Genomic DNA, 115343 nt, shown 5'->3' on the forward strand with positions numbered 1-115343 from the left:
AGCGTTCACATTACGCTTCAGGCCGATGGAGTAAAAATTCTGGATCCATTTCAGCTCACTGTCATCCGTAGGGTAGTTCACCTGGCTGTAATCAATCAGGCTGATCATGGGATGTTCAGGACCGGGAAGATTACAGAAGGCATGAAATTCAGAAATTGTATTAAAGCGGAATGGAGATTTCATAATGCTAATTTAGTAAATTGTATAATGTCTAATGCTTCGACTACGCTCAGCATGACATTGTTATAACATCTATGTCCGGAACGCAGTCGAAGAATTGTAATTTTAATGGGCAAAAAGTGAATTTATATCACAGTAGACACTGTCAGAGCTTCCCATTGTTTTGCATCACCGGTAATGGTTTTGATTTTTGTATCCAGAAATTCGGAAGTACCGCTTCCCAAAAGAAAATGAACCGGTGGATTCTCTACTTCACTAAGGGCAATCAGGGCTTCTGCACCTTTTTCAGGATCATTAGGCTGATTTCCGTTGATCTCGTTAAGATGGGCCTGTTCGGAATTTCTGGCTGTTTCATACACCTGGATTGGATTTGCCGGTGTTTTCACAGAATTTTTACTTAGGAAATCCGTTCGGAAATAGCCGGGATAGACTACTGTTGCATGAACCCCGAATTCTTTAATTTCTTCAGCCAGAGATTCGGTAAGTCCTGCTACTGCAAACTTTGTGGCACAATAAATTCCCCAACCCGGAAAATTCCCGGAATAGCCTCCAATAGAAGAAATATTAAACAGGTGACCTGACTTTTGCTCCCGCAGATAAGGAACGGTATTCCTGATCACATTCAGGGTGCCGAATACATTAACGTCAAAATTGGCTCTTGCTTCTTCATCTGTCAGTTCTTCCAGGGTACCGATCTGTCCGTATCCGGCATTGTTCACCACCACATCGATCTGTCCGAAATGCTCAACTGTTTTTAAAATTGCTGTCCGTACATCTTCGTTATCTGTTAAATTCAGTTCGAGAGGCAGAAATGCTTCGGATTTTTCTCCTATTTCTGAGATTAAAGACTGTGTGTTTCTTGTGGCTGCGGCTACACGGTAGTTTTTTGCCAATAATTTTTTCACCAGGGCCAGTCCAAGACCTTTTGAGGCTCCTGTTACGAACCATACTTTTTTTGTTTCCATTTTTACTCGGTTTAAATAATGATACAAAGATCATAGAAGCAGAAAAAGTAAACGTAGCCCAATCGACGAATCATGTAATCAGATCGTGGATCGTCATAAAAAAAGAAGCCTGGAAGCTTCTTTAGTCTGATATTTAAGTGATTTTTAATCTTTTAATACCGGAATAATATGTTCCCAGTTCAGCTGTTCGGCATAATCCAGGGCTGTTTTCCCGTTATTTGATTTTATATTTTTATCTGCTCCGGCTTTTAAAATAACCTTAACAGAGGTTAGGTTTCCTGCTATTGTTTCTTTGTGAAGAAGTGTAAGACCGTTTTCATCACTGTAGCCGATCTCATCGGGATATTCCTGGAGAAATTTCACTAATTCTTCTTCCATATTTTTGCTCATAGGATGCTCTACAAGATTTTCAGGTTTTTCTTTCTGTTCGTTCACTACAAGTATTTCATTAAAATCTCCGAAGTCAAGCTGCCACGCATCATCATGCTCTTTTCTTTCATCTTCGGACATATCAGCCCTCATTTTGTGAATGGTAAACCCACCATAAGTTTTGGGTAAATTTTCCTCTTCTGTAATTAGAAGTTTAGCAAGATCTGTAGGGGTTTTTGCAGCCGGAGTAATGGCAAAAAGCCAATCGCTGATTTCATTCAGAGGGATTTCAAAATAATCTCCTGCCTGGATATTGGTAAGGTTGTTTGGTTCATTAATCAGAAAACCACTTACGGTATCTCCATCGAATTCAATTTCATTGATCCACATATGTTCCACTGTATCTTCTCCTGTTTCCGGATCCTCCTCCCGGAATACAGCTTTTACACAGGCAAGATCTAGAGCCGGGATAATTCTTCTGTTTTCCCAGGATTGCTCCCTCCAGAAATATTTAAAGGTTTTCCTTGCTTTTTCATACGCTGCGATCATTTTGGGGTCTTTCCCGTCAGTAAATATAAACGAATTCTCTTCCATTGTGACTGGTCTTTAAAATTTAATAATTATAATAGTATCGGGTTTCAGAAATGTCCTGCAACATTCTGAAACCCGGTATTCTTTATTTTGATTAAAAATATGAAAAATATAAACAATTGTTTGAATTTTTCAATAAAATTTCAATGGTTTAACATTCCTGGTTCACAGTCTCCGGAAGAAGAACTGCTGTTTTGTAATAACTTATATCGGTTGTCATCCGGTTTTGAAGTTCGTTAAAGGTTGAATATTCGTAATGCTGCCAGTCCAGGTCATTTTCCGGGTTTGGGGTCTTGTCTATAGCAAGTTCCAGTTTTCCGTCTTCCTGGTAGCTGAATTCTATGGCGGCATATTTTTCACCGTTTTCATCCAAAGTATACCAGCATTTCGTGGTTCTTTCCAGTATTGGCTTCAGGGTTTCGTTGTCCAGGATCTGAGAGCAGATAAAGTTTTCCGGGTCATCATAATGAAAAACGGTTTTGGAGATGAGAGGTTTTTCGTCCACAGCCAGTGAGTACATTTTGTTGGTGGCAATGATGAAATCCCCTGCAGCTTCTCTTTTTTCAATATCGAAAAGATCAGATTTTTCTTTCAGATAGTTTACAACCTGTTCCTCATCTTCATCATGGCTCATAAAATAACTGATGCTGTATATTTCATCTTCGGTAAGAAATTCTATTTCTTTCAGCACTTCGGAATCTTTTTCGTAATAATATAAATGATAGTCGTCCAGTTTCTCAGCCTTAGCCTTCGAAATCACTTCTCCAAAAATGTTTTTATATACCTTTTTCATGTTTAGTAGTTTAATCTGTTGTTATTAGTGTATCGGCCGTCAGTGTATTTTATGTATACAGCATATTTAAGACCATGTTTTTATATTTTATAGATCTTGGCCTATAATTGTGGCAAAAATTCATTATTTACATACCATGCCCGCATTTTTGGCAGAATTTTCATCCGCTGCATAAGCTGTTCTGCCTGTATGCCAATAATTCCTCTTTCCAGATCCTGGGAATCGGTATCTATGCCTTGGGGAAAATATTCAATATCTGTAAATCTTCCTGAATGAAAACGAGAGTCAAAATATTCTCCGTTCAGGTAGCTGTCGGTATTGTAATAACTTTTTAACAGCTGGTAATGGAATGTATCGGTTTCAGGAAGGGCAGGGTCAGTACATTCCCAGGCAATAGGAAAATTTCGGTCATCATATAGTTCGCGGATGATAAGATTTGAGAAAGTATTGCTGTCGAAATCATAATATTTCACTGTTTCTACCCAAAGATCACCATACGCATTCCTTGTTCTGAAGCTCAGTATTTCCAAGGCTGGTATGTCTCTGTATTTTTCCAGAAGTTCCGTTTCGTTGTCTTCAGGATCTAAGTAATAATGTAAGGCAAAGAGAGCATCAGAATGATATTGTTCTCTTATTTTTAGTTTTCCGTGAGCTAAAAAATGCTTGTACCATCTGGATTTTTTCTTATAGGTTTCCGGGTCATTTATGTATTTAAAATCCTCATCCCTGTATTCAATTTTCATGGTTTAGTTTTCTGACCCCAAATATATTTAAAATCAAAGAATTAAGGAATTATATCTGCATTTTTATAACAATGATTTTTTGCTAAGAAGCCAGGATATATGATTTCAGAAGCGTAAATAATATTTTGCCACCATTAATGAAACATGCGGAAAGTATCAATGTAAAAATAATTGGAAAGTGTTTTTATTTTCAGCAATTAGAATTAAACATCCTTGATGAAATCCTCATATTCATAATAAAACCTTTCAAAGCCATCCATTTTATCCCGGAAAAATTCGAAAACTTCCTGCCAAGTATTTTTGTTGAATATGGAAACTCCGTATTTTTCAACCCAGATTTTGCTGATCACTTTGCCGTTGTCCAGGGTAAAATATTCCTCTTTCTGAAAGTCTCCGATGAAGTCTTTCAAAATATCTTCCAGTGACCAGATCTTCTCATAATAAGCATTCCGGAAGAGTTCATCTTTCATTTCGATATCTAAGGATACCTCCGCCTTTTTATTATCAGCATTAAATTTAAATGACATATCCTTGATCTTCGTATCATAAAGGAGCCATTTTCTGGGAAAAGACTTTCCGAAAGCCGTCCAAAATTCCTTTTTTAATTGTTGTGCTTCTTGTTTACTGAACATATACAAACATAAGGATTTAATAGCGAAAAGGCAAAAGGGTGAAGATTAATAGTGATAATGAAGATGAGAAACAAAAAATAAGGAATGTATAGGAACCAATTAACAAATTTGATATTTAGCCTTTTGCATTTTCACCTCATTAATATGCATTTATATAATTCAAACTATTTTCTTATTTTTGCTGTAATGCTTTCAAAAAAATCTCAATATGCTTTTAAAGCGCTTTCATACCTGGTAGAGAAAAGGAATGATGGCCCGGTCCTTATTTCCGAAATTGCGGAACATAAAAAGATCCCTTTGAAGTTTTTAGAAAATATTCTGCTGGAATTGAAAAAAGCGGATATCCTCGACAGTAAAAAAGGGAAAGGGGGAGGATACTTTTTAAAAGGAAATCCTGAAACCGTGAAACTGGCAAAAATTATCCGTCTGGTAAATGGTCCTATTGCGATGCTTCCCTGCGTCAGTTTAAATTTCTATGAAAAATGTGAAGACTGCAATGAAGATCACTGCGGACTGCACGATGTACTTATAGAAGTCCGTGATGCTTCCCTGAACATTCTTGAGAGTAAAACTTTAATGGATCTGGTCGACTGACCCGGTCCTTTTTTTTGAATAACTAGTCTACTTATTTGGTAGGATAATATTTTTAATTGATATTTGCAGTAGCTCAAATGCTTCAGCCACACTGAAAGCAGCCTTTTCGGTTTTTATAGGCGTAAAAACTCAGGACGTGAGCTGTAATGATATTGCATATGATAATTTCAAGAAAAATCCAGATAAGACTCAATGTATTTCTGATTACAGCTGTAGTACTGCTGATTACTGTTTTAACCATGTACGAACTGGGGTATACAGATGAGCTTCTGGCCGTTTTAGCTAAAGATAACTATATTTTTTACTGGATGCTTCTGGTAGGCGTATTTGCAGAGATTGTAGCCGGATCAATGGGAATGGGCTATGGTGTGATCTGTACGACAACTCTCTTGTTCCTGAATATCCCGCCTCATGTTGTAAGTGCCAGTATACACTCTGCAGAAAGCTTTACCACGGCAGCCGGAAGCTTTAGCCATATCAGGCTTAAAAATGTAAGTAAAAGCTTGGTGAAAAAACTGGCTGTTCCCGCTGTTATAGGGGCCATTATAGGAGCTGTAAGCCTTACTTATCTGGGAGAATATTATGCCAAGATCACGAAAACGCTTATTGCTTTCTACACTCTCTATCTGGGAATTCAGATCCTGTCCAATGCTTTTAAAGATAAGCAGAATAAGGCGATGAAAAGAAAAACCAATCTTACAAGACTTGGGGTAATAGGAGGTTTTATAGATTCTTTTGCAGGTGGTGGTTGGGGCCCGCTGGTAACCGGAACGCTTATTAAAAATGCGTTCACTCCTAGGTTTGCCGTGGGAAGCTCTACTGTTGCCAAATTTATATTAACGATTACTGCTGCCGTTACGTTTTTCCTGACGCTTGGGGTTCAGCACTGGAATATTATCCTTGGCCTTTTGATCGGAGGAATTATTACTGCCCCGTTTTCTGCTATGCTTACGGCTAAACTTCCTGTTAAGAAAATGTTTTTGGTGATTGGGATTCTTGTTATTGTGATGAGTTCCATAACTATTTATAAATCAGTTTTCAAGTAAAATTTATTAGTGCTGAAGAAAAATAAATGCCTGAAAAAGAGTTTCGGCTTTGAAAATATTCTACTTTTACACCACTAAATAATAGAACATGAATTTGCATATCGTAGCGCTTTTTAAGTTTAACGAAAACTATTTAATGGACGCTGTAGAACTGTTTCAGAATCTTGTAAAAGAGACCAGGAAAGAAGAAGGCTGTCTTCAGTACGACCTTATTGAAGATAAAGATAATAAAGGAACTTTTTTCCTGATCGAGCTTTGGGAAAGTGTAGACCACCACAACAGGCATAACGGACAGGATCATCTTCTGAATTTCCGTAAAGATGCCTCTAAAATTATGGAAAGCTCTGCGGAAGTATATAAAGGATTTAAAATTTATTGATTCAATTGATTAATTAAATATTGAATAAAATAAAATATAAAAGGCGGTTTCAGATCTGAAACCGCCTTTTGATTAGAAAAAAATAGAAAGTATTAAAATTGAGGTTATTTTACGATGAGTTTTTTCGTTTCCGTACTGCCTCCGAAGCTGATTTTTACCAGATAATTTCCGGCACTAAGATGTGCTAAATTCAAGTCCTGTTTGTAGAATCCGGTTTTATTAGTCAGTTCAGCAGTGTATACTTTTTTTCCGGTAAGATCATAAACTTCGATGTTTCCTTTGTTGTCTGTTTTTTCCTTCACATCGAAAAGGACAGTTACTTTTTTATCAGCTGTTGTAGGGTTAGGGTAGATCCCGAAAGAGGCTTTTTTACTTACTTCGGTAATTCCTAAGGTGGCTGTAATTTTTTTGTATTTGAAATACATATCTCCTGTAGTAGCTCCGCCATTGGTGGTGAAATACATTCTGTAGTAATCACTTCCTTTTTTGACATAATACACCACATCATTATTAACCGTTCCGATCCCTTTCCATGAATGTCCTATAGTGGTGATGTTGGAAGAAAAATTACTGTCAGCAGGGGTAGTGAATGCAGCTGTTTCCTGAGTTTCAGGCTGCACTTTGGCTACCTTTACACTCGGTCCCTGGATGGCTCCGGTAAGTGGATACATCATCATGTTGTTGTAGAAAGTGTAATATTTGGTAAACATAAAGTCCCATGCACTTCTGGAGGGCTCCATATTGGGTACTTTTGCTCCTGTAGTGAACGAGAAATAATTGAAATAGGCATCATCTGATCCATTTGCCAGAGTTCTCGTTTCAGTAGCTCCCCATGAAGTTCCGTTCCATTTGGAATATTTAAACGTATATCCTCCAAATGCGTCTACGATGGCAAATTTAATGTAGGAATTAGAGCCTGTATATTTAAGAACAAAAATTGCTTTTCCTTCAATGTGATGCGTCAGGGAATTATATGTTCCCCAGCCTGTTGACGGAATATTGGGGTTGGATGAGGTAATAGGACCCTGCTCAAAAGCTCCCTGACTGATATCAGTAGTCTGGTCCGGATTGTAAAGAGGTTCGCCCCAGCTTGCTATATTATCGAGATTAATATTATCCCATTCTGCAAGGTTGGTAGAAGCTGCATACACCTCAATATTCAAAGCATCATTAATTCTTGTTCCGAATGCAAAATTGGAGTTTCTGTAAAAAGCAACATCCCAGGTATTGGCCGGCTGAGAAACCATATTACCATTGGCAAGATTGAAAAACACCCTGTTCTGGTAAGAAGGTCCCATCGTCATATTTGCCTGTGTGTATCCCAGTGCATCAGTTTGTGCCAATACAGTCTGCTGAACAGAAAGTGCCAATACCGAAGCCAATAATAGTTTTGTTTTCATAATTGATTGTTTAAATTCTTATTTAGAATGATTCTACAAAAATAGATAATTATTTTTAACGATTCTAAATAAAAATATGATTTTTATCTTGTTTTGCCGATAAATAGTGGAATGTACTGCAAAAAAGAACCGGCCGGAAAGAATTTCCGGCCGGTTTCAAAGGCATAATACTAGTCTAATAATAATAAAACCTTATTTTTTGATGAATTTGGATTTCACTACAGAACCCTCTGCAGTTTCTACCAGGATATAGTAAACACCGGCCTGAAGTCCGCTGATATCAAATCTCTGTCCTTTTAATTGTCCTTCGGCTGTTTTTTGACCTGCAGCAGAATAAATCTCAATCTTTTTCAGTTCTGTTTTGGTAACAAACTCCAATGCAGTTTGGTCAGCATTAACGGCAAACCTGAAGTTTTCTTTAGATTGGGCAGTATCGCTAACCCCCAGAGTAGTAGAAGAGTTGTAGACCACATCATCTATTTGTATGGCAACATGGGTAGCACTCGGAGTGAATTTAAATACAATATAAGAACCTGTAGTTGAAGGAATATTGATACTTATATTTTGAACCACTCCAACTGTAGTTACGTTGATCGGATTTCCTACCCCTACAAAAGTCGACATATCGCTGGCGCTTGTCGCTAATCCTATCTGGATTGTTCCAGGTCCTGGCGATGGGGATACTAACGTTGTTTTAAATTTTAAAACTCGATCTCCTGTAAGATTTTCAACCATAGGGGTAATAAGATATGAAGGAGCGGTTGCATTGTTACCTGCATAAGACTGGATAAACCTTTGCGTATTGTCGTTTTCAAGAGCTGCTACAATCATTCTTGGTGGTGCAGGAGGAAATGCGCCAGTTATAGGAGCAACCACAGCAGACCAGCCATTTTGAGGGAAAGTAGTCGTCCCAATCGTAAAGTTGTTGAAATTTTCATTAAGCGTTGCTACTTGTGCATGCGCTGTAATAGCCGTAAACATTAATGTTCCTAGAAGTAGTTTTAATTTCATAACGTTATTTTTATTTAGAATTGTTCTACAAAAATAAGTATTTATTTTTAACTATTCTAAATAAAGCATTATATTTGCGAAAATTTTTGCTCTATGAAGAAGAAAGTGCTTTCCGTTCTGTCATTATCCATTGCCTTCTGGATGAACGCACAAGAAAAAGATTCTCTTAATAAAAATAAAATAGAGGAAGTTGTCATTACAGGACAGTACACGCAGCAGTCCATCAATAAATCAATATATAAAGTTGAGGTGATCGATGCCCAGCAAATCAAAAATATGGCTGCAACCAATGTTGCCGATGTTCTCAACCAAAGCCTTAATATCCAGATCACGCCGGATACCCGCTCCGGAAATTCTACAGCCAATATGATGGGCCTTGACGGCAATTACGTGAAAGTACTCATAGACAATATCCCTGTAGTGGGCGATACAGGATTGGGAAGCAATATAGACCTTACCAAACTGTCCCTGAATAATGTAGAAAGAATAGAAGTTGTAAAGGGAAGCATGGGGGTAGAATACGGTAATGGCGCAGTAGCAGGAGTTATTAATATTATCACCAAGAAAAGCAATACAAGAAAGGTAAGTGTAAGAGCCTCTCTGCAGGAAGAAACCGTAAGAGACAATTACGACCTGAAGAAAAAAGGAAACGGAAGACATATTCAGAATCTTAATGTAGACTATAATATTGATACGAACTGGTTTGCCAATGTAAGTTTAAATCATAACCAGTTCATGGGGTATGAAGGTGAAAGTAAAGGCTATAAATATTTTGAAAGGGATAATAAAAGAGGCTTCGAATGGAATCCCAAAGATCAGTATGATGCCTCGGCATTGATCCGCTATTCAAAAAACAAAACATCTTTCTATTATAAGCTGTCTTATTTATATGAAAAATTCAATTTTTATAATCCCGAAGTCAACAGGATCCCGTTGAATGACGGAATGGGAGGGGCTCTGTATGAGAGTATAGATAGGGAATATAATACCAAACGATGGGGACATCAGTTCAATATCCAGACCCATATTGGAAATATCCGCTATATGGGAGATTTTTCTTACCAAAACCAAGACAGGAAATACCATGATTATAATTACGATATTCCGAACAGAGCTGTGAGAATAAGCAGGGAAGACAGATCCTACTACAAAACGGATGTCATCTATTCAAGAGGGATGTTCAGTAATTTCCTCAATAACAAAACTTTCGACTTCCAGCTTGGCTATGAACTGGATTATACTGACGGATATGCGGCACTTATTGCCGGAGACTTCTTTGGTGAAGCAGTGAAAAGAAAAATCTTTACCTATTCCAATTTCCTGTCCGGGGAATGGAATATTTCAGACAGGCTTTCTGTAAGACCGGGTGCCAGACTTTCCGTAAGCGAGAATTTTGACAATCAGTTCAATTATTCCCTTTCGGCAAGGTATAAAGCTTCTGAAAATTCCAACATACGCGCGGTAGCAGGAACTGCCAACCGTTTTCCTACTTATGATGAACTCTATACCTATTTCGTTAATATCAATCATGATGTACAGGGAAACCCAGACCTGAACCCTGAAAAAGGATTTTCAGCAGGTGCTTTCTGGGATCAGAACTTTACAGCAAACGATTGGAAAATTGCCTACAGTATTAATGCCTTATACCTCGACGTTCGCGACAGGATAGAAATGGTGCTTGTAAAAGACCCCTCTACTTACAAATATATGAATATGGATAAGTACAGGAATATGCTGTTCTCCGCTAATGTAGACTTTAGAAAAGACCAAATCTCTTTATCCCTGAGAAGCTCTGTAAGCGGAACTTCCGTATCGATGAACGGACTTTATCATGCATCCCCCACAGATTACCAGTATCTTGTTCAGGCAGGAGCATCGGCAAATTATAAACTGAAAAGTGCTAAAACAGCTTTCGCTCTTTACTACAAATATACAGGTCCCGGAAGAAATTATGTACTGGAAAGTGAAGCCACAGGTTTCAGACTTGGAAAAACAGATGATTTTCATATGATGGATTTTATCGTAAGCCAGCCATTCTGGAAAGATCATATGGAACTTTCTGTGGGAGTGAAAAACATATTCGATGTCACCAGTATCAATACCACTGCTACTGCCGGAACGGCCCATACAGGCGCAACAGACCGCCTCAATCTGTATTACGGAAGAAGCTATTTCGCGAGATTAATTTATCAATTCTAAACCAAAAGCTACCCTTATGAACTATTTAAAAATATTTGCTCTTTTTTCAGCTATTGCTTTACAGTCCTGTCTTTCAGCTGATGAAGATCCTGTTCCTGCACCTCCGATTACCGGATCTGTAGTAGAAGTAAAATCAGGAGGAGCTACAGAACCGAATCAGGTCTGGATAGATTTAAGTGATGATGAAAAACCCTCTGTTAATAAAAGAACAGACTGGGATCTTGGTTTCTACAGCGGAGATGGGTTCCATGTATTGATTAATGGCTCTATTGCCATGACAGTGGCAAAAATTCCTAATAAAACGGACATAAAAACAGTAACAGAAGCAGATGTTTCAGCCCTTAAAGGAAGCGCAGCGGTAGGGACATTTGATCCGGCCAATATGCAGTTTATCGATCATCCTGACGGCAATTTCCTTACCCAGACTTCAGGAATTGAACCGGTTAAAGAAAATGATGATGAAAACCCTGTTTACCTTTTGAATCTGGGAAGAGATATTCCTTCACCTGATAATATCGGACCAGGTTCCGTGAGTTTGTCAGGTGCTGCCAGGGGCTGGAAAAAGATCCAGATTTTAAGAGCATTGAACGGATATAAAATACGTTATGCAGAGATAGGAAATACAACAAGCTACACTGAATATTTTATCCCGAAAGATACAGATTACAATTTTACTTACTTCAGCTTTAATACAGGGACCACGGTAAAAATTCAGCCTAAGAAAAAAGATTGGGACTTAGGCTTTACCACATTTACCAATGAGGTGTTTACAGCACCCGGAGTCAGTGCCGGAAGTTATTTTTTTGCTGATTTTATCGTTACAAATACCCTTAATGGAGTAGGCGTATATCAGGTCACTCCGGCAGGGAATCTTGATCAGGCTTACAACTCCTTTAAATTAGGAGATATAGACCAGTCGAAATTTGTATTTAATGACCAGAGAGCTCTTGGTGACAAGTGGAGAACCACCACGGGAACCACAGACAATCCGCAACCGCATGTATATGCTGACCGTTTTTTTGTTCTGAAAGATGCTGAAGGATTTTACTTTAAGCTGAGATTCAATACTATGAAAAGCGAAGACGGACACCGCGGTACCACCAATTTTGAATTTGCCCCTTTATAATAATCAAATAATAGTATATCATGAAAAAATTAATCCTTGCAGCTTCCATTCTGATGGCAGTTTACTCTTGCAAAAAAGCAGAAGGAGCTAAAACAGAAAATAAAACAGAAACATCTTCTGAAGCCCCTAAATCCAATAACAAAATCGTTACCCTGAGCGGTGGCATTACAGAAATTGTAAGTGCCCTGGGCCACGAAAAAGAAATTGTAGGAACAGATGTTACCAGTACCTATCCTGCAACATTAAAAGCGACGGCTAAAGATCTCGGACACGTAAGATCAATGACGATTGAGCCGATCATGGCGGTTAGCCCAACTTTGATTCTGGCTTCAGATAAGGATATTAATCCGGATTTATTGGGTAAGATCAAGTCTTCAGGCATTCAGGCTGAGATTTTCAAACAGGAATATACAGTAGAAGGAACTAAAAAACTGATTGCCGACGTAGCCAAAGCTATTGGAAATACAGATTATCAGAAGCTAAATGATAAAATTGATGCTGATCTGAAACAAATTCAGCCGATCGCTAAAAAACCAAAAGTATTGTTCATCTACGCAAGAGGAAATATGCTGATGGTTTCTGGTAAAAATACCCCTATGGCTGCATTAATTGGCCTTGCAGGCGGTGAAAATGCCGTAAACGATTTCGAAGATTTCAAACCATTGACACCTGAAGCCGTTGTGAAAGCCAATCCGGACATCCTGTTTTTCTTTGAAACGGGCCTTCAGGGTGCCGGCGGAAACGAAGGAGCACTTAAAATGCCGGGCGTGGCCCAAACCAATGCCGGGAAAAATAAAAAGATCATCGCGATGGACGGAGGATTGGTCTCAGGTTTCGGACCGAGACTGGGAGAGGCTGCAGTTGAACTAAACAAACTTTTAATTGAGAACACAAAGTAAACTTTACTTGTATCTTATCATAAGTGCCCTGCTGCTGGTCATTCTGGCAGTGGTGGCACTATATACCGGTGTTTACGATTTTAACGGGGCATCGCCGTTCAGTGTTTTAGGAAAGTTCATCAAAGGAGATTCCGGTTTGGCCTTAAACGATAAGTATGTAATCTGGGACGTAAGAGCTTCGAGAATTATCATGGCCATACTGATAGGGAGCATGCTGGCCGTTTCCGGGACAAGCCTGCAGGGATTATTTAAAAATCCTCTGGCAACGGGTGAAGCGATCGGCTTAACTTCAGGAGCAACCTTGCTGGCAGCCATTGCCATTGTTTTGGGAGGCCATTTTAAGCAGTATCTTCCCGAAGTAGTCCAGTTTTCGTTAGTGGGAATATCAGCATTTTTAGGAGCTTTGCTGGCTATGATGCTGGTTTACAGGATTTCTACCAGTGCAGGGAAAACCAATGTTGTCATGATGCTGTTAAGTGGTGTTGCCATTACATCAATAGGCTTTTCCATCACCGGATTCCTTATCTATATTTCAAAAGATGAGCAGTTAAGAGATCTTACCTTCTGGAATATGGGAAGCCTTGCCGCTGCTACCTGGACCAAGAATATTGTTTTAACGGTTGTTTTAATCATTTCATATGCTGTTCTACTTCCAAAAGGAAAAGCCCTGAATGCAATGATGCTGGGGGAAAAAGATGCAGAACATTTAGGAATCAATGTTGAAAAACTGAAAAAGCAGATTGTGATCATTACCTCGCTGATGGTAGGGACCTGCGTTGCGTTTTCAGGGACAATTGGCTTTGTAGGACTTATTGTTCCTTATATTTTAAGGCTTTTATTCAAGTCCAATTATGTTTTCATTCTGCCGTTGTCAGCAGTTTTGGGAAGTATTTTACTTTTAACTGCCGATACCATCAGCAGAAGCATTGTAGCCCCTTCGGAACTGCCGATCGGAATTTTGACCTCCCTGATCGGAGGGCCTGTTTTTATTGCTATTTTAATTAAATTTAAAAAATCACTCTAATGATAAAAGCACATCAGATCAACTATCTCCACAGGAATTTCCATATTCTTGACGGTGTTGATGTCTCTTTGGATTACGGAGAGTTTTTAGCGATTGTAGGACCGAACGGAGCCGGCAAATCCAGTCTTCTGAGTGTTTTGGCCAATGAAGTTAAAGGAAAACAGAAAATTGTATTTAAGGACAAACCCATTACCGATTGGGAAGTAAGGGAATTATCCAGGCATAAATCCAAATTTTCCCAGCATAATTCCAATGAAATCCCTTTGCAGGTAAAAGATGTTGTTATGATGGGCAGATATCCTTATTTCGATACCCAGCCCGCAAAAGAAGACCTTGAAGCCATGAACAATATGATGTACGAAACAGATATTTTTCATTTGAAAGACAGGGATTACAATACTTTATCCGGCGGAGAGAAACAGCGTGTACACCTTTCAAGAGTAATGGCGCAGCTGCAAAATGAAATTGTCCACAAACTAGTTTTTCTGGATGAACCCCTGAATAATTTAGACATAAAACACCAGTATAAAGCGCTGGAAATTATTAAAAATTTTACCGGAAAAGCCAACAGCGCTATTGTCGTGATGCATGACCTTAACCTTGCAGCCCAATTCGCGGACAAAATTTTGTTAATGAAATCAGGAAAGGTTTCTGCATACGGAACACCGGAAGAAGTATTTACGGCTCACAATATCAGCCAGGCGTACAATTTCCCGTGCACCATCTGCGGACACCCGATTACCAATAACCCAATGATCATTTTTGGATAACCATGGAAAAAGATGAATTAAAAATCCTCGCTCAGAACCTTGCCAATCCGCAGGGAGAAAAAGGAATAGAGATCGGCGAAATGATGCATGCCACCAACATCAGCATGACATTGGAAAGTATCAAAACGCTTTTAATAGAAGATAATGAACATATTCTTGAAATAGGGCACGGAAATGCTGGGCACCTGAAAAATATTTTAAGCAGGGCTCAAAATCTGAAATATACAGGAGTTGATATTTCTGAAACCATGCACAATGAAGCCGGAAAACTTAATAATAACTTTCAAAATCAGGCAGAATTCATCTTGTATGAAGGTAAAAAGCTCCCTTTTGAGGATAAAACCTTTGATAAGATATTTACCGTTAATACCGTATATTTCTGGGAAGAACCTGTTGAATTTCTCAATGAAATCCACAGGGTTTTAAAGAAAGACGGGACTTTTGTTCTCACTTTCGGACAGAGAAAATTCATGGAAACACTTCCTTTCACGGAATACGATTTTACACTATACAGCAACAGCGAAATGGAACAGCTTGTTTCCCAAAGCCATTTCAAGAGAATGAAAATTTCCGAAAAAGAAGAAGACATACCAAGCAAATCGGGAAACGAGACTATACACAGAATTTATACAATTTTAACCATAAAAAAATAAAATAATGAGCACATTAGTTAATGATTTAAAGGAAAAATGGGAAGCTCTGAAAACAGAAAATCCACACATCAGAATAAGAAATGCCGCAGCACAGCTTGGAGTGAGTGAAGCTGAACTATTGGCAACAAGTATAGGCGAAGGAGTAACAGTACTTAAGCCGGAATTTCCTGCCCTCCTTTCCGAAGCAGAAAAATTAGGCAAAGTAATGGCTCTTACCCGTAACGACGAATGCGTTCATGAAAGAAAAGGCACTTACCAGAACGGCGATTTCAGCAGTCCGCATGCCCAGCTTTTCGTAGGTGAAGATATTGACCTCAGGATATTTCTTAACCACTGGATATCTGCTTTTGCAGTTGTGGAAGGCGATAAAAAGAGTCTTCAGTTCTTCGGAAAAGATGGTTTGGCCCTTCATAAAATATATCTGACAAAAGACAGTGATGAAGCTGCATTCAATGCTATTGTGGAAAAATTTAAAGCTGAAGATCAAAACCAGCCTTTAACAATTGAAACTGTAACTCCTAAAGCTCCTGAAAAGGCGGATTCTGAAATTGATGCGGAAGGATTCAAAAAAGCATGGACAGAATTAAAAGATACCCACGATTTCTTTATGATGACGAGAAAATTCGGGGTAAGCAGAACCCAGGCATTGAGACTGGCTCCTGAAGGATTTGCTAAAAAAATTGACAATTCCAAAGTAGTAAATGTTCTGGAAGATGCCTCAGAAAAGAATATCCCGATCATGGTGTTCGTAGGAAACAGGGGAATTATCCAGATTCACACCGGGAATGTGAAGAAAACCCTTTGGCACCAGCAATGGTTCAATGTAATGGACCCGGATTTCAACTTACACCTGGATGTTACGAAAATTGCCGAAGCATGGATCGTTAAAAAACCTACGGAAGACGGAGAAGTGACGGCTATTGAGGTATTCAATAAAGAAGGAGACTTCATCGTTCAGTTCTTCGGAAAAAGAAAACCAGGAATTCCTGAGCTGCAGGAGTGGAAAGACCTTGTGGCAGAATTAGAGAAATAAATAGTTAGATGATTTTAAGCGGACCGTTTTGTTTTTTTATTCAAGGCGGTATTTTGTTTTTTGAAGTGAAAAGGCGAAATTACTGAAAGGCTAAAAAGCTGAGAAAGCAAAGAAGGGTTGGTTTTAATTGTGATAATACTCAAAATAAAAACTTTCTGAGACAGGAAAATGCAGTTTTGCAATTCTGCCCATTTGCCTTTTTGCTAAATTTGAAATAAATTAATATAATGAAGAATATTTTCATCGCCATTTTACTGGCAGGCTTCTGCTCATTAAGCGGGCAGGATCTTAAAGCTTACCAGTTTTATGATAAAAAAGGAAAAGAAATAAAAACCGATAAACTGGTTAAAGAGCTGGCTGAGTATGATGTGGTTTTCTTTGGCGAAAATCATAACAGCTCTATCAATCACTGGCTTCAGCTGAAGGTGACCGAAGGTTTGTTTGAAAAAAAGAACGGGCAGATCATTCTGGGAGCGGAAATGTTCGAAAGGGATAATCAGGAGCAGCTGAATCAGTATTTAAATGGAAAGTTTGATGCCAAAACGTTGAAAGACTCAGCCCGTTTATGGAACAATTATGGGACAGACTACAAACCTCTGGTTGATTTTGCCAAAACCAAAAAGCTGAACTTCATTGCAACCAATATTCCAAGAAGATATGCCTCCCAAACTGCAAAAGAGGGTCTTGAATCTCTGAATACACTAAGTGCCCGAGAGAAAACCTATATTGCCCAGCTTCCTATTAAAGTAACCCTGGATACCCCAGGTTATCAGGAGATGAAAGCTATGATGGGCGACCATGCAGAAGGAACCAAAGTGATGAACTTCATTTCAGCACAGGCCACAAAAGATGCTACCATGGCCGAATCGATTCTGAAAAATATTCAGGCCGGAAAAACTTTCATTCACTACAATGGAAACTATCACAGCAAAGAATTCGGAGGAATTTACTGGTACATCAAACAGAAAAACCCGAACCTTAAAATGGCAGTGATTTCTGTCTTTGAATCGGAAGATCCGGAGCTTAAAGTTCCTGCAAAAGACTATATCCCGACGGATTTCAACCTGATAATTCCGGCGGATATGACGAAGACATTTTAAATTCTGAAAGTCTTTTTTCAGCAAAGAATTTTGTAATTATAAAAAAGGCTTCGACTCCGCTCAGCCTGACAATGATAATACTATCCGTAATATTTTCCACTGTCAGGCTGAGCGGAGTCGAAGCCTTCTCTCCATTCTTTTCTTTAGAAAGTTGTTATTTCTGCCTGACCAACAGAGATACCATTATACCCGCTAGCACAGAATGCAGGTTGATGTGTTAAATCTCCTGCCCAATTAGAGCATTTTACACATAGTTTTCCACCCTCGGATCCGTAAAATTCTTGTCCTTGATCTACTGCTCCTCTAAATATGACAGTCATTTGATCATAAGACAGACCAGTATTAGCTGATTCTCTTACTTCAACGTTAGAATAGCTTTGATTTGCTTTTAGTACAGGATAGCTCATATGTTATAGTTTTTAGTTACTTTAAATATAAAAATTATTATAAATATAATCATCAGTTTTTCCGAGTATATTTTGATAATATGAATTTTAATGTATTTATATTTATGAAAAATATTAAAAAATTAAACAGAACATAACAAAGTCGATTGTAGGTGTTTGTTTAGGTCTCACTCCCAATTATGCGGACCTGTTGGTGGCTACGCAGAAATGTATATGCTTTTGTAATTTTGAATTGAAAAAAACTATTTTTAATTCATAAAAAACGATTATACTCTTTTTTATAAAATCCAGATTCCTTATTTTCCTTTCTCACTACAGAAGATTTTTCAACAAAAAAAGTTATTCTAAGCTTAGGCATTCAAACTTAGAATGCGTGGCTCATGAAAAATTGCAGCACAATATTTATCTTTACACTACAAATAATAAAAATGAAAAAAATATCTTTTCTGCTCATCTTATTTATCGGCCTTATCAATGCTCAGAAACTTACATCAAACGAAATTTCACTGATCAATCAGGGAGAAATCAGCACGGCATTGCCCATTTACCAGACCACAGATGCACATCAGCACAAAACTTTACTCAACCTTTCTACAGAAATAGATCCGGTTGACCCCAATACGGCAACTTTAGTGAAAAGAATGAAAGAATCTCTTCTTTCAACGGATGGCGGAGTAGGAATTGCAGCGCCACAGGTCGGGATCAACAGGAAAGTGATCTGGGTTCAGCGTTTTGATAAAGAAGGAAGTCCTTTGGAATATTTCATCAATCCCGTGATTGTCTGGAAATCGGAACTACAGAATCTTGGTCCGGAAGGTGATTTATCCATTCCTGAATTCAGGGATCAGTTCTACAGAAGTAAAGTGATTCAGCTGGAATATGTTGATCTGAAAGGGCAGAAGTATTCCGAAATTGTAGAGGGCTTTACTGCAGTTATCTTTCAGCATGAAATCGATCATCTCTTCGGTATTCTGATTTCAGATAAAAAGGAAAAAGAAAAGAATGATTCTTATAAAAGGGTAGATGCCTTTAAAAGAAGCGATTCAACGACGAGATAACCGGGGCATTTATCAAATACAGATATCAAATAGAAAAAGCAAGGATTTTGACTGAAAATCCTTGCTTTTTTATCTTTAGAATCTAGAATGAAGTATTTATTATTTATGATCAGGAGTCAAATTCTACCATCCATTCAATTCCATATTTGTCTCTGAACATACCGAAATAAGAACCCCATGGACTGTCGGAAATAGGCATTTCAATCTGCCCGCCTGCGGAAAGTCCGTTGAATATTTTATCTGCTTCCTCTTTGCTTTCTGCATTAATGACAATTTTGCTTCTGTTCTCATTTTCGTTAGTGCGTCCCAGTATTTCAGGTACATCATTCGCCATTAAAACCGTGTGGCCGATTGGTAAAGCAATGTGCATTATTTTATCTGCTTCCTTTTCTGATACCGGAAATTCAGCATTAGCCAGATCTTTAAACCGAACGATTTTTGTAAACTCTCCACCAAATACTGATCTGTAAAAGTTGAATGCTTCTTCTGCATTACCATTGAAATTAACGTGTGGATTAATATTCGCCATAATTTTTGTTTTAATTGTTATTTAAAATTTTTAAATCATCTAATTTTTTACGCTCGTAATCAAAGTCTTCATATTGCCAGGCGACGTTACCAGTTGCTGTTCTCACCGTTCATTTATTATGTCAAACGGTATTCTAAACGAACCTTTATTTTTTATAAATTCTTTTTCTTCTTCTGTTAGTTCGTTTGTCCCGAGTCCAATGTCTTCCCATACTCTTCCGTCTTGTCGTTTAAGGGCAAATTCAATTGCTTCAATTTTTGGCTTTTTGTTTATGCCTAATATTGTTAAGTCCATAAATTGTCCTTGTTTAATTTCCCCTTTTGTAATTTGTCCTAATAGAAAAAATGGTCGGCCTGTTATTTGAACCGAGTTTTCAAGTTTAAACTGTGCAACGGTTAAGCTGTGCCAATTATTTCCACAATATCTGCACTGCCTTGCGAATGGTGTCCTTGCGAGTTTGTTACATTTTGGACAATTATTCAGAAAAACTTTTTCAGGAACTTCATTCATTATCCGCTTGGCAACATTTAATTCAAATTCTTCATATCCGTCTTTGAGAAATTCTTTTATATTGGGTTGTTCGCTAATCCAACCTTTGTCAACCATCATTTTTCTCATTTTCGGGTTGCTCTCAGTTTTATACGTGTACATATGATATTTCAATGCCAGTTTTTCATCGTCTGTCATTAAGTTGCTGAAATAATTTCTAATGTAATTCGCTGTTTCTTTGTTCACGTATATCCTATTACGGTTGTTACTTGCAGTCAGCTTAATGCATTATGCCATCCAAATTATAAGATAAAAATAAATAATTTTTAAATTGAAAATAGTTTTTTAATTCCGCGCTATTTTCAGTTAAAAAAATGGATATTTTTAAAATGAGCGATTCAACGACGAGATAATCTGTCGTTTTTATGATATCTTATCCTATATAATAAGCCACAAATTCTCTCAGTAACGAATAGAGGTCTCTCAATTCAAAATATTGGGGACTTACACTGCTCACATTTTCAAAATGTTGCTTTCTGAATAACATTTTAGTTCTTGTCAAATGAAAATATTGGGAAACAACAATTAAACTTTGAAAATGTAAACTGTCTTTTAATTTAAGCGTATTATTCACGGTTGCAAGTGTGTTATTGCCAAAATTGTCGACAATGATAACGCTGTCAGGTACTTTGTTTTTAATTAAATACTCTTTCATTTTGTCCCCTTCGTAAAATCCTTCTTTTCCAAGTCCGCCACTCACTACTATTTTTTTCACCCGTCCGGAACGATAAAGGTTAAGTCCACATTCCATACGTTTTTCGAGTCTCTTTGAAAGGGTTCCATCTTCATTTACAGTATTGCCTAAAACTACAGCGATGTCTGCGTGCTTATTTTTGTCTGTCAAACCGTCAATAGTTATATAAATCAAGTGTCCACACAGCCATAAAAGCAGGATGGTAATAAATATTTTGAAAGCTTGTTTACGATTTTTCATAAGATGATGACAATAAAAATAAACATTTTTTGCAGGGAAAATAGTTTTTACTCCCGTGTACTAATAAAAGTTATTGCTTTTTATTCCTTGTGTATTTGCAACCCGGATAATTACTGCAGCCCAGAAAGCTTCCATATTTACCGCTTCTCTCGATAAGGTTTCCGCCACAATTCGGGCATACAATATTTTTATTGATGTTATAATTAGTCTGGAGTTTTTTATCTTTATTCCGGCCGTTTGTTTTTGCCGTCAGAATTAGGGCAACAATTTCACTTTTGGTCCGTTCGTTAATGTAAAACGAATCATATTTTTTTATTGTTTTAACTAATCTGTTGATGTAAACAACATCAGTATATGTTTTGGTTTTAAGGGTTGCTCTTTTTGTAAATGCAACTATCGAGTAGTACCTCAGATACTTATAGTTTCTCAGTACATGTTTTAATGCATAGATATGACCTTGATTTTGCAAAACAGGATTGTAAAACTTGCGTCTGTATTTATAAATAGCCTGGGTCCAGAATTTATCATTTTCATAGCCTAAAATCCAGCCTTTGTAATTCTTGGTTTCGATAACAAAGATTCCATAATCTGAAACAATAATATGATCTATCTGTGAAGTGGAGCCCTTAATGTTCAACTCAATATTATTCAGGACAATGTATTTTTCTTTATTGAGCCTTTTTAAAGCTTTTGAAACTTTATTTTCGCCAATTAATCCCTTTATTTTTGGAGTATAGTATTTAATTAATAAAATAAACAAAGCCAACAGAAAAACAATAAAAAAATTACTATTCATACTATGGGTGTACTATTTCTGTTAATCTGCTTCTATACTTTGACGATAAAATGGCAATGATTGGACTGAGTGTCATTTGTAAATAAAAAATCTGCCTCCAAAGAAACAGATTTTTTTATAAAAAAGGAACAGATTTTAGTTATTTGTCACCGAAAGCTTCACCTCGATATTACCTCTCGTCGCATTGGAATATGGACAGATCTGGTGGGCTTTTTCCGTTAATTCCTGTGCTTCTTCAATAGAAACTCCTGGGATATTTACATCAAGCTCTGCAGCCAGGCCAAACCCTCCGTTTTCCAGCTGGCCTATACTAACCTTTGCTGTAACGGTTGTTTCACCGGTTTTTACTTTGGATAAACTGATCACTCGGTTAAGGGCACTGTCAAAACACGCTGAGTATCCGGCTGCAAAAAGCATTTCAGGATTAGCAAAATCGTCATTGGCGCCGCCTAAAGCTTTAGGCATTCTTACATCAAGGTCAAGAACTCCGTTTTCACTTTTTACATGACCGTTTCTTCCTCCCTGTGCAGTTACTTGTGTTGTATATAATGTTTTCATTTATTTTCTATTTTGTTTAATATTTTTAAGACCGTTTCTTTGAGATGGAGCAGGTCTTCTGTTTCTATTCCAATGGTTGTCTGTATTTTTCCAGGAATTTCACAGGCTTTCTTTTGCAGCTGTTTTCCGGCTTCGGTTAGAAATACTTCAACCACTCTTTCATCTTCTTTTTTTCTCTTTCTGGAAATAATTCCTTTAGATTCAAGCCTTTTCAGGAGTGGTGTTAAAGTTCCGCTGTCCAGAAACAGTTTTTCACCGATATGGTTCACCGGAAGACCATCATTTTCCCATAATACCATCATCACAAGATACTGCGGATAGGTAATGCCAATCTCATCAAGAAACGGGCGGTAAAGACCTGTGATCTCTTTTGCGATCACATAAAGCGGAAAGCAAATCTGGTTTTCCAGCTGTAATGATTTTGAATTTTCCATAAAGATGAAACATGAAAGTTGGAGTTATCTATTATTTTTTGATGATGAATTCTTCCATAGGAATCCTTACTTTTTTCATCGTTGAAAGCCAGTCATTTTTTTCATCTCTATACCCAAGATACAGAAGGCTTACACTTTTTAATCCCAGTTCTTTTAATCCCAGAATTTCATCCACAACTTCATTACTGAATCCTTCCGCAGGGGTGCTGTCGATCTTTAATTCTGCAGCCTGGGCCATAGCTAAGCCTAATGCAATATAAGTCTGGCGTGCTGTATGGGCAAAATGCTCTTCAGGAGTCTGAGCTCCGTATATTTCTTTGAGTTTATCCGTATAACTGTTGAAACGTCCTCTTGGTAAATCCCTTACATCGGTATGATAATCGTATACTTTATCGATTTTTTCATTGGAATAACTGTCCCAGGCAGCGAATACCAGGACATGGGAAGAATCTCTCATCACTTCAGGATTCAAAGCTCCGGCCATCATTTTTTCCTTTAATTCCTGATTTTCCACAACAATGATGCGGAATGGCTGAAGTCCTGAAGAAGTAGGAGCCAGCCTTGCTGCTTCTAAAATGGTATTAAGATTTTCCTCTGTTACTTTTTTTGAAGGATCATATGCTTTTACGGCATGTCTCCATTGTAAGTTTTCTATTAATGACATTTTTCTAATTTTAAATTAAATTTTTTTTTAATTAATCATGAAACTCTATTCATTGATTAAAATAACGATGCAAATATAGAGCCAATTAAATTGTATGCAATTTAATTTTGATAGATTTAATTGATTTTCTTTTTAGAAAAAGTTGATCAAGTAATGAACTCCGCAAGAATCGGATTTTTTATACAACACTTTATCTGAAACTTTGCAGCAAACTTTAAAACAAAAAATAATGCAGAGATTTAAAGACAAAACAGCCCTGATCACAGGGGGAACTAATGGAATGGGATTCGCAACGGCACAGCAGTTCATCCTGGAAGGAGGCAAAGCAATCATTACGGGCAGAAGTGAAGAAACGGTGCATCATGCATTGGGAAAATTAGGCAAAAATGCTTCCGGAATTGTATCTGATGCAGGAAACGTGAAAGATCTTATGAACCTTCAGGAGCAGGTGAGAAAACATACAGAATATGTTGATATGGTATTTGCCAATGCCGGGTTCGGAAAGTTTTCACCGATTGAAAATGTAGATGAAAATCATTTTGACCAACTCTTCAATACCCTGGTAAAAGGCCCGTTTTTTACTGTTCAGCAGGTATTGCCATTAATGAAGAAAGGGAGCTCGGTTATTTTTAATACTTCTGTAGCGACCGAGATTGCAATGCCAAGTTTTTCCGTTTATTCTGCTGCAAAATCAGCCGTACAGTCTTTTATTAAAACTTTCGCTGTAGAGCTTACGGAAAGAGGAATAAGGGTAAACGGAATCAGTCCCGGGCATATTAAAACCAATATATTTAACAATACAGGATTGAATCCCGAGCAGATTGAAACTGCGGTTAGCGGTATTATTCCTACCATTCCTCTTAAAAGGCAAGGTGAGCCGTCTGAAATTGCCAGTACCGTATTGTTCCTGGCTTCCGAAGAGGCTTCTTATATTCATGGGGCAGAGATCAGGGTGGATGCAGGAATTTCAGTTATAAGATAATAAAATCCCCATCATCAGATGGGGATTTTAAGGAAGTTATTTAAACTCCTTATTCAGTCTGCTTCTAAGTGTAAAATGCTGATAAAAACGAAAGCCAGATCAGGGAATTTCGTTGATCTGCTTTATAATATTGGTGTTGTTTTCAATACCGATATTATAGGCTTTCCCTTTTTTATGGCTTTGTCCTGCTTTTTCAAGGAGTGATTTATAGTCCGGTCCTTTTTTAAACAGGTAAAAAATCTGCGGACTTATTCCGATGGACACCCGGGTGAATTCTTCCGGTTTTTCAGGATCTTCAGACACATTGGTGATAACCGATTTATTATACCAGGTCAGGTTTTGTGAGCCTGAACTTCCGGAACAGGATGTGATCATAAATAGTATTAAAAGTATATAAGTCCAGATTTTCATAAAAAAATATTTGGTAAAACAGCTTCTGCAATTAAGTTATGAAAAAGCGGCAGAAGCTGTTTAAATTAATTAAAATCCACAGCTTGCCACACTTGGAGCCGGTGAAGGAGAGCATCCTGAAAGGGAAGAGAAAATATTCAGTACACAGTTGGTGTTCACCAGATTATCATCATAAAGATAAGACGCTCCAGGGCTTCTGTAGTAAACATTCCCGGCGGTATTGGCATAAGATGACACAGAGGCAGATCCGCAGCTTGTATTGATGCAGGCATTTCTCCAGGCTGTATCCGTAACGGGTCCGCTTGGGAACAGGGAAGGGTCAATAATTCTTTTTTCAGTGACACCTGAAGCGTTTTTATAGCTTACGAGGATGGCAACGTGATAGCTCCATGCTACACAGCAGGTACCGGTAGATGCTTTTAAATTTCCGTATACAAACTGTTTCTCACAGTCGTAGCCATTATTGATCAGGATTTGTCTCATTTTATGAGCTCTTGCGTAGCATCCGTCTACAGGATATCTGAAGGTAATGCAGGGTGAAGATGCCGTAGAAGTACCACAAGCCTGGTTTTTGATCAGGGCAAACATGCTGTTTAATGTGGCGACATTGGGAAGAACACTAGTTAGTTTGCTGGTCTCATTTTTAACCTCTTTGGTGTAAGCCGATTTGAAAAAGCGGATGTCTTCTTCGTTCCCTTTTTCCACTTTGGCAATTTCATGAGTATTAGGTTTAATGAAAACCTGGATAGGAGATTCGTTCTTTACCGCTTCTCTGATGAGATTGATGTACGCTTCATTTTCTTTTGTAGGCGTTATGGTATAGAACTGAGCGGTAACAATGAAAGATACTTTCAGAGTACCGTTTTCATTTTCTATCCCTACCGGAACTGTTTTCCCCAGATCCGTTAAAGTTTTGCTGTTGGTTTCGTTCTGACTCATCTGCTGTTCTGCATTGGAGTCTGTACAGGAATTAAATGACATGGCTGCCACAAATACCATCATTGATAACAAAAATTTTCTCATAATTCTCATAATTTGGTGGTTAGTAATGAATATATTGCTTTAAGTTTTTGGTGTGTATCGTTTTTAGCAGAGCTGGCGGTGAAAATAGTTCACTTTATTGTGATATTAAAAGTAAATAAAAATAAAATACCGGCAAATTATTTTTTATAAAAATTCAATTATTTTAATAATTATTCATTGAAAACCTTTGTTTTAAATGGTTTTAAAGAGCTTTTGTTTTATATCAATAAAATTTATGGAATTGTAAAATATAGAAAAATCCCGCTCATTAGGATGGCGGGATATGTTATTATCTGAAAATAATTATGGTTTGTTCTTTATCAGGCTGCTTTGTAAGACAATATCTCGGATGAGCGCTTCCTGATAATAATATAAATTACTGTCTTCACTCATTTGGTTTTCCAGAACAATAATGCTTACATCGGAACCAGGTACATAAACATTCAGAGATGCAAAACCATCACCCAAACCGGTGTGACCCAAATAAGGAATACCATTATATTTCACGATACGCATATTATAGCCGTAACCTGATTTCTCCTTTCCAAATACATCATGCTGTGACAATGTGGATGCTGTGGTCATGAGCTTATAACTTTTAGAGGTCAGAATTTTCCCTTTATGAAGGAGTGAATTCCAAAGTACCATATCTTCTGCTGTAGTAATCACACCGTCAGCAGGCAAATTTTCATCGGAAATAAATGAGTTTTCAACAAGGGTAAAATTGTTGTCTTTGTTCATATGTCCATATACCAGGTTTCTGCGGCTATCTTTAGAATAGCAGAAGGTGTTTTTCAGATGAAGTTTTTTGAACAGATCAGTAGCCTGCTGGATATATGGTTTACCGGAAGTTTTTTCAACAATCTTTCCTAAAAGGATATTCGAGAGATTTCCATACTTGAATTCTGTACCCGGTTTAAACAGTAAAGGTTTCTCCGCGTCAACGATTCCATGAGTATGATTTAAGAGCTGATGAACAGTAACCGAATCTGCCCAGGGCTGAGTCAGGGAAGGAAGGTATTTTTTAATTGGAGCCTGCAGATCTAATCTTCCTTTTTCAAATTGTTTTAATATTAGTACAGAAGTAATCTGTTTGGTGTTGGACATAATCTCGAACTGATTGTCCATTTTCAAAGGAGCTTTCGTTCGGCTGTCCTGAAAACCATATGCTTTCGAATACTTTATTTTTCCGTTTTGAGTGATCAGGACAACTCCGTTAAAAGGTCTGGGGGATGTTGGAGATTGTATTAAGCTGTCGATCCTGGTTGTATAATCATTTTTATTTTGTGCGAACGATTGAGATGCTGTGAAAAGCAATCCCGCAGTGCAGAGGATTCTGATAAATGGTTTCATGTATTTTTTCAACTTAAAAATTAAAAGTGATTTGAAGTTTACAGAGAGATCAAAAATAAGTTTTAAAATAACACGGTAGCAAGAAAGTTTTGAAATTTAAGCTTTAAAGAATGTGTTCTGCACATATTTATCTGAAACAATCAGGATATGGAAAATGCCGGATGCTTTTGTTGAAAGAAAAACTTTTTACATCTTATCTATGAATAGACTTTTAAAATTTTTCCGTTTACACCGCCTTCTGTACTTAAAATATAAGCATTAACAACTTTATTCATTGGGGCAAGATTATATCCGGGAAACAAACCTTTATACCTTTCAAAACTGTCCTCAACAAGCCCCGGGCTTACTGCATTAATTCTTAAATCATTTTTGAGTTCCTGTGCTGATGCAAGAACGAAACTGTTAATAGCACCGTTTATCATGGCTACTGCAGTTCCGTTTTTAGCCGGATGTTCTGCAGCAATGCCCGAGGTAAGGGTAAATGAGCCTTCTCTGGACAGAAAATCTTTACCGATGAGTACAAGATTCATCTGGCCTATTAATTTCCCTTTTATTCCGGGAAGCATATCTTCCTCGGTCATTGAATAATAATCACCATAAAAACCGGTTCCCGCCGTACAGATGCAGGCATCAACGGTTTTCAGCTGTTCAAACATTTTCCGGATAGAGTTTTTATCAGAAATATCCACATGGATATCTCCGCTGTTTCTCCCGGCAGTAATTATTTCGTGATGGTCCTGTAAAGATTCTTTTACTTTTTTTCCAATGGTCCCGTTGCCTCCTACAATTAATATTTTCATATCTTTTTTTATTCAAAATTAATGATAGGAGCAGTCAGCGGGTTAGTACAAAAAGTTCATTATGTATAACAATTCGTCCGGAAATCGGAAGGCGTAAGCCCATATGTTTTTTTAAATAATCTGGTGAAATAGGAAGAATTATCAAATCCGCACTGGTCTGATATCTGGGAAATGGTATCTTTTGAATTATTCAGGAGAAGCTTTGCATGTTCCAGGCGTTTCTGGTTGATCCATTTCTTGGGAGGAGAGCCATATATGGTATTGAATTCTCTTTTAAAGGTGGAAACGCTTCTGTTGGTAAGCCTGGCAAGATCTTCCACCGATAAATTCCGGAAGAGGTATTTTTCTACAGTATACATCATACTTTCCGTTGAGGTGGAAACTACAGAGCTCCAGAAAGCCATGGTCTGCGGGAGCGGCATTGTTTTAAGAATATAAAAGAGAATTTCTTTCTGCTTAAGAAGCAAAATGCCCTTGTCTTTTAAACTGTTGTTGGCAAAATACTCCTGAAGCTGTTCTTTATATATTTCAATGACTTTATTAGTGGACAGTTTCAAAAACTGAACATCAGGGACTGCATGATTGATATTGAGCCCATACTCAGAGATCACTTCCTGTACGGTTTGAGGATTCAGAAACAATAAGATCGCTTCAAAATTGAGTCCTTCCTCAAAATATTCCGCCATCGCATAAATTCCTTTCCTGAGGAAAATGATCTCATTGGAGTTCACTGTTATAGTTTCATTGTCTATATGCAGATGCTTATTTCCTTTTAATATAAATACCAATGTATCCTGTGTGAGAAATACGGTTTTGGTGGTTGTTGTATTTTCCCGTTTGAATTTTGCAAAAAAAGTATTTTCAACAACCAGGAAAGTAGGGTCATTGATATCCGCTTTTTTAGGAGGAAAATGAAAAAACATCGTTGATGGAAATTTTGCAGCTGTTATTATCACACTACTTTAGTGACAAGCTCGGCTTCAAAAACATCTTCAAAGTGTTTTCTGATCTTTGCTTTCAGGTCTTCCATTTCTTCAGGGGGAAGTTCTCTTTCAAGCTCTCTTTTTAAAGAAGTTACCTGCTTGTCTTTGATCCCGCACGGAATGATGTATTCGAAATAACGCATATCGGTATTCACATTCAAAGCAAAACCGTGAAGGGTTACCCATCGGGAAGCTTTTACTCCCATTGCACAGATCTTTCTGGCATAAGGTTTTCCCACATCCAGCCAGACTCCTGTTTCTCCTTCGGAACGTTCTCCTTTAAGACCATATTCACCAATCGTCCTGATGATCACTTCTTCCAGGTTCCGCATATACTTATGAATATCTGTAAAGAAATTTTCAAGATCAAGGACGGGATACCCGACAACCTGACCATAACCGTGGTAAGTAATATCACCGCCACGGTTTACTTTTACGAAAGTGGCATCTATTTCCTTCAGTTTGTCGATGCCGGCCAGCATATTTTCTTCATGGCCGCTTTTTCCCAGGGTATACACATGAGGATGTTCCACCAACAAAAAATGATTGGGAGTGATCACATGCTGTTCTGCAGGTAAATCGCGGTTTTTGATCTTGGTATCGATAATACTTTTCATCAGGCTTTCCTGATAATCCCAGGCTGGCTGGTATTCTTTTATACCCAGATCTTCAAATTCTACTGATTTATTTTGATGTGTATTCATATGCTGATGTCTGTTTCTTTTAATGGCCGTAACGGATCGTAATTCCGTGCCATTTTTCTGACATACAAATTTAGTGAATTTTAACCTTTTACAGCATGGATAAAATCTATGGCAGCATTCTTCCAGTCTTTATGGTTCAGAAGGGTATTGACAAAGGCGGTTCCTATAATTCCGCCGGCTGCTTTTTCCGTTACATTCTCAAAATCTTCTTTGGATTTGATGCCGAACCCTATCATCACGGGGTTTTTTAAAGTGAGTGATGCAAGGCGGGAAAGATAGTTTTCATTTTTAAGAACGGCATTATCGTTTCCTGTGGTAGATGAGGAACTTACGGCATACAGGAATCCTGAGCTTAAGGAATCTAAATACAGAATTCTTTCATCGGAAGTTTCAGGAGTAACGAGGAATGTAAAATTAAGATTGTACTTTTTTAAAATCTGCTGATAATTGTTTTCAAATTCAATAGGCGGAAGATCGGGAATAATAAGCCCTGAAACTCCGCTTTCCGAACACTCACGACAGAATTTCTCAAAACCGAAGCTTAAAACAGGGTTGATATATCCCATCAGGATAACCGGAATATGAATATCATTTTTCACGGTTTTCAATTGGGAGAACAGTTTTTCAATGGTCATTCCGTTTTTTAGTGCCAGTTCGTGGGCCTGCTGAATGACCGGCCCGTCTGCTACCGGATCAGAATAAGGCATTCCAATTTCCATCATATTGGCACCGGAATTCTGGATGAGTTTTATAATATCAGCGGTATCTTCCAGTTGGGGAATTCCTGCTGTGAAGTATATATTTAGTTTTTTCATTTTTTTTCTACTATGTTAGATATTTGTATTGATGTAAAATGTATTTATGTAGAATGTATTCATGATTTTTTATCGGCTTTGGTTATTTTCATGTATTGGAAATCATTTTACATGAATACATTTTACATTTATACATATAATTACAGATTTTTCAAATACGTTTCCATATCCTTATCGCCGCGGCCGCTCAGGCAGATCACAACGATGTCTTCTTCACGGAATTTCTTTTTATCCAGAACCGCCAGCGCATGTGAGCTTTCAAGTGCGGGAATGATTCCTTCCAGTTTAGTCAGTTCAAAAGCAGATTGTAAAGCTTCCTCATCATTGATGCTGAAGAATTCCGCTCTTTTTTCTTTGAAAAGATGAGCATGGAAGGGCCCGATTCCCGGATAATCCAGACCTGCAGAAATAGAGTGGGGCTCAATCACCTGGCCGTCTTCAGTCTGCATGACAAGACTTTTGCTTCCGTGAAGAACACCAAGTGTTCCCAGGAAAGTAGTGGCGGCAGATTTTCCTGAATCTACGCCAAGACCGCCGGCTTCTGCGGCAATGATCTTCACCTCTTTTTCTTCTACAAAATGGTAAAAAGTTCCTGCGGCATTGCTTCCTCCGCCTACACACGCAATTACATAATCCGGATTTTCTCTTCCGGTTTTTTCTTTCAGCTGTTCCCTGATTTCTTTTGAAATAATACTCTGGAATCTGGCCACCAGGTCGGGAAAAGGATGAGGCCCCACCACGCTTCCGATTACATAATGAGTGGTCACAGGATTGTTGATCCAGTCTCTTAGCGCTTCATTTACAGCATCTTTCAGGGTTTTTGAGCCTGATGTTGCCGGAATAACTTCCGCCCCAAGCATTTTCATCCTTGCTACGTTCGGGGCCTGGCGCTGGATGTCGATTTCACCCATATAAACGATGCATTCCAGTCCAAGCAGGGCGCAGGCCGTAGCTGTGGCCACACCATGCTGTCCGGCTCCTGTTTCTGCAATGATTCTTGTTTTTCCAAGGCGTTTTGCAAGAAGAACCTGTCCCAAAGCATTGTTGATTTTATGGGCTCCGGTATGGTTGAGGTCTTCTCTTTTTAAATAAATCCGGGTATTGTATTTCTGGCTTAAATTTTTAGCAAAATAGAGCGGAGTAGCCCGTCCTACATAATTTTTAAGCAGGTCCTGGTACTCATTCTGAAATTCTTCAGATTCTATGATCTCAAGATAGTTTTTCTGAAGTTCCTCTACATTCGGATACAGCATTTCGGGGATAAAAGCGCCTCCGAATTCACCATAATATCCATTTTCATCAGGGTTTCTATAATTCATTGTATTGTTTTTTAGTCAATTAAAATAAGCGTTTTTTCCCGGTCCGAGCTCTCTGAGAAGCTCTTTGGTTTCACCGGAAGCGTTAAAAATCAAAATATCATCATCTTCAGAACTGATCCAGCCGTCTTTAGTGTTTTCAAGAATGGCTTTAGCACTGTTTTCCAGGATTTCAATATTACATTTTTGATAAAAGGGCCGAAGACCGGTAGCACAGAACCCTATGGCTTCTGTATTCCTTTCAATCAGGTTTTCTTGAAAAAGCTGAACGAGCTGAGAGCCGTAGCCTTTTTTCTCCCGGGCAGAAACAAGTCCGACTGCCTCAGCAAAAGTGTACTGTTTTCCGGATATTTCCAGAGTAAAATTAAGGTTGAGCCGTATTACTGCCAGTATTTCATTTCCGAAACCTGATAGCATGTGAAATTCCGAATCTTTAAAAAAATTACGAAAGTAAGCAGGCGTCATTTCTTTCCATTCAGGGACTTCCCAAAGGTTCAGAATATGTTCTGTTTCGTAATCTGTGAGCTCATCCGGCACTTTAATTTGATAATTCATCGGTTAAACTGTTGATAAATTGAATGTTATGATTTCTTTGCTGTCTGGTGATCAGTTTTTTATGATGAAGCAGTTCAATTTTGCTGATCAGATCGATTAAGGTGGCAATATCTATTTTCGAATCGTACATGGTTACGGCAATTTCCAGGTTGTCGATCAAAAAATAAGGATCAGAATCTTCATAAAGCAGAAAAATTTTAGCATAAATATTTCCAAGATCATACCTGATATTTGCCTTAACGTGGCTGTCTAAAAATTTATCAGAAATAATTACAAGATAATAACTGTTCCAAAGTCCGATTCTTTCAAAAAAATACTGAATGTCGGCCCCGTCAAAGTTTTTGATAATCTCGATAAATTCCTGCAACTGCCCGTCTATAGTCCAGTATTCCGCATCGCTGTCGTTCTGGGAAACAAAATTGTACAGATCCTGTATTTTTTTATTTCCAAACCTGGGCGGAAACAGGGTTTTATAAAATGTTTTTTTTAGCAGGTGTATGTTCATCATCTTGTGTATTTTTTTTAGCCGTTTTTTTAAAACGTTTTCGAAATGAATTTTCTTATTTTTTCAAGGTCTTTAATTCCCGGTTCCAGTTCAAATTTTGAATTGATATCTATTGTAAAAGGTTTTTGGTTCAAAAGGCTGATGTTTTCAATATTTTGTTCCGAAATACCACCACTCAGAAAATAAGGAAGCGGGATTTCAAATTCGTTCAGTATCATCCAGTCAAACTGTTTTCCTGTTCCTCCGAAGGCTTTATTATCCGTATCGAAGAGGAAATAATCTGCCGTTGAAACATAGGAGTTTATCATTTTTTTTATTTTTTCTATCGTTTCCGGATCATTATTCCCGATTCTGATGGCCTTTATCATTTTAATCTCCGGACTCAGGCTTTGCTTTAATCGGTTCACAAAATCTTTAGTTTCGTCACCGTGAAGCTGGATCAGATTCAATCCTGCTTTTTCTGCGGTCTCTATTATGGTATCTATCTCTTCATTCACAAAAACCCCTGTTTTCGCCGGATGATTAATTTTCAGAATATCTTCCGGACTTAAATGATTTAGAACATATCTCGGTGACTTTTCATAGAAAATAAAGCCAAGAAAATCTGTTTTCATGGAAATCAGTTCATGAATCTGATCCAACTGGGTCATTCCGCATACTTTCAGTTTAGATAGCTGATCTTTATTCATTGTTAAATTGATTAACTGTTATTTGTTACATCAGAAATAAATTCAGCAAATTGGTTGGCAGGATTTTCATTCTTCATGAAATATTCCCCCATCAGGAAACCGTCGAATCCTTTTTCCTTTAAATATTTAAAATCTTCCTTACTATAAATGCCGCTTTCTGCGACAGACAGTACATTCTTCGGAAGCTGGTCTTTTAAAAGAACGGAATGCTGAAGATCAACTTTAAAGTCTTTTAAATTCCTGTTATTGATTCCAACGAGATCAATTTCAGGATTGAAATGTTTCAGCTCACCTTCTGTATGGATCTCAAGCAGAACTTCCAGACCGAGCTGATGTGCCAGTTCAGTGAATTCCAGCACCTGAGCAGGGGACAGGCAGGCTGCAATGAGTAAAACAGCATCGGCACCGATACTTTTTGCCTCGTAAAACTGGTATTCATCTACCATAAAATCTTTTCTGAGAATGGAAATACCGATATGTTTTCTTACTTTTAAAATGTCATCAAAGCTTCCTCCGAAAAAGTCGTTGTCAGTAAGGATAGAAATTCCGGATGCTCCGAAATTCTCATAGGCTGAAACTACTTCCAAAGGCTGAATCTTGTCATTGATAATCCCTTTTGAAGGAGATTTTCTCTTAAATTCAGCAATAATCCCGCTTTTATTTTTAATGGATTCTTTGAGTGAAAAGTTTTGTCTTCCAAAAAATTCAGAACTCTTCAGGCCTTCCATTGAAATTTTCGTTTTTGAAACTGCAATTTCTTCTTTTTTTCTCTCAATAATTTTATCCAGTATTGTCATGTTCTTTTTTTAGTTGCCGGCAACTTTATTAGCCATTAATTAATAATTCCAGACTGTTTAATGCTTTACCGCTTTCCAGACTTTCTTTTGCAAGGGCAACACAATCTTCGTATGTCCCGAATTTCTGAGTGTGGAAAAGGGCGGTTGCTGCATTGGCAAGCACTACGGAATTCTGCTGTATTGTACCTTTTCCTTCCAGAATGTTCCTGAAAATCTTTGCAGACTCCTGAGGGGTTTCACCTCCTTTGATGCTTTCCGGGCTTACAGAACCAAATCCGAGATCTTCAGCAGAATAAATCTCTTCACCACTTTTTGTAATGATCTTGCTGTCCTGGGTAAGGCTTATTTCATCATATCCATCCAGGCCATGAACGAGGATAAATTCCCGCTCTTCTTTCTGTAAAAGGTATTGATAAATCCTTGCAATTTCAAGATTGTAAACCCCGATTACTGAATATTTTGGCTTTGCGGGATTGACTAACGGACCAAGAAGATTAAAAAATGTTCTCAATCCTAACGACTTTCTTAAAGCTCCGACAGACTGAAGGGCCGGATGAAAATAAGGGGCATGAAGAAAACATATATTGGCTTTTTCAAGATCTTTATTCAACTGATCTGAGCTGCTTTTGAATTGGTATCCAAGCTCTTCCATCACATTGGATGAGCCTGTCGTGGCAGAAGCTCCATAATTTCCATGCTTTGCTACTTTCTGGCCTGCGCCGGCCACTACAAAGCTGGCAAGGGTTGATATATTGATTGTATTTTTTCCGTCACCTCCGGTTCCTACAATATCCAGGGTATCCGCAGTATCAAGAAGTACAGGAACTGCCATTTGCAGCAACGCTTCCCTGAAGCCTTCCAGTTCTTTCAGGGTAATATTCCGCATCAGAAAAACACTGATGAATGCAGTGACTTCTGCAGAGTTGAATTTATTCTGTGCGATCTCGATCATCGTGGCCTTTGCTTCCGATTTGGACAAAGTCTGGTGATTGAAGAGGTATTGTAATATTTCTTTCATCTGAGGTGCTTTTATGGTTGTTGAGGTAGGTGTCATTATATTCTTTTGTGAATTCTCAATAGTTCTTCAGCGGAACCGTAATTTAAATTTTTCGCAAGTTTTTCTATAATTTCTCGTTCAGCAAGTTCTAAATTGATATAAAGACGGTCATAAAAAATATTATGCAGATCACAGTCAGGTTTCAGGGTTTCAAATAATTCTAGATAAAATTCTAATCTTTCGTTTACTTTAAAATCACGAAGGTGATTTGAAATTAATGTCTGGGCAAATAATTCTGCCTGGGAACTTGTCCAGTTGGGAATATCTTGTTTTATTTTTTCTAAAATATCCTTTTTCCCATTTTTGATCATGTACATAATATCCGTAGTTCCATGATCTTCGTTCCACCAGTCACTATCTTTATTTTCATATTCCAAAATATAGGCATAGATCTGAAGAACGTCTTCGCCAGCACTTTTTGTTCTGCTGTTTTGACTATAGATTTCTTTTATGTTTAGAAATTGCTCAAAATCTTCTTTAGTCATTTCAGTTCAGTAAAAAATTTCTGATAATAACTTCCCCGTCAGGAGTTAAAATGCTTTCAGGATGAAATTGTACGCCATGCACATCATAGGTTTTATGCTGCAGTGCCATGATCATTCCGTCCTTGTCTACGGCAGTAATTTCCAGTTCTTCCGGGAAACCTTCAGGGTTCACGGCCCAACTGTGATATCTTCCGACTTCTATTCCGGAAGCCAGATTTCTGAAAATTTTGGTATTTTCTTTCACCAGTTCAGCAGAGGTTGCTACTCCATGGAAAATTTCAGAAAGATTGATCAGGTTTCCTCCAAAAGCTTCTGCAATGGCCTGCTGTCCGAGACAAACGCCTAAAATACTTTTAGTAGGTGCATATTCCCTGATCAGATCCAGTAAAATTCCTGCCTCTTCCGGAATCCCTGGACCAGGTGAAAGGATAATTTTGTCATATTTTCCGATCTCTTCCAAACTGATCTGGTCATTTCTTACGACATCTACTTTCTCCCCCAGAATCCTTTCAATGATCTGGACCAGATTATAGGTGAAACTATCGTAGTTATCAAAAACCAGAACTTTAGGTTGCCCGTTAGTTATATTATTGTTCATTTTTTGTTTTTTTAATTTTTTTTGTTGGTGGTTACTAGTTTCGGGGTCCGTGTTCCGCGCTTCGGGTTTGGGTGAAAATTTTTTAGTTGCCAGTTGCCCGTCAACTCCGAATCAAACCTCAAAACCAGTATCCCGTATCTTTAATTCATCACGATTTTCCCTGCTTTATCCACTGCTTTTTTCAAGGCATTCAATTTATTATTCACTTCCTGCAGTTCGTTCTCGGGGATAGATTTTGCTACCAATCCGGCTCCGGCCTGGTAATAAAGGGTATTATTCCTGCTCAAAAAGGTACGGATCATAATGGCCTGGTTACAGGTTCCGTTTAACCCGATCATACCGATGCATCCGCCGTAGTAGCCACGGGAGTCTTTTTCATACTGATTGATTAGCTGAAGGGCCTTATGTTTTGGGGCACCGCTTAAAGTTCCCTGCGGAAAAGTGGCAGAAACCATATCAAGGGGATTGATGTTTTCAGGAAGATCAGCAGTAACTTCGCTTACCATATGGATCACGTGTGAAAAAAGCTGGATTTCTTTCAGTTTTGTTACCGTCACATTTTTACCGAGCTTTCCAAGATCATTTCTGGCCAGGTCGACCAGCATTGTGTGTTCTGCATTTTCTTTCGGATCATTTTTTAAAGCTTCAATAGACTGGAGATCGGTTTCAAGATGTCCGGTTCTTTTGAAAGTTCCTGCGATGGGGTGAATAACGGCTTTATGATCTTTGATGATCAGCTGGCTTTCGGGACTTGAACCGAATAATTTATAATTTCCATAGTCGAAAAAGAAAAGGTATGGTGAAGGATTGATATTCCTAAGGGCACGGTATACATTGAATTCATCTCCTTTGAATTTCTGTTCAAATCTTCTGCTCAGCACCAGCTGGAAAACATCACCTCTCATGCAGTGTTTCTGGGCTATTTTTACCAGTTCGATATATTCTTCATCGGTAAGGTTGGAAGTTTCGTTATCGATTTTTTCGAAAGGGTAGACGGGGGTATTCTGGTTTCTGATCAGATTTTCCAGCAGATAAAGTTCTGATTTTAAGCCGGGGATCTGGTTTTCGATAATGTGCATCTCATCATTATAATGGTTGATGGCAATAACGTATTGATATAATCTGTAGCGGAGAATAGGAATTTCTACTTCCTGACTTTGGGGTTTTAAGCTGATATCTTCAAAAAACTGTACTGCCTCAAAGCTGGTATAACCGAAAAGGCTCTGTGCTGTCTGTTCAATAGGATCATTTGTAGTTTCACATTCAAAAACGCTTTGGAATTCTTCAAAAATGTCTGTGATATTCCGTTCGCCTATCAATTGCTTTACAGGATCTGAACCCGGCAGCTTGATTTCGAATTCGGTAAGGTTTTTCACTTCAATTCCTGCCACAGCATTCACCGCGATGAATGAGAAGTTATTATCAATATTCTTAGAATCTGAACTTTCCAGAAGGATGGTATCCCGGAACCTGTCTCTGATCTGGAGGTAGATATTCATTGGAGTATAAAGGTCTCCCAATGTTTTTTTAGAACCGGTCTTTATTTTTATTCTTTGAGTGGTCATCTGACTTGTATTTTTTTTGTTTTAATGAAATAAAAAAGGCTTCAACGGAATCCGTCAAAGCCTATATATTGTTTGTTTTAATTACCTGCTATCCTTTAGCAACATGACAATACCTTCAGACCCGACGAAGAGTTTGAAAGCCACCACCAATTATTGTTGCTCATATTAATCATGGTACAAATGTAGAAATTTTTTTAATATAAAAATAAAAAACGTCCAAAAAATAAAAAAACTTAATATTGAAATTCTTTATTTAAGCTGCCTCAGTTCCTTTTTTAACTCTTCAATTTTTGCTTTATATTCGTCATTGTTATAGGAGCTTACATAATCCTCTAAAGCTGAAATGTATTCTTCAATAAACTCTTTATTCATTCTGTCTGCTTCATATTTGATCTTTGCGGAATTGACCGGAGCCATCTTCTCATACTTCAGCAAAGCGTTGCCCTCTTCAGACTGATAATACAGAATTACTATATTTTTTTCATATCCCGGAATGTATTTTACCGGGAAATGCTGTTCCGTTCTCGGGATCCTGATGGCATTTTCAATCGGATAAATAGCAGCACTTGTTGTTGAAAAGTAAGTGGACACATATTTTCCGTCCTGTTTTTTTACAATAGCTTCATAATCATGAATGTACATTTCGTTCAGTGTAGAGTTGGTTTCTACATCGGAAGTGATAATGGCTGTACTTTCTACCCCGTATTTGTTTAAAAACCATGCGTTCAGATACTGTCCGGCCACACCATTCAGAATAGCCAGAGGGATGATAGGGATCAGAAACCATGCTTTTTTGGTCACATATGAAAGCAGACCGAAGAATACGAGAATGATAATCACAGTATAAAAACCATGATGACTGGTGAAAAACAGGATTTTGGATATAAAAATCATAGTTTAAATTTAAAATTATTAGCGCACATAATCATTATCCAATCATGAATTTTATTGAAAAAATAAGTAATGTGGACATAAGTCATGAGTTTAAAAGCTTATTTTTTATACTTTTGTCTAAATTTTAGAAAAATAATGAGAAAAGTATTTGCAATTGCATTCATCGGAAGTTTATTCGTGGTAAACTGTTCTAAGCAACCAGAACACCCATTACAAGACAGCAACACGATGTTGCCTGAACCAGAAGTTACAACAGTGGTAGATTCTACAGCTAAATCAACTCCGGTTGCTCCTGCTGCAACAGCTACTCCTACAACACCGGATCCTGCTGCTAAAACTGATTCTACCGCTGCAAAAAAATAATGAAAAAATTGCTTTTGACAGGAATGGTGGGGTTACTTATCCTTTCCTGTTCTAAAAAAGAAAACACGGAGGTACCAGAGGTGTCTTCTGAAACAGCCGCTGTTTCGGAACCGGCAAAAGCTAATCTTTCAGGTGACCAGATCATTGAAACTTTAGACTGCTCAGGATGCCATTCCGTGAATGAGAGAATGATAGGACCTTCTTATAAGGAAATCGCAGAGAAATATTCTGAAAAAGATATTGAACTGCTGGCTTCCAAAATCATAGAGGGAGGAAGCGGAGTTTGGGGAGGCGTTCCGATGGCTGCCCATCCACAGGTATCTAAAGAAGATGCCAAAAAAATGGTAGAATATATTCTGAGTCAGAAAAAATAAGTATGACTACCCAAAAATCCAGTCTGCACATAAGAAATCTGCATCGCAATCCTTATGATTTTGATCAGCTTATTTCTTGTGTGCCGGAACTGAAACACTATGTTTTCGTTAATGCTTACGGAACAAACACCATTAATTTTAGTCTTCCCAAAGCGGTTAAACTTCTTAACCGGGCATTACTTTTACATTTTTACCGTATTAAAAAATGGGATATTCCTGAAACCAACCTGTGTCCTCCTATTCCTGGCCGTGCGGATTATATCCATTATATTGCCGACCTGTTAGCTGAAGAAAATTCTGAAATACCGACGGGAATTTCTGTATCTGGGTTGGATATCGGAACAGGGGCAAATCTTGTGTATCCTTTATTGGCCCATAGATCTTACGGATGGGAAATGCTGGGAACTGATATTAACCTGGATTCTTTGGAAAATGCACAGCATATTTTAGATCAAAATCCGGATTTATTATCTGCCATTCATTTAAAACAACAGCCTGATTCCCATCATATTTTCAAAAATATCATTCAGGCAGGAGACCGTTTTACGTTTTCTATGTGTAATCCTCCGTTTCACGATTCTGAAGAATCTGCATTGAAAGGAAATCTTAGAAAAACAAAAAATGTTATTCAATCAAAATCTAAAAAGCCTTTACTGAATTTTGGCGGACAGCAGTCGGAATTATGGTGTGAAGGCGGCGAAATATCTTTTATTTCAAAAATGATTGAAGAAAGCAGTCAATATTCTTCGCAAGTTCTTTGGTTTACATGTCTCGTATCTAAAAAAGATAATCTTCATAAATTAACCACACTTTTAAAGAAAGTCAAAGCCTTAGATATCAAAACTATTGATATGGCGCAGGGCCAGAAAATCAGCAGGATACTGGCTTGGACATTTATTCCTCAAAAGGAGAGAACAAGTTGGTTTTAAATGTCAACGGTTAATTATCAGTTGTCAATCTAAATCTGCACAGGAAAATTCGCTGTGAAGCAGTTTCACCATTGACCATTCACAATTAAAAAAATCATCATTGACAACTCACCAAAAATGCCTAAATTTGTACGCTTTTAGAAAAATAAGAAATGCAATTATCAGAACAAGAAATCATTAGAAGAGAAAAGCTGAACAAGCTTACTGAAATGGGAATTAATGCATTCCCTGCGGAGGAGTATACGATTACAGATACTACAGAATCTATAAAACAGGATTTTTCTGAGAATAAACAGGTGAAGATCGCTGGTAGATTAATGTCCCGCAGAATTCAGGGGAAGGCTTCTTTTGCTGAATTGCAGGACTCTAAAGGTAAGATCCAGGTTTATTTCAACAGGGATGAGATCTGTCCGGGTGAAGATAAGGAATTGTATAACGAAGTATACAAGCATCTTTTGGATATCGGTGATATTATCGGTATTGAAGGAACTTTATTCACCACTCAGGTAGGTGAAATGACTATTTTGGTTAAGAACTTTACCCTTCTTACCAAAGCTTTACGTCCGCTTCCTCAGGCTAAAACTGATGAAAATGGAGTAGTGCACGACGGATTTACAGATCCTGAGCTCAGATACAGACAGCGTTATGTAGATTTAACGGTTAATCCGCAGGTGAAAGAGATTTTTGTAAAGAGAACAAAAATGTTCAGTGCAATGAGAACTTTCTTTAACGATGCCGGATATTTTGAGGTAGAAACTCCTATTTTACAGTCAATTCCTGGTGGAGCAGCAGCAAAACCTTTCATTACCCATCATAATGCTTTAGATATTCCATTATATTTAAGAATTGCCAACGAATTATACCTGAAAAGGCTGATCGTAGGTGGTTTTGACGGTGTTTATGAGTTCTCTAAAAACTTCAGAAATGAAGGGATGGACAGAACCCATAACCCGGAATTTACAGCCATGGAGATCTATGTAGCTTACAAAGATTACAACTGGATGATGGATTTCACGGAAAAACTTCTGGAATTCTGTGCTACACAGGTTAACGGAAGCCCGGAATCTACTTTCGGAGAGCATACCATCAACTGGAAAGCGCCTTATCCAAGAGTTTCCATGACGGAAGCAATCCAAAAATATACAGGTTTCGATATCACCGGGAAAACTGAACAGGAATTGTTTGATTTTGCCAAATCTATCGGAATTGAGGTGAATGAAACTATGGGTAAAGGAAAACTGATTGATGAAATCTTTGGTGAAAAATGTGAAGGAAACTTCATTCAGCCGACTTTCATTACAGATTACCCGATTGAAATGTCTCCACTGACTAAGAAACACAGAAGCAAAGAAGGCTTAACGGAGCGTTTTGAACTAATGGTTTGCGGAAAAGAAATCGCAAACGCTTATTCAGAGCTTAATGACCCAATCGATCAGAGAGAACGTTTTGAATCCCAAATGGCCTTATCAGAAAGAGGAGACGATGAAGCAATGTTTATCGATCAGGACTTCTTAAGAGCACTGGAATACGGTATGCCGCCAACTTCCGGATTAGGAATCGGTATGGACAGACTGATTATGTTCTTAACTAATAATGCGTCTATCCAGGAAGTATTATTCTTCCCTCAGATGAGACCTGAGAAAGCAGCCCCACAGATTGAATTGGGTGAAGACGAAAAAGTAATTCTTGAAATCCTTAATTCCCAGGAAGAGGCGATGTCTTTGGCTGAAGTAAAAGAGAGAAGTCAGCTATCCGGTAAAAAGTGGGATAAAGCATCTAAAACCTTGACTAAAAATAATCTGGTGAAAGTGGAGAAGATTGATGAGAATCTTTTGATGAAGTTAGCATAACTTTACTGTTATATCAAATAAAAAAAAGACTACTTTTGGGTAGTCTTTTTTATTTGAATTTACTTTCTCTGCCTGCTAAATGAAGCCATCAGATAAAATAAGAACGGAAGAATAAACACAGATCCTAATACCAATGCCCATCCCAAAGCCGATATCGTTTTCGGAGGAGCCATATGTTCCAGTAATGAAAGGTGCTGTCCGTTTCCAAGAAGTATAATATCCGGATTATGCTGATAAGTTGCTGCCACAAGAATCATCACCATCTGGAAACCTGCCAGTGCGCGGACGGGAAGCAGTTTTCTTTGATTCATAGCCCGAAGGATAAGAAGAAGAGCAATTGTAGCAAAAGATATGGCCATAATTCCTAACGGCTTTGAAAATACCCACATCAAAAGAGGAATATCCGAAATGTAAGCTGTTAAAAATACCAATATCCCGGTAATTACAACAAAAACCATTGTTTGTTTAGATTTTTTGATCATTAACGTAAGATCGGCTTTATCACGGGTTTCTCTTAAAGAAAATATGGATGCCAGATAAGCACAAAGTGCTACGGTAAAAAGCCCTACCGAAACCCCAAACCAGTTCAGCCAGCTGAAAATATATAAGTCTAAGAATCCAACTGCATCAGGATTGATAGAGTGCGAAACAGTTGCAGCTGCAATCAGACCCAGGAAAAATGGAGTCAAAAGGCTTGCGTAATAAAAAATCTGGGTGTATAAACCCTGCCAGTTATCTTTCACAGCATCGTAATGTCTGAATGTAAAGGCCGTCCCCCTTGCAATAATCCCCAAAAGCATAAGAACCAAAGGAATATGAAGGTAAGTTGACATCGTTGTATAAATATCAGGAAAGCCCACAAAAAGAATCACAATGGCGATGATAAGCCACATATGATTGGCTTCCCAAACCGGGGCGATGGATTCATACATAATCTCTTTTGTCTTGTGACGGGCCTTTTTATGAGTAAAAAGCTCCACAATTCCGGCTCCGAAATCAGCACCGCCCAAAATAATATAAAGACAGATGGAAAGCCATAAAAAACCTATAACAACGTAGATCATGATTTTTTGTTTTTATCGTTAAACTGAGCGTCTGTAGGATCATAAAGTTTCGGTACCATCTGGATCTGTCTTCTCAGAAGAAAGATAATAATCAATGATAATGATACGAAAATAGCTGTGAAGAAATAGAAAGAATACTGTATGCCCGGCATCGGTGTTACCGCATCTGCCGTTCTCATGATTCCATAGATGATCCAGGGTTGTCTTCCCACCTCGGTAACCGTCCATCCCGCTTCCAGAGCGATATATCCGAAAGGAGTGGCGATTAAAAATGTTTTTAAAAGCCAGTTTTTGGTCAGCCATTCCTTTTTGAAGAAAAAAGAGTAAAGGTATACAGCTCCAATACAGATCATCACAACTCCGAAGAAAATCATGATCTGGAAAGCGTAATGAACAACAGCTACAGGGGGCCATTCATCACGCGGAAAGTCTTTCAAACCTTTAACCTCGGAATTAAAGTCATTACTTACCAGAAAGCTTAATACTTTAGGGATTTTAACAGCATATTTTACTTCACCTTTTTCCTCATCAGGAATTCCTCCGAGTACGAAGGAAGCACCCTTTTCAGTTTCAAAATGCGCTTCCATTGCGGCCAGTTTAATGGGTTGTCTCTCTGCAACGGACTTTGCTGCTATATCACCGCTTAAAGGTGCCCCAAACGCTCCGATTAAAGCAAATCCGGCAGCAATCCTGAACGCTTTTGTATGAAATTCTACATTCTTTCCTTTCATAATTAAAAAAGCATGAACTCCGGCTACTGCAAATCCTGTTGCACAGAATGCCGCTACCGTCATATGGAGGGCCTGTGGAAACCATGCATCATTAAACATGGCCTTAATAGGATCTATATTTATATACTGTCCATTGATATAATCAAAGCCTGCAGGCGAATTCATCCAGGCGTTGGCAGCAACCACAAGGATTCCTGATGCCAGTCCGCTTAGACCTACTAAAAATCCACAGAACCAGTGGAACCATTTATTAAATTTTTCCCAGCCATATAAAAAGAATCCAATGGCAATAGCTTCAATAAAAAATGCTGTTCCTTCAAGAGAAAACGGCATTCCGAAGATCGGTCCGGCGTGTTTCATAAACCCCGGCCATAAAAGACCAAGCTCAAAGGAAAGCATGGTTCCGGACACGGCCCCGGTGGCAAAAAGAATGGCAACTCCTTTGCTCCAGGCTTTTGTAAGCCCTTTGTATACTTCATTACCGGTCTTCAGGTATTTCCAGTGGGCGAAAGCCATAAGAAAAGGCATTACCATTCCCACGCATGCAAAAATGATATGAAAACCCAGCGAGAGAGCCATCTGCGCGCGGGCTGCAATAAAATCATCCATATGATCAACTTTTGAGTATTAAATTTAAGAATAAATTAGGTATGTATAATATGATTTAATACAGCTGATGTTTGGGAAATAGATGATAACTTTAAACTTTTTTAAGCAAAATCATGCCCTAGGTTTTCATAAAAACTCCACTATTTTTTGACATATTTTAACTTTCATAAGTCGAAAAAAATCACGATATTTGTGGGTCTTTGCATTTGGCAGGATTTTAATAATTTATATGAGTCAGAAACAATATACAGCTAGTAGTATTCAGGCATTGGAAGGAATGGAGCACGTACGTATGCGTCCTTCAATGTACATTGGTGATGTGGGAGTAAGAGGTCTCCATCATTTGGTTTATGAAGTAGTAGATAACTCTATTGATGAAGCGTTGGCAGGATACTGCGACACCATCTTCGTCAGCATTAAAGAAGGAAACGGAATCGAAGTTAGTGATAACGGTAGAGGTATTCCGGTGGACTTCCATGAAAAAGAGCAAAAATCCGCCCTTGAGGTTGTAATGACGAAAATCGGGGCTGGAGGTAAATTTGATAAAGATTCTTACAAAGTTTCCGGAGGTCTTCACGGAGTTGGGGTTTCGTGTGTAAATGCACTTTCCAATGAAATGATCACTACTGTTTACAGAGACGGAAATGTGTATCAGCAAATATATTCCAGAGGAAAAGCACAAACAGGAGTTGAAGAAATTGGTCACAGTGACAAAAGAGGAACAAAACAGTTCTTCCAGCCTGATGATACTATCTTTACAGAACTGATTTACAATTATGATACTTTAGCAAGCCGTTTAAGAGAGCTTTCTTACCTTAATAAAGGGATTACCATTACGCTTACCGATGAAAGAGAAACGCTGGAAGACGGATCTTTCAAAACAGAAGTTTTCCATTCCGAAGGAGGTTTAAAGGAGTTCGTTGCCCATATTGACGGAAACCGTGAATCTATTATGGAGAATGTAATCTTCATGGAAGGGGAAAGAGATGATATTCCTGTAGAAGTGGCGATGCGCTATAATACTTCATTCAGCGAAAACCTTCACTCTTATGTTAATAACATCAATACTCATGAAGGAGGTACCCACCTTGCCGGTTTCAGACGTGCTTTAACGAGAACGTTGAAGAAATATGCCGATGATCTGGGAATTCCACAGAAAGAAAAAGTTGAAATTACCGGTGACGACTTCCGTGAAGGACTTACTGCTGTAATTTCTGTAAAAGTAATGGAGCCTCAGTTTGAAGGGCAGACCAAAACAAAACTAGGAAACTCCGAAGTTTCGGGTGCTGTAGATAAAATTGTAGGGGAAATGCTTACGAATTTCCTGGAAGAAAACCCTAATGAGGCGAAAATTATCGTTCAGAAAGTGGTTTTGGCCGCAAAAGCCAGGCAGGCAGCGAAAAAAGCCCGTGAAATGGTTCAGAGAAAATCACCGATGGGTGGTTCCGGACTTCCAGGGAAATTATCTGACTGTTCATCCAAAGATCCGGCAGAATCTGAACTGTTCCTGGTAGAGGGAGATTCCGCGGGTGGAACAGCTAAACAAGGTAGAGACAGACATTTTCAGGCCATTTTACCTTTAAGAGGTAAGATTTTGAATGTTGAAAAATCAATGCTTCATAAAGTATATGATAATGAGGAGATCAAGAATATCTATACAGCTCTTGGGGTTTCTGTAGGAACAGAAGAAGACAGCAAAGCATTGAATATGGCCAAGTTAAGATATCATAAAATAGTTATCATGACCGATGCCGATATCGATGGATCCCACATTTCTACTTTGATTCTTACATTCTTCTTCAGATTTATGAAGGAACTTATTGAGAACGGATATATTTATATTGCTCAGCCGCCTTTATATTTATTGAAAAAAGGAAATAAAAAGACATATGCCTATAACGAGAAAGAGCGTGAAGAGTTTACTCTGGAAATGGCTCCGGACGGAAAAGGGGTAGAAGTACAGCGTTATAAAGGTCTTGGAGAAATGAACCCTGAACAGCTTTGGGAAACTACTCTTAATCCTGAACACAGGATTTTAAAACAGGTAACCATTGATAATGCAGTAGAAGCCGACAGTATTTTTTCAATGCTGATGGGTGATGAAGTGCCACCAAGAAGAGAATTCATCGAAAAAAATGCAAAATATGCCAAAATTGATGCATAATCGCTCTTAAAAAAATAAGCAAAAAGACTCCAGAAATGGAGTCTTTTTTTGTTCCCAATATAAAGTTGATCTGTCAAAAATGATTATTTTAAAATCTGATATCCTTGTTTGGAGATATAAAATGCTTAACCTGTAAATTTAAATTGTTGGTTTACAGTCTTATGAGTTGTATTTTAATTAATATTAAAATAAAAATTTAACATTTATTAAGATTTTGTTATTTTTGCTCAATTTTAATAACCATGATGAAAATTTTTATAAGAACTGTAACTGCAATTTTTATATCCTGCAAAAAGATTATAGTATTTATTCTTGATGATAAACTTTTTATTAAAGTATAATATCAAGGTCAATAAAAGATTTTCGATCAGAGAATATTGTATGTGTTAATCTTACTTTCAACATTTATTATCCCCAATTAATAACAACAAATGATAAAAAATATTATGGCAACTCGTTATAAATACCTTATCGCAATTTGCGGTTTAGCCTTTAATTTATTTTTTGGACAACACAAATTTCTTTCCCCGCCGGCCTTTAATGAAGATGATCTAAGGAAAACTAGTTCGCAGATAGAGAAGAATGCACCGGCGGAAATCCTTTATAATTCTGTAAGGTATAGTTTTCTGCCTGATAATACTATAGAAAAAGAATATTATTCCAAGATCAAAATATATGATAAAAAGAATGCAGAACAGTGGTTGAATATAGAGATTCCCCTGTTTTTTGAAGACAGGCTGGATAAATATGATGTAAAAATATATAATCTTGCAAATAACAAGGTAGAAAAGATATCAATTGATAAAAAAGAACAGCTTAAAGAAAATTTTACAAAAGGGCTGAAAATTTATAAACTCGCTGTACCAAATGTTCTGGACGGGTCCATCATTGAATATAAATATAAAGTGGTAACCAGTAATGCTGCAAATCTTACCTATTTTCTTGAATATGATATACCTGTAGTTTATCAGGAATATAACTTAGAATATCCGGATGAGCGTATTGTTTATCATTTTAACAATACCGGAAATATTATTAATCCCAAATACTCTGTTTCTAGTACAGAAGACCGGTTAGGTGCATTATACAATATATTCCGTTTCGGTTATGAAAATATGAAACCTCTCCAGAAGGAGAAATTTGTAAAGGAAATGGATCGTTATCGGGGGAAAATAAAACCGCAGCTAAAAAAATACAAAGGAAATTATTTCATTTATTCTGAGGTGAAAGATTGGAACGAAGTAGCATTACGGCTTGATAATAATGATGATTTCGGTGGTTTCTTAAAAGGTGATATCGGGGATATACTCCCAGATAAGATAAGAGGCAGTTATAACTCTTTAGAAAAAGCAAATAAAATTTTCAGTTTTGTAAAAGAAAATTATAAGTGGAATAGGAAAGATGCTATTTTAACTTCGCAAAGCCTCAGACAGCTTCTTAAAACAAAATCAGGAAACAGTGCAGAAATTAATCTTTTCCTGATCAAGCTTTTAAGAAGCGTAGGAATAGAAGCTAATCCTTTGCTGATCTCTACAGTAGATAATGGAATATTAAATATCGTATCTCCCAGTCTTGGAAATTTGAATACTGTACTGGCATCAGTAAAAATCGATGGACAGGTCTATTTTTATGATGCAACATCATTTAGTTCAAAAGCAAATATTCTTCCGCAAAGAGATTGGAATGATTTCGGAATACTGATAGAAAAAAATAAGGGAACAAGTTTCTCCTATTCTAATACAGATGTCAGCAAGAAAGAACAGGTGATTAAAGCAAATCTTGATGTGGAAAACTCTCTTGTAAAAGGAACATTTCTGCAGAGAGACAATGGAATGTATGCTATAGAATCCTATGATGAATTTGATATTAATAAAGATAAATATAATCAATCTTTTACTACCGGGTATAATGCAGATATTAAAGAAGTGGAATCAAAACTCCTTGAGAATGGTGATTTTGAATCGCGCATGCAATTTTCAGGAAATACTTTAATGGATATTGTAGGAAGCAAAGTAATTATCAACCCAATTTTATTTCTGAATAAGAAGAATGAACCATTCGATCAGACTGATGAAAGGAAATTTCAGATCGATTTTATTTCTGCCTTTGAAAAAGAAAAGAAAATTGAGTTGGAAATACCACAAGGCTATAAGGTTTCAAGTCTTCCGAAAGGGAAAAAAATTTCAACTGATGACAAGGAAATATCTTATGAGTATAAAGTTGAGACTTCAGGTAATAAATTGATAGTTACGTCAAAAGTGAATATTGCAAGTCAGAATTATCCTAAAGAATATTATCCTTTCTTTAAACAGATATGGAAAGTAATATCCGATTCTGAAAACCAGGTAATTACTTTAGAAAAAAATAATAATTAAAAACCAATAACCAATCCTACAATACATCGCAATGATAAAAATATTATTTTTGGGAGCTTTATCTACGGCTTCTGTATATTTCGCACAAACCTATCCGGTTTCCGCTATTCCGGAAAACTTAAAGAAAAATGCAAATGTTGTTATCAGAAAAGACATTACAACCGTTCAGATCAATAAGATTGATGAAATTAAATACCAGTATAATACGGTAACTACTGTTTTAAATAAAGACGGAGATTCTAAAGCCCAGATTTATATTCCTTATCAAAAAGGAGATAATATATCAGATGTTAAAGTGACTATTTATGATGAATCGGGGAAAAAAGTAAAAAGCTTTTCAAAGTCTGATTTCGGAGATTTTGCCAATAATAATCAGGGAGTTTTTTATTCAGACAGCAGAGTTTTGGCTTTACCCTATACTTCGGCCTATTATCCTTACACAATAGATTTCTCTTATCAGATTACAGATGAAAACACCATTTTCATCCCTAGTTTTGTGCCATTTTCAGCACCCAATACATCTTTGGAAGAAGCTCAGTACAAAATAATCAATAAATCAGGAATCGATCTTAAGACCAAAACTTATCCATCAAAATACAATTATGCTGAAGTTACTGCAGTTGATAATGGTAATGAAAAAACGTATTCTTATAAAAATGTCCCGGCCATTGACGATATTCAGATGCTGCCTCAACCGGTGAAAATTTTACCAAAGGTAAGTTTTGCTTTAACAAAGTTCAATCTGGAAGGAAAACAGGGAACCTTAAACAGCTGGACCGATTTCGGAACCTGGTATTATGCTAACCTTGTAGAACCTGTTTCTGCGTCTACTCCAGCCATTAAGGCCGAGGTAGCTGCACTGAAATTAGAAGGCTCAACAGAAGAAAAAGTAAAAAAACTTTACCAGTATATGCAGTCGAAAACCAGATATATATTTGTAGGGTTGGGTATTGGAGGCTGGCTTCCGATGCTTCCCGATGAAGTTCAGAAAAAAGGATACGGCGACTGTAAAGGGCTTACCAATTATATGAAAACTTTATTGAACGAAGCCGGTATTCCATCTCATTATTGTGTGATCAATTCCAGCTCATCGCAGGTTTCTTTTGATCCCGATTTTCCATCTATGGGAGGAAACCATGCTATTCTTATGGTGCCTACAGAAAAAGGGAATATCTGGTTGGAAAATACCTCACAGCAGATTGCTTATAATCATTTAAGTTACAGCACTACAGACAGAAACGTTCTAGCTGTAACTAAAAAAGGGATTGACCTTATCAATACTCCATCATATCCTGCGGAGCAGAATAAAGAAAAGCAAATTCTTAAAGTTAATATTACGGAAGATAACAGTATAAACGGAGAAATTCAGTTTGCTTATACCGGCAGTCAATACGATAATAATTTGGTATATACTTATTTATCACCAAAAGAAAGAATTGATGCTCTAAAAAAGAGTTTTGATGTGCTTAACTTTGAAAAGGTTGAAATGAAAGACCTTATTAATGATAAAGACAATGCGGTCATAAAATTCAATGTAGATTTTAAAGCAAATAATTATTCCAAAACCGCCGGGACTAATTTACTTTTCAGAGCTGTACCTATTTTTAGCAATAATTTCTATAAATCTGACGAGAACAGAGAGCTTCCGTTTGAAATAGGGCAGTCTTTCCAGGATGAGTACGAAATTGATTATGTCCTTCCTAAAAATTATAAAATAGATGAGGTTCCCGAAAATGTTACCATTAATTCCGAATTCGGAACCTATAAGCTTACTCTTGTAAAAAACGGTGAATCACTGAAAGTAACACGGTTTATTAAAATTAACAAAGGGATATTTCCAAAAGAAAAATACAATGACTATGTAAGTTTCAGAAAGAAAACCCTGAATATGGATAACTCTAAAATACTACTGACTAAAATTTAACCATGAAAAAAATACTATTAACTGCCTTCTGTTTCGGAATTATAATTTCTGTAAACGGCCAGAAGCATGAGTTTCTGGATCCTCCTAAATTTGACAATGCGGATCTGTCTAAAACAAAATCTACATTGGATGAAAACGCACCTGCAGAAATTTTATACAAATCGGTACACTTTAATGTAGATCCTGCTACAGGAACTCTTAGAAAAAATGTTTTTTACAGAGTAAAGATCTATAATAAAGATAAAGCAGAAGACTGGTTGAATCTCGAGATTCCGTTATATAGAAATTCCAGTAATGACGAAGAAACTTTAAGCAAAGTAAAAGCTTTCGTTTATAATCTCGAAAATGGAACTGCGGTACCTACTAAAGTAGATAAAAGCTCAAAATATAAAAGTAAAGAAAGTAAATATACAACCATAACCAAGTTTGCTTTCCCTAATGTGAAAAATGGTTCTGTAATAGAATATCAGTACGAAGTTTTATCTCCGTTTCTATACTCGGTCCCCCAAATTCTGATAGAATCGGATGCGCCTTCTCTTTACACGGAATATGTTCTGGACAGTCCTTCACATATATCCTATAATGTGAATTATACAGGTTCTCTTGGTCCAAAGTACAGAGTAGTAGAAGAAAAAACGATGTATGGAATGCCGTTTAAAACCTATAGATTCGGATACGAAAACCTGAAAGGATTCAAAACTGAGAAATTTGTTAAAAACGATAGAAATTTCCGTACGAAAATAAGTGCCGAGCTTCATTCCACTAATTTCGGACAGTTGAAAATGTACTCCTCTTCCTGGGAAGAAATCAAGGATAAGCTCTATAAAGATGAAGATTTTGGGGAAGAACTGAAAAAAACAAAGCTTGCTAAAGAAAAGGTAACCTCTGTTATTTCAGGCTTAAATTCCGATGCTGAAAAAGCCGATGCTATTTTTAATTATGTGAAAAATACATTTACCTGGAACAAGGACCGCGGGATTTATACAGAAGACGGAATAAAAAAACTTTTAGAAACCAAAACAGGAAATGCAGCGGAAATTAATCTTTTCCTTGTCATGATGTTTAGGGAAGCTGGATTGAAAGCTGATCCACTTGTTATTTCCACAGTGGACAACGGTTTGATTAACCTGGTTTCTCCCAGTATAGTCGGGATGAATTTTGTGATTGCAGTCGTAAAAATGAAAGATGGCTTCATGATGTATGATGCCACTTCAAAACAGGCATCTGTGAATAACCTTCCGCCAAGAGACTGGAACCAGTATGGTGTTTTAATAGCTAAAGAAAAGGCTTCTCTGATGGAAATGGGAAATACCACCACCAGCTACAATTATCTCACTACAGAAGCGAAGATTAATGAAGACGGCAGTATTTCAGGAACCTATTCCGATAAAGATACCGGTTCATATGCCATGTTTGTTAAAGAAAGCTACGATGAGAATGCCGAAAAATATAAGAAGCAGTACAAAGAAAATTTTTCAATAGACTTTACAGGAATTGAATCGAAAATACTGGATAACGGAGATTTTGAAAGTACTATGAAATTCTCTTCAGACAACCTTATCGATAAAGTAGGGAAGAAAATGATCATCAATCCGATGTTGTTTTTAAGCAAAAATTCCAATGAATTTGACCAGGCTGAAGAAAGAAAATATCCGATCGACTTTATTTCTTCATTTACTAAAGTGAAGAAAGTAACCCTGGAAATACCGGAAGGTTATGTAATAGAAGCAATGCCTAAAAGTAAAAGGATCGTTACAGAAGATAAAGAAATTGAATACAGCTATATAGCCGAACAGAAAGGGAACAAGCTTGAAATCATTTCTACCACAAAAATCGCCAGCCCGGATTATCCTAAAGAATATTATCCTGCATTCAAGCAGATCTGGGAGACTGCCTCAAAAAGTGAAAATCAGGTGATAAGCCTTGTCAAAAAATCATAAAAAACAATTCTTTCAGAATAATTTTGCAAAACCATTCATTTTTGAATGGTTTTTGCATTAGGATAGGAAAAATAATTATGAAAAATACCATTGCCGTTCTGGCTGTTTCTTCACTTCTTGCGTTTTCAGCCTGTAAAAAAACAGAAAATACAGCCGTAGCCGATAAAACAGAAGCTTCTCAGCCGGAAAAATTTACTGTAGACTCTGTGAAAGTAAGCGATTCATCGAAAATTGCGGATTCACTTACGGTAAGCTTTACCTCCAAACTGCTCGTTTTTCCGGCTTTGAAAGACAGAAAGCTGTTGGACAGTATTTATTTCCAGAATAAAGGCATCAAGGATTTTTCTAAAAATGGACTTCAGGCTTATCTGGAAAGCGATAAGAATAAGTATTTCAAATCTGTAAAAAACGACAGCAAAGACTGGATTTCAGGCTCCTATGCACAGGATTGGTATACCAATTCTCATATGAATCTGGTTTCCAATGAAAATGATTATATGCACATAAGCTATCTTTGGAGCTCTTATGAAGGAGGTGCCCACGATAATTACGGGTTTTCAGAAAGAGTATTTGATCTTAAAAAGAATAAAAAATTAGAGCTTAAAGACATTACTTCAATGCCTAAAGCTAAGCTTGAAAGTATTTTGATGAAGAATATCAATACAATTCACAGTGGGACAAGTGACAATGAAGGGGATGTGAAAAATTCAGATATGCTGCTGGTAGAAGTGATTCCTGCTACAGATAATTTCTATTTTGATCAGAAAAACCTCTATTTCCACTACAGTCCCTATGAAATTACAGCTTTTGCTGCCGGAGATATTGTAATTCCGGTGTCATGGGAAGAATTGAAAGGAACTCTTAATACAGAATTTAAAGAAAGAATGAAAATAAAGTAAATTAATGCTTCCTGATGTGGAAGCATTTTTTATTTTTGCGGTAATGGAAAGAACAGCTTTTATCATTAATCCCTTTTCGGCCAAAAAAAATTATCAGCCGTTTCTTGACGAGCTCAAAAAAAAAGTGGGCAATCCTTTATATTATGTCTCCGAATCTATTCCGGGGACAGATGATTTTATCAGGGAAAATTTTGACAATGTTGATATCTTTGTCGCCATCGGAGGAGATGGAACCATCTCTACGGTAGCAAGAAATCTTATCAATACAGATAAAATTCTGGCCATCTTTCCGGCTGGATCAGGGAATGGATTTTCCAATGAGACCAAATTCAGCAAAAATCTGGATGAACTTTTAAACAAGATTAAAGCTAAAGCCTCCAGAAAGATTGATACCTTTACCGTTAACGGCAGATTATCTATCAACGTTTCAGGAACAGGATTTGACGGAAAAGTTGTTAAAGAATTCGAAAAAACCACCCGCGGATTCAAAAATTACATCAAAGTATCTCTGAAGACGTTTTTTAATTACAAACCTATCAAGGTGAAATTCCTTGATGAAGCCTATCAGCAGTACAACGGCCGGTATCTGATGCTTAATATCGCCAATACGCGCCAGTTTGGTAACAATGCTTACATTGCCCCGAATGCCAGTAAAAGTGACGGATTGGTCGATATGGTGCTGGTAAAAAAATTTCCGCTGACCTATTCAGCACTTTTCGCTTTCAGAATGTTTACTAAAAGGCTGAAAGATGATGAGTACGTAACCTATCTTCCCGTTTCGGAAATTTCATTTAAAGTAAATACCAAAAACTGGCATCTTGATGGTGAGTTTAATAAAATAAAATCACCGGTTCATGTAAAAGTACAGCCGGCAAGTTTAAATATTTTAATATAGTTTTCTGCGGACTATTTCCAGTAGTTTTTCATAAGATCCGCCACCCATTCAGGCTGTTTGATCCCTGTTTTAGGCTGGAATTCCTTGAATACAGGTTTAATATCAAGTACCGGAGTTCCGTCAATAGCATCGAGAAACTTTACTTTGATGGTTCTGCCATTGTGTTCCAGTAATTCTACCGTTGCAAGTCCTATGGTGTTCGGTCTGTCTTTTTTACGCTGCCCGAAAATACCTGTTATCGGATAGTTTACATTTCCTCTCGGATGACCTGAAAAAACGACATCCTCATTTTTTACCTTGTCAAAATAATAAATGATTTCCAGATGAGAAAAGCTTGAAATACTGTTAAATGCTTCCGTAGGAATATGGTCTGCCAGTTCAATTTCTGCAATGATGGTTTCCCAGTTGTCATCAATGGGTTCCGTCCTGGAATTTTTTACTGTTGCTACAGGTTGAAGTTTTATTTCCATTTATGTTTTGATTATAAGTGTTTTTATTGATTTTAAATTTCCAGTTTTTTCTCTATTTCAGTCGGATGATCAAGACAGTACTGAAGCTGGGTCTTATCCAGCTGTTTTTCCCAGTTGGCAACTACTACTGTTGCTACAGAATTTCCAATAACATTTGTCAGTGCTCTGCATTCACTCATAAATTTATCAATTCCTAGGATCAAAGTCATTCCTGCAATGGGAATTTCCGGAACTACGGCTAAAGTTGCCGCCAGAGTAACAAATCCTGCTCCTGTAACTCCCGCAGCACCTTTTGAGCTGAGCATAGCTACCAAAAGCAGCATTAATTGTTTTTCCAGCGGAAGATGAATATTCAGGGCCTGAGCGATAAAAAGAGAAGCCAGCGTCATATAAATATTAGTTCCATCCAGGTTAAAAGAATATCCTGTAGGAACTACAAGACCTACAATAGCTCTTGAGCAGCCTGCTTTTTCCAGTTTTTCCATAATCCCCGGAAGTGCCGATTCAGAAGAGCTGGTTCCTAAAACCAACAGCAGTTCTTCTTTCAGGTAAAACATCAGCTTAAAAATATTGAACCCGTTATACCAGGCTACGGCACCCAAAACCAATACGACAAAAAGAATAGAAGTAATATAAAATGTTCCCACTAGATATATAAGATTCAGTACCGAATGAAGACCATATTTTCCAATGGTGAATGCCATGGCGCCAAAAGCTCCGATCGGGGCCAGCTTCATCAGCAGGTGGACAATTTTGAAAACCGGAGTCGATAAATCCTGTAAAAAATCCGTTACTTTCTGGCTTTTCTCTTTGGTCAAAACCAGTGCAACACCCATTAAAATGGCAACAAGCAATACCTGAAGTATGTTTTCACCAACCAGCGGGCTAAAAAGAGTGTCAGGAATAATATTCATGATAAAACCGGTCAGCGTAGTATCGTGGGCTTTTTGCTGGTACTGCGAAACATCTCCGGACAGGGTAGCAGGATCAACGTTTAAACCGTGTCCCGGTTGTAAAAGGTTTCCGACAATCAGTCCGATGATCAGCGCTAAGGTTGAAAAGGTAAAGAAATAGATCATAGCTTTTACGGCAATCCGTCCGACTTTTTTAAGGTCAGTCATGTGCGCGATTCCAAGTGTTAAAGTGATGAATATCACTGGGGCTATAATCATTTTCACCAGCTTGATGAACCCATCACCCAGTGGTTTCATTTTTTCGCCCAGTTCAGGATAAAATCTGCCTAAAAGTATACCTGCTGCTATAGCAATAATGACTTGAAAATAAAGCTGTTGATGAATTTGTTTCGCTTTCAAAGGATTCTTTTTATTTTGGATGCGGAAAATTAAGAATTTTTATCTTAAACATGACAAAAGTCAGTTGAAATAATCCCGGGAGTTTTTTTGAAGGAAAAGAGTAAAGCTGAAGCTTGAAATTCTGAAAGGTTATATAAAAAATGCTTCGACTCCGCTCAGCATGACATCTCTAATAAGTAAGTCTAGAGTTTGTAAACTGTCATGCTGGGCGGAGTCGAAGCATATATGCTAGAACTGATAAATCGAATCCTGATTATAATTATTCCACAGCAACCGAATCATCCCCGCGGCCATCTGCCACAGCATGGATGTTTCCATTGTCATCCATCAGGATCAGTTCAGTTTTTCCGATGTATTTTATTTTTTCGATTACATAATTTTTGCTTTTAAGGGCTTCAATCGTGCTTTCAGGAAAATTGTTTTCTACCGTAATTTTCTCAGGCAGCCACTGGTGATGAAACTTTGGGGCATTCACAGAAATGTTCGCATTCAGTTTAAAATCTACCACATTCACAATAGACTGATAAACGGAAGTAGGAATAGTGGTCCCTCCCGGTGTTCCCACTACCATGTAAGGTTTTCCGTTTTTAAGCAGGATAGTAGGAGTCATTGAAGAAAGCATTCTTTTATTAGGCTGTATGGAATTGGCCTCTCCGCCTACGGCTCCAAACATATTCGGGACACCGGGTTTGATGGAGAAGTCGTCCATTTCATTATTCAAGAAGAATCCTGCTCCGGAAACCACGACTTTACTTCCATAGTATCCGTTAAGGGTGGTCGTTACAGAAGCTGCATTTCCGTCTTTGTCAATAACGGAAATATGTGTGGTCTGTATCGATTCTTTTGGCTGTTCGATGATTTTTCCCACTTCTGAGCTTGGAGTAGCTTTACTGAAGCTGAAGCTTTTCCATCTGTTTTTTAAATAAGCATCAGAAGTCAGGTAAGCGGTTTTATCCTCAATGAAATCGGGGTCGCCCATGTATTCTGCTCTGTCTGCATAAGCCCTTCTTTCGGCTTCCGTCATGATCTGAACAGCTTCTGTTGAGTTCTGCTGATATTTTTCAAGGTTTTCGTAACCGGCCATTGTCAGCATCTGGGCAAGCAGTACACCACCACTCGAAGGAAGAGGCATTGTGACTACGCGGTTTCCTTTATAATCAAATTCTAAAGGTTTCCTTTCTGCTGTTTTGTAGTTTTTAAGATCTTCCAAAGTAATGATTCCGTTACCTTTCTTCATTTCGGAAACCATAAGCTCAGCCGTTTTTCCTTCATAGAAACCTTTTGCACCCAGCTTCTGAATTAATCTCAGCGTGGCAGCCAATTCTTTCTGAACCAGAAGATCACCGGCTTTCCATGGATTGTCTTTTACAAAAGCGATAGAAGATTTATTGTGTTTTAAAAAGTTTTCTTTGTGGGTATTCAGCATATTGGCCTCCATTTCCGTGATGGTAAACCCTTTTTCCGCCAGATCAATAGCTGGCTGGATGATTTTGTCCATCGGGAGCTTACAGTATTTTAAAGTCGCAAAAAATCCGGCTATACTTCCGGGGATTCCTACTGCGAGTCTTCCGTTTTGGGACAAGTCTGTATTGGCTTTTCCGGATTTGTCAACATACATATCTCTGGAAGCTTTTTTGGGAGCTGTTTCTCTGTAGTCCAGGGTGAATTTTTCACCATTGTTTTTCACACCGACCAGAAAGCCGCCGCCACCGATATTTCCAGCCTGAGGGTAAACTACAGCAAGGGCATATTGTGTTGCTACAATAGCATCATAAGCGTTTCCTCCCATCTTCATGATATCCGCTCCTGCCTGGCTTGCAAGAGGATGGGCAGAAACCACTACACCTTTATTCTTGACTTTTACCTCTTTTATAATGTTGAAATCGGTATACTGAGCCCAATATACATTACCTGCCAACAATATTGCTGCAATTAAAAACTTCTTCATATGATTTTGTTTGAAAACAAAAGTAGAGAATTTTTGAAGAAATTATAAGTCTTTAACAGGAGTTTATATCTGTAAAAATCATCGGAAAATAAATTATCCATTAAATTATTTATTTGTATGTAAAAAATAAATCACATTGATTAATTTGTTTGATTTATTAATATTATTTTATTTATTTTCATTAAATGAATTGTTTTATTGAATTAAATTTAGTTTTTTACTGATTTAATTGTTATTTTTGATAAAACGAACCATATGATAAAAAATTACCAGAAAATTGCTTTGCTTGGAGTATTGTTTTTTATTTCAGCAAATGCCAGTGCCCAAACCAACGATTCTATAAAGACAAATCAGGTAGATGAAGTAAAGATCTCCATCGGCTCAAGAAATAAAGCCAGGGTTGCTACCGATACTCCCGTTCCTGTAGATGTTATTAATATTGGATCTCAATCGGTTTTAAGTCCGCAGATGGATCTCAATCAGATTTTGAATTATGCGGCGCCTTCTTTTACTTCTAACTCAACAACTGTAGCCGATGGAACAGACCATGTGGACCCAGCTCAATTAAGAGGACTCGGACCTGACCAGGTATTGGTTCTTCTCAATGGAAAAAGAAGGCATACCTCTTCTCTGGTCAACATCAATGGTTCACCGGGCAGAGGATCAGTAGGCACCGATCTCAATGCGATTCCCGCATTTGCTATTGAAAGATTAGAGGTGTTGAGAGACGGAGCTTCTGCACAATATGGTTCTGATGCCATTGCAGGGGTTATCAACGTCATTATGAAGAAAAATACCAATGCTTTTACAGCAGCTGTTACAGCGGGAGCTTTTAATTCAAAAGGATCGAATGACCATCATGGAGGCTGGGACGGCGGAAAATATCAGGTAGATCTTAATTATGGTACTAAACTCGGAACAGGCGGATTTATCAATTTCACGGCAAGTTTATTAAGCCGAGATGATACCAGAAGAGCTATGGCTGCTACCGGAGATATTTTTAATGCCTATAATGCTATTGAGCAGAGAGCATTGGAAAACGGAGTAAATATTTCTTCGCTTTTTGGTAATATCAGCAATACTCCAAATACACAGCAGATCATAGATTATATCCATCAGTTTGCTCCGCAGGTCGGCTATTTTACAGCCCAGCAGCAAGCTGATATTCAGTCTGCTAACACAATTACTCAATTGCAGAACCTGTTGAAAGTTAATGTAACTGAAAATGAACTGGCTTACAGGAAATTAACAAGAGATGATTTTAATATGCGGGTAGGGCAGTCGAAACTGACATCCGGCCAGTTTTTTATGAATTCGGAATTTGATCTTTCTCCATCAGTGAAGGGATATGCCTTTGGGGGAATTTCTTACAGAGACGGTAATGCAGCAGGCTTTTTCAGAAGACCCAACCAGAACAGGACTTCCACTTCATTATACCCGAATGGCTTTTTGCCTGAAATAGCCTCTGATGTGATTGATCTTTCTTTTGCAGGTGGATTTAAAGGAAAATTGGGAAATATCAATTATGACATCAGTAATACTTTCGGTCAGAATACCTTCGATTATACCATTAAAAATACTGCCAATGCATCCATGTCTTACCCTGGTAAAACGGAATTTGATGCCGGAGGATTAAGCTTTATGCAGAATACCATCAATGCAGACTTTGATACAAAAGTTGACTGGCTGAAAGGCTTTAACATAGCTTTCGGAGCGGAAGCAAGGTTTGAACGGTATAAGATAAAAAATGGAGAAGAGGCATCATGGGCACTTTATGATATCAACGGAAGGATTCAGACACCAACAACTGATGCTTCTTTAAAACCAACCGACTTCTTTGGGGCAACCAGACCGGGTGGAGCACAGGTATTTCCAGGTTTCAGGCCTGAAAATGCTTTAAATAAAGGAAGGCAGTCTGTCGCAGCTTATGTGGATACCGAACTGGATGTTACGGATAAGTGGCTTTTGAGTGCGGCTTTGCGCTATGAAAACTATTCAGATTTTGGATCTACGTTCAATTATAAAATTGCAACAAGATATAAACTGACGGATCAGATTAATTTAAGAGCAGCTCATTCTACAGGCTTCAGAGCACCTTCTTTGCAGCAGATTTATTTCAATGCTACTGCGACTCAGTTTGTTGGCGGTACTGCGTTTGAAGTGGGTACGTTTTCAAATGATTCGGAAGCGGCCAGGCTCCTGGGTATTCCACAGTTAAAACAGGAAGAATCAACAAGTTATTCAGCCGGGTTTACTGCCAAAATTCCTCAAGCCAACCTTACCTTTACGGTTGACGGGTATTATATTAAAATTAAAAACAGAGTGGTTCTTACCGATCAGTTTTCAAGGCCATCCGGAACTTTTCCTGACGGAAGCCCGCAGAAAAATCTGCAGGTTCTATTTGATCAGGCTAATGCCAATGCAGCGACATTTTTCGCTAATGCCATTGATACCCAGACTAAAGGACTGGAAGGCGTGATTTCCCACAGAGGAAGATTTTCCGAAAAGTTTTCATTGAACTCTGACCTCGCAGTAACTGTGTCCAAAACTAACAGAGTAGGAGAGATTCATGGTTCGGATGCTTTGATTAATGCCGGGCAGATCAACAGGTATTACTCTGAATCCAGCAGGATTTACCTGCAGGAGGCTGTTCCGAGATTTAAGGCTTCTCTTAATAACTCTTTTGAGATCAGCAGGTTCAATGTGCTTCTCAGAAACGTATATTTCGGAAAAGTTACTGACCCGAATGCGATGGATGCTAACGGAGATGGTATTATAAGTGGTGAGATTATCAACGGGCAGGCTGTTGCCACAGAGCATCCTGTATGGGGAGGTAAGGTGATTACCGATCTGTCTGTAGGTTATAAATTCAGCAACCAGTTCAGGCTGACTATCGGGGCAAATAACTTGTTTGATGTTTATCCGGATAAAAATTACGGACCAGCTATTGTGAAAACACCAGCTCTGGACAGTTCCGGAAATCTGGTGTATGTTGCTAATGCTGCGCCTGTAGATCTTACCAACCAGAATCAGTTTGTGTATTCAAGAAACACATCACAGTTCGGAATGAACGGAAGATTTCTTTTTGCCAGGGTCAACCTGAGCTTTTAAAGGCTTCTTTTAAGGGATAATGAAAAAGGTATGTTTTTGCATACCTTTTTTATTTTGGATGGTATGATTTTTTTACTTTTGTACAATTCTAAAAAATATGTAAAATGGAATCCTATACGGAAAGAATACTCATTACAGGTGCTTTGGGACAGATCGGCACCGAACTGACAAACAGGCTTGTTGAAATTCACGGAGCTGACAACGTTGTAGCATCAGGACTGGACAGGTGGCAAAAAGGAATTACTGCCGCAGGACATTACGAAAGAATGGATGTTACCAATACGCAGCTGGTAAGACAGGTAATCAAGGATTACGAGATCACTACAGTGTATCACCTGGCTTCTCTTTTGTCCGGAACTTCAGAAAAGCAGCCAATTTTCGCCTGGAAACTGAATCTGGAACCTCTTCTTCATTTTTGCGAAATGGCAAAGGAAGGACTTCTTAAAAAGATCTTCTGGCCGAGTTCGATTGCTGTATTTGGGAAAGGAATTCCAAAACAGAATGTTGGGCAGGATGTTGTTTTGAATCCTACTACCGTATATGGGATCTCTAAAATGGCCGGAGAAAAATGGTGTGAATATTATTTTGATAAATATGGAGTAGATGTAAGAAGTATCAGATATCCTGGACTTATTTCATGGAAGACTCCTGCGGGTGGTGGTACTACCGATTATGCCGTAGAGATTTTTTATGAAGCGATAGAAGAGGGGAAATATACGAGCTTCATTTCTGAAGACACCGGAATGCCTATGTTGTATATGGATGATGCTATTAATGCTACTTTGAAATTAATGGAAGCTCCGAAAGAAAGTCTTACCGTTCGTTCTTCTTATAATTTGGGTGGAATGTCATTTACCCCTAAAGAACTGGCAGAAGAAATCAAGAAAGAAATACCGGATTTTTCGATCGATTACCAGCCGGATTTCAGACAGGCAATTGCAGATTCATGGCCGGCATCTATTGACGATTCCGTTGCGAAAAAAGACTGGGGACTTACTTATGATTTCGGAATTTCTGAAATGACAAAAGACATGATTAAGAATCTCAGAGTGAAATTGAACAAAAATTAATCAGTTAAAGTTAATGTTTAAATAAAAATTTATTTAACATTTGATTTTTAATTATTTATGAATATTATCTAAAATTTAATTTAAATGATTTTATTGACTTTTAACATCTTAAATATTGAAGCTGAGGCAAAAAAGAGTTCGGAAATTTCGGATGTGGGAAGACTGAAAATTGCAGAAGACAATACAAAAGCTATTCTGCGGATTTTAGATATTCATGATATTAAAGCCAGTTTTTTTGTGGAGATTTCCATCGCAGAAAAGCTGCAGAATTTAATAAAAGCAATTTCATCCAAAGGGCATGAAATTGCTTTTTATAATAAGAGTTCCAATCTGCAGGAAATTGAAAATGTCAAGAAAAATATCCAGGATCTTTTAGAAAAACAGATCAGGGGAATCAGGCAGAAAGATGTTAAACTGCCTCAGGAAAATCTGAAATCTTTGGAGTTCAATTATGTTTCCAATATCGATAATGCAGATATTCTTTTCCCGTTCAAAAGGCTGAAAAGAGATACGGAAATTATTGAAGAGGACGGACTGAGTATTGTGCCTGAAAGCATCTCCCCATACAGCCAGCTGCCGTATAATGATTTTGTATTTCAGATCCTGCCGATGAAGTATTACCAGAATATGGTTTTCGAAACTCTGAAGAAGGATGATTTTGTCCTGATCTATCTTAATTCCTGGCAGTTCACCGACTTTAAAAAGTATAAATTTGACATTCCGTTTTACAGAAGCCTGTTTTCGGGTAAAAAAATGGAGGATAAGCTGGAAGCACTTCTTACTTGGATCGATGAGAACGATATGGCTACTTCGCGTATGAAGGATTATATTTTTTAATTTCTTTTTCGCGGAATTTTATGCTCTCGCAGATTTAGCAGATTAAGCAGATGTTTGCGTACAATTATGTTTTATATAATTAAGATATAAGAATATTGGCTGAGCTTGTCATCCGTAATTATACATCATAATATCCATAATCATCTGCTTAATCTGCTAAATCTGCGAGAGACTAATTAAGACAGCTCAAAAAGTGTTATTTCCGGCAAAACTCCAACTCTCCCCGGATAACCCAGAACTCCAAATCCTCTGTTTACATACAGCATTTTCCCTTCACTTTCATACAGATCGGCCCATTTTGGATAACGGTACTGTACCGGAGACCATTTGATGTTTTTCAGATCTAAGCCGAACTGCATACCATGAGTATGTCCTGAAAGGGTTAAATAAATGTTTCCTGGGTGTTTTTTGACCACATAATCAAAATGCGTAGGGTCATGGCTCATCAGAATTTTCGGAGCGGATTCCGGCACTCCTTTTAAAGCATCATCAATTTTACCGAATTGAGGGAAAGGTTTTAGTCCCCAGTTTTCAACCCCGAGAATGTAAAGTTTTTCTCCGTTACGGTCTATTACCCTGTTCTCGTTTCTCAGCATGTCAAAACCGGCCTGTCTTTCGTATTCGATAAGCGCATCAAGATTCTTCTTCTTGGCATCGGCAGAAGTCCATGTTACGTAATCTCCGTAATCGTGGTTTCCAAGGACTGCAAACTTTCCGTCTTTTGCTTTGATTTTTGAAAATAAAGGAATAAAAGGTTTGAATTCTTCCGAAACATTATTCACCATATCCCCGGTAAAAAGGACAAGATCCGGATCCTGCTCATTAATCAGATCAATTGCATGCTGCAGTTTGGACGGATCGGAAAAACTACCGCTGTGCACATCAGAAATCTGGATCACTTTATAACCCTCGAAGCTTTTTGAGAGTCCCGGGATTTTTATCTTTATTTTTCTTACCGTATGCCTGTACTTCCCGAACGTAATTCCGTCGATGAAAAGGGCCGAAAGGACACCGCCAAGACCTAAACCTACAAGACTCAGGAACTTTCTTCTTTCTGGGAAGAAGTTCTCCTTGGATTGGGTTAATCCTATCAGGTATCCGCCGGTTCTGAAGATGTCATCAATCAGCAAAAACAGGACTACAAAAATTTTAGGCAGAATAAAGATCAGAAATAATGAAATCAAGATCTGGAATCTGACTGTACTTCTGTCTGATTTCTGGAATTGGGTAATTTCATAGGCAAAGATGCCATAAACAGCCAGTGAGACGATCCAGTATCCCAGTCTGATCCAGAAATTATCAGTTAATGTTCTTATAGCCTGATAGATATAGACCTCAAGGAACAGGAAGACGGAGGCAATGATTAAAAAATTTCTTTGCATGATAATTTAAAAAAGCACAAAGAATAGTTTCCCTGTGCTTTATATTTTTTTATTAATTAAATATGTTTAAGGAAATCTGTAAACGATAGCATTGATGTTCATTCCGGCACCTACCGAAGTCATCACAATGTTACCTTTATCTTTAAACGTTTGACCTTCCATTTTTCCTTTAATTATTAAATCATACATGGTAGGAATGGTTGCTACAGAAGTATTTCCAAAGTCCTGGATGGTCATAGGGGAGATGGCATGGTCGTATTCTTTCACATCATACAGCTTGTGAAGTCTTTCAATCATGGCATAATCCATTTTTGCATTGGCCTGGTGAATCAGGATCTTGTCGATATCTTCAAGGGAAAGCCCGGCCTCATCAATAGTTTCTTTGATGGCTACAGGGACATTTTTCAGGGCGTATTCATAAATTTTTCTTCCCTGCATTCTGACGAATAAACGTGTCTGGTCTGCATCTTTGTTGATGGAAGGGCCGTTAGCCAGGTAATTTAATTCCGGGCCGTTGTCACAGATTGTATTGTGGGCAATAATTCCTACATTTTCATCATCCGTAGCTTTTACCACTACAGCGCCTGCACCGTCTGCAAAGATCATTCTGTTTCTGTCATGCGGGTCTGTAACGCGGCTCAGGGTTTCTCCTCCAATGACAAGTATGGTTTTTGCGACTTTGGCTTTGATTAGATTATCGGCCAGAATCATCGCTTCCACCCATCCCGGGCATCCGAAAAGCATATCGTAGGTAACGCACTTTCTGTTTTTAATACCCAGTTTGTTTTTTACTCTTGCCGCCATAGTAGGCATGAAATCAGCATATCCGTTTTGGGTAACTTCACCGAAGTTGCTGGCGTAAATAATATAATCCAGCTCTTCTCCATCTACTTGAGCGTCCTCAAGGGCTGCTTTTGCAGCTTCAAAGCCAATCTTCGAGTTGGAAAGATCGTCTTCAATAAATCTTCTGTTTTCTATTTCTGTGATTTCTACAAACTTCGCGATAGTTTCTTCAGCAGGTTTCTCAATCTTTACTCCATCTTCAGTGTAGAACTCAGAATCCATGAAATAATCTCTACCAATAACTCTGTTAGGAATATAGGACCCGGAACCAATAATGATCGTATTCGGCATTCGTTTATATGATTTTTTAAAGATGCAAAGTTAATAATTAATATTAATAACGGAGAATTAAAAATATTATTAAATTTGCAAAAATTGTACTTTACAATCGTATGAAAAACAACTCGTCCTTAAAAGGCTTACTTATTGCAGCTGTGGTGTTTATCCTCGCCTTTGGGATCTACTTCTTTTTTTTAGCAAAGAAAAATTATTTTGTCGTAGACAACCCTACTTCCAATACTTATTATTTTAAGATCAATAACGGTTCCGAAGGAATTATTTCTGCGGGACAGTATGTACATATAGACCTGAATAAGGGAAAAAATTCTATTAAGGTTTTTGACCAGAATAGGAAAATGCTCTATGATTCTGCCTTTGAAGTGAATAAAATTCGTGGGCTGATTAACATCGCACATCAGGATTATTATATTAATGATCAGTATTATGGATACAATCTTAAAAAAGATTCACTACTTTTGGCCCTTGACAAGATCACAATAGACGGAAAAGAATATCTCGGAGGGGCAAGGCATTTCAATAAGCTTTACACCGAAGATTTTTATTATAATGTAGATGAAGATTACGATAAAGTGATCAAGAACATCCAGAAAGTGGAATCAAGATCAAAGATCTTCAGAAAGCAGGATTTCCTAAATTATTACAAAGAATATTACAAGTTTTAAGTTTTGACAAAAGATATTACCAAAGTTACTCCCTACAATTCCGAGGCTACCAAAAAAAGCCAGGTAGAGGATATGTTCGACAATATTGCACCGAAGTATGACCTTCTGAATCATGTTTTATCTATGAAAATTGATGTTTTATGGAGAAATACACTGGTGAAAATGATGAAAAAAGACAACCCGCAGGAAGTGCTGGATGTGGCTACAGGAACGGGAGATTTAGCAATCACGATAGAAAAAGGAACCGGTGCAAAAGTAATTGGTTTAGATTTATCACAACAAATGCTGAATGTTGGCGTTATTAAAATAAAAAAACTTAAATTAGACGGCAAAATTTCCATGCAAAAAGGGGATGCAGAAAATTTACCTTTCGAGGACAATAGATTCGATGCGGTTTCCGTTGCATTTGGAGTAAGGAATTTTGAAAACCTTACCAAAGGTTTGGCAGAATTAAGAAGAGTTGTTAAAGATAACAAGAGTGTTTATATACTGGAGTTTTCAAAGGTTGAGGGGTTCTTAGGTCCATTTTATATGTTTTACTTCAAAAACATATTACCTGCCATCGGCAGACTGGTTTCCAAAGATAATAGGGCATATACATACCTTCCGGATTCTGTAAATGCTTTTCCTTTCGGGGAGAAGATGAAGCAAATTCTTTTAGATACAGGATTTAAGAACGTAGAATATAAAAAGCTAAGTTTAGGTATAGCCACAATTTATAAAGCAACAAAGTAACCTATGAATAAATTTCTATTAAGAGCACTGGTTTTAGCCTCAGTCAATATTGCAGTTTTTGCAGATGCACAATTCAGAACCCGAAACAGAATGGATAAGTTGGAAGACTTTGACGAGCAGAAATTCAGTTGGGGTTTTTATTTGAACGGCAACAGGCTGGACTACCGTATCGTCCTTCATCCGAGATACGGTTCAGAAGGCAATCAGAATCTTGTTAAATCCAAAGAAAGCTACAGCTTCGGGGCCGGATTGATCGCCAAATGGAGACTGAATGACTATCTGGATTTAAGATTGGAACCAGGCTTGCAATTTGCTCAGAGACAGTTGATTTTCAATACCCAGTCCAATGACCAGTATGCTGCCGGAACATTGACGAATCCTCCTTTTACTCCAATCCCGTTAACAGATAAAGATAAAACAAGAGATATCAAATCTACACTCGTGGATGTTCCTGTATTGTTGGAACTTCATGGTAACAGATGGTACAACTCCAGACCATACATTGCAGCAGGGGTGAACTATGTGGTAAACCTTCAGTCCAATTCAGATTCTGAAGATGACAACATGCAGCAGGTTTTCAGATCTACCACGCATAATTTTGCATGGTCGGCCGAAATGGGAATCCAGTTTTATTTCAATAAATTTAAACTTACTCCGGCTATCAGAGGAACGTTCTTCATGAACAACGAGAAAGTAGCGGATAATGCAACTACACCTCCGTACTGGGCAACAGCGATGTCTACCCTTCAGACAAGAGCGGTAATGTTTGTCCTTAAATTTGAATAAGTAAAATAATACAGCAAAAAATACGGAAGGAGGTGCTTATGCATCTCCTTTTTTTCGTACCTGATCAAAATATAGGGACTTTTATTTTTGTTACTGTTATTATTTTTTTACTTTTGCTATTAGTTAGAATATAGAAAACCTGAAATGCTTCAAGATTTAGAAAATAATTTTTCAGAATTAGAGAAAAAGATTTTGCTTTTACAAAAGAACTATAAAAATCTTACTGAGACATTATCTGAATTAACGGTTGAGCATGAAGATCTGAAGAAGAAATATGATGAGGAAAGAAGAAAAAATCAGGTATTAGCAGAAGAACAAAAAAATATAAAACTTTATTCAGCAATATCAGGGAATCCTGAACACAACAGATTAATGAAAAACCATATCAACAGATTGGTGAAAGAAATTGATTTCTGTATTGCACAGCTTCAAAACAGTGGATTATAATGGATGTAAGAAGAATAACCATCAACATTGCAGGAAGGGTATATCCGCTGAACGTACCGGCCGCAGAGGAAGAGACTCTGCGTAAAGTAGGAAAGCAGATTGAAAATATGATTAAAGATTTTGAACAGAACTTCGATGTAAGAGACAAACAGGATGCTTTGGCTATGTGTGCCCTTAAACTGGGAACTAATGCTGAAGTGGTTTCTCTTAACTACGAAAAAAATATAAATTCTACCAACGAAAGATTAGTGAAAATTAATCAGTTGTTGAATGAAACTGGGAAATAGATTTTTTTCCCATAAGACTGCCTACAATAATTCTAACACATTTAAGGTAAACTCAACGCTAAACAATTACCGAACGAATGTCCGCTGAATGGCGTGCCGGGTCTCCCGGATTACAGACAGTGGAACTTAGTTCAAATCGTGTTGATTAGGAGTTTACTCTCAATCCCTGAATTGTTGTAGGTTTTTTTTATTTAGATAAGTGTAAGACAATTAAAACTCAATATATATTATGACAACAGCCATTATAGTCGGCATTATTTGCTTAGTTGTAGGTGCAGTGATAGGGATTCTTTTCTCTAAGAGCTCACTCAATACCAAAGCAAAATTTATTGTAGATGATGCAAAGAAAAATGCCGAAAACCTTATAGAAAAAGCAAATGTTCAAGCTGAATCCATAAAGAAAGAAAAGAATCTGCAGGCCAAAGAAAAATTTTTGGAACTGAAATCTCAGCATGATGCGGACATCCAGTCCCGTGAGAAAAAAATGCAGGAGATCGAAAAAAGAATCAAAGACAAGGAACACAAGCTTAATGACGAGCTTAGCAAGACCGGAAAACTTGAAAAAGACCTTGACAAGCAGATTGCAGATTACGCTAAGAAAAACGAAATCTTAGAAAGAAAGCAGCAGGAGCTGGATGTAGCTACCGCCAAAAAAGTAGAAATCCTGGAGAAAATTGCTAACTATACGGCAGAAGAAGCAAAAGCAGAATTGGTGGAAACCATGAAGGCAGAAGCAAAAACAAGAGCCCAGGCACACGTTCAGGGGATCATGGAAGAAGCGCAGCTTAATGCTAAAAACGAAGCAAGAAAAATCGTTATCCAGACCATCCAGAGAATCGGAACAGAACAGGCTATCGAAAACTCAGTATCTGTTTTCAATATTGAATCTGATGAGGTAAAAGGAAGAATCATTGGTAGAGAAGGTAGAAATATCCGTGCTTTAGAAGCGGTGACCGGAGTAGAAATCATTGTTGATGATACCCCTGAAGCGATCCTTCTTTCATGTTTTGACCCGGTGAGAAGAGAAATTGCAAGATTATCCCTTCACAGACTGGTAACCGATGGAAGAATCCACCCGGCAAGAATTGAAGAAGTAGTAGAAAAGACAAGAAAACAGATCGAAGAAGAGATCATTGAAGTAGGAAAAAGAACTATCATTGATCTTGGAATCCACGGACTGCACCCTGAACTGATCAAAATTGTAGGTAGAATGAAGTACCGTTCTTCTTACGGACAGAACCTTTTACAGCATTCAAGAGAAGTTGCGAATATTGCCGCGACAATGGCCGCTGAATTAGGACTTAATGTAAAGCTAGCTAAAAGAGCAGGACTTTTACATGATATCGGTAAAGTTCCTGAGCAGGAATCAGAACTTCCTCACGCTTTATTAGGAATGCAGTGGGCTGAAAAATATGGTGAAAATGCAGAAGTGGTTAATGCCATCGGAGCTCACCACGACGAAATTGAAATGAAGTCATTATTATCACCGATCATCCAGGTAGCCGATGCGATCTCAGGAGCAAGACCGGGAGCAAGAAGACAGGTACTTGAATCATACATCCAGAGACTGAAAGACCTTGAATCTGCAGCATTAAGCTTCGACGGAGTATCAAGCGCATATGCAATCCAGGCCGGTAGAGAGCTGAGGGTAATGGTAGAAAGCGGGAAAGTAAATGATGAGGTAGCCAATCAGCTGTCTTATGACATCTCTGAAAAGATCCAGAATGAACTGACTTATCCGGGGCAGGTAAAAGTAACGGTAATCAGAGAAACAAGAGCCGTGAATATTGCAAGATAATAACACGATCAAGATATTTAATAAAAACCTTTCAAGAAATTGAAAGGTTTTTTATTTTATGAATCTTTGATAGTAACTTTTTTGACAACTTATATTAATTAAATATTTGTTATTCAATTGTTTATCTTGATGAAGTTCTGGCCCAACCATTGAAGATAAATGTTTTTTTCCTAGTTTTGTTATAATCATGTTTAGTAATGAAAACAAAACTAAAATACATTTTGCTGATTCTTGTTTTTTTTGAATGTAAGAAAGCAGAAAAAAAAGATTCATATTCTGAAGTAAGAAAAACTTTGGAAAAGGTTTTAGAAAATGATCAGAAGTATAGGCAGAAAGCTATTATTGATTGGCAAAAACAGGGATCATTGGATAAAGAAAACTTAGAAATAGTAACTAAAATTATTGACAGTTTAGGATGGTTAGGAGAAAATAAGATTGGGCACGATGCTAATTTAGCTTTGTTCTTAGTAATTCAACATGCTTATAGACTGGAAACAATGGAAAAATATCTACCTATATTAAAAGAAGCTGCTAAAAAAGGGAACGCTGAAAAAGGACAAGCAGCATACCTCATTGATAGAGTTGAATTATTAAATAATAGAAAACAAATCTACGGAACACAATATTCAATAAGAGAAAACGGAACAGCCTTTATAGAAAACCTTATTGATTCTGCAAATGTAAATTCTAGAAGAAAATCCATGGATTTGTATCCATTAGAAGATTATTTAAGAAAAATTGATTCTTCAAATAATGCAAAGTAATATTGATAATGTTTTGACAGATTGATTTGATGGTAATACATGGAAACAAATAAGATATTTAATAAAAACCTTTCAAGAAATTGAAAGGTTTTTTATTTTTATCAAAACTTAAAAATGCAAGAACTATCCTTGTCTTCAAAACTGAAGTACATCTTTTCAATCCCCGTTATTATTTCAGCCCTGGGCTATTTCGTAGACATTTATGACCTCCTTTTATTCGGGATCGTAAGAATTCCGAGCCTGAAGGCTTTAGGCCTGAATCCTGATACCGATGGAACCTTTATTCTTAACTGCCAGATGGTAGGCCTTCTTATCGGCGGTGTTTTCTGGGGAATTTTTGGAGATAAAAAAGGAAGATTATCTGTACTCTTCGGTTCCATCTTAGTATATTCCTTAGCCAATATTGCCTGTGGATTTTTGCCTTATTTTCCAAAAGAGCATCTGGTGTACCAATACGCGGGATTAAGGTTTATCGCAGGGATAGGGCTGGCCGGAGAGCTTGGAGCCGGAATTACCCTCGTTTCCGAAAGCCTGCCGAAGAATCTCAGAGCCATCGGGACATCTGTTGTGGCAGGTTTCGGACTGATGGGAGCTGTTGTGGCACAACTTACCGTAGAACTGGCCGGTGGGTGGAATATCTCCTACATCATCGGCGGAGTTATGGGAATCATGCTGCTGATTCTCAGGGTAAGTGTTTCAGAATCCGGAATTTATAAAAATCTGGAGCATAAAAGTGTCTCCAAAGGGAATTTTCTTTCCTTCTTTACCAATAAAGAACGCCTCGTGAGATATCTTAAATGTATAGCAGTAGGATTGCCTACATGGTATTGTATAGGCATTCTGGCTGTTTTAGCCAACCAATTTGCCCCTGAATTGGGAATCAGGGATCTCAACCCCGGGAAAGCCATTATGTGGGCTTATGTAGGCATTTCTGTCGGTGATTTGATGAGCGGTTTTATTTCCCATGCTCTTAAATCCCGTAAAATGGCCATTTTTTACATGCTGCTCTTTACCATAATAGGAGTGGCAATCATGCTGTTCGGAAATACCGATTCAGAAACAAAATATTATATTTTCTGCGTATGGCTGGGGCTGGGGACCGGTTATTGGGCCATGTTCGTAACCCTGGCGGCAGAGCAATTCGGAACCAATATCAGGAATACGGCCACTACTACAGTACCCAATATGGTAAGAGGGCTTGTTCCCGTTATGATTCTGGCATTTGATCTGTTAAAAAATAATTTCACGGTCATTATAAGTGCGGCAATTGTGGGAATTATCGTTTTTGGGCTGGCCTTTTATTCTTCCCTTACCATCTCGGAGACCCACGATAAAGATCTGGAATTTACAGAATAATTAAAACTGTTTAAGAAATATTATGATTGTGTTTTACGTTTATAATATAATAAAAGTAGTTAAATCAAGGTGTTATTAAAATTTTAATTAATTATGTTGCGAATAATTAATATTTGTTTAACTTTGAAAAGTAACTAAACTATATTGTTTAATCTCTAAATCAAATCACATGAAAAATGCTAAAAAGCTAAAAAAAGAAGATCTTAAAAACATTACAGGAGGCGTAAGCGGACCTGTTGACTTATCTAAATGCGGATGCAGCTGCTCAGGTTCCGTTACAGGACCATATTACTGTGTACAGTATATAGCATGCCCGCAGGTTTATAACTGTCTTGATTAAGCCGGTTTTAAGATTTATTTCAGTAAGAAATAAACATTTCCACATTTAATACGCAAAAGCCTTTTGGATCTTCCAAAAGGTTTTTGTCTTTGAATAAGCTTAAAAATAATCTTAACTGATAATATAAAAAAGGCTTCCTGCACTTATTGTAATCCATAAAATAACAGCTACAGCCAGCGGTTTGATCCCTATTGTTTTTAAAGTTTGAACAGAAAGAGTAGTCCCAATAAAGAATAATGTAAGATTTAATCCGGATTTGGCCAGCGTCGTTACAGAACTGCTGAAGCTATCAAAAACAGGAAAATAGGTATTCATTAAAATAGCCAGGACAAACCAGCCGATAAACCATGGAATTTTAATCTTAGATTCTTTATTTTTAAAAATAAACATAGTGATCACAGAAACCGGGATGATCCATAAAGCGCGGGCTAATTTTACGGTTGTAGCGATCTTTAAAGCCTCATTTCCGTACTTTCCGGCAGCCCCAACCACAGAACTGGTATCGTGGATTCCAACTGCGCACCACAGCCCGAACTGTTCCTGTGAAAGCTGCAACAGATGTCCAATAGCCGGATAAACAAACAGGGCTATAGAATTCAGGGTAAAAATAATGGCTAATCCTAAAGAAATTTCCTTTGTACCGGGCTTTATGATAGGAGAGACGGCAGCAATGGCACTTCCGCCGCAAATCGCGGTTCCGGCCGAAATCAGATAAGCGAGTTTTTTCTCAAGTTTGAATACTTTTCCTAAAACATATCCGAGAATCATCACCGTTACAATACTTGCAACCGTTAAAAAGAACCCGGTTTTCCCTGCCTGCAATGCTTCATCTAGCTTAAGTCCGAAACCCAATCCTACAATGGAAATCTGAAGCAGCAGATGAATATATTTGTGAAGATGTTGCTCAAACGGATTTCCTACGAGCACAGCAAGGCCAAAGCCCAGAAGCAGTGCTATTGGAGAAGATATGAATGGAGTAAGGCATACCACAGCTAGTATAACAAAAATAATTTTTCGGATCGTTTCATTTTGGATGAAGTCTTTCATAAATAAGTTTTAAATCAGACTCCAAAATTCCGGAAATTAGTATTACAAAGTAAATTGTATTTTATTATGGTGGATAACTTTTGGTTATATTTCTCGCGTTACATGGGGGAGGTGATAAAATGAAGAATTTTACCATTTGTAAATTTCAGACTACTATCTGCGACCTAACTTCTCACAAACCTCAGGAAAAGCTTAATCATTTCAGACTGATCTCCTTTGGGAAGAATAAAGTGGAAATTTCTTTCAATGCTGAAGTTTTTAATATCCACGATGGTTAGGGTATTGTTTTTCAGTTCATTCAGAATGGTGCTGATCGACAGGAATGCCATGCAATCCGAATGTAAAAGATAGTTTTTAATGCTTTCGCTGCTTCCCAGCTGCATTATGGTATTCAAATCTTCAATATTAATTCCTTTTTCCTTCAGACGGTTCTGGATAAATTCCTGCGTACCGGAACCCTGTTCGCGGAAGATCAGATTTAAATGATAAAGATCTTTCAGAGCTAAAGTTTTATTCGCTAGCGCATGATCTGCTTTTGCCGTGAGAACGATTTCATCAGGTCTGAAAATCTTATAATCGAAAAAAGAAGACTGGGATTCGCCTTCAATAATTCCGAGGTCAATTTTTCCCTCTTTCAGAAGTTCGGAAACAATTTCAGTATTATGCGTTATCAGTTCAATTTTAATATCCTTGTAATAAGAGTTGAATTTGGCCAGAATTTCGGGTAAAATATACTGGGCAACACTGGTGCTGGCTCCAATTATCAGTTTTCCTTTATGCTGCTCATTCACTTGGCTGATCTCAAATTCAAGGTCACGGTAGATGTTGCGGATCTTTTCTGCATACTCGTACAAAATTTTTCCGCTTTGCGTAAGCTGTACAGAAGTTCCTTTCCTGTCAAACAGTTTGGTACCCAGTTGGTTTTCAATTTCTTTAATATGCTTGGTGACTGCCGGCTGGGAAATGTGAAGTTCTTCAGAGGCTTTTGTAAAACTCAGTCTGGTGGCGGCTGTATGAAAAACTTTTAATCTGTAGTCAAACATTGTGGTAGCTTATGGTTTACGAGTTTCGAGTTCTGGGTTTCGGGTTAAAAAGGTACAACTATTAGGATTAAGTAGAAATATATGTGATAAATTTTAATTGGTATTTTATTTAAACTCTAAAACTTTCTAATCTCAAACTGAATCACATCATCCAAATCCCGAACCTATATTTCTCACCTTGTAACCCGAAACACGAAACCCAGAACACGAAACTCGTACCCCGTTACAAATCCGAAACAGACCTGTCCCGGTCGCTTTCATACCTTCTGTTTTTTGCTTCTCCTATCCTTTGCTTTGTATAAATGCTGTTGTGGCCGGAAAGGAGATAAGAAACTACACAGGCAATAGCTATATAAACCCCGCTTTCCGTTCCGAACAGTTCAATGCCCATCAGCATACAGGCGAGCGGCGTATTGGTGGCTCCAGCAAATACAGCAACAAAGCCCATTCCTGCAAGCAATCCGAATGGCAAAGGAATGAATAGTGATAATGCGCTGCCGAGCGTCGCCCCAATGAAAAATAAAGGAGTGACTTCGCCGCCCTTGAATCCTGCCGAAAGGGTTACAATGGTAAAGATCATTTTTAAGGCAAAATCATAGAAGGGAAGCTGTTTTTCAAACGACTCCAGGATCACAGGAATACCAAGTCCGATATATCGGGTTGTTCCCATTACAAAAACGGCAACCGCAATGATAATTCCGCCAATCACCGGACGAAGTGGTGGATATTTTATGTTGGATTTCAAAACGGAACCCATCCAGTGAAGAATTCTGCTGAAAGATGCCGCGCAGATCCCAAAAATAATTCCTGCCAGAACACTGTATAAAACAGGTAAAAATTCTAATTTAGGAACTAGATCTATGTGATAGTGGGTATGTTTTACATTCCAGAGACTGGTAACCAGATTTGCAAAAACTGCTGAGGCAAATGCCGGAAAAATAGCATTGTAACGTATCCTGCCGATCAGGAAAACCTCAAGTCCAAAAACTGCACCGGCCAGCGGTGTACCGAAAACCGACCCGAAACCGGCCGCAACCGCCGCGATCAGCAATGTTTTTCTTTCCTCTTTATCAAGCTTAAAAGGCTTGCTGAGCTGGTCAGCAATAGCTCCTGCCATTTGGAGCGCTGTACCTTCACGGCCTGCCGAACCCCCGAAAAGATGAGTGACTATAGTTCCCAGGTAGACAAAAGGGGCCATTTTAAATGGAATAATCTCTTTCGGGTCATGGATATTGCTGATGAGCAGATTATTTCCAGCTTCCACATCTTTTCCGAAATGATGGTATAAAAGTCCGATAAGAAACCCGGCAGCAGGAAGCAAAGCAATCAGCCATAGATGATTTTCCCTAAAGTTGGTCGCCCATTCCAGAGATGTAAGGAACCCTGCAGAAGCAGTGCCTGCCAATGCTCCGATGATGATACTGATGCACAGCCATTTTAAAATATACGGGAATGCCGGATATTTCCTGAAGAAAAACCGGGTATGAAAAGTTGTTTTTCTGCGTATTGTTCTTTGATTTTCTGACATAATAATCCTGATAAGTTATTGGTTAATAATCTCTTAATCAGGCGTCATCAGCTTCTGTAAAGCGGTTGGGTAAGGAAGAGCACCATTTCCTTTTATGAGGCAAATATAGTTATTATTTTAAAATGATTTAATTTTTATAATGAACGGCTTTATCAATTTCAACCGGGTTATTATATTTTCTTATAATATCCTGCATACTTTTTACCTGTGCATTCAGCTCATCAATAGAATGTATTTCTTTTCCTCCGATGTTGATATTTAAATTGCTGTTTGCGGATTTGCTGAAATTGGTTCTTTCAAATGAAAAAGGATCATTATAAAACTCCAGCAGAAGTTTTTGTTTTTGCTTTTCGTTTACAGGAATGGCTTTGTTTCCGAAATTAGATTCCAGAAAATCACCGGTAGGATAGAGGTCCGGGAGTTCCTGGCTTTTTATAAGTTGATAGATGAAATTCTTTTTGGAATCGGATATTTCAAAAACTAATCCCGGAAGTCCGGAAAACTTAAAGGGACCTTCATTGAAAGGAATATCTTTATTAAACCAAGCAGTCCAGTTTCTTCCGCCGAATGTTGCCGTTGCTTTTTGCAAGGTATATTGCTGAACCTGTTTGGTTTCACTGGAAATATTCCAGTTGATTTTATCTGTGGTTTTAAAAGAATAATACCCGAATTTAATGTTGATAAAGTTCTCATTATCAAAAGTATTGATCTTTCTTTTGACAATCTGTCCCGTCATATCCACATGCCTGTTATCCATATTCCCGAATTTTTTGTTCAGGGAATCTGCGATCAGAAGATTGCGTCCGTAGAATTTCACTTCTTTGGAATTGATATCAAGATTCATGTTAAACTTTTGATAATCAGATTCAGTGGAGTCCATTTTTAATTGAAGTTCATAAACGAACCTATGAGTTTGAGAGCTTAAAGAAACTATGATCAGCAAACAAATGAGGGATGAAATTTTTTTCATGATGGGCAATCTTCGATAGGAGTTTATTTAAAATAAGAATGATCGAGAATATATTTTTTGCTGATGGCAATGCTTTCGAAAATATCCTTATTACTTGAATCCTGTTCTAAAAACCAGTATTTGAGACCTGCTTTTTCTCTGGCTTCAAAAATTCTTTTAAAATTGATGGTTCCGTTCCCGACTTCAGCAAAATCTTTTGTTCCGGCTTCCATATCTTTTACATGCCACAGGGGAAAACGCCCGGGATACTTTTCAAAATAATCCAACGGATCAAGTCCTGCCTTTGAAATCCAGTATAAATCCAGCTCCATTTTTACGAGGTCTGATGAAGTATTGTTTAAAATAAAATCATAGATATTTTTATCGGCTTCAAATTTTTCAAACTCAAAATCATGGTTGTGATAGGCAAACTGAATTCCTGCTTTCCGGGTAATTTCACCGGATTTTTCAAATAATTCAGGAAGCTTTTTATAATGCTCTGCGGTTCTTTCTTCAGGAAATAGATAGGAGCAGACCATATATTCCGAGCCGATAAAATGCAGGTCTTCTACAGATTTTTCCCAATTATACAATAAAGTGCCCGGATCTTTATGCATCAATCCTGTTGTATGGTGCGAACTGAGAACTTTCAGGCCGTTCTGCTTAAGAATAGATTGAAACTCGGTTCTGCTTTTTCCGAAGAATGTCCCGTTATATCCATAGATTTCCAATTCTGTGAAACCTAAAGCTGCCAGTTTTTCCAGAGCTTTTTCAAGGTTATCCGAAACAGCATCCCGGATGGTGTAAAGCTGTATGGCCAGAGGCTTTTTACTCCCCGGTTTAGAAATCCCACAGGAATATAAACCCAGAAGTCCCAGGGAAGAAAGTCTGATGAAATCTTTTCTGTACATTGGCTATAAAAAAGGCTTCATTTCATCCTCAATCTGTGTTCTCAGGTTCATCAGTCTTTTTGCATACTCTTCCTGCTGTTTTTCCTCTTCCGTTTCAGGAACCCAGGTCGGGACCGGAAGCTTCTTACCGTTTTCATCTACCGCCACAAATACAATAATACAGTGTGTTTTCTTATCAAAAGTAGGCTGCTTAAGGTTTCTTGAAAAAACATTGATGGAAATATGCATGCTGGATTTCCCGGTATAAATGACCTGAGCATCCACTTTTACCACTTCACCGATCTTAATCGGCTCATAGAAACGGATACCTCCCACATAAACGGTTACAGAATAGTTGCCGCTCCATGTTGTTGCACAGGCATAACCTGCCTGATCAATCCATTTCATAACGCTTCCTCCATGTACATTTCCTCCATAATTCACATCCGAAGGCTCTGAAATAAACTGAAAAGTAATAGGTTTGTTCTGCATCTTTATAAAATTTGAATAAAGTTATTTAATAATTTCCAGAATTTTGGATTAAATCCTACTTTTGAAAGACAAAACTTCAATGAAGAAGGAAATTTAATAATAACAGATTTAAAAGTAACAATGAAGAAAGTATTTTATCTCAATACATGCGATACCTGCAGAAAGATTTTGGCACAGTTTGACCTTACAGACTGGGAACTCCGGGAAATCAAAAAAGAGCCTGTTACCAAAGAAGAGCTGGCTGCCATGCATAAAAAAACAAAGTCATATGAAGCTCTGTTCAGTAAAAAATCTACTCAGATCAAATTAAGAGGACTGGATGTGAAATCCCTTGGAGAAAAGGATTTTAAAGAACTGCTGCTTGATCATTATACATTTTTAAAACGTCCTGTTTTTCTTACCGACAATGAAATTTTTGTGGGTAATGACAAGAAAAATGTAGAGGCTTTACAAGAATTCTTTGGAGTGAATGAATGAAATATTTGATTTCCATATTGCTTTTTACTTCTTTAAGTTTCTATGGACAAACAGTTTATAGAACACCTTCAGGAACGAAATATCATTTATCATCATGCAGAATGGTAAAAAATGTTTCCTCAGGCCTTGAAGTAAGAGATGCGTTGGAAACCGGGCTGCAACCCTGCAAAATTTGTAATCCTCCAAGGGCTGCCATATATGGAATTGCTTCCGGATCTAAAAAAGTAAACGGGACAAATAAAGGAAACCAATGTCTGGGCACAACAAAAGCAGGAACAAGGTGCAAACATTATACCCGAATCGGAAATGATTACTGCTTTCAGCATGTTCCTAAGTAATGATTTATTTTAAAATTACAGGCTATGATTAAATGACGTCTGTAACCCCAAAAGAACTATTTGCTGTGTGCAATAAAAAAACAGGCTGTAATTTTACAGCCTGTTTTTTTAATATTTTTTTGGACCATTATACGAAAGGAGCTTTCACCACTTTTGCAGGAATGTTCTTGTTTCTTACCTGAATAAATATTTCAGAACCCAGTTTGAAATGAGGCTTGTCTACATAAGCCAGTCCTAAACCGATCTTTTTCATTGGAGACTGTGTTCCGGATGTTACTTTCCCGATTACGTTTCCTTCTGCATCCACTACAGGATAGTCATGTCTTGGAACTCCTTTATCCTGAAGCTCAAAACCTACTAATTTTCTTGTAACGCCTTCTTCTTTTTGCTTGGCAAATGTATCTTTGGAAACAAAATCTTTATCGAATTTGGTGATCCATCCTAAACCTGCTTCAATAGGAGAGGTAGTATCGTCAATATCGTTTCCGTAAAGGCAGAAACCTTTTTCAAGTCTTAAGGTATCTCTCGCGGCAAGTCCGGCAGGAATAATTCCTTCTGCTTCTCCTGCTTTGATGATGGCATCCCAAAGCTGTTCTGCATTTTCGTTTTTGAAATAGATCTCAAAACCTCCGCTTCCGGTATACCCTGTGTTCGAAATAATAACATTTTTCACTCCGTCAACGCTTCCTACTGCAAAATGATAGTAAGGAATCTCGGAAAGATTGGTTTCTGTAAGTTTCTGAAGGATTTCTGTAGCTTTCGGACCCTGAACAGCCAATAAAGACATCTCATCAGAAGCATTGGTCATTTTAGCTCCAAAAGTGTTGTATTTTGATATATGATTCCAGTCCTTGTCAATATTTGATGCGTTGACCACCACAAAGTATTTGTCATCCTCCATTTTGTAAACGATAAGATCATCCACGATTCCGCCGTTTTCGTTAGGAAGGCAAGAGTACTGAGCTTTTCCGTTTTCCAGAGCATCTACATTGTTTGTTGTTACAAACTGTAAAAGGTCTTTGGATCCGGGTCCTTCAATGAAAAACTGTCCCATGTGGGAAACGTCAAACAATCCTGCCTTTTCTCTTACTGCAAAATGTTCTTCCGTTACACCAGAATATTGTACAGGCATTTCAAAACCTGCAAAAGGTACGATTTTAGCGCCCAAAGAAACGTGTTTATCGTATAAGGCTGTTTTCTTCATATTTAATTTTTATTTCTTTATTTTAAAGCTGTTGAAAGTTTCGTTGAAAAGGCTCATATAATTTCCGTTCCAGAATTTCTGGCCACAGTTGATAGAGATCAGATATAGATCTTTATTCTTCTGAAAAGCCTTGGTGATCCAGAACGTTTTTTCTTTTTCATCAAAATATTCGTAAAAATATTCTGTGTATCCTTTTTTGCCTTTGTTTTCTTTTATTTTGTTTTCCGGATCCTGAGATTTATAAAGAGCCAGGATAAATTTTTTCATCTCTGCCTTTGGAAGGTCCAGATCATGGTATTCCGAAATAGTAATTGCCCCGATTTCATTGGCCGGGAAAACATTTACAATGCCGCTGTCGTCGGTGGATCTCCAGCCTTCAGGGACATTGATAGAGTAGCCGGGGGTCTCATAAATTTTTACTTTTTGGGCAAAGAACAGGCTTGCCGATAAAAAAGCGGAGATCAATAATATTCTTTTCATCAGTTAAAAATGGTGTTTATATTCTTCAAGGATGATTTTGAACCATTCAGTAAAATTTTCCGGGGATTCAATCATTTCCTGATCAAGGTCTTTCATGGAAATAAACCTTACTTCCTCTACTTCCTGCGGATTTAAATTGAAGTCTGCTTCATAATGGCCTACAAAAACATGGTCAAGCTCATGTTCCCAAAGCCCGTTTCCTACATCTGCTTTATAGATAAAACTGAATTTTTCCGAAAGCTCCGTTTCAATCCCGAGTTCTTCCTTTATCCTGCGTTTGGCGCCATCAAGATAAGTTTCATTTTCTCTTGGATGAGAGCATACCGCGTTAGTCCACTGATTGGGAGAATGGTATTTTCCCTGCGCTCTTTTCTGAAGAAGCATTTCACCCTTGGCGTTGAACAGGAATACAGAAAATGCACGGTGCAAAAGACCGTTGATGTGAGCCTGCTGCTTTTCCATAAGGCCCAAAATTTCATCTTCAGGATTTACTAAAACTACAAATTCTTCCATTTCTACAAATGTAAGCCTAATAAATGTATTTTGAAAATTTTTGGAGAAACATCATATTTTTGGGGATTGAAAGAGAATAGAAGATTATTATAGATTATAGATTATAGATTATAGATTATAGATTATAGATTATAGATTATAGATTCCGGTAAAAACTCCGGGCTGAATATTCCCCTCCTCCGGAGGGGTGGATTTCAAAATTTAATTTTGAAAGACGGGGTGGTTTTAAACAATAGATTTCTTTTTTCTTAATACCGATGACGTTATTCCAATATGTTTTTTCAAAGATTTATTTAAATGGCTGCCATCTGTAAAACCTAAACTCCATGCAATTTCCTGGAGAGGCGAATCGGTGTATTTTATTCTGTTAACCGCTATCTGGAGTTTTGTTTTTTGAATGTATTCTTTTAATGATTCGTGCGCGTTTCTTTTAAAATACTCGCTGAAATATTTTTTAGAAACGTTAAACTTCTCCGAAAGAAACAAAATGGACAGTTTATTTTCATCAATGATATTTTGATTGATGTGTTTAATGATTTCTGAAAATTTATGATCATTATTTTTGTATAGATCACTGGCTCCTGTTAATTTTGAGCTTATGACCGTTAATATTGATGCTAAGGTATTGGCAATTAATGTTTCTGAATACTCCGATGTCTGTTCTTTTTCAAGCAGCAGGATTTCAAAGAGTTTTTTTACCTGGCTTTTGTCTTTTTCATCATTAAAATAAAGGCCTGTGTTAAAATCATAAAACCCGATGATATAATTAAGCTTGCTGTACCATTGCAAATAATCTATCGCTGTATTTTTAAGATTCCTGAAATAATGTTCTGTAAACCGGATAAACAGAAAGGTTGTGGGTTCTGAAATTTCGTAGGCATGGCATTTAGAGTAGGGTAAAAGAAAAAAATCGTTTTTTTCATAAGTCCGGGTCCGGTATTCTATGCTTTGAATTCCTTTTCCTTTAAGAATAAATACCAGTTCAAAGAAACTGTTTTTGCGGAACCTGTCTTTCCATTCACTGAGTTCGGTTATCTCTATCTCAATAAGCTCTTGTATATGATCCATTGCTTTTGCCCGGCTAGATGATGCAAAGTTAAATCTTTTATTTTTACTTTATTATCCGGTTTTCATACTCTTTTGCAGACTGCTGTTCAATTTAACTTTGTCAAAAAAAGAAATGGATTATAAAGAGATTTCAAGAAAAACAGTAGGGCATTTATACCAGGCCCATTCTAGCATCAGGAATTCCGGGATTGATAATAAACTCATTGCGTTGGTAGAATTAAGAATATCGCAGCTGAACGGATGCTCGTATTGCTGCAGTTTTCATGCTAATGAATTGCGGGAAATGGGAATGGAATTATCCTTAATCGATAAAATACCTGGGTATAAACATTCTGTTTCATTCGATAATAGACAGGTTTTAGTATTAAAATGGGCAGATGCGGTAACTGGCCTGACTGATGATATAGACTCCCTTCTTAAAGAATTAAAGCAGGAATTTTCAGAAAAAGAGATTGTGGAACTTACTTCCAGTATCTCCCTGATGAATGCTCTGAATCGGTTACGGATCAGCTTGGGAGATAAGTATTAAATGATGAATCGTGACTATTAATTGAAATTTTACCAGCAAAATTCAAAATATGAACATCATTATTGATAAAATAACATAAATAAGAAAAATTTTAACCATAAAGTTTAAAATAGAGGATAAAATATTTATACTATTCATTAAATATGATTTTTTGTAGTATTTTTTTAACTTAAACACGATTTAATACTCCGGATACCTATAAAAAGTGTAACTTTGCAGCTCAAATTTTAATGATGGAATTAGAATACAAAGAGCATATAAGTCCTATTCTTAAGGACGGGGTAAAAAATTATTTGATAGACATAGACGGTACGATTACAGATGATGTTCCGAATGAAGAGCCTGAAAGAATGGTTACCTGTGAGCCTTATCCTGATGCACTTGAAACCATCAATAAATGGTATGACGAAGGACATCAGATCTGCTTCTTCACTTCAAGAACAGAAAATCTGAAGCAGATTACCATCGACTGGCTGGATAAGCATGGCTTCAAATACCACAGTGTACTCTGCGGAAAGCCGAGAGGAGGAAACTACCACTGGATAGATAACCACCTGGTAAGAGCAACAAGATACAAAGGCAAGTTTACAGACCTTGTAGAAAAGCAGGTTACCATTGAAGTTTTCAAAGAAGATTAAGAAAACATATACAGAGATTTAAAAATTAAATGATAAAGTGTACGCACTCAAAATTCTTTAATTTTTAAATCTTTTCACTTTTAATATCAAATTGTATTTATGAAAGTTTTAGCAAACGACGGTCTGGATCAATCTGGAATTGATGCTCTGGCTGAGAAAGGTTTTGAAGTGATCACTACAAAAGTTCCTCAGGAATTTCTGGTGGATTACATTAATGAACATAAGATCCGTGCCCTGTTGGTAAGAAGTGCCACGCAGGTAAGAAAAGATATTATTGACGGATGCCCGTCTATCGAGATTATCGGAAGAGGAGGTGTAGGAATGGATAATATTGATGTAGATTATGCAAGAGAAAAAGGAATTCACGTGATCAATACCCCTTCAGCTTCTTCAGAATCGGTTGCTGAGCTTGTTTTTGCTCACCTGTTTTCGGGAGCAAGATTTCTTCAGGACTCAAACAGAAAAATGCCTTTGGTAGGAGATACGGAATTTGCGGCTCTTAAAAAAGCCTATACTGCCGGGATTGAACTAAGAGGAAAGACGATCGGAATTGTCGGAATGGGCAGAATAGGACAGGAAGTTGCCAGAATTGCTTTGGGATTGGGAATGAGAGTAGTTGCTGCGGATAATAATGTAGGAAGAGCAAGTATCAAAGTAAAATTCTACAACAACCAGTTCATTAATGTAGATATTGAAACTGAGCCGCTTCAGGATGTTTTGAAGCATTCAGATTTTATTACGCTGCATGTCCCGGCTCAGAAAGACGGATATATGATCGGAAAGAATGAATTTGATATTATGAAAGACGGCGTTGCGATCGTAAACTGTTCAAGAGGGGGTGTTATTGATGAAACAGCTTTGATTGCTGCATTGGATTCAGGAAAGGTGAAGTTTGCAGGGCTTGATGTGTTCATCAATGAGCCTACGCCTTCCAAAGAAATCCTGAATCATTCAAAGATTTCCCTGACTCCCCACACCGGTGCTTCCACTTTAGAAGCTCAGGACAGAATCGGGCTTTCTTTAGCTGAGCAGATCTCAAGCATTTTACAGATTCAGTAATAGCTGAAAAGGATAAAATAAAAGCACCTCTGTTTTGCAGAGGTGCTTTGTTTTTATATATTGTTTTTACTTTTAAGAAGGTCTCTGATTTCTGTCAGTAATTGCTGATCTGCAGTTGGTGCGGCAGGAGCTTCAGCTTCGGTCTTTTTCATCTTGTTAATCATTTTTACCATAATGAAAACCACCATAGCGAGCAATAAAAAATTAATACCCACAGTCAGGAAATTTCCGTAGGCAAAAATACTTGCTCCATCTACTTTTTTTGCGTTTTCCAATACCATACCCGGTTTTACACCGTTATTAGGGTCAGAAAGTACAAGGTATAAACTGCTGAAATCCGGCTTACCTATCACAGCTCCTACCAAAGGCATAATAAGGTCATCTACAACACTCGTGACTATTTTTCCGAATGCTCCTCCAATGATCACCCCTACGGCCAGATCGAAAGCATTGCCCTTAATGGCAAACTCTTTAAATTCTTTAACAAATCCCATAATTTATATTTTTTTAATTAGTATACAGACAAAAATATAATTAAAAAATGTAAAAACATTATTTTTTAGAGTTTTTACTCCTTTAATTGTTGAATTAATTGTTGTAATTCATTAGCTTTTTATAGTGAATTTATTCTTTTAGCTAATATTTTATTGTTATCCTTATTGAGAGTAAGATGTCAAAGAAAACTTTCGTAATTTGGTTAAAAGTTTACACCATCTTATGAAAATATTCACTGCAGAACAAATACGCGATTGGGACCGGTTTACCATTTCTAATGAACCTGTTTCTTCCATCCAGCTTATGGAAAGAGCTTCCGAAGCATTAGCGGGCTGGATTTCTGAAAACTGTAAAAATCACAGGAAATTTGCCATTTTCTGTGGAAACGGAAACAACGGAGGCGATGGTTTTGCTGTTGCCAGGATACTTTATCTGAAAGGCTTCGATGTAGATGTATTTATTAAAGATTCCCGATCAAAATTCTCAGAAGACGGAACAGTGAACTTTAAAAAACTCAGGGATTTTTCAGGAATATCCATAAAAGAATTCAAAGATATAGAACAGAATCATTTTGATTCTAAAACAATTATTATTGACGCACTCTTTGGAACCGGATTGTCCAGGAATATAGAAGGTGACTATAAAGAGATCATAGATCGGTTAAATGAAAGAAATAATATCAAAATCTCAGTGGACATTCCCTCCGGCCTTTTTACGGACAGGATTTCTCAGAAAGACGCGACTGTCTTTAAGGCGGATTATACCTTGAGCTTCCAATCCTGGAAAAAAGCTTTTCTACATCCCGAAACAGGACCTTACGCCGGAAAAGTAATTATTCTGGATATAGATTTAAGTAAGGAATATATTTCCCATACAGAAACTGATGACTTTGTTATTGATGATACCATTATTGCAAATATTTTTAAGCCGAGATCTGATTTTTCCCATAAAGGGACTTACGGTAAGGTTACCATAGCTGCCGGAAGCTATGGGAAAATAGGAGCTGCAGTACTTTCCACAAAGTCTGCTTTGAAAACAGGCGCTGGTCTTACCTTTACTCTTGCTCCCAACTGCGGATATGAAATTCTCCAGACTTCCTGCCCGGAGGCCATGTTTATCAAGGGAGGTGAAAATTATATTGAACATTTTGATATTGAAAAAGATACTGTTGCCGGAATAGGGCCGGGCTTGGGAACCGATCCTGAAACACAGAAAGCATTTCTGAAATTTTTAAAAGAATATTCAAAACCCTTGGTTCTGGATGCCGATGCCTTGAATAGTATTGCCCTGAATGAATCGAACTTAAAATTAATTCCTGAAAACTCCATCATAACCCCACATCCTAAAGAATTTGAACGGCTTTTTGGGAAGTCAGAAGACTCTTATCAAAGACTGGATCTGGCAAAAAGCAAGGCAAAAGAACTCCGGATATATATCGTTTTAAAAGATCATCATACCCAGGTTATTACCCCTGAAGGGAAAGTTTATTATAATATTACAGGGAATTCAGGGTTGGCAAAAGGAGGGAGCGGTGATATTCTTACCGGTATTCTTACATCACTTGCAGCCCAGCAGTATTCCGAAGAACAGGCAGCAATCCTGGGAATCTGGCTTCACGGAAGAGCCGCTGATTTTGCAGCCGAAAAACACTCCAGGGAATCGATGCTTCCAACGGACGTTATCAATGAGCTAGGAAATGTATTTAAGCTTTTGGAAAGATAGCCTTACAGAAAATAAATAAAAAAGCTTTTCAGAATGACTCTGAAAAGCTTTAATTTTTTTGTTATTAATCTAATTATTCAGGTTTCTCGTTTTCCGCCTGTGTAATTTTGAATTTTTTTGAAATAATCATGATAACCACTCCGGCAATCATAAAAGGAATGGAAAGGACCTGACCCGTATTCAATCCGCCAATCTGGATAAACTCATCTCCCTGAGGCTCTTTCAGGAATTCAACAAAGAATCTGATGGCCCAAAGGATGATAAAGAAAAGCCCGAACAGCCATCCCTGCTGATACTTTTTATTGGTTTTTCTATATAATATCCATAATAAAACAAAAAGGCATACATAACCAATGGCTTCTAGGAGCTGGCCCGGATAGCGTGGAACCGTTGGTCCATATTCACTGCTTTGCTGTGGGAAAAGGATCGCCAAAGGAGAATCAGGAGCAGCAGCTTTTCCAACAATTTCAGAATTGAAAAAATTTCCCAATCTTACAAATGCACCGCCAAGGGCAACCACAATACCCAATCTGTCGTACACCCAGAAAGGATTTTTCTTGATAATTTTAAATGAATAATATAATGTGGTGAAAATCAATGCAATTGTGGCACCATGGCTGGCAAGCCCGGAAAATCCTGTGAATTTAATTCCGTTTTTAGTGCTTATCGGCAAAAATACGCTCCAGAAATCTTCTTTAAACAATTCTGGCTGATAGAAGATAACATGCCCTAATCTTGCTCCCAAAATAGTTCCGATCAGCGTCCATGTGAAAAGCGGTTCAAGATATTTCTGGTTTACATTGTCGATCTTGAAGATCCTTAACATCAAAACATAGCCGAAACCAAAGGCAAAAACGAACATCAGGCTATAAAAATGCAAAGTAGCCGAAAATATGTGAATACCTTTTGATGGATCCCATATTTTGAAGGGAGTTTCCAGTGCCACACTTTCGGATCCGTTGATCGGTTTGGCCGTTTTTACAGCATATTTGAAATTGGTGATATTTTCTTTTGTAGCGGGACTGTCGATCAGTTTAAAATTCTTATCAAAAAACTGGTAACGTGCAGCTTTATATTTTTCTAAAGTTGTTACGCTATAATTAAAGTAAGCAGGTTCAAAATTGGATTCGTTCAGAATAACCAAAATATCATTGCCCGTATTTTTTTCCGGAAAGGCATTAAGGTCACCTATTTCTGTGGTGGAAAAAATCTTTACCGGGACATTGTTCCCGTTTACTTTCAGAGTTCCGTCCGATAAGCCTCCGGGGTAATTCTGGGCAAACATAGACTGGGTAATGATTGCAAATGCGATGAGGTAAATTCTGAAAATTAGATTACTCATTTCTATCGGTTTAATAATTTATTGCTGATTTAATTTTTTCGGGGGGACGGGGTCGTAGCCGCTGCCTCCCCACGGATGACATTTTGAAATCCTTCTGATGCCCATCCACAATCCTCTGAATATACCATGTACCTGAAGGGCTTCCACCATATAGTGGGAGCAGGTAGGTTCATACCGGCAGTTTTTGGGAAGTAAGGGCGAAATAAACCATTGGTAAAATTTTATTAAAATTACCAAAGGAAAACTAATGACTTTATTGAATGTAAGTTTCAAAACAATACAAAAATAGGGTAAATAAATTAAAATTGGTTTAATTTTGTTAGAAGTTTCAGGGATCAGAAACCTCTGGAGCCGTTGATCAAAAAAATAAAATATCTTGAGCCAGAATATACCATTAGCCGAAAAATTAAGACCTAAAACCCTTGATGAAGTTCTTGGGCAGGAGCATCTTACCGGTGAAAAAGGGACGATCAGAAAAATGATCGAAAATAATACATTGAATTCCCTGATTCTTTGGGGCCCTCCGGGAACAGGAAAAACAACCCTGGCTGAAATTATTTCAGAGAAATCAGGAAGGAAGTTTTATAAGCTTTCAGCAGTTTCTTCAGGGGTTAAAGACGTACGTGATGTAATTGAGGATGCAAAAAAACAGAATCTTTTCTCCGGAAAGTCTCCCATTTTATTCATCGATGAAATCCACCGGTTCAACAAATCCCAGCAGGATTCATTACTGCATGCTGTGGAGAAAGGCTGGATCGTGTTAATTGGTGCCACCACAGAAAATCCAAGCTTTGAAGTAGTATCGGCACTTTTGTCTAGAAGCCAGGTGTATATTTTAAAGGCATTGAGCTACGAAAAGCTGGAAGATCTTATAGATACAGCTTCCCAGAGATACAATAAAGATGAAGGGACCGATTTTAAAATCCTGGAGAAAGAAGCATTCATCCAGTATTCCGGCGGAGATGCCAGAAAGCTGATCAATTCCGTTGAGCTGGTCCTTAACCAATACCGGAATTCAGACACAAAAGAGATCACGAATGAAGATGTTCTGAGTGTTTTGCAGGAAACGATGGCGCTTTATGATAAAAACGGTGAACAGCATTACGATATTATTTCCGCTTTTATAAAGTCTATGCGTGGAGGAGACCCGAATGGGGCGGTGTACTGGCTGGCAAGAATGATTGCAGGGGGTGAAGATATCAAGTTTATTGCCCGGAGAATGCTTATTCTTGCCGCAGAAGATATCGGTCTCGCCAATCCCAATGCTTTGGTGATGGCAAACAACTGCTTTCAGGCCATTAATGTGATAGGAAACCCGGAATCAAGGATTATTTTAAGTGAAACGGCAGTTTATCTTGCTGTTTCTCCTAAAAGCAATTCTACATATATGGCTATCAATGACGCGTTGGCTCTTGTCAAGAAAACTGGAAACCTGCCTGTTCCTCTGCATCTGCGAAACGCACCGACCAAACTGATGAAAGACCTGGATTACGGTAAAGAATATAAATATGCCCATTCCTATGAAGGGAATTTTGTAGAACAGGATTTTCTGCCCGAAGAAATTAAAAGTGAGAAGCTTTACCAGCCGGGAAACAATGCTACAGAAAAGAAGATCTATGAAGAGCTGAAGAAAAAATGGAGCGACAGATATTAAAAACAAAAAGGATACTCTCAAGGTATCCTTTCATTATATAATTGGTAAGTAGTACTATTATTTTATACCATTTGTACTTAGGAAAACGGTTTTTCTTCCGTCATGGTCCTTTACTTCCACATTGCCCATGATGTCACCATAGATCCTTGTGCTGCTGTCAGTGAATTCGTAGCCTTCAATAAAAACCGGTGTATTTTCAGGCACTCCGTATTGTGAGTTCAGCTGAGCCAGAGAGATGATATCCAAACCTTCTTGCCCGTTCTTGATTTTAAATTCCGTAAGACCTTTTTCTGCAATGAAGCTGTATTTTTTTAAACCCTGAGGCAGGCCGGCGGGAGTTTTATAAGCGCTTGAGCTCTGAACAATAGCTTTTCTTGCGTTAAACATGCCTACTGTTCCTACTATATCATTGGCAACCGCAAATTTTACAGAAGGATTTTTCTGGGCAGATAATGCTACAGATGATAATATTAAAAAAGAATAGAGTATTTTTTTCATAACCGGATATGTAACTGTTAAAAACTGGATAAATATAATTAATTTTTATAAAATGTGAATGAATTTTTAAATATTGTTTAGAAATAAAAACATTTATTAGGAATTTTTAATTTTCAGAAGAGCATATTGCAATCTGTTTCATGGAAAAGGTTAACTATATGTAACTTTTCGTTAGCTTTCTTTTTCCTCTTCTTTTTTATCAACCATATTTTTGATAATGTTTTTCAGTCTTTGAAAGGTGAAAGAACTTAGTAATAAAATGATTCCCAGTATGATAAAAGCAGTAATTCTTGAAATATTGTCCATTTGCCATACATCATAGCTGTAAAGTTTCAGAACCATAATCCCTATAAGGGCGAAGCCAATCCTGCTGTATTCCGGAATGTTCTTTTTTAAGCTTATGTAGATAAAAATACTGGCCAGTACCGTCCATATGATCGGAAGGTAAAGGATATTGAAATGTTCCTTTGCCTTATATACAAGGGAAATATTATTTACTGAGCTGAGAATGTAAATGTGGTAGAACCCGCAGCTTATGGCAATAATAAGCGTCACTGAAACCATCCAGTAAGAAATCCTGGTTTTGTAGAAATCTGAGCTGGAATTCGTATTCCACAAAACATATACAAAAGGGATCCAATGCAGAAGATGGATCATATAAAAACCGGTTGTAAGTTTTTTCTGTAAAACTGCATTAACAACTGCTGAAGCCGCAAATGAAGCATTCAAAACAATCAGAACAAGAAACAGGTAGATAAGACCTGTTTGAATCATACTGCCTATATCCAGCTTTTTCCTGAATATCATCAGCGTAAAGATATAATAGATGCTGAACAGAAGGGCAATACTTGTAATAGCCGGCCAGGGCATATCTGAAATATGATAAGTGATCTCCAGAAGAAGCGCAATGTAGATAATACTGTAGCTTACAACGGCAAAAACGTTTTCAAAAAAACTGTCTTCCTGTTTATGGGATTCATTGATCTTTTTTAACAGGAAAAGATTGATGATCGTAGTTGTAACAGTGACAAGACTGGTTAAAAAGACAGGATTAAATACAATATCCATATGGTCTTTGTTCAGATATTCCGACCAAGTTATGATCTGTGCAACAATAACAAGCGGAAACAGAACATAAAAACATCTTTTGAAAATAGTATGACCGCTTTTTTTCCAGATATAAAGCAGCAGCGAGGCTTCTATTGCCCAAACACTCGTAATGAGATGGCTCTTGAACTGAAGAGCAACTGCCACCGTGATCAGGCTAATTGTAAGTGCTGCAAAAATTGAATAGCTGAATCCAAAATTCTTTTTTCCGTATTCCCTTAAAAGAACTACGCCATTTAATGCTGCAAAAAGAAGCGGGAAGATAATTACCGGTTCATATTTTAATGTATTGAATATGTAAATTAACCCGATAATGCTGGAAAAATTAATTAAAACCAGCATCAAAGTGTCCCATGGTGAAAGTATATCCTTTTTGAAATGATTCCGAAGAGCAAAAATGTAAAAAATAACATAGTTGATCATATAAAAGACAATACTCAGAAGTTCAGGTTGCTTTATAGTCCAGAAGAAAAGATAGATGCTGGTAAAAATATAAGACGTCCACCCCACACTTTTCCATTCTTTTAAAAATGCAGTGACGAGCATACCGATATTCAGGAGCGTAAGGTAAGTGAAAAGAAAAAGATAATTGCTTTCACCGGTACTGATCATCAAAGGAGCTGAAAATCCACCCAGTAAGGCAAAAATAATCAGAACTTCACTCTTGTAATAATGAGCCAGAGCAATGGAAATTACAGTAACCAAGGTGGTAATAATAAAAGCAGTATTCTGGGTAAACAAATGGTATTCCCGGAATGCAATGGTGGTCGTAAAATAAAGTACGGCAATTCCGCCTCCGGTAATGATGGATGCAAAAACTGCATAATTCTTCCTCAGAAAATGTCCTGTGAGCATTATTCCTGCTCCAACGGCCAGACCTATTCCGGCTCTTGCGCTTTCTCCGATCCAGTCTTTATCAATTGCATATTTTACAAAATAACCGATTCCCAGAACCAGTGTGAAAATTCCGATAATGGTAAGGATATTTTGCTTTAAAAAGTTAAAAACAGGTTCCAGCCAGTCTTTTTCCGGAGATGCAGGTGGTTCGTCAGGAAGTGTTTGTATTGGAGTAATAATATCCTGCGGTTCATGAATTACAGTTGCTTCTTCATTCAATGCTGATTGGCTATGCATTTCTGCATTTCGCTGTGGCTGATTGATTTTCAGATTCAGATCAAAAACCTCCTTTTCAAGCTTCCTGATCCTGTTATTAAGATGGAAGATAAAAAAGATGACTACTATGATTAATATCGTCAGAAGCATTCCGCTCATTCTTTAGTTTTTATCAAATATAAACTAATTGTAACAGCATAAAAAATTAATCCACCACATATTCCGTGATGGATTAACCGTGCAGAGTGATTAAATTTATCTTTTAATTTGATACTTTGTAAATGTAGAATGAGGCAACACTCGCCCCAAGTAAGCTTACATCCAATGCCGTTGAGCCTGTAAGTCCAAAAGAAATTTTATCTCCAGCCTGGAAAGAATAAATTGAGCTAAGGCTGGTTTCAGAAATCGTTAAACTCAATAAAATAAGGTTAGCTCCACTGAATGGTCGGTTGTCTATTATTGTTGCGACACCGGCTCTTGTTCTTAGAATTCCCACGCCGGGTGAGTTGGCAAGGATAGAGGCTTGTAGTCCGGTACCATATTTAAAGGTAAATCCTACTGCATATATTCCTGCAGATGGAATCGTGTATGTATTATCAGTGTCTGAGAATAAAGCTGCACTTCCTATTGATCTTTCAGCAGCAAGAAAGTTGACTGCTCTGAATCCTGAAGGAAATAATCCTAAACTTAATAAGCTAATTCCTGAAGTTTTTTTGGCTGCATATACAGTAGTATTGGTGCCAGCTGAGGTTGTGGCAGCATCGATGAGAACTTGAGGGTCAACTTTGGCAACTTGGAATGTTCCGTCATTAACCACCATAAGGGTATATCCAGGCAAAGAGGGTATCATTTGGGTATCCCTAACTTTCAAGGTTCCGTTTACATCCAGTGTAGCGGATGGAGTAGCAGTGTTGATTCCGACTTGAGAAAATGCTGAAGCTGCAGATAGAGCTAGAAGCAAGCTGTAAATTTTAGTTTTCATAAGTAAGTTTTTTAGTTAGTTTTCTTAAAAAACAATGCAAAAATCGTGCCTTGTATTATGATTTTTTCAATTAAATATTTGTTATGGTGTGAATTTTTTAATTATATTTTAATACTAAAACGTATGTTGTGCCGTAATATGGTTATGCGTTATTATTTTTAAAATTGTGTAGAGTAAAAATAGATATTTATTTTCATATATCTCTATTTTATGAATTATTTTTTTATATATTTAAATTGATACTTTTTGTGACAGGGAAAACTGCTGATGTGACAGGATTTCAATATGTCAATCTGTCACAAATTGTAATAGCAAAAAAAAACACTGCCGTAAAAGCAGTGTCAAATTATTATATGTTATTATTTTTAACTTTCGAGGAGGTATTCTTTATAGGTTCCAAGGAAATCCACGTCAGCATGAATTGATTCAAGTTCCAGAAGAGCATTGCCATGAAGTACCTCTTCCCATTTTCCTACTACATTAATAAAGAAGAAATAGTTGCCAAGACCTGTTTTCAATGTCCGGGATTCAATCTTGCTGAGGTTCATCTTTCTCCAGGCAAAAACAGAAAGGACCTGGTGAAGTCCGCCGGCATGATCCTCCGGAAGATTGATCAGCATGCCCGATTTTTCACCTAAGACTTCAAGATCTGTATTGTGATACTCAGATTGCTGCTTGGTAATTACAATAAAACGGGTATGATTCTGCTCAAAATCCTGAATATTCCTCTGAACGATTTTCAATCCGTATAAATTGGCAGCAAACTGGTTGGCTACGGCGGCTATTTTTAAATCCTTATTCTCAGAAACATATTTTGCTGCTGCTGCAGTAGATGAAAAATCCTGTCTTGCTATTTCTTTATAATGACTGTCAAGAAAATGGAAACTTTGGGCCAGAGCCTGTGGGTGTGAATATATTTTTTCTATATCCTCCATATTGTGATCAGGATGGATCATCAGATGGTGAGCAATAGGCATTACCCCTTCCGCTTCTATTTTGATGGACGGCGTTTTATACAAGTAGTCCAGAGTCATAGAAACTGTGCCTTCAATAGAATTTTCCAAAGGGACAACTGCCTTTTCAGCATCTCCGTTATTCACAGCGTTAAAACAGTCCAGGATATTAGCCTGTGGCAAAAGTTCTTCCCCTGGAAAAAGTTGGGTGGCTGCAAGCTGGGTGAAGCTGGCATGAGGTCCCAAAAATGCAATCTTCATAAGTAAATATAAGGTGTTGTTATGATTAAAAGACAAAGGTGCGAATTATAGTTCAAAGTTTTAAAGAAGAGTGTCTAAAGTTCGAGGTTTAAAGTTTAAGGTTACGGAATATAAAGATCCACACCTTAAATTTTCACTTTTTATATCTCCTCTCTTAAACCTTTATCATATTTCATCTGTAGTCTCTTTCCAGTTAGCTTCAATCATCTTCATCAGAAAATCCGGGCACCTTATAATTTTGCTGGTCTTCGCATCCAGAAAGAAAAGAGTAGTGGATGCTTCTGTGATCTTTACCTTTTCTTCATTATAAATTTCATATTCGAATTCAATTCTTACACCAGGTATTTTTTTTACATAGGTATGGATTTCTAATTTTTGGTCATAGAGGGCTGGGCGGATGTATTTAATTTTATAATCCGAAACGGGAAGCCAAATTCCTTGGTTTTCAATTTCATCGTATGATATTCCTATGCTTCTGAAAAGTTCCACTCTGCCAATTTCGAAGTACTGTGCATAGTTTCCGTAGTACACATATTTCATAGGGTCGGTTTCTCCGTAACGTACTCGTATTGAGTGAGTTGTATGTATCATTTTTAGTCGTTATTAACACATACAAATATATTTTTAAATAATCAATACCTGCAATATTTTTTTTTAAAAAGAAAAAATTGGACCTTTGTCTTCCTTCTAAAAAAAGTACTAACAAAGATTTAATCGGGGCATAAATATGGATGAAAATTTAATGATGATATGGCAGAAGTGCCTTCAGTTTATGCGGGATAATTTGAACGCTGCTGAGGACAATTCTGACCTTAAGAAGCTTGAAAAATCCTTCGACATGCTATTCGATAAGGTACAGCCACTTTCGTTGGTTGCCAATAACCTTACGCTTATAGTGCCGAGTGATTTTTACAAGGAATATATTGAGGATAATTACCTGTCCCTGCTTTCTGCTGCCCTGAAGAAAAATCTTGGAAAAGGAGTGAAATTATGGTACTCAGTTATGGAAAACAGGCCTACCGGTGAGGAAAAGCCAGTAACCATGAATATGAAGGGGAAAAGTGTTCCCACCCCAAAAATGCAGGAAACAATGCCGCAGGGATTCTCTGCCAATATTGTAAACCCTTTTGTGGTTCCGGGAATAAGAAAAGTAAACATTGATTCCAACCTGAAATCTGATTATTCATTTGATAATTACATTGAAGGAGAAAGTAATAAATTTGCTGCTACGGTAGCAAGATCAATAGCCAAAAGACCGGGAGCAACCGCCTTCAATCCGTTATTCCTTCACGGAGGATATGGAGTGGGGAAGACTCACCTGGGGCAGGCTGTAGGACTTGAAGTAAAAAATCAGTTTCCGGATAAAGTAGTTCTTTATCTTTCATCTGAAAAATTCATTCAGCAGTTCATCTCTGCTGCGAAAGCACATAAGCAGACAGAATTTGCCAACTTCTACCAAATGGTGGATGTTTTAATCATCGATGATATTCAGTTCCTGTCCGGTAAATCTGCCACACAGGACAGTTTCTTCCACATCTTTGACCACCTTCACCAGAACGGAAAGCAGATCATCCTTACTTCAGATAAGGCTCCTGCAGATATCATGGATATTCAGGAAAGAATTGTTTCCCGTTTTAAATGGGGACTTTCTGCCGAAATCAAATCTCCGGATCTTTCCACAAGAAGACAGATCATTGTAGACAAGCTAAGCAGAGACGGAATCGTTCTTCCTGGTGATATGCTTGATTTCCTTGCAGCGGAAGCAAAAACCAATGTAAGAGAACTTATCGGTGTAATTAACTCGGTAATTGCTTATTCTACTGTTTACAGAACAGATTTAAGTCTTGAATTACTGAAAGATACGATCAATAAAATTGCTGCAAACCAAAAGAAAGTCATCAACATTCCTTACATTCAGGAAGTGGTGTGCGATTATTTCGGAATCAAAAAAGAACAGCTTCTTTCTAAAACCAGAAAAAGAGAAATTGCCCTTCCGAGACAGCTGGCAATGTATTTCTCAAAAGAATTAACAAATGCTACCTTTACAAAAATTGGTGAAGAAATGGGCGGAAAAGACCATTCAACGGTAATGTATGCCTGTGATACCATTAAAGATGTTTCGAAAATTGACAAAGAAGTAAAGAAGTACGTTAAAGATCTTGCTGAAAGAATCAAGAAATAGAAAATAATTTAATCTGAATAAATTGAAATGGAGAATAGCTGTATTCTTCATTTTTTATTTAGTTTTGTTGAGGTTAACAGAATCTTTTAATAATTAAAATCATTTAAACTTTTATGAAAATATTGATGGTCTGTCTGGGAAATATCTGCAGAAGCCCTTTGGCAGAAGGGATTATGAAGACAAAACTTCCTGAAGGTTTTTTTGTAGACTCTGTAGGAACCATTTCTATGCATGAAGGTGAACATCCTGATAAACGGGCTATAAAAACAGCGGCAAACCATAATATTGATATTTCCAGGCAAAAGTCCAGGCCCATTACAAAAAAAGATCTTGAAACCTTTGATAAAATCTACTGCATGGATATAGATGTGTATGAAGATGTGGTTTCAAAGGCTGAAAATGAAGAACAGCGTCAGAAAATCTCATTATTTCTTGAGCCTTTAGGAGATCACAAAAATGCTGAGGTTCCCGATCCGTACTGGGGAGATATGAAGGATTTTGAAGATGTTTTTCAGCTGCTGGATAGAGGTTGTGATGCTATTAAAAACCAAATCCTGTCCCAGACCAAATAAATACCCCCGCAAAATAAAATAACCAAAAACGATACAATGCTTTTTTTACTCCCAGCCTATTTATCAGAAAATACTTCTATCAATCATTTTTCGCCCGTTCTGAAAGATTATATCATGCAGACGGACTATTTTTTTGTAGAAAATGAAAAAACAGCCAGAAAGGTTATTAAATTCTTTGCTCCTGAAAAGAAACAGGCTGATCTGAAATTGTTCCTATTAGACAAATACACAGAAAATGCAGACATCAAGGAAGCTCAGAACCTGATGTTGCAGGGACAGGATTTCGGTCTTCTTTCTGAAGCCGGTCTTCCATGCATTGCAGATCCCGGAAACCTGATCGTAAAATGGTGCCATGAGAAAAACATCAGGGTGATTCCTGTTTCAGGGCCATCATCCATCATTCTGGCCTTGATTTCAAGCGGTTTTAATGGTCAGGAATTTACTTTTCATGGGTATTTACCGATAGATAAAGGTGAAAAAAAGAAACAGATCCAGCGTTTGGAAAGTTTGGTTCAGCAGACCGGCTATTCTCAGATCTTTATGGAAACTCCATATAGGAACAATCCGCTTTTTGAAGACCTTACGAAATTTCTTTCTCCCAATACAAAACTATGTATTGCTGCCAATATCAACGACCCGGAGCACGAATTTATCAAGACAAAAACCATTAATGACTGGAAAAAAGCAAAGCCGGAGCTTCACAAAATTCCCGCAGTCTTCGTACTGGGAAAATAATGCTTCTTGTCATTGCGAACCGTAGGTGAAGCAATCTCTATACTACGTATTTGGTTTATGGTGTTGTATTGTTGTTTGGAATTTTTTTGTTCTCGCAGATTTGGCAGATTGCGCAGATGTTTGCTTTCTAATTATGCTTTTATTATTAATTAAAGAGCATTATTAGAAAATGTTATCCATGATTATAAATCTTACATAATATCCATAAACATCTGCGCAATCTGCTAAATCTGCGGGAGATTATTTATTTATAAATTATTAACCACCCTTTTTATTCCATCTAAAATATTGGTAGTATTAAAGTTAATCAACAATCCCAACTTCTTATTCGAAAGCTTCAGATAAGTTGTGAGCTGTTTAAAATAAATGTCTTCTAAGTTTTTCACCGATTTAAGTTCCAGAATTACCTTATCCTCAACCAGAATGTCTATCCTGAAATTAAAGTCAAATTCTTTACCATCATAAACGATTGGAATGGCAGATTCAGCTTTTACATCAAGGCCGTTTTCCTGTAATTCGTAGATAAGAATTTTCTGATAAACAATTTCTAAAAGGCCTGGTCCCAGTTTGTTGTATACATTGAAGATGCATTTTCTTACCATATAAGAAATCTCGTTTTCGTCCATTTATTTGTGTTTTTATATTCTTCCAATTTAATATTTTAAATAATTCTATTGCCGAATATTTTTTGACTATTTATCGAACTATATAAAAATCTGCGCAATCTGCTAAATCTCCGAGAGTTAAAAATTTAACAAACTATCATTTTCCACTTAGTCCTTCACAAAAAAACATTTAACAGCCCTTAACGTTCCCTTTGCACCATTCTTGTTTTATACTCATCAAATCACAAAAAAATAAATTATGTCAGACAAGAAATTAGCAGGAATCTGGATTGATTCTGAAAAAGCAATTGTAGTAAAAAATCACGATGTTCAGAATGCATTCAAATTTTTCCTTTGTAGTCCTGTAAAAGCAGAAATACAGCATGGGAACTCAAGTGAAAATGCAGCCAACAATGCCGAACGTACCAATAGAGTGAAATTCTTCAAGGAAGTAGAGCATCTCCTTACCAATTCACAGGAAGTGTATATTACAGGCCCTGGAACTATTCAGGAAGAGCTTAAAAACTATCTTCATGATACGGCTCAGTTCAAAAACCTTCAAATAACATTGGATACCGCACAGAAAATGTCGGACGAACAGGTGCTTGAAACGGTTAAAGAATATTTCAATGCTTAAATTATTGATAATGCAATAAAAAATCCGGATACCACTGCTGGTATCCGGATTTTTATTATGTGAAAAACAGCTTTAGTTTTTTGTTCTGCCTGCCTTCCACTTTCTCCATAAGAAGATAATGACAGGAATGATCAGCAGGAACGGCCAGAATGAAATAATTCCCAATAGAAAACTCACAAAGCTGTTCCACCCTTCAGTCACAGAATCTGCAAGGCGGCTTCCGAAACCAATTTTTGAAGTTGAAGAACTTCTCACTTTTTCTTTATACAAGCTCAGTTTCAGGGTGCTGTATTTCACCCGGTCATCAATAAAACGGAGCCTGCCTTCTGCTATATCAATTTCATCTTCCAGTTCACGGATGGTCTCCTGGATCTCGATCATATCTTTAGTGGTAGAGGCATTTTTAAGCATGTCCCGGTACTTTTCCAGATAGATTTTTTTATTGGCCAGTTTGATCGAAACATTGGTGTATTCTTCAGTTACATCATTAGAGGATATGTTTTTGGACAGTACAGAGCCAACTCCATCAGAAAATGAATTGACCAACGCATCAAAATTCTTATGAGGAACACGGATAATCAGCTCCAGATTATCATCCATATCAGTATTCTGAAACTGCTCATTTTGAATGTAAGCATCGTTTTTCTTTAGAATTTCTCCAACCTGAGTCTGAGCTTTTTTTATATCTCCGACCTGGATTTTCATGTTGCCATTTTTAATGATCTTTTTGGAGATAGTATCTATTTTCTTCGGTGCTACAGGAGATTGAGAGGATTGATCTTCATCAGGAAGCAGCTTTTCAGAAATTGCCTTGGGAGGAGCCATTTGTTGAACTTCTTTTGGGGGTGGTGGGGCTTCTACATCATATGCGGCCACAGCCGGAGAAGAGTTTACGGATTCCAGTTCAGATTTTTTACATCCCAACATTAAAAGAGTTATGAATAAAAGCAGAAATGTCTTTTTCATGGTATTTTTTTTTAATGAACTTATCAAAAATTATGCTTAAATATTTATTTTATTTCAAATTCATATGTATTGTTATAAAATTGATTAAGATTTGTTGTTTTTAATTATTTTGAAAGCCAATTGAAAATCTAAATTATTTTTTATTTTTAGTGAATGAAAAAAAGTCTTTTAGCATTCGTGTTTTCTCCGTTTCTGATCTATGCACAGGAAATCCCTAAACTGACCAATGAAATGGCAGCTAAGTTATTGGAAAAACCACTTCATTGCATCAATCAGGAGTATCCTAATAAAACGGCACATATCATCAACAACGCAGGGGAAGTCACTTTAACTCCGAAAGACCTGCATCCAAGCTTTTATGGCTGTTTCGACTGGCACAGTTCTGTTCACGGACACTGGATGCTGGTAAGACTACTGAAGACAAAGCCTGATCTGGCCAATGCAAAAGACCTTGAAAAAATTCTTGACAATTCATTAAGCAAAGAAAATTTACAGGCTGAAGCTGACTATTTTACCAAATATGAGCTGACAGCCACCTTTGAAAGAACATATGGCTGGGCCTGGCTTCTAAAACTTGACGAAGAACTGACTACCTGGAACCATCCGAAAGCTAAAATCTGGCACGAGAATTTAAAACCTCTTACCGGGCAGATCTTAAAATCATGGAAGGCTTACCTTCCGAAGCAAACCTATCCGAACAGAACCGGAGTCCATCCGAATACTGCATTTGGACTGGCCTTCGCGATTGATTGGGCAGTTGCCAATAATGACAAGGAATTTGAGACCCAGCTGAAAGAAAAGGCAAAATACTTTTATGGGAAAGACCAGAAAACTCCTGCTTACCTGGAGCCGGACGGATCTGATTTTTTCTCGCCAAGCCTTGAAATTGCCGATCTGATGAGAAGGGTACTGCCTCAAAAAGAATTCGTGCTTTGGCTGAACAGTTTCTATGAAAAAAGAAGCCTGGAAAATATTGAAAAAATCCCTGTAGTAAGTGATCTTAGTGATTACCAAACCGTTCACCTTGTAGGATTGTCTTTCTCCAAAGCATGGTGCATGAAAGGGATATCAAAAGCGCTTCCAAACGGGCATCCTTTAAAAAAAGATTTTAAGAAAACTGCTGATGTATTCTTAGCGAACGGACTTCCTCTTTTATTTCAGGGGAATTATGGTGGAGATCACTGGCTGGCAAGTTTTGCCGTTTATTCCCTGGAAGACTAAAACATTGTAAGCACGGAATATATTGGCTACATTTGTCTTATGTCAGCCTTAGAAAAATTCGGTGTTGAGATTTTTACCCAGCACAATATTTTCGAGAGAATTTCTGCGGATAAGCCTTTCCGTCCGGATAATCCTGCTTTTATTTTTATTAAATCAGGGACTATAAAGCTCCGCCAGCATTTCAGCGATCTGGAACTTTCTGCCAATATGTTTATGGTCACAGATCCGCAGACTATTTATGAAATGGTTTCTGTGAGCGGCGACTTCCAGTCAAGAATGGTTTCTTATAAAAGAGAGTTTATTTCTGCTTTGTCTCTTAAATTCAACAGGCTTATCACTTACCGCTATTTCCGCCAGCAGATGAATAAAGGGGTTCCTTTTCCTGAAAATGAAATGGAGGTGGTATGGAAAAGCGTAAATTTTTTGAAATTTATTCTCGATTCAGAAACGGAAATGCTGTATAAGAAAGAAATGGTAGAGCATCTTTTCTCTGTTTTCTGCTATCAGATGGCAGGAATTATTTCTAAGGAAGATACCAATTCTATGAACCAGATGTCTAGGCAGGAAGAAATTGTTTTTGTATTTCTCACGGACCTTGCGGAGCATCATCTTACGGAAAGAACTGTTGAGTTCTATGCCGAACGCCAATCCATTACAACCAGACATCTTTCCTCAGTCGTGAAATCCATTACCGGGAAATCTGCCAGCCAGATTATTGCCTTAATTGTAATGAATGAAGCAAAAGTGCTTTTAAACTCTTCCAATAAACCGGTTTCAGAGATTTCTTCAATTCTGGGTTTTAGTGATCAGTATGCGTTTTCCCACTTTTTCAAAAAGCACCTTGAAATAAGCCCAAGACAGTACAGGCATCAGTTCGAAAACTAGAATCTTACATTTGAACATCTTTTTCCAAAATTCAAACATTTGATTGACTTTCTTGCTGCCGTAACTTTGCCTTCGTAAAACAAGGTAAAATGATAAATAACATAAAAACAGCACTGTCATTTGTGATAGGTGTATTCCCCGCGCTGTTTTTTTCTCAGCAGATCAAAGAGATGACTGCAGGTGAAGCTGCTGATCTGGCAGTGAAAAATCACCAGCAGTTAAAAGTGGCTGCACAGAATATTGACATCGCAAAACAGAATACCGACGTTGCAAAACTTCAAAAACTTCCTAATATTACAGCTTCTACAAGCCAGTTTTATTTAGGGGATGCCGTAGCAATTGATAAAGATTTCTCAAATTCGACCAATATTCCGATGCCTCATTACGGGAGCTCCTATGCTGTACAGGCAACCCAGTTGATTTTCAAAGGAGGTTTGGTGAATAAATCTATCGAGTTGGCCGGACTTCGTGAACAGCTTTCTGAGCTGGATCTGGAAAAAAACAAACAGGATGTAAAATTTCTGGTGATTTCCAATTATCTCGATGTCTATAAGATGCTCAATCAGGAAACTGTTTTTCAGAATAATAAAAAGCTCGCTCAGGAACGTCTGAAAAATATTCAGAAGTTTTATCAGCAGGGAATGGTGACCCGTAATGAAGTGATCCGTGGAGAGCTGGCTATTAAAAACCTTGATCAGGGAATCCTGACCCTGGCGAACAATAAAAAAATCCTTAATTATAATTTAAATATTGCTTTGGGACTTCCTTCCGGGACAGAAATTGTTCCTGTGGAAAGCTTGGATAATAAAGAATCCGGGATCGGAATAGATTACTATATGGATCTTGCCCATAACAGCAACCCGCAGCTGAAATCGGCAAAGAAAAACATTGATGTAGCTGATAAAAATATCGAAATCATTAAAACAGACCAGCTGCCGACACTTTCCGGGTTTGGAGGATATACTCTGCAACGCCCCATCACAACAAGAAACCCGGTTTTGGATATGTATTCCGGAGGATGGCAGGCAGGCGTTTCCTTGAGCTATAACATTGATAATTTATACAAAACAAAAGAAAAGGTAAAGCTTGGTGAACTGCAGAAAACACAGGCAGGAGATGCCGTAACCCTGGTACAGCAGAATGTAGATATGGCAGTGAATGCCGCTTATGTAAAATACCAGGAATCGATCCAGCAGGCAGACATTCTGAATGATTCAAAAAGGCTGGCAGAGGAAAACTACAAGATCACGGAAGCTAAATATTTAAACCAATTGGCCGTACAGGCTGAAATGATTGATGCCCAGAACCAGAAGCTTCAGGCTGAGCTGGATTTTGCCAACGCGGAAATCAATGTATTATACCAATATTATAACCTGCTTAAGGCTGCAGGAACACTTTAATTTTAAAACTGAAAATCAAGATAATGGAAAACAAGGAACAAACCACTCAAAATACACAGGCCACTCCCGCACAGTCAGGAGCAGCAGTGAAAAAGAAACAGAATAAAAAAAATAAGATCAGAGCGATCATCTCCAATATTGTGGTATTTCTGCTGATCGGATTCGGGCTTTTCTGGCTGGTCCGCGAATATTTCCATATCGGGGACAAAACCTATACAGAAGCAGCCCAGGTAGAGGAATTCATTAACCCAATCAATACGAGGGTTTCAGCTTATATCAAAGAAATAAAATTCATCGAGCATCAGCACGTTAAAAAAGGAGATACATTGGTGATTCTGGATAAAAATGAATTATTAACCCAATTGGGCCAGGCGGAAGCTGCTTATCAGAATGCTTTAGCCCAAAGATCGGCAACAAGTTCATCCGTCAATACAGTTTCCAATAATGTAAGCGTCATGGAATCCAATATCGCAGGAGCCAAAGCAAGATTATGGAATGCCGAGCAGAATTTAAACAGGTATAAAAACCTTCTTGCAGCAGAAGCCGTTACCAGACAGCAGTACGACCAGATCAAAACCGAATATGATGCCCAGAAGGCGGCGTATGAGACTCTGGTAAACCAAAAACAGTCGGCAAACCTTTCCACTACAGAGGTTAAAAGTAAACTGGGAATTAATGATGCAGAGATTAAAAGAACGAAATCGGCATTGGATATGGCAAGAATCAATCTTTCTTATACAGTTATTACCGCTCCGTATGACGGAATTATGGGCCGCAGAACCATCTCCGAAGGACAGCTGATCCAACCGGGACAGCAGGTGGCAACGATCGTTCTGAATGGCCAGAAATGGGTGACGGCTAATTTTCTGGAAAGCCAGATGCCGAATATTAAAATAGGACAGAAAATAGCGATGACTGCCGATGCTTTGGGCGGAAAGAAATTTGAAGGGGTAGTTACTGCAATTTCCGCTGCAACGGGCTCAAGATATTCCAGTGTTCCTACAGATAATTCCACAGGTAACTTTATCAAGGTTCAGCAGAGAATTCCTGTAAGAATAGAATTCAGTGCTTCCAACAGAAAAGAAGACCTGGATAAGCTGAGCGCGGGAATGAATATGAATGTGAATATTAACTAAGACTAAAAAGACATCAGATTTCAGATTTCAGACTTTAAGGGCTGAGTGAAGAATGAGGAAAGAATAAGTCTGAAATCTGACATCTGAAATCTATCTAATAAAATGTACAACAAAGGATTATATAGTGACTGGGTACCCAAACCCTTACAGCTGCTGCTCATCGTGCTGCTGTTGGCTGTAGTGATGCCGCTTGGCGGGGTATATACGGGAAACATCAGTTATCTGGTGAGCGGTACCGGAGCTATGACAGAATATTTTATGTGGGCCAATTACGCGACCACCATAGGAATGGGAGCCTGTATGCCCATTGTTCTCAGATTGAAGATGAGATTCAAGGTTAGGGATAAAATGACGGTTTTACTGGTGCTTTTAGGATTGCTGAGCTACATCAACGGCACTACCATGCAGCCGATGATCTTTGTGTTTACTGCGCTGTTTATAGGGTTCCTAAAAATGATGGTGACGATTGAACTCTTCCTTCCTTTAATGATGATGATCGGAAACCGGGGAATGTTTTATGGACTGTTTTATACCTTTGTTTTGGTAATGAATCAGGTGGCAGCCTATTATGCAGTGGTGGTTTCTATTCATTACAACTGGCAACAATTTTACATTATTGCCGCCGTACTATGTTTCATCCTCGCTTTGATCCACTGGATCTTCATGCACGATAAGTATTTTGCCTTAAAAGTTCCGTTACACTATATCGACTGGATGAGTATTATGCTTTTCGTTTCGACGTTTATGTTTTCCGCTTATGTTTTTTCCTTCGGGAAACAGCAGGATTGGTGGAATTCAAAGAATATACTGAATGCAAGTATCGCTGCTTTTGTAAGCTTTGCTTTGCTGGTGGTCCGCCAGTTTACTTTAAAAAGACCTTATTTGTCTTTCAAGATATTTAAGCAAAATAATGTACAGCATGGCCTTTTTATGTTACTGTGGCTGGGGATGTTCCTGGGAACAACCTCGCTTCAGAATACTTTTGCGGTAGGGGTACTGGGATATGATCAAAAAACAAATGCCGGTTTGAGTATACTGATGATTCCCGGAATTATTCTGGCAGGAACCGTTGCCGTATTCTGGTTTAAAAGGGAAATACCGTTGAAAATGTTTATTTTTTCCGGATTCTCGGCAATGATGGGATATGCGTTGATCATGTACTTTTCCATGGTTTTGGAATTCAATTATGAGAACTGGTACCTGCCAATGTTTTTAAAAGGATATGGAATGTGCTCACTCTTCATTTCGGTGTGGTTCTATACCCTTGATAAACTTGAAATGGATGATATGCTGGCAGCAATCGGTCTGGTACTGGTATGGAGAACGTTTCTCGCAGTAGGTTTTTTCTCCGCACTGTATTCGTGGTTCCAGTACCGTTTTCAGGTAACGGCTGTGGGAGATCTTGCGGTTTATATTGACGGGATGACGGTCACTCCTCAAACGCTGGCAGCCAATATGAAGACACTTCAGCTGAATGCTATAATTGTATCCGGCAAAAAGATTTTCGGCTATATTATTCTAACTGGTTTTGGAGTGTTGCTGTATATAATTACCCATCATTTCGGAAGAGAAAGATTCCAGTATTTAAGATTCATAAGGGTTCTTGGCGGTAAGTCTGTCATAGCAAGAAGAAGGCTTCGCGAAAGAAAAAAAATATTAGAAGAAATAAAAGACGCAGCAGGACCTGCGGTTTAAAGATACCTTGTTTTTCACTGGTAAAGCTCTGCTATATTTTATAGTGGGGCTTTACTTTTTTTTAATATTATTGTTTTTATTTAGACAAAATAAAATTAAATTTGTAAGAATAAAAAATTAAAATAGATGTCAAGGATTTCAACAGGCCGGATTGTTGCCGAAATGATACGAAAAGAATATATTACTGACCATTATATCAGAGTTTATCTATATTCACCGGAGACTCATTTATTTAAAAATACCACCGTTGGCGATAATAATAAAATTGCCGTCCCTCCAACGGGACTGGATGAGGTCCATTTTCCCACCCTGGATGAAAACCGGCAATGGGTTTATCCGCCAAAGGAGGTCGCTCCGGCAGTGCGAACCTATACCCACAGGGGAATTGATCCTGAAAAAAATATACTGATCATTGATTTTGTAGACCATGGAGATGGTGGCCCTGCATCAAAATGGGCAAGAGAGTCTGAAGCAGGTGCTAAATTAGGAATTATGATGCGGACAGAACCTAAGGAATTGTACCCTGAAGCTGAATGGTATCTGTTCGCCGGAGATGCCACAGCAATTCCTGTTCTGGGTGCCATGCTGGAAACACTTCCTGAGACCGCAAAAGGAGTCTGCATTATCGAAGTTCATGGAAAAGAAGATGAACAGCCTCTCAAAACGAAAGCTGATATTGAATTCATATGGCTGCATAATGCTACCCCTCATATCAGCAGTGAAATGGCTGATACCGTAAAAAGTATTGTTATCCCGGAAACCACTAAGTTCGGATATATTGCAGCAGAATTTTCAAGCGTTAAAGAAATCCGTACCTATCTCAGAAAAGAAAAAAACTGGATAGCAAAGGAACTGAACGCCTACTCATACTGGAAAGCCGGTGTGGCGGAAAATGAATCGGAAAAGGATAGACATAAGGAGAAGGATTCGATGGGGTAGAGGATTCGAGTGGCGTGATTCGGGTTTCGGGTTTGTCACAGTTTTAATGATGATTGTGAATTTAGTTTTTAGTCATGTATTAAGTGAATAATGAATTTGCTTTGCAAGTGAATGGTGAATCCAATCATAATCGTTATAAATATAAAAAAAATGGTAATAACTTATACGCAACTCGCACCCAGCATCTCAAACCACGGATCACGTAACTCGAAACCCACATCCCGGAACCCGAAACCCACACCTCTTGACCTTTCACCCGGAAACTCCTATCTTTGCAGCTTTTAAAGACAGCAATGAAAGATTTAATGGGTAAAGCAATCTGGGATTATTTTCATAACGAAAATCCTGAGGATCTGCAAACGGAAACTTCGATTTCAGAACTTGATGAACTTCCGGTAAATTATCTTTTCAGGGAATTTGAAGAGATGAATGATATTGAACAGAAAGCACTGGACCTGGCACAGGGAAAAACTCTGGATATCGGGGCAGGGGCAGGTTCCCATGCTTTATATCTTCAGGATGAAAGGAATCTCGATGTATGGGCATTGGATATTTCACCTAGATCTATTGAAGTCTGCAAGCTTAGAGGAATCAAAAAAGCTGTATGCGAAAATATGCTGGATTTTTCAGGAGAAACTTTTGATACTATTCTGCTCCTGATGAACGGCACAGGAATTTTTCAAAGCCTGGGAAAAATTGATATTTACCTTAAAAAACTGCATTCTTTACTGAATGATAATGGACAAATCCTGATCGACAGTACCGATATTCTTTATATGTTCGACCGTGATGACGATGGCGGCGTTTATATTCCTGCCGGAGGCTATTATGGTGAACTGGATTATGTAGTTCATTATAAAGGAGAATCTGAAAATCCAATCAAATGGCTATATCTCGATTTTACTACTTTGAAGAATGCTGCAGAGAATAATGGTTTTAAAATAGAAAAGGTGATGCAGGATGAAGATTCTTATCTTGCAAAACTGAGTAAAAAGTAACAGCTTAATTGTCATTGCTTTGCTCACAATGACAGTGAAAATAAAAAGACACATGAGAAATCATGTGTCTTTTACTTTATCTTTAAAAATATATTATCCTATCTCAATACCGTTTTCTACATTACTATCATCCGGTGTTACGAAAGATAGTTTTCCGTCCGGTTTTGTCGTTAATAAGAACATTCCCTGGGATTCAATTCCTCTGATCTTTCTTGGGGCAAGATTCAGCAGGATCATTACCTGCTTTCCGATCAGTTCTTCCGGTGTGAAGCTTTCTGCAACACCTGAAACCACAGTTCTGATATCTACGCCAGTATCTACTTTAAATTTCAATAGTTTATCTGCTTTTTCCACTTTTTCAGCTTCTAAAATAGTAGCTGTTCTAAGGTCTATTTTAGCAAAGTCATCAAAAGAAATTTCCTCTTTCATAGGGTTGGCGTTAGGGTTTGTTTTTTTATTGTTTTGTTTGGTTTGTTCCAGTTTCTCAATCTGGGCATCAATTACACTGTCTTCAATTTTTGAATAAATTAAAGGAGCTTTTTCGACAATTTTATGTCCTGCTTCAATTAAAACTTTTGAATTTTCAATACTAGTCCAGTCTAATTGATTAACATTGAAAATTTCATAAATCTTTTCAGCAGTAAAAGGAAGGAATGGTTCTGCTAAATTTCCTAATGCAACAGCGATCTGAGCTCCGATAAACAATGTATTTTTAGTTTTCTCTACATCATTTTCAAAAGTTTTCCAAGGTTCTTCATTTTGAAGATATCCATTTCCAAATCTTGCTAAATTCATAAAGGCAGTTAAAGCATTTCTGAATTCATAATTGTCCAAATAATTTCTTATTTCAATAGCGCTTTTACTTATTTGTTCAAGCTCAGGAGCATTTATATCTCCTTCAGGAACTTCCCCATTAAAATATTTATTAATTAAAACAGCAACGCGATTTATGAAATTTCCAAAAATATTTACCAGTTCAGAATTATTCTTAGTCTGGAAATCTTTCCATGTAAAATTGTTATCCTTAGTTTCCGGAGCAGAGGAAAGAAGTGCATATCTTAAAACATCCTGCTGTCCCGGGAATTCTTCTACATATTCGTGAGCCCATACTGCCCAGTTTCTTGACGTTGAGATTTTATCGTTCTCAAGGTTCAGGAATTCAAACGCAGGAACATTTTTCGGCATAATGTAATCGCCGTGAGCCTTCATCATTGCTGGGAAAATAATACAGTGGAATACAATATTATCCTTGCCGATAAAGTGAATCAGATCACTGTTTTCATTTTGCCAGTAATCTTTCCAGTCTTTGCCGTTTTTCTCTGCCCATTCTTTGGTAAAGGAAATATACCCGATAGGTGCATCGAACCATACATAAAGAACTTTTCCTTCAGCATTCGGAAGCGGAACCGGAACTCCCCAGTTCAGGTCTCTCGTCATGGCACGCGGCTTCAAACCATCATTCAGCCATGATTTAACCTGTCCGTATACGTTCGGTTTCCAGTCGTCTTTATGACCTTCAATAATCCATTCGTTTAAAAAATCCTCATATTCATTTAAAGGAAGATACCAGTTTTTGGTTTCTTTAAGAACGGGTACATTACCGCTCAACATGGATTTCGGATTGATCAGCTCTGAAGGGGATAGGGTAGTCCCGCATTTTTCGCACTGGTCTCCGTAAGCATTCTCATTTCCACAGTTTGGACAGGTACCTACAATATAACGGTCTGCAAGGAATTCTCCTGCCTGTTCATCAAAATATTGTTCAGAAACCTCTTCCGTAAATTTTCCTTTTTCATAAAGAACCTTAAAGAAATCCTGGCTTGTTTCATAATGCTTTTTGGAAGTCGTTCTGGAATACTCATCAAAAGAAATTCCCAGATCTGAAAAAGACTTTTTGATAATCTCATGATATTTGTCTACAATATCCTGAGGCGTTACTCCTTCTTTTTTAGCTCTGATGGTAATAGGAATTCCGTGCTCATCCGACCCGCAGATAAACGCTACATCTTTTCCTAATCTTCTCTGAAATCTTGCGTAGACATCCGCAGGAATATATACACCTGCCAAATGTCCTATATGAACCGGTCCGTTTGCATAAGGCAAAGCTGCCGTAATCATCTTTCTGTTTGACATTTATAGTAAAGTTTAACTGCAAAGATAATGATTATCTCACGAAACCGCCTAATATTCGGTTATAATAAGTTTTTAAGCCCAATCGGCAGGGAGGAATATTACATTTAGTTAAACAAATGTTTAACTTTATGTTAATTATGGGTATGTATTATGCTATGCATATATTAACGTAATGTTATGAAAAACAGATGCTTGGTTTTTGAATAGACAAGCAATTTACATAAAATTATCTAAATTTTCAATAATCTTATGATAATTCTAATTTTTTTATAAATTGCAAGGCTGGTTATACAGCCTTATTAGAAAACGAAACTAAAAAAACGATATTGTGAAAAATTTTACAACGGTATTAAAAATAGCTCCTGCTTTTTTATTGGCCAGTTCAATAATGCATGCGCAGGACTCTTTAACCAAGGAAAAAAAGATTGAAGAAGTTGTATTGATCGGATACGGAAAGCAGAAGAAATCTGACCTTACAGGATCCATAACTTCAGTTACAGCCAAAGACTTCAACGGTGGAGCAACTTCCGCAGGTCAGCTTATCCAGGGAAAAACGCCTGGGGTACAGATTACTAACAACAGTGGTGCTCCGGGGTCGGGAACAGCAATTAGAATCAGAGGTACAGCATCCTTGAATGGAAATAACTCTCCCCTTATTGTAATTGATGGTGTACCACAGGACTTTACAGGAGTAAATGGTGCAGCAGATCCATTGTCTTTAATCAACCCAAATGACATTGAAACATTTGATATTTTAAAAGATGCCTCTGCAACAGCTATTTATGGTAACCGTGCTACGAATGGGGTAATTTTAATTACCACAAAGAAAGGAACTTCCGGAAAGCTTAAAGTTAACTTTTCAACAGTAGCATCTCTATCTACTAAAATGGGTAACGTAGATGTTCTGAATGGAGATGAATTTAGAAGTTTTGTTAATACATATGCTTCTGATGCCTATAAAGCAAAACTGGGTACAGCAAATACAAACTGGCAGGATCTGATTTACCAGACTGCCTGGGGAACAGATAATAATGTTGCTATTTCGGGAGGAATTAAAGGTTTGCCATACAGATTATCAGTTGGATATAATGAACAAAATGGTATTGTAAGAACAAACTCATTTAAAAGGACTTCATTAGGATTAAATTTAAATCCTAAGTTTTTTGATAATCATTTATCCGTTAATGTAAGTGCTAAAGGAACATTTACTGATAACAGATTTGCAGATGGAGGAGTAATTAAATCTGCTACTTATTTTGATCCTACTCAACCAGTATATTCGGGTAATTCAAACTATGGCGGATATTATGAATGGTTACTAAACGGGGGGCTGAACGTAAACGCAAATGCTAATCCACTGGCTACTTTGATGGCTATTCGTGATGTTTCATCAGTTACGAGAGGTTTAGGAAATGTGCAGCTGGATTATAAATTTCACTTCCTTCCGGACTTGCATTTTAATGTAAATGCCGGATATGACTATACTAAAAGTGAAGGACAAAAGCAGGTTGATGCCCGATATAAATCAGGATTCAATGATAAAGGAAGTTCGAGTATTTACAGTATGGAAAAAAAGAATAAGTTGTTAGAAACTTATTTTAACTATGTCAAAAATATTTCTGCTATTAATACCGGAGTGGATATTACAGCCGGATATTCTTACCAGGACTTTTTAACATCTATTCCTGGATCTATCAATTATAAAGGAAATGCTCCTACTCAGATTAATAATGATTTTGAAACAAGAAATACATTAATATCTTTCTATGGAAGAGCAATATTCACAATTGCTAATAAATATATTATTTCCGGATCATTAAGAAGAGATGGTTCTTCTCGTTTCTTTAACGGTACAAGAGATAATCTTTGGGGGAACTTCCCTGGGGTTTCTGTTGCCTGGAAACTAAATGAAGAAAATTTCATTAAAAATATCTCATCCATAAGTACATTGAAATTAAGAGCCGGATGGGGGAAAACAGGACAGCAGGAGCTTCCTGGGCTTGATGCTAACAAACCTAATAACTATCCTGCTTTTGCAGCTTATAATCCTAGTGGAGCGGGTGCTTACTACCAATTTGGAGAACAATATTATTATATGTTCCGTCCCAATATCTATAACCCATACCTTACATGGGAAACAACTACTACCAAAAATATAGGATTAGATTATGGCTTCCTTAACAACAGAATAACAGGTTCCATTGATTTATTTAGAAAGGATACTGAAAAACTTCTTGTAGATTCTCCTATTGCTGCAGGTGATTTAAGTAATCACAACCTGCTGAATGTAGGAAACATGGAGAACAAGGGAATTGAAGGAAGCATTACTGTAGTTCCTATTAAAAATGAAAAAACAACCTGGGAAGTAAGCTTCAACGCAACCCATTACAAGCCGGTTATTACCAATTTGCTGGCAAGGGCTGATGCAAGCTTTAATATTCCTGTAGGAGGAATTGAAGGAGGGGCTGGAAACACCATACAGGCTCATGCTGTAGGTTATGCTCCGAATGCATTCTGGGTATACCAGCAGGTGTATGATAATTCAGGAAAACCTATTGACGGAGCATTTGTAGATAGAAATAATGACGGTAAAATAGATGTTTATGACAAATATTATTACAAGTCTACCACTCCTGATGCCCTTTTAGGATTCTCTACTAAATTATCTGTGAAAAACTGGGATTTTGGTTTAAGTGCAAGAGCCGTATTAGGTAATTATGTTTATAACAATGCTTCATCTAACAGTTCTTTACAATCTGCATCAACTAACGAATATTTACAAAACGTTTTTTATACCGCACCTGAATATCAGTTTAAAGATGCGAACAGAGCTTTTTCAGACATATTTGTAGAAAATGCTTCATTCTTTAGATTAGATAATGTAAATATCGGATATAATTTCGGAGAGTTATTTACAAAAGGGAGTAACCTGAAAGTGTATGCAATGGCTCAGAATGTTTTTGTAATTACAAAATATTCTGGTGTAGATCCTGAAGTTTTTGGAGGAATTGATAATGGTTATTATCAGAGTCCAAGAGTATATTCTTTAGGTTTTAATTTTCAATTTTAATAATTAAAAAAGATGAAATCAAATAAAATAAAATTCAAAAGTATAGTTTTATCGGCTTCTGTTGTAATGTTGCTTTCAGCAACATCCTGTGTGAAAGATCTTGAAAGAGAGCCTATTACCGATGTTACATCTGCCAGTGTTTTTTCCGATTTTGCAAACTATCCTAATGCTTTGGCCAAATTATATGGAGGTCTTGCTATGGGAGGACAGGTAAGTGGTGATGGAGATCCGCCAAACAGTGATATTAATGGGG

Annotated in this window: 116 protein-coding genes and 1 riboswitch (2 of these 117 running past the window's edge); of the genes, 55 read left to right on the forward strand and 61 right to left on the reverse strand. The window is 37.6% G+C overall.

Annotated elements, in window-relative coordinates:
• The 6 genes from BUB03_RS13755 to BUB03_RS13780 form a co-directional block, all read right to left on the reverse strand.
• On the reverse strand, positions 1 to 183 hold the 5' end (the start) of the coding sequence (locus tag BUB03_RS13755) for a helix-turn-helix domain-containing protein (RefSeq protein WP_073064091.1). Its footprint begins 732 nt before the window's first position; 183 of the gene's 915 nt are visible here — the first part of the coding sequence; the start codon lies at positions 181 to 183; its stop codon lies beyond the left edge, outside the window.
• 122 nt (positions 184 to 305) lie between these two features.
• The gene (locus BUB03_RS13760) at positions 306 to 1145 is read right to left on the reverse strand and encodes an SDR family NAD(P)-dependent oxidoreductase (RefSeq protein WP_073064094.1); all 840 of its coding nucleotides are present in this window, start codon (positions 1143 to 1145) and stop codon (positions 306 to 308) included.
• 144 nt (positions 1146 to 1289) lie between these two features.
• Positions 1290 to 2108, reverse strand: coding sequence for a DUF2314 domain-containing protein (locus BUB03_RS13765; protein WP_073064096.1), 819 nt, complete (start codon positions 2106 to 2108; stop codon positions 1290 to 1292).
• A gap of 148 nt (positions 2109 to 2256) precedes the next feature.
• Positions 2257 to 2898 carry a hypothetical protein gene (locus BUB03_RS13770; RefSeq protein ID WP_073064099.1) on the reverse strand — a complete coding sequence of 214 codons (642 nt, stop codon included), beginning with the start codon at positions 2896 to 2898 and terminating at the stop codon, positions 2257 to 2259.
• 101 nt (positions 2899 to 2999) lie between these two features.
• Positions 3000 to 3641, reverse strand: a complete 642-nt coding sequence (locus BUB03_RS13775) for a hypothetical protein (protein ID WP_073064101.1) — start codon at positions 3639 to 3641, stop codon at positions 3000 to 3002.
• A 203-nt stretch (positions 3642 to 3844) separates the two neighbouring features.
• Positions 3845 to 4273: a DUF4268 domain-containing protein gene (locus BUB03_RS13780; RefSeq protein WP_073064104.1), complete on the reverse strand. Its 429-nt coding sequence runs from the start codon at positions 4271 to 4273 to the stop codon at positions 3845 to 3847.
• 186 nt (positions 4274 to 4459) lie between these two features.
• Here BUB03_RS13780 and BUB03_RS13785 point away from each other — a divergent pair, with 186 nt between their 5' ends.
• From BUB03_RS13785 to BUB03_RS13795, 3 genes are all read left to right on the forward strand, one after another.
• Entirely contained in the window at positions 4460 to 4867 is a 408-nt protein-coding gene (locus tag BUB03_RS13785; protein WP_040996403.1) for an RrF2 family transcriptional regulator, read from the forward strand.
• A gap of 158 nt (positions 4868 to 5025) precedes the next feature.
• On the forward strand, positions 5026 to 5913 hold the full coding sequence (locus BUB03_RS13790) for a sulfite exporter TauE/SafE family protein (RefSeq protein ID WP_073064107.1): 888 nt from the start codon (positions 5026 to 5028) through the stop codon (positions 5911 to 5913).
• An 88-nt stretch (positions 5914 to 6001) separates the two neighbouring features.
• Positions 6002 to 6292, forward strand: coding sequence for a putative quinol monooxygenase (locus BUB03_RS13795; RefSeq protein WP_040995961.1), 291 nt, complete (start codon positions 6002 to 6004; stop codon positions 6290 to 6292).
• Positions 6293 to 6396: 104 nt separating this feature from the next.
• On the opposite strand, the gene BUB03_RS13800 is transcribed toward BUB03_RS13795, so the two are convergent.
• Positions 6397 to 7692 (reverse strand): T9SS type A sorting domain-containing protein, encoded by a 1296-nt coding sequence (locus BUB03_RS13800; protein ID WP_073064110.1) that lies wholly within the window; start codon positions 7690 to 7692, stop codon positions 6397 to 6399.
• 192 nt (positions 7693 to 7884) lie between these two features.
• A complete protein-coding gene (locus BUB03_RS13805) occupies positions 7885 to 8703 on the reverse strand; it encodes a T9SS type A sorting domain-containing protein (RefSeq protein WP_073064113.1) in 819 nt (272 codons plus the stop codon).
• A 93-nt stretch (positions 8704 to 8796) separates the two neighbouring features.
• On the opposite strand from BUB03_RS13805, the gene BUB03_RS13810 reads away from it, so the two are divergent.
• The 8 genes from BUB03_RS13810 (at position 8797) to BUB03_RS13845 (ending at position 17507) form a co-directional block, all read left to right on the forward strand.
• Entirely contained in the window at positions 8797 to 10902 is a 2106-nt protein-coding gene (locus BUB03_RS13810) for a TonB-dependent receptor plug domain-containing protein (RefSeq protein ID WP_073064115.1), read from the forward strand.
• A gap of 16 nt (positions 10903 to 10918) precedes the next feature.
• Positions 10919 to 12028, forward strand: a complete 1110-nt coding sequence (locus BUB03_RS13815) for an HmuY family protein (RefSeq protein WP_073064118.1) — start codon at positions 10919 to 10921, stop codon at positions 12026 to 12028.
• A 20-nt stretch (positions 12029 to 12048) separates the two neighbouring features.
• Complete coding sequence (locus BUB03_RS13820; RefSeq protein ID WP_073064121.1) at positions 12049 to 12927, forward strand: heme/hemin ABC transporter substrate-binding protein; 879 nt, start codon at positions 12049 to 12051, stop codon at positions 12925 to 12927.
• Entirely contained in the window at positions 12911 to 13951 is a 1041-nt protein-coding gene (locus BUB03_RS13825; protein ID WP_073064124.1) for a FecCD family ABC transporter permease, read from the forward strand. Before BUB03_RS13820 ends, BUB03_RS13825 begins: the two co-directional genes overlap by 17 nt.
• The gene (locus tag BUB03_RS13830; RefSeq protein WP_073064127.1) at positions 13951 to 14721 is read left to right on the forward strand and encodes a heme ABC transporter ATP-binding protein; all 771 of its coding nucleotides are present in this window, start codon (positions 13951 to 13953) and stop codon (positions 14719 to 14721) included. The genes BUB03_RS13825 and BUB03_RS13830 overlap by 1 nt, the downstream gene beginning before the upstream one ends.
• Before the next feature lie 2 nt (positions 14722 to 14723).
• On the forward strand, positions 14724 to 15374 hold the full coding sequence (locus tag BUB03_RS13835; protein ID WP_073064130.1) for a class I SAM-dependent methyltransferase: 651 nt from the start codon (positions 14724 to 14726) through the stop codon (positions 15372 to 15374).
• A gap of 4 nt (positions 15375 to 15378) precedes the next feature.
• Positions 15379 to 16407: a hemin-degrading factor gene (locus tag BUB03_RS13840; RefSeq protein ID WP_073064133.1), complete on the forward strand. Its 1029-nt coding sequence runs from the start codon at positions 15379 to 15381 to the stop codon at positions 16405 to 16407.
• Positions 16408 to 16634: 227 nt separating this feature from the next.
• The gene (locus BUB03_RS13845) at positions 16635 to 17507 is read left to right on the forward strand and encodes a ChaN family lipoprotein (protein ID WP_073064136.1); all 873 of its coding nucleotides are present in this window, start codon (positions 16635 to 16637) and stop codon (positions 17505 to 17507) included.
• A gap of 143 nt (positions 17508 to 17650) precedes the next feature.
• Here BUB03_RS13845 and BUB03_RS13850 read toward each other — a convergent pair whose 3' ends face one another.
• Positions 17651 to 17914 carry a hypothetical protein gene (locus tag BUB03_RS13850; RefSeq protein ID WP_073064137.1) on the reverse strand — a complete coding sequence of 88 codons (264 nt, stop codon included), beginning with the start codon at positions 17912 to 17914 and terminating at the stop codon, positions 17651 to 17653.
• Between the two features lie 428 nt (positions 17915 to 18342).
• Here BUB03_RS13850 and def point away from each other — a divergent pair, with 428 nt between their 5' ends.
• Positions 18343 to 18972: a peptide deformylase gene (gene def, locus BUB03_RS13855; protein WP_073064139.1), complete on the forward strand. Its 630-nt coding sequence runs from the start codon at positions 18343 to 18345 to the stop codon at positions 18970 to 18972.
• A 109-nt stretch (positions 18973 to 19081) separates the two neighbouring features.
• Here def and BUB03_RS13860 read toward each other — a convergent pair whose 3' ends face one another.
• The 7 genes from BUB03_RS13860 to BUB03_RS13890 all read right to left on the reverse strand — a co-directional run bounded on the left by BUB03_RS13860 (position 19082) and on the right by BUB03_RS13890 (position 23436).
• Complete coding sequence (locus BUB03_RS13860; protein WP_073064141.1) at positions 19082 to 19501, reverse strand: VOC family protein; 420 nt, start codon at positions 19499 to 19501, stop codon at positions 19082 to 19084.
• Positions 19502 to 19603: 102 nt separating this feature from the next.
• Complete coding sequence (locus tag BUB03_RS21910) at positions 19604 to 20188, reverse strand: hypothetical protein (protein WP_073064142.1); 585 nt, start codon at positions 20186 to 20188, stop codon at positions 19604 to 19606.
• Positions 20189 to 20423: 235 nt separating this feature from the next.
• Entirely contained in the window at positions 20424 to 20894 is a 471-nt protein-coding gene (locus BUB03_RS13870) for a YdcF family protein (protein ID WP_228417888.1), read from the reverse strand.
• 160 nt (positions 20895 to 21054) lie between these two features.
• Positions 21055 to 21780, reverse strand: coding sequence for an NERD domain-containing protein (locus BUB03_RS13875; RefSeq protein WP_073064146.1), 726 nt, complete (start codon positions 21778 to 21780; stop codon positions 21055 to 21057).
• 135 nt (positions 21781 to 21915) lie between these two features.
• Positions 21916 to 22338 (reverse strand): organic hydroperoxide resistance protein, encoded by a 423-nt coding sequence (locus BUB03_RS13880; protein ID WP_073064148.1) that lies wholly within the window; start codon positions 22336 to 22338, stop codon positions 21916 to 21918.
• Positions 22335 to 22772: a MarR family winged helix-turn-helix transcriptional regulator gene (locus tag BUB03_RS13885; RefSeq protein WP_040995990.1), complete on the reverse strand. Its 438-nt coding sequence runs from the start codon at positions 22770 to 22772 to the stop codon at positions 22335 to 22337. Before BUB03_RS13885 ends, BUB03_RS13880 begins: the two co-directional genes overlap by 4 nt.
• 31 nt (positions 22773 to 22803) lie before the next feature.
• Entirely contained in the window at positions 22804 to 23436 is a 633-nt protein-coding gene (locus BUB03_RS13890; protein WP_073064149.1) for an NAD(P)H-dependent oxidoreductase, read from the reverse strand.
• 229 nt (positions 23437 to 23665) lie between these two features.
• On the opposite strand from BUB03_RS13890, the gene BUB03_RS13895 reads away from it, so the two are divergent.
• On the forward strand, positions 23666 to 24418 hold the full coding sequence (locus BUB03_RS13895) for an SDR family oxidoreductase (protein WP_073064151.1): 753 nt from the start codon (positions 23666 to 23668) through the stop codon (positions 24416 to 24418).
• Positions 24419 to 24517: 99 nt separating this feature from the next.
• On the opposite strand, the gene BUB03_RS13900 is transcribed toward BUB03_RS13895, so the two are convergent.
• The 17 genes from BUB03_RS13900 to BUB03_RS13980 all read right to left on the reverse strand — a co-directional run bounded on the left by BUB03_RS13900 (position 24518) and on the right by BUB03_RS13980 (position 38968).
• Positions 24518 to 24793 carry a hypothetical protein gene (locus BUB03_RS13900; protein ID WP_073064153.1) on the reverse strand — a complete coding sequence of 92 codons (276 nt, stop codon included), beginning with the start codon at positions 24791 to 24793 and terminating at the stop codon, positions 24518 to 24520.
• A gap of 105 nt (positions 24794 to 24898) precedes the next feature.
• Positions 24899 to 25852, reverse strand: a complete 954-nt coding sequence (locus tag BUB03_RS13905; RefSeq protein ID WP_139258860.1) for a protein-glutamine glutaminase — start codon at positions 25850 to 25852, stop codon at positions 24899 to 24901.
• Between the two features lie 303 nt (positions 25853 to 26155).
• Entirely contained in the window at positions 26156 to 27205 is a 1050-nt protein-coding gene (locus BUB03_RS13910) for a serine hydrolase domain-containing protein (RefSeq protein ID WP_073064156.1), read from the reverse strand.
• 197 nt (positions 27206 to 27402) lie between these two features.
• Entirely contained in the window at positions 27403 to 28005 is a 603-nt protein-coding gene (locus BUB03_RS13915; protein WP_073064158.1) for a short chain dehydrogenase, read from the reverse strand.
• A gap of 59 nt (positions 28006 to 28064) precedes the next feature.
• Positions 28065 to 28928 carry a helix-turn-helix domain-containing protein gene (locus BUB03_RS13920; RefSeq protein ID WP_139258862.1) on the reverse strand — a complete coding sequence of 288 codons (864 nt, stop codon included), beginning with the start codon at positions 28926 to 28928 and terminating at the stop codon, positions 28065 to 28067.
• Between the two features lie 29 nt (positions 28929 to 28957).
• Positions 28958 to 29692 carry a lipoyl(octanoyl) transferase LipB gene (gene lipB / locus BUB03_RS13925; RefSeq protein ID WP_073064164.1) on the reverse strand — a complete coding sequence of 245 codons (735 nt, stop codon included), beginning with the start codon at positions 29690 to 29692 and terminating at the stop codon, positions 28958 to 28960.
• A gap of 80 nt (positions 29693 to 29772) precedes the next feature.
• The gene (gene trpA, locus BUB03_RS13930) at positions 29773 to 30507 is read right to left on the reverse strand and encodes a tryptophan synthase subunit alpha (protein WP_073064167.1); all 735 of its coding nucleotides are present in this window, start codon (positions 30505 to 30507) and stop codon (positions 29773 to 29775) included.
• Between the two features lie 140 nt (positions 30508 to 30647).
• Entirely contained in the window at positions 30648 to 31826 is a 1179-nt protein-coding gene (trpB, locus tag BUB03_RS13935) for a tryptophan synthase subunit beta (RefSeq protein WP_073064170.1), read from the reverse strand.
• A gap of 15 nt (positions 31827 to 31841) precedes the next feature.
• The gene (locus BUB03_RS13940) at positions 31842 to 32378 is read right to left on the reverse strand and encodes a GNAT family N-acetyltransferase (protein ID WP_073064172.1); all 537 of its coding nucleotides are present in this window, start codon (positions 32376 to 32378) and stop codon (positions 31842 to 31844) included.
• A complete protein-coding gene (locus BUB03_RS13945; RefSeq protein ID WP_073064175.1) occupies positions 32362 to 32886 on the reverse strand; it encodes a hypothetical protein in 525 nt (174 codons plus the stop codon). The genes BUB03_RS13940 and BUB03_RS13945 overlap by 17 nt, the downstream gene beginning before the upstream one ends.
• 26 nt (positions 32887 to 32912) lie before the next feature.
• Positions 32913 to 33572, reverse strand: a complete 660-nt coding sequence (locus BUB03_RS13950; protein WP_073064178.1) for a phosphoribosylanthranilate isomerase — start codon at positions 33570 to 33572, stop codon at positions 32913 to 32915.
• 11 nt (positions 33573 to 33583) lie between these two features.
• Positions 33584 to 34369 carry an indole-3-glycerol phosphate synthase TrpC gene (trpC, locus tag BUB03_RS13955; RefSeq protein ID WP_073064180.1) on the reverse strand — a complete coding sequence of 262 codons (786 nt, stop codon included), beginning with the start codon at positions 34367 to 34369 and terminating at the stop codon, positions 33584 to 33586.
• Between the two features lie 28 nt (positions 34370 to 34397).
• Positions 34398 to 35387, reverse strand: coding sequence for an anthranilate phosphoribosyltransferase (gene trpD / locus BUB03_RS13960; protein ID WP_073064587.1), 990 nt, complete (start codon positions 35385 to 35387; stop codon positions 34398 to 34400).
• Positions 35388 to 35422: 35 nt separating this feature from the next.
• A complete protein-coding gene (locus BUB03_RS13965; RefSeq protein WP_073064182.1) occupies positions 35423 to 35911 on the reverse strand; it encodes a hypothetical protein in 489 nt (162 codons plus the stop codon).
• Position 35912: 1 nt separating this feature from the next.
• Positions 35913 to 36509 carry an anthranilate synthase component II gene (locus BUB03_RS13970; protein WP_073064184.1) on the reverse strand — a complete coding sequence of 199 codons (597 nt, stop codon included), beginning with the start codon at positions 36507 to 36509 and terminating at the stop codon, positions 35913 to 35915.
• Positions 36510 to 36649: 140 nt separating this feature from the next.
• The gene (locus tag BUB03_RS13975) at positions 36650 to 38074 is read right to left on the reverse strand and encodes an anthranilate synthase component I family protein (RefSeq protein ID WP_073064187.1); all 1425 of its coding nucleotides are present in this window, start codon (positions 38072 to 38074) and stop codon (positions 36650 to 36652) included.
• Between the two features lie 249 nt (positions 38075 to 38323).
• The gene (locus BUB03_RS13980) at positions 38324 to 38968 is read right to left on the reverse strand and encodes a hypothetical protein (protein ID WP_073064189.1); all 645 of its coding nucleotides are present in this window, start codon (positions 38966 to 38968) and stop codon (positions 38324 to 38326) included.
• Positions 38969 to 39103: 135 nt separating this feature from the next.
• Here BUB03_RS13980 and BUB03_RS13985 point away from each other — a divergent pair, with 135 nt between their 5' ends.
• The 4 genes from BUB03_RS13985 to lysS all read left to right on the forward strand — a co-directional run bounded on the left by BUB03_RS13985 (position 39104) and on the right by lysS (position 42484).
• The gene (locus BUB03_RS13985) at positions 39104 to 39331 is read left to right on the forward strand and encodes a hypothetical protein (RefSeq protein ID WP_040996022.1); all 228 of its coding nucleotides are present in this window, start codon (positions 39104 to 39106) and stop codon (positions 39329 to 39331) included.
• A complete protein-coding gene (locus BUB03_RS13990; RefSeq protein WP_040996023.1) occupies positions 39331 to 39705 on the forward strand; it encodes a c-type cytochrome in 375 nt (124 codons plus the stop codon). The genes BUB03_RS13985 and BUB03_RS13990 overlap by 1 nt, the downstream gene beginning before the upstream one ends.
• A 2-nt stretch (positions 39706 to 39707) precedes the next feature.
• On the forward strand, positions 39708 to 40634 hold the full coding sequence (gene rlmF / locus BUB03_RS13995; RefSeq protein ID WP_073064192.1) for a 23S rRNA (adenine(1618)-N(6))-methyltransferase RlmF: 927 nt from the start codon (positions 39708 to 39710) through the stop codon (positions 40632 to 40634).
• 152 nt (positions 40635 to 40786) lie between these two features.
• Positions 40787 to 42484, forward strand: coding sequence for a lysine--tRNA ligase (lysS, locus tag BUB03_RS14000; RefSeq protein ID WP_073064195.1), 1698 nt, complete (start codon positions 40787 to 40789; stop codon positions 42482 to 42484).
• Between the two features lie 59 nt (positions 42485 to 42543).
• Here the strand turns inward: lysS and BUB03_RS14005 are convergent, their stop codons facing one another.
• Complete coding sequence (locus BUB03_RS14005) at positions 42544 to 43548, reverse strand: cytochrome d ubiquinol oxidase subunit II (RefSeq protein WP_073064198.1); 1005 nt, start codon at positions 43546 to 43548, stop codon at positions 42544 to 42546.
• Entirely contained in the window at positions 43545 to 44888 is a 1344-nt protein-coding gene (locus BUB03_RS14010; protein ID WP_073064200.1) for a cytochrome ubiquinol oxidase subunit I, read from the reverse strand. The genes BUB03_RS14005 and BUB03_RS14010 overlap by 4 nt, the downstream gene beginning before the upstream one ends.
• A gap of 229 nt (positions 44889 to 45117) precedes the next feature.
• On the opposite strand from BUB03_RS14010, the gene gyrB reads away from it, so the two are divergent.
• The 6 genes from gyrB (at position 45118) to BUB03_RS14040 (ending at position 55085) form a co-directional block, all read left to right on the forward strand.
• Complete coding sequence (gyrB, locus tag BUB03_RS14015; RefSeq protein WP_040996033.1) at positions 45118 to 47052, forward strand: DNA topoisomerase (ATP-hydrolyzing) subunit B; 1935 nt, start codon at positions 45118 to 45120, stop codon at positions 47050 to 47052.
• A gap of 446 nt (positions 47053 to 47498) precedes the next feature.
• Positions 47499 to 49427: a DUF3857 domain-containing protein gene (locus tag BUB03_RS14020; RefSeq protein ID WP_073064589.1), complete on the forward strand. Its 1929-nt coding sequence runs from the start codon at positions 47499 to 47501 to the stop codon at positions 49425 to 49427.
• A gap of 31 nt (positions 49428 to 49458) precedes the next feature.
• Positions 49459 to 51351 carry a DUF3857 domain-containing protein gene (locus BUB03_RS14025; RefSeq protein ID WP_073064202.1) on the forward strand — a complete coding sequence of 631 codons (1893 nt, stop codon included), beginning with the start codon at positions 49459 to 49461 and terminating at the stop codon, positions 51349 to 51351.
• Positions 51352 to 51353: 2 nt separating this feature from the next.
• Entirely contained in the window at positions 51354 to 53291 is a 1938-nt protein-coding gene (locus BUB03_RS14030) for a transglutaminase-like domain-containing protein (protein WP_073064205.1), read from the forward strand.
• 77 nt (positions 53292 to 53368) lie between these two features.
• A complete protein-coding gene (locus BUB03_RS14035) occupies positions 53369 to 54190 on the forward strand; it encodes an RsiV family protein (protein WP_073064208.1) in 822 nt (273 codons plus the stop codon).
• 43 nt (positions 54191 to 54233) lie between these two features.
• Positions 54234 to 55085 (forward strand): diacylglycerol/lipid kinase family protein, encoded by an 852-nt coding sequence (locus BUB03_RS14040; RefSeq protein WP_073064592.1) that lies wholly within the window; start codon positions 54234 to 54236, stop codon positions 55083 to 55085.
• Positions 55086 to 55096: 11 nt separating this feature from the next.
• On the opposite strand, the gene BUB03_RS14045 is transcribed toward BUB03_RS14040, so the two are convergent.
• The 3 genes from BUB03_RS14045 to ggt form a co-directional block, all read right to left on the reverse strand.
• Positions 55097 to 55555, reverse strand: coding sequence for an SAM-dependent methyltransferase (locus BUB03_RS14045; RefSeq protein WP_073064211.1), 459 nt, complete (start codon positions 55553 to 55555; stop codon positions 55097 to 55099).
• Between the two features lie 32 nt (positions 55556 to 55587).
• Positions 55588 to 56868: a dicarboxylate/amino acid:cation symporter gene (locus BUB03_RS14050; protein WP_040996043.1), complete on the reverse strand. Its 1281-nt coding sequence runs from the start codon at positions 56866 to 56868 to the stop codon at positions 55588 to 55590.
• 259 nt (positions 56869 to 57127) lie between these two features.
• The gene (gene ggt / locus BUB03_RS14055; RefSeq protein WP_073064214.1) at positions 57128 to 58816 is read right to left on the reverse strand and encodes a gamma-glutamyltransferase; all 1689 of its coding nucleotides are present in this window, start codon (positions 58814 to 58816) and stop codon (positions 57128 to 57130) included.
• 255 nt (positions 58817 to 59071) lie between these two features.
• Between ggt and BUB03_RS14060 the strand changes: the two genes are divergently transcribed.
• The 3 genes from BUB03_RS14060 (at position 59072) to BUB03_RS14070 (ending at position 63834) form a co-directional block, all read left to right on the forward strand.
• The gene (locus BUB03_RS14060; protein ID WP_073064217.1) at positions 59072 to 61927 is read left to right on the forward strand and encodes a TonB-dependent receptor plug domain-containing protein; all 2856 of its coding nucleotides are present in this window, start codon (positions 59072 to 59074) and stop codon (positions 61925 to 61927) included.
• A 104-nt stretch (positions 61928 to 62031) separates the two neighbouring features.
• Positions 62032 to 62997: an NAD-dependent epimerase/dehydratase family protein gene (locus BUB03_RS14065; protein WP_073064219.1), complete on the forward strand. Its 966-nt coding sequence runs from the start codon at positions 62032 to 62034 to the stop codon at positions 62995 to 62997.
• Positions 62998 to 63081: 84 nt separating this feature from the next.
• Positions 63082 to 63834, forward strand: coding sequence for a polysaccharide deacetylase family protein (locus tag BUB03_RS14070; RefSeq protein WP_073064222.1), 753 nt, complete (start codon positions 63082 to 63084; stop codon positions 63832 to 63834).
• A gap of 176 nt (positions 63835 to 64010) precedes the next feature.
• On the opposite strand, the gene BUB03_RS14075 is transcribed toward BUB03_RS14070, so the two are convergent.
• A complete protein-coding gene (locus BUB03_RS14075; RefSeq protein WP_073064225.1) occupies positions 64011 to 65216 on the reverse strand; it encodes a metallophosphoesterase in 1206 nt (401 codons plus the stop codon).
• Positions 65217 to 65282: 66 nt separating this feature from the next.
• Positions 65283 to 66350, reverse strand: a complete 1068-nt coding sequence (locus BUB03_RS14080) for a 3-oxoacyl-ACP synthase III family protein (RefSeq protein WP_073064227.1) — start codon at positions 66348 to 66350, stop codon at positions 65283 to 65285.
• A 101-nt stretch (positions 66351 to 66451) separates the two neighbouring features.
• On the opposite strand from BUB03_RS14080, the gene BUB03_RS14085 reads away from it, so the two are divergent.
• The 9 genes from BUB03_RS14085 to BUB03_RS21915 all read left to right on the forward strand — a co-directional run bounded on the left by BUB03_RS14085 (position 66452) and on the right by BUB03_RS21915 (position 73534).
• Positions 66452 to 67021, forward strand: coding sequence for a hypothetical protein (locus BUB03_RS14085; protein ID WP_073064230.1), 570 nt, complete (start codon positions 66452 to 66454; stop codon positions 67019 to 67021).
• A gap of 3 nt (positions 67022 to 67024) precedes the next feature.
• Positions 67025 to 67756 (forward strand): bifunctional demethylmenaquinone methyltransferase/2-methoxy-6-polyprenyl-1,4-benzoquinol methylase UbiE, encoded by a 732-nt coding sequence (gene ubiE / locus BUB03_RS14090; protein ID WP_040996056.1) that lies wholly within the window; start codon positions 67025 to 67027, stop codon positions 67754 to 67756.
• A gap of 3 nt (positions 67757 to 67759) precedes the next feature.
• Positions 67760 to 68542 (forward strand): type IX secretion/gliding motility protein PorT/SprT, encoded by a 783-nt coding sequence (gene porT / locus BUB03_RS14095; RefSeq protein ID WP_048503545.1) that lies wholly within the window; start codon positions 67760 to 67762, stop codon positions 68540 to 68542.
• A 144-nt stretch (positions 68543 to 68686) separates the two neighbouring features.
• The gene (locus BUB03_RS14100; protein WP_040996061.1) at positions 68687 to 68989 is read left to right on the forward strand and encodes a hypothetical protein; all 303 of its coding nucleotides are present in this window, start codon (positions 68687 to 68689) and stop codon (positions 68987 to 68989) included.
• A complete protein-coding gene (locus BUB03_RS14105; RefSeq protein WP_040996063.1) occupies positions 68989 to 69276 on the forward strand; it encodes a cell division protein ZapA in 288 nt (95 codons plus the stop codon). The genes BUB03_RS14100 and BUB03_RS14105 overlap by 1 nt, the downstream gene beginning before the upstream one ends.
• Positions 69277 to 69505: 229 nt before the next feature.
• On the forward strand, positions 69506 to 71074 hold the full coding sequence (gene rny, locus BUB03_RS14110) for a ribonuclease Y (RefSeq protein ID WP_073064233.1): 1569 nt from the start codon (positions 69506 to 69508) through the stop codon (positions 71072 to 71074).
• A gap of 197 nt (positions 71075 to 71271) precedes the next feature.
• Positions 71272 to 71838 (forward strand): DUF6624 domain-containing protein, encoded by a 567-nt coding sequence (locus tag BUB03_RS14115; RefSeq protein ID WP_052352619.1) that lies wholly within the window; start codon positions 71272 to 71274, stop codon positions 71836 to 71838.
• A 114-nt stretch (positions 71839 to 71952) separates the two neighbouring features.
• Positions 71953 to 73194 (forward strand): MFS transporter, encoded by a 1242-nt coding sequence (locus tag BUB03_RS14120; RefSeq protein ID WP_073064236.1) that lies wholly within the window; start codon positions 71953 to 71955, stop codon positions 73192 to 73194.
• 169 nt (positions 73195 to 73363) lie between these two features.
• The gene (locus BUB03_RS21915; RefSeq protein WP_175547508.1) at positions 73364 to 73534 is read left to right on the forward strand and encodes a hypothetical protein; all 171 of its coding nucleotides are present in this window, start codon (positions 73364 to 73366) and stop codon (positions 73532 to 73534) included.
• Positions 73535 to 73645: 111 nt separating this feature from the next.
• Here BUB03_RS21915 and BUB03_RS14125 read toward each other — a convergent pair whose 3' ends face one another.
• The 6 genes from BUB03_RS14125 to BUB03_RS14150 form a co-directional block, all read right to left on the reverse strand.
• Entirely contained in the window at positions 73646 to 74581 is a 936-nt protein-coding gene (locus BUB03_RS14125; RefSeq protein WP_073064246.1) for a YeiH family protein, read from the reverse strand.
• Between the two features lie 164 nt (positions 74582 to 74745).
• Positions 74746 to 75624 carry a LysR family transcriptional regulator gene (locus BUB03_RS14130; RefSeq protein WP_073064249.1) on the reverse strand — a complete coding sequence of 293 codons (879 nt, stop codon included), beginning with the start codon at positions 75622 to 75624 and terminating at the stop codon, positions 74746 to 74748.
• A 223-nt stretch (positions 75625 to 75847) separates the two neighbouring features.
• Positions 75848 to 77152: a voltage-gated chloride channel family protein gene (locus BUB03_RS14135; RefSeq protein ID WP_083538932.1), complete on the reverse strand. Its 1305-nt coding sequence runs from the start codon at positions 77150 to 77152 to the stop codon at positions 75848 to 75850.
• A gap of 31 nt (positions 77153 to 77183) precedes the next feature.
• Positions 77184 to 77251, reverse strand: a riboswitch (Fluoride riboswitch).
• Between the two features lie 28 nt (positions 77252 to 77279).
• Complete coding sequence (locus tag BUB03_RS14140; RefSeq protein WP_073064250.1) at positions 77280 to 78122, reverse strand: GLPGLI family protein; 843 nt, start codon at positions 78120 to 78122, stop codon at positions 77280 to 77282.
• Between the two features lie 23 nt (positions 78123 to 78145).
• A complete protein-coding gene (locus BUB03_RS14145) occupies positions 78146 to 79012 on the reverse strand; it encodes a sugar phosphate isomerase/epimerase family protein (protein ID WP_073064252.1) in 867 nt (288 codons plus the stop codon).
• A gap of 3 nt (positions 79013 to 79015) precedes the next feature.
• Positions 79016 to 79483 carry an acyl-CoA thioesterase gene (locus BUB03_RS14150; RefSeq protein WP_040996070.1) on the reverse strand — a complete coding sequence of 156 codons (468 nt, stop codon included), beginning with the start codon at positions 79481 to 79483 and terminating at the stop codon, positions 79016 to 79018.
• A gap of 120 nt (positions 79484 to 79603) precedes the next feature.
• On the opposite strand from BUB03_RS14150, the gene BUB03_RS14155 reads away from it, so the two are divergent.
• Both BUB03_RS14155 and BUB03_RS14160 read left to right on the forward strand, forming a co-directional pair.
• Positions 79604 to 79960, forward strand: a complete 357-nt coding sequence (locus BUB03_RS14155; protein WP_073064254.1) for an arsenate reductase family protein — start codon at positions 79604 to 79606, stop codon at positions 79958 to 79960.
• The gene (locus BUB03_RS14160) at positions 79957 to 80298 is read left to right on the forward strand and encodes a hypothetical protein (RefSeq protein ID WP_073064256.1); all 342 of its coding nucleotides are present in this window, start codon (positions 79957 to 79959) and stop codon (positions 80296 to 80298) included. The genes BUB03_RS14155 and BUB03_RS14160 overlap by 4 nt, the downstream gene beginning before the upstream one ends.
• 127 nt (positions 80299 to 80425) lie before the next feature.
• Here BUB03_RS14160 and gcvT read toward each other — a convergent pair whose 3' ends face one another.
• The 4 genes from gcvT to BUB03_RS14180 form a co-directional block, all read right to left on the reverse strand.
• Positions 80426 to 81502 carry a glycine cleavage system aminomethyltransferase GcvT gene (gene gcvT, locus BUB03_RS14165; protein ID WP_073064258.1) on the reverse strand — a complete coding sequence of 359 codons (1077 nt, stop codon included), beginning with the start codon at positions 81500 to 81502 and terminating at the stop codon, positions 80426 to 80428.
• Positions 81503 to 81511: 9 nt separating this feature from the next.
• Entirely contained in the window at positions 81512 to 81982 is a 471-nt protein-coding gene (locus BUB03_RS14170; RefSeq protein ID WP_228417890.1) for a hypothetical protein, read from the reverse strand.
• Positions 81983 to 81985: 3 nt separating this feature from the next.
• Positions 81986 to 82495 (reverse strand): isopentenyl-diphosphate Delta-isomerase, encoded by a 510-nt coding sequence (gene idi, locus BUB03_RS14175; protein WP_040996077.1) that lies wholly within the window; start codon positions 82493 to 82495, stop codon positions 81986 to 81988.
• Positions 82496 to 82720: 225 nt separating this feature from the next.
• Positions 82721 to 83563 carry an AraC family transcriptional regulator gene (locus BUB03_RS14180; protein WP_073064262.1) on the reverse strand — a complete coding sequence of 281 codons (843 nt, stop codon included), beginning with the start codon at positions 83561 to 83563 and terminating at the stop codon, positions 82721 to 82723.
• Positions 83564 to 83675: 112 nt separating this feature from the next.
• Here BUB03_RS14180 and BUB03_RS14185 point away from each other — a divergent pair, with 112 nt between their 5' ends.
• The 3 genes from BUB03_RS14185 to BUB03_RS14195 all read left to right on the forward strand — a co-directional run bounded on the left by BUB03_RS14185 (position 83676) and on the right by BUB03_RS14195 (position 85789).
• Positions 83676 to 84092, forward strand: coding sequence for a carboxymuconolactone decarboxylase family protein (locus BUB03_RS14185; RefSeq protein ID WP_040996422.1), 417 nt, complete (start codon positions 83676 to 83678; stop codon positions 84090 to 84092).
• 233 nt (positions 84093 to 84325) lie between these two features.
• Positions 84326 to 84730 (forward strand): LNS2 domain-containing protein, encoded by a 405-nt coding sequence (locus BUB03_RS14190; RefSeq protein ID WP_040996424.1) that lies wholly within the window; start codon positions 84326 to 84328, stop codon positions 84728 to 84730.
• A 99-nt stretch (positions 84731 to 84829) separates the two neighbouring features.
• On the forward strand, positions 84830 to 85789 hold the full coding sequence (locus BUB03_RS14195; RefSeq protein ID WP_073064264.1) for a D-2-hydroxyacid dehydrogenase: 960 nt from the start codon (positions 84830 to 84832) through the stop codon (positions 85787 to 85789).
• Positions 85790 to 85842: 53 nt separating this feature from the next.
• Here the strand turns inward: BUB03_RS14195 and mscL are convergent, their stop codons facing one another.
• On the reverse strand, positions 85843 to 86283 hold the full coding sequence (gene mscL / locus BUB03_RS14200; protein WP_040996082.1) for a large conductance mechanosensitive channel protein MscL: 441 nt from the start codon (positions 86281 to 86283) through the stop codon (positions 85843 to 85845).
• A gap of 223 nt (positions 86284 to 86506) precedes the next feature.
• Here mscL and BUB03_RS14205 point away from each other — a divergent pair, with 223 nt between their 5' ends.
• Positions 86507 to 88006 carry a bifunctional ADP-dependent NAD(P)H-hydrate dehydratase/NAD(P)H-hydrate epimerase gene (locus BUB03_RS14205; protein ID WP_040996084.1) on the forward strand — a complete coding sequence of 500 codons (1500 nt, stop codon included), beginning with the start codon at positions 86507 to 86509 and terminating at the stop codon, positions 88004 to 88006.
• A 73-nt stretch (positions 88007 to 88079) separates the two neighbouring features.
• Here the strand turns inward: BUB03_RS14205 and lgt are convergent, their stop codons facing one another.
• Together lgt and yidD are read right to left on the reverse strand one after the other, a co-directional pair.
• On the reverse strand, positions 88080 to 88946 hold the full coding sequence (lgt, locus tag BUB03_RS14210) for a prolipoprotein diacylglyceryl transferase (protein WP_073064597.1): 867 nt from the start codon (positions 88944 to 88946) through the stop codon (positions 88080 to 88082).
• Positions 88947 to 89366: 420 nt separating this feature from the next.
• A complete protein-coding gene (yidD, locus tag BUB03_RS14215; protein ID WP_073064266.1) occupies positions 89367 to 89621 on the reverse strand; it encodes a membrane protein insertion efficiency factor YidD in 255 nt (84 codons plus the stop codon).
• A gap of 103 nt (positions 89622 to 89724) precedes the next feature.
• Here yidD and BUB03_RS14220 point away from each other — a divergent pair, with 103 nt between their 5' ends.
• Complete coding sequence (locus BUB03_RS14220; RefSeq protein ID WP_040996086.1) at positions 89725 to 91002, forward strand: replication-associated recombination protein A; 1278 nt, start codon at positions 89725 to 89727, stop codon at positions 91000 to 91002.
• Between the two features lie 57 nt (positions 91003 to 91059).
• Here the strand turns inward: BUB03_RS14220 and BUB03_RS14225 are convergent, their stop codons facing one another.
• From BUB03_RS14225 to BUB03_RS14245, 5 genes are all read right to left on the reverse strand, one after another.
• Positions 91060 to 91500 carry a hypothetical protein gene (locus BUB03_RS14225; RefSeq protein ID WP_073064268.1) on the reverse strand — a complete coding sequence of 147 codons (441 nt, stop codon included), beginning with the start codon at positions 91498 to 91500 and terminating at the stop codon, positions 91060 to 91062.
• Between the two features lie 171 nt (positions 91501 to 91671).
• Positions 91672 to 93879, reverse strand: coding sequence for a DUF2339 domain-containing protein (locus tag BUB03_RS14230; RefSeq protein WP_073064270.1), 2208 nt, complete (start codon positions 93877 to 93879; stop codon positions 91672 to 91674).
• Positions 93880 to 93982: 103 nt separating this feature from the next.
• Positions 93983 to 94702: a hypothetical protein gene (locus BUB03_RS14235; RefSeq protein WP_040996092.1), complete on the reverse strand. Its 720-nt coding sequence runs from the start codon at positions 94700 to 94702 to the stop codon at positions 93983 to 93985.
• 365 nt (positions 94703 to 95067) lie between these two features.
• On the reverse strand, positions 95068 to 95916 hold the full coding sequence (gene pheA / locus BUB03_RS14240) for a prephenate dehydratase (RefSeq protein WP_073064273.1): 849 nt from the start codon (positions 95914 to 95916) through the stop codon (positions 95068 to 95070).
• A gap of 165 nt (positions 95917 to 96081) precedes the next feature.
• Positions 96082 to 96507, reverse strand: a complete 426-nt coding sequence (locus BUB03_RS14245; protein WP_040996096.1) for an acyl-CoA thioesterase — start codon at positions 96505 to 96507, stop codon at positions 96082 to 96084.
• A 136-nt stretch (positions 96508 to 96643) separates the two neighbouring features.
• Between BUB03_RS14245 and dnaA the strand changes: the two genes are divergently transcribed.
• The 3 genes from dnaA (at position 96644) to BUB03_RS14260 (ending at position 99405) form a co-directional block, all read left to right on the forward strand.
• Positions 96644 to 98098, forward strand: coding sequence for a chromosomal replication initiator protein DnaA (dnaA, locus tag BUB03_RS14250; protein ID WP_040996098.1), 1455 nt, complete (start codon positions 96644 to 96646; stop codon positions 98096 to 98098).
• A gap of 113 nt (positions 98099 to 98211) precedes the next feature.
• A complete protein-coding gene (locus tag BUB03_RS14255) occupies positions 98212 to 98670 on the forward strand; it encodes a low molecular weight protein-tyrosine-phosphatase (RefSeq protein ID WP_073064275.1) in 459 nt (152 codons plus the stop codon).
• Positions 98671 to 98706: 36 nt separating this feature from the next.
• Positions 98707 to 99405 carry an SAM-dependent methyltransferase gene (locus BUB03_RS14260; RefSeq protein ID WP_073064278.1) on the forward strand — a complete coding sequence of 233 codons (699 nt, stop codon included), beginning with the start codon at positions 98707 to 98709 and terminating at the stop codon, positions 99403 to 99405.
• 248 nt (positions 99406 to 99653) lie between these two features.
• Here BUB03_RS14260 and BUB03_RS14265 read toward each other — a convergent pair whose 3' ends face one another.
• Entirely contained in the window at positions 99654 to 100031 is a 378-nt protein-coding gene (locus BUB03_RS14265; RefSeq protein ID WP_073064281.1) for a GxxExxY protein, read from the reverse strand.
• 238 nt (positions 100032 to 100269) lie between these two features.
• On the opposite strand from BUB03_RS14265, the gene BUB03_RS14270 reads away from it, so the two are divergent.
• On the forward strand, positions 100270 to 100647 hold the full coding sequence (locus BUB03_RS14270) for a hypothetical protein (protein WP_073064284.1): 378 nt from the start codon (positions 100270 to 100272) through the stop codon (positions 100645 to 100647).
• Between the two features lie 72 nt (positions 100648 to 100719).
• Here BUB03_RS14270 and BUB03_RS14275 read toward each other — a convergent pair whose 3' ends face one another.
• Positions 100720 to 101613, reverse strand: a complete 894-nt coding sequence (locus BUB03_RS14275; protein WP_073064287.1) for a DUF4349 domain-containing protein — start codon at positions 101611 to 101613, stop codon at positions 100720 to 100722.
• A 153-nt stretch (positions 101614 to 101766) separates the two neighbouring features.
• On the opposite strand from BUB03_RS14275, the gene BUB03_RS14280 reads away from it, so the two are divergent.
• From BUB03_RS14280 to BUB03_RS14310, 7 genes are all read left to right on the forward strand, one after another.
• Positions 101767 to 102834: a DUF2891 domain-containing protein gene (locus tag BUB03_RS14280; protein ID WP_073064290.1), complete on the forward strand. Its 1068-nt coding sequence runs from the start codon at positions 101767 to 101769 to the stop codon at positions 102832 to 102834.
• Between the two features lie 39 nt (positions 102835 to 102873).
• Entirely contained in the window at positions 102874 to 103719 is an 846-nt protein-coding gene (locus BUB03_RS14285; protein ID WP_073064293.1) for a helix-turn-helix domain-containing protein, read from the forward strand.
• An 89-nt stretch (positions 103720 to 103808) separates the two neighbouring features.
• Positions 103809 to 105119: a TolC family protein gene (locus BUB03_RS14290; protein WP_073064296.1), complete on the forward strand. Its 1311-nt coding sequence runs from the start codon at positions 103809 to 103811 to the stop codon at positions 105117 to 105119.
• A 23-nt stretch (positions 105120 to 105142) separates the two neighbouring features.
• Entirely contained in the window at positions 105143 to 106255 is a 1113-nt protein-coding gene (locus BUB03_RS14295) for an HlyD family secretion protein (RefSeq protein ID WP_040996113.1), read from the forward strand.
• Between the two features lie 102 nt (positions 106256 to 106357).
• Entirely contained in the window at positions 106358 to 107950 is a 1593-nt protein-coding gene (locus BUB03_RS14300) for an efflux MFS transporter permease (RefSeq protein ID WP_073064299.1), read from the forward strand.
• Positions 107951 to 108076: 126 nt separating this feature from the next.
• Complete coding sequence (locus BUB03_RS14305; protein WP_073064302.1) at positions 108077 to 108889, forward strand: siderophore-interacting protein; 813 nt, start codon at positions 108077 to 108079, stop codon at positions 108887 to 108889.
• Between the two features lie 293 nt (positions 108890 to 109182).
• Positions 109183 to 109887: a class I SAM-dependent methyltransferase gene (locus BUB03_RS14310; RefSeq protein ID WP_073064304.1), complete on the forward strand. Its 705-nt coding sequence runs from the start codon at positions 109183 to 109185 to the stop codon at positions 109885 to 109887.
• A 93-nt stretch (positions 109888 to 109980) separates the two neighbouring features.
• On the opposite strand, the gene metG is transcribed toward BUB03_RS14310, so the two are convergent.
• The gene (gene metG / locus BUB03_RS14315; RefSeq protein ID WP_073064307.1) at positions 109981 to 112020 is read right to left on the reverse strand and encodes a methionine--tRNA ligase; all 2040 of its coding nucleotides are present in this window, start codon (positions 112018 to 112020) and stop codon (positions 109981 to 109983) included.
• 328 nt (positions 112021 to 112348) lie between these two features.
• On the opposite strand from metG, the gene BUB03_RS14320 reads away from it, so the two are divergent.
• On the forward strand, positions 112349 to 115090 hold the full coding sequence (locus tag BUB03_RS14320) for a SusC/RagA family TonB-linked outer membrane protein (RefSeq protein ID WP_040996125.1): 2742 nt from the start codon (positions 112349 to 112351) through the stop codon (positions 115088 to 115090).
• Positions 115091 to 115102: 12 nt separating this feature from the next.
• Positions 115103 to 115343 carry the beginning of a RagB/SusD family nutrient uptake outer membrane protein gene (locus tag BUB03_RS14325; RefSeq protein ID WP_073064310.1) on the forward strand. 1358 nt of this gene lie beyond the right edge of the window, so the window shows 241 of its 1599 coding nt (coding positions 1-241); it begins with the start codon at positions 115103 to 115105; its stop codon lies beyond the right edge, outside the window.

Source organism: Chryseobacterium oranimense, from assembly GCF_900129755.1.
Lineage (GTDB): Bacteria > Bacteroidota > Bacteroidia > Flavobacteriales > Weeksellaceae > Chryseobacterium > Chryseobacterium oranimense.

Excerpts from the sequence above, each read along its gene's own strand:
- BUB03_RS14070 (WP_073064222.1), top strand. The coding sequence starts at position 63,082 with ATGATTTTATTGACTTTTAACATCTTAAATATTGAAGCTGAGGCAAAA.
- lysS (WP_073064195.1), top strand. The coding sequence starts at position 40,787 with ATGCAATTATCAGAACAAGAAATCATTAGAAGAGAAAAGCTGAACAAG.
- BUB03_RS13780 (WP_073064104.1), bottom strand. The coding sequence starts at position 4,273 with ATGTTCAGTAAACAAGAAGCACAACAATTAAAAAAGGAATTTTGGACG.
- BUB03_RS13885 (WP_040995990.1), bottom strand. The coding sequence starts at position 22,772 with ATGGAAAATTCAAAATCATTACAGCTGGAAAACCAGATTTGCTTTCCG.
- BUB03_RS13990 (WP_040996023.1), top strand. The coding sequence starts at position 39,331 with ATGAAAAAATTGCTTTTGACAGGAATGGTGGGGTTACTTATCCTTTCC.
- idi (WP_040996077.1), bottom strand. The coding sequence starts at position 82,495 with ATGGAAGAATTTGTAGTTTTAGTAAATCCTGAAGATGAAATTTTGGGC.
- BUB03_RS14145 (WP_073064252.1), bottom strand. The coding sequence starts at position 79,012 with ATGTACAGAAAAGATTTCATCAGACTTTCTTCCCTGGGACTTCTGGGT.
- BUB03_RS14185 (WP_040996422.1), top strand. The coding sequence starts at position 83,676 with ATGGATTATAAAGAGATTTCAAGAAAAACAGTAGGGCATTTATACCAG.
- BUB03_RS14140 (WP_073064250.1), bottom strand. The coding sequence starts at position 78,122 with ATGAAAAAAATTTCATCCCTCATTTGTTTGCTGATCATAGTTTCTTTA.
- BUB03_RS13795 (WP_040995961.1), top strand. The coding sequence starts at position 6,002 with ATGAATTTGCATATCGTAGCGCTTTTTAAGTTTAACGAAAACTATTTA.
- BUB03_RS14010 (WP_073064200.1), bottom strand. The coding sequence starts at position 44,888 with ATGGATGATTTTATTGCAGCCCGCGCGCAGATGGCTCTCTCGCTGGGT.
- BUB03_RS13890 (WP_073064149.1), bottom strand. The coding sequence starts at position 23,436 with ATGTCATTAATAGAAAACTTACAATGGAGACATGCCGTAAAAGCATAT.
- BUB03_RS14270 (WP_073064284.1), top strand. The coding sequence starts at position 100,270 with ATGTCAGACAAGAAATTAGCAGGAATCTGGATTGATTCTGAAAAAGCA.
- ggt (WP_073064214.1), bottom strand. The coding sequence starts at position 58,816 with ATGAAGAAGTTTTTAATTGCAGCAATATTGTTGGCAGGTAATGTATAT.
- BUB03_RS13985 (WP_040996022.1), top strand. The coding sequence starts at position 39,104 with ATGAGAAAAGTATTTGCAATTGCATTCATCGGAAGTTTATTCGTGGTA.
- BUB03_RS14310 (WP_073064304.1), top strand. The coding sequence starts at position 109,183 with ATGAAAGATTTAATGGGTAAAGCAATCTGGGATTATTTTCATAACGAA.
- BUB03_RS14160 (WP_073064256.1), top strand. The coding sequence starts at position 79,957 with ATGAAATATTTGATTTCCATATTGCTTTTTACTTCTTTAAGTTTCTAT.
- BUB03_RS13775 (WP_073064101.1), bottom strand. The coding sequence starts at position 3,641 with ATGAAAATTGAATACAGGGATGAGGATTTTAAATACATAAATGACCCG.
- BUB03_RS21910 (WP_073064142.1), bottom strand. The coding sequence starts at position 20,188 with ATGACAGACGATGAAAAACTGGCATTGAAATATCATATGTACACGTAT.
- BUB03_RS14275 (WP_073064287.1), bottom strand. The coding sequence starts at position 101,613 with ATGAAAAAGACATTTCTGCTTTTATTCATAACTCTTTTAATGTTGGGA.
- BUB03_RS14020 (WP_073064589.1), top strand. The coding sequence starts at position 47,499 with ATGGCAACTCGTTATAAATACCTTATCGCAATTTGCGGTTTAGCCTTT.
- BUB03_RS14060 (WP_073064217.1), top strand. The coding sequence starts at position 59,072 with ATGATAAAAAATTACCAGAAAATTGCTTTGCTTGGAGTATTGTTTTTT.
- BUB03_RS14225 (WP_073064268.1), bottom strand. The coding sequence starts at position 91,500 with ATGAAAAAAATACTCTATTCTTTTTTAATATTATCATCTGTAGCATTA.
- BUB03_RS14265 (WP_073064281.1), bottom strand. The coding sequence starts at position 100,031 with ATGGACGAAAACGAGATTTCTTATATGGTAAGAAAATGCATCTTCAAT.
- BUB03_RS13915 (WP_073064158.1), bottom strand. The coding sequence starts at position 28,005 with ATGAAAATATTAATTGTAGGAGGCAACGGGACCATTGGAAAAAAAGTA.
- trpC (WP_073064180.1), bottom strand. The coding sequence starts at position 34,369 with ATGACAATACTGGATAAAATTATTGAGAGAAAAAAAGAAGAAATTGCA.
- BUB03_RS14295 (WP_040996113.1), top strand. The coding sequence starts at position 105,143 with ATGGAAAACAAGGAACAAACCACTCAAAATACACAGGCCACTCCCGCA.
- BUB03_RS14280 (WP_073064290.1), top strand. The coding sequence starts at position 101,767 with ATGAAAAAAAGTCTTTTAGCATTCGTGTTTTCTCCGTTTCTGATCTAT.
- BUB03_RS13765 (WP_073064096.1), bottom strand. The coding sequence starts at position 2,108 with ATGGAAGAGAATTCGTTTATATTTACTGACGGGAAAGACCCCAAAATG.
- BUB03_RS13975 (WP_073064187.1), bottom strand. The coding sequence starts at position 38,074 with ATGACCACTCAAAGAATAAAAATAAAGACCGGTTCTAAAAAAACATTG.
- BUB03_RS14150 (WP_040996070.1), bottom strand. The coding sequence starts at position 79,483 with ATGCAGAACAAACCTATTACTTTTCAGTTTATTTCAGAGCCTTCGGAT.
- BUB03_RS13940 (WP_073064172.1), bottom strand. The coding sequence starts at position 32,378 with ATGAATTATCAAATTAAAGTGCCGGATGAGCTCACAGATTACGAAACA.
- BUB03_RS14285 (WP_073064293.1), top strand. The coding sequence starts at position 102,874 with ATGTCAGCCTTAGAAAAATTCGGTGTTGAGATTTTTACCCAGCACAAT.
- BUB03_RS13820 (WP_073064121.1), top strand. The coding sequence starts at position 12,049 with ATGAAAAAATTAATCCTTGCAGCTTCCATTCTGATGGCAGTTTACTCT.
- BUB03_RS14005 (WP_073064198.1), bottom strand. The coding sequence starts at position 43,548 with ATGATCTACGTTGTTATAGGTTTTTTATGGCTTTCCATCTGTCTTTAT.
- BUB03_RS13880 (WP_073064148.1), bottom strand. The coding sequence starts at position 22,338 with ATGAAAACATTATATACAACACAAGTAACTGCACAGGGAGGAAGAAAC.
- gcvT (WP_073064258.1), bottom strand. The coding sequence starts at position 81,502 with ATGAAGAAAACAGCCTTATACGATAAACACGTTTCTTTGGGCGCTAAA.
- BUB03_RS21915 (WP_175547508.1), top strand. The coding sequence starts at position 73,364 with ATGAAAAATGCTAAAAAGCTAAAAAAAGAAGATCTTAAAAACATTACA.
- BUB03_RS14170 (WP_228417890.1), bottom strand. The coding sequence starts at position 81,982 with ATGAAAAGAATATTATTGATCTCCGCTTTTTTATCGGCAAGCCTGTTC.
- BUB03_RS14045 (WP_073064211.1), bottom strand. The coding sequence starts at position 55,555 with ATGGAAATAAAACTTCAACCTGTAGCAACAGTAAAAAATTCCAGGACG.
- BUB03_RS14230 (WP_073064270.1), bottom strand. The coding sequence starts at position 93,879 with ATGAGCGGAATGCTTCTGACGATATTAATCATAGTAGTCATCTTTTTT.
- BUB03_RS13760 (WP_073064094.1), bottom strand. The coding sequence starts at position 1,145 with ATGGAAACAAAAAAAGTATGGTTCGTAACAGGAGCCTCAAAAGGTCTT.
- BUB03_RS14065 (WP_073064219.1), top strand. The coding sequence starts at position 62,032 with ATGGAATCCTATACGGAAAGAATACTCATTACAGGTGCTTTGGGACAG.
- porT (WP_048503545.1), top strand. The coding sequence starts at position 67,760 with ATGAATAAATTTCTATTAAGAGCACTGGTTTTAGCCTCAGTCAATATT.
- BUB03_RS14255 (WP_073064275.1), top strand. The coding sequence starts at position 98,212 with ATGAAAATATTGATGGTCTGTCTGGGAAATATCTGCAGAAGCCCTTTG.
- BUB03_RS13980 (WP_073064189.1), bottom strand. The coding sequence starts at position 38,968 with ATGATTTTTATATCCAAAATCCTGTTTTTCACCAGTCATCATGGTTTT.
- BUB03_RS14125 (WP_073064246.1), bottom strand. The coding sequence starts at position 74,581 with ATGAAAGACTTCATCCAAAATGAAACGATCCGAAAAATTATTTTTGTT.
- BUB03_RS13905 (WP_139258860.1), bottom strand. The coding sequence starts at position 25,852 with ATGAGAAAATTTTTGTTATCAATGATGGTATTTGTGGCAGCCATGTCA.
- BUB03_RS13835 (WP_073064130.1), top strand. The coding sequence starts at position 14,724 with ATGGAAAAAGATGAATTAAAAATCCTCGCTCAGAACCTTGCCAATCCG.
- BUB03_RS14085 (WP_073064230.1), top strand. The coding sequence starts at position 66,452 with ATGAAAAACAACTCGTCCTTAAAAGGCTTACTTATTGCAGCTGTGGTG.
- BUB03_RS13810 (WP_073064115.1), top strand. The coding sequence starts at position 8,797 with ATGAAGAAGAAAGTGCTTTCCGTTCTGTCATTATCCATTGCCTTCTGG.
- BUB03_RS14300 (WP_073064299.1), top strand. The coding sequence starts at position 106,358 with ATGTACAACAAAGGATTATATAGTGACTGGGTACCCAAACCCTTACAG.
- rlmF (WP_073064192.1), top strand. The coding sequence starts at position 39,708 with ATGACTACCCAAAAATCCAGTCTGCACATAAGAAATCTGCATCGCAAT.
- trpD (WP_073064587.1), bottom strand. The coding sequence starts at position 35,387 with ATGAAAGAAATATTACAATACCTCTTCAATCACCAGACTTTGTCCAAA.
- BUB03_RS14135 (WP_083538932.1), bottom strand. The coding sequence starts at position 77,152 with ATGTCAGAAAATCAAAGAACAATACGCAGAAAAACAACTTTTCATACC.
- BUB03_RS14180 (WP_073064262.1), bottom strand. The coding sequence starts at position 83,563 with ATGGATCATATACAAGAGCTTATTGAGATAGAGATAACCGAACTCAGT.
- BUB03_RS14155 (WP_073064254.1), top strand. The coding sequence starts at position 79,604 with ATGAAGAAAGTATTTTATCTCAATACATGCGATACCTGCAGAAAGATT.
- BUB03_RS13805 (WP_073064113.1), bottom strand. The coding sequence starts at position 8,703 with ATGAAATTAAAACTACTTCTAGGAACATTAATGTTTACGGCTATTACA.
- BUB03_RS13910 (WP_073064156.1), bottom strand. The coding sequence starts at position 27,205 with ATGAAACCATTTATCAGAATCCTCTGCACTGCGGGATTGCTTTTCACA.
- lipB (WP_073064164.1), bottom strand. The coding sequence starts at position 29,692 with ATGAATACACATCAAAATAAATCAGTAGAATTTGAAGATCTGGGTATA.
- BUB03_RS14040 (WP_073064592.1), top strand. The coding sequence starts at position 54,234 with ATGGAAAGAACAGCTTTTATCATTAATCCCTTTTCGGCCAAAAAAAAT.
- BUB03_RS13965 (WP_073064182.1), bottom strand. The coding sequence starts at position 35,911 with ATGACTAAAGAAGATTTTGAGCAATTTCTAAACATAAAAGAAATCTAT.
- BUB03_RS14190 (WP_040996424.1), top strand. The coding sequence starts at position 84,326 with ATGGAATTAGAATACAAAGAGCATATAAGTCCTATTCTTAAGGACGGG.
- mscL (WP_040996082.1), bottom strand. The coding sequence starts at position 86,283 with ATGGGATTTGTTAAAGAATTTAAAGAGTTTGCCATTAAGGGCAATGCT.
- BUB03_RS13785 (WP_040996403.1), top strand. The coding sequence starts at position 4,460 with ATGCTTTCAAAAAAATCTCAATATGCTTTTAAAGCGCTTTCATACCTG.
- BUB03_RS13800 (WP_073064110.1), bottom strand. The coding sequence starts at position 7,692 with ATGAAAACAAAACTATTATTGGCTTCGGTATTGGCACTTTCTGTTCAG.
- BUB03_RS13900 (WP_073064153.1), bottom strand. The coding sequence starts at position 24,793 with ATGATCACATCCTGTTCCGGAAGTTCAGGCTCACAAAACCTGACCTGG.
- BUB03_RS14105 (WP_040996063.1), top strand. The coding sequence starts at position 68,989 with ATGGATGTAAGAAGAATAACCATCAACATTGCAGGAAGGGTATATCCG.
- BUB03_RS14025 (WP_073064202.1), top strand. The coding sequence starts at position 49,459 with ATGATAAAAATATTATTTTTGGGAGCTTTATCTACGGCTTCTGTATAT.
- BUB03_RS13950 (WP_073064178.1), bottom strand. The coding sequence starts at position 33,572 with ATGAATAAAGATCAGCTATCTAAACTGAAAGTATGCGGAATGACCCAG.
- BUB03_RS13970 (WP_073064184.1), bottom strand. The coding sequence starts at position 36,509 with ATGAACAATAATATAACTAACGGGCAACCTAAAGTTCTGGTTTTTGAT.
- BUB03_RS14100 (WP_040996061.1), top strand. The coding sequence starts at position 68,687 with ATGCTTCAAGATTTAGAAAATAATTTTTCAGAATTAGAGAAAAAGATT.
- BUB03_RS13895 (WP_073064151.1), top strand. The coding sequence starts at position 23,666 with ATGCAGAGATTTAAAGACAAAACAGCCCTGATCACAGGGGGAACTAAT.
- BUB03_RS14235 (WP_040996092.1), bottom strand. The coding sequence starts at position 94,702 with ATGAAAACTAAAATTTACAGCTTGCTTCTAGCTCTATCTGCAGCTTCA.
- BUB03_RS14195 (WP_073064264.1), top strand. The coding sequence starts at position 84,830 with ATGAAAGTTTTAGCAAACGACGGTCTGGATCAATCTGGAATTGATGCT.
- BUB03_RS14035 (WP_073064208.1), top strand. The coding sequence starts at position 53,369 with ATGAAAAATACCATTGCCGTTCTGGCTGTTTCTTCACTTCTTGCGTTT.
- BUB03_RS14245 (WP_040996096.1), bottom strand. The coding sequence starts at position 96,507 with ATGATACATACAACTCACTCAATACGAGTACGTTACGGAGAAACCGAC.
- metG (WP_073064307.1), bottom strand. The coding sequence starts at position 112,020 with ATGTCAAACAGAAAGATGATTACGGCAGCTTTGCCTTATGCAAACGGA.
- BUB03_RS14115 (WP_052352619.1), top strand. The coding sequence starts at position 71,272 with ATGAAAACAAAACTAAAATACATTTTGCTGATTCTTGTTTTTTTTGAA.
- def (WP_073064139.1), top strand. The coding sequence starts at position 18,343 with ATGAAAAAAATATCTTTTCTGCTCATCTTATTTATCGGCCTTATCAAT.
- dnaA (WP_040996098.1), top strand. The coding sequence starts at position 96,644 with ATGGATGAAAATTTAATGATGATATGGCAGAAGTGCCTTCAGTTTATG.
- trpA (WP_073064167.1), bottom strand. The coding sequence starts at position 30,507 with ATGAAAAAACTAAATATATACTTCACAGCAGGAATTCCCCAACTGGAA.
- BUB03_RS13770 (WP_073064099.1), bottom strand. The coding sequence starts at position 2,898 with ATGAAAAAGGTATATAAAAACATTTTTGGAGAAGTGATTTCGAAGGCT.
- trpB (WP_073064170.1), bottom strand. The coding sequence starts at position 31,826 with ATGAATTATAGAAACCCTGATGAAAATGGATATTATGGTGAATTCGGA.
- gyrB (WP_040996033.1), top strand. The coding sequence starts at position 45,118 with ATGAGTCAGAAACAATATACAGCTAGTAGTATTCAGGCATTGGAAGGA.
- BUB03_RS14075 (WP_073064225.1), bottom strand. The coding sequence starts at position 65,216 with ATGCAAAGAAATTTTTTAATCATTGCCTCCGTCTTCCTGTTCCTTGAG.
- BUB03_RS14080 (WP_073064227.1), bottom strand. The coding sequence starts at position 66,350 with ATGCCGAATACGATCATTATTGGTTCCGGGTCCTATATTCCTAACAGA.
- BUB03_RS14305 (WP_073064302.1), top strand. The coding sequence starts at position 108,077 with ATGTCAAGGATTTCAACAGGCCGGATTGTTGCCGAAATGATACGAAAA.
- BUB03_RS13945 (WP_073064175.1), bottom strand. The coding sequence starts at position 32,886 with ATGATGAACATACACCTGCTAAAAAAAACATTTTATAAAACCCTGTTT.
- pheA (WP_073064273.1), bottom strand. The coding sequence starts at position 95,916 with ATGAAGATTGCATTTTTGGGACCTCATGCCAGCTTCACCCAGCTTGCA.
- BUB03_RS14260 (WP_073064278.1), top strand. The coding sequence starts at position 98,707 with ATGCTTTTTTTACTCCCAGCCTATTTATCAGAAAATACTTCTATCAAT.
- BUB03_RS13815 (WP_073064118.1), top strand. The coding sequence starts at position 10,919 with ATGAACTATTTAAAAATATTTGCTCTTTTTTCAGCTATTGCTTTACAG.
- BUB03_RS14120 (WP_073064236.1), top strand. The coding sequence starts at position 71,953 with ATGCAAGAACTATCCTTGTCTTCAAAACTGAAGTACATCTTTTCAATC.
- BUB03_RS13920 (WP_139258862.1), bottom strand. The coding sequence starts at position 28,928 with ATGTTTTTTCATTTTCCTCCTAAAAAAGCGGATATCAATGACCCTACT.
- BUB03_RS14290 (WP_073064296.1), top strand. The coding sequence starts at position 103,809 with ATGATAAATAACATAAAAACAGCACTGTCATTTGTGATAGGTGTATTC.
- BUB03_RS14205 (WP_040996084.1), top strand. The coding sequence starts at position 86,507 with ATGAAAATATTCACTGCAGAACAAATACGCGATTGGGACCGGTTTACC.
- rny (WP_073064233.1), top strand. The coding sequence starts at position 69,506 with ATGACAACAGCCATTATAGTCGGCATTATTTGCTTAGTTGTAGGTGCA.
- BUB03_RS13830 (WP_073064127.1), top strand. The coding sequence starts at position 13,951 with ATGATAAAAGCACATCAGATCAACTATCTCCACAGGAATTTCCATATT.
- BUB03_RS14030 (WP_073064205.1), top strand. The coding sequence starts at position 51,354 with ATGAAAAAAATACTATTAACTGCCTTCTGTTTCGGAATTATAATTTCT.
- BUB03_RS13790 (WP_073064107.1), top strand. The coding sequence starts at position 5,026 with ATGATAATTTCAAGAAAAATCCAGATAAGACTCAATGTATTTCTGATT.
- BUB03_RS13875 (WP_073064146.1), bottom strand. The coding sequence starts at position 21,780 with ATGAATAGTAATTTTTTTATTGTTTTTCTGTTGGCTTTGTTTATTTTA.
- BUB03_RS13845 (WP_073064136.1), top strand. The coding sequence starts at position 16,635 with ATGAAGAATATTTTCATCGCCATTTTACTGGCAGGCTTCTGCTCATTA.
- BUB03_RS13860 (WP_073064141.1), bottom strand. The coding sequence starts at position 19,501 with ATGGCGAATATTAATCCACACGTTAATTTCAATGGTAATGCAGAAGAA.
- BUB03_RS14130 (WP_073064249.1), bottom strand. The coding sequence starts at position 75,624 with ATGTTTGACTACAGATTAAAAGTTTTTCATACAGCCGCCACCAGACTG.
- BUB03_RS13840 (WP_073064133.1), top strand. The coding sequence starts at position 15,379 with ATGAGCACATTAGTTAATGATTTAAAGGAAAAATGGGAAGCTCTGAAA.
- BUB03_RS13850 (WP_073064137.1), bottom strand. The coding sequence starts at position 17,914 with ATGAGCTATCCTGTACTAAAAGCAAATCAAAGCTATTCTAACGTTGAA.